General features: G+C 70.9%; 97 protein-coding genes and 1 pseudogene (2 of these 98 running past the window's edge). 49 read left to right on the top strand and 49 right to left on the bottom strand.

Annotation, left to right across the window (positions count from 1 at the left end):
* From leuC to V8J36_RS00725, 4 genes are all read right to left on the bottom strand, one after another.
* Positions 1–206, bottom strand: partial view of a 3-isopropylmalate dehydratase large subunit gene (gene leuC, locus V8J36_RS00740; protein ID WP_336465338.1) — the beginning only. The gene continues 1,216 nt to the left of window position 1, outside the view; 206 of the gene's 1,422 nt are visible here — the first part of the coding sequence; its start codon is at positions 204–206; its stop codon lies beyond the left edge, outside the window.
* A 507-nt stretch (positions 207–713) separates the two neighbouring features.
* Positions 714–4,169, bottom strand: coding sequence for a chromosome segregation protein SMC (gene smc / locus V8J36_RS00735; RefSeq protein ID WP_336465337.1), 3,456 nt, complete (start codon positions 4,167–4,169; stop codon positions 714–716).
* A gap of 138 nt (positions 4,170–4,307) precedes the next feature.
* On the bottom strand, positions 4,308–5,321 hold the full coding sequence (locus tag V8J36_RS00730) for a sensor histidine kinase (protein ID WP_336465336.1): 1,014 nt from the start codon (positions 5,319–5,321) through the stop codon (positions 4,308–4,310).
* A gap of 644 nt (positions 5,322–5,965) precedes the next feature.
* Positions 5,966–7,552: a sensor histidine kinase gene (locus V8J36_RS00725; RefSeq protein WP_336465335.1), complete on the bottom strand. Its 1,587-nt coding sequence runs from the start codon at positions 7,550–7,552 to the stop codon at positions 5,966–5,968.
* Between the two features lie 234 nt (positions 7,553–7,786).
* Between V8J36_RS00725 and V8J36_RS00720 the strand changes: the two genes are divergently transcribed.
* Positions 7,787–9,217: a M20 family metallopeptidase gene (locus tag V8J36_RS00720; protein ID WP_336465334.1), complete on the top strand. Its 1,431-nt coding sequence runs from the start codon at positions 7,787–7,789 to the stop codon at positions 9,215–9,217.
* 402 nt (positions 9,218–9,619) lie between these two features.
* On the opposite strand, the gene trhO is transcribed toward V8J36_RS00720, so the two are convergent.
* Together trhO and V8J36_RS00710 are read right to left on the bottom strand one after the other, a co-directional pair.
* Positions 9,620–10,525: an oxygen-dependent tRNA uridine(34) hydroxylase TrhO gene (gene trhO / locus V8J36_RS00715; protein ID WP_336466161.1), complete on the bottom strand. Its 906-nt coding sequence runs from the start codon at positions 10,523–10,525 to the stop codon at positions 9,620–9,622.
* Between the two features lie 286 nt (positions 10,526–10,811).
* Positions 10,812–11,084 (bottom strand): hypothetical protein, encoded by a 273-nt coding sequence (locus tag V8J36_RS00710; RefSeq protein ID WP_336465333.1) that lies wholly within the window; start codon positions 11,082–11,084, stop codon positions 10,812–10,814.
* A 106-nt stretch (positions 11,085–11,190) separates the two neighbouring features.
* On the opposite strand from V8J36_RS00710, the gene pncA reads away from it, so the two are divergent.
* Positions 11,191–11,799: a bifunctional nicotinamidase/pyrazinamidase gene (gene pncA / locus V8J36_RS00705; protein ID WP_336465332.1), complete on the top strand. Its 609-nt coding sequence runs from the start codon at positions 11,191–11,193 to the stop codon at positions 11,797–11,799.
* Between the two features lie 3 nt (positions 11,800–11,802).
* Complete coding sequence (pncB, locus tag V8J36_RS00700) at positions 11,803–13,095, top strand: nicotinate phosphoribosyltransferase (protein WP_336465331.1); 1,293 nt, start codon at positions 11,803–11,805, stop codon at positions 13,093–13,095.
* Positions 13,096–13,108: 13 nt separating this feature from the next.
* Here the strand turns inward: pncB and V8J36_RS00695 are convergent, their stop codons facing one another.
* The 8 genes from V8J36_RS00695 to V8J36_RS00660 all read right to left on the bottom strand — a co-directional run bounded on the left by V8J36_RS00695 (position 13,109) and on the right by V8J36_RS00660 (position 20,601).
* On the bottom strand, positions 13,109–14,602 hold the full coding sequence (locus V8J36_RS00695) for an inorganic phosphate transporter (protein WP_336465330.1): 1,494 nt from the start codon (positions 14,600–14,602) through the stop codon (positions 13,109–13,111).
* 86 nt (positions 14,603–14,688) lie between these two features.
* Entirely contained in the window at positions 14,689–15,207 is a 519-nt protein-coding gene (locus V8J36_RS00690) for an NUDIX hydrolase (RefSeq protein WP_336465329.1), read from the bottom strand.
* Positions 15,194–15,616, bottom strand: a complete 423-nt coding sequence (arfB, locus tag V8J36_RS00685) for an alternative ribosome rescue aminoacyl-tRNA hydrolase ArfB (RefSeq protein ID WP_336465328.1) — start codon at positions 15,614–15,616, stop codon at positions 15,194–15,196. The genes V8J36_RS00690 and arfB overlap by 14 nt, the downstream gene beginning before the upstream one ends.
* 368 nt (positions 15,617–15,984) lie before the next feature.
* Entirely contained in the window at positions 15,985–16,614 is a 630-nt protein-coding gene (locus V8J36_RS00680) for a queuosine precursor transporter (RefSeq protein WP_336465327.1), read from the bottom strand.
* Positions 16,615–16,742: 128 nt separating this feature from the next.
* Entirely contained in the window at positions 16,743–17,699 is a 957-nt protein-coding gene (locus V8J36_RS00675) for an esterase-like activity of phytase family protein (RefSeq protein WP_336465326.1), read from the bottom strand.
* Complete coding sequence (gene mepA / locus V8J36_RS00670; RefSeq protein WP_336465325.1) at positions 17,672–18,574, bottom strand: penicillin-insensitive murein endopeptidase; 903 nt, start codon at positions 18,572–18,574, stop codon at positions 17,672–17,674. The genes V8J36_RS00675 and mepA overlap by 28 nt, the downstream gene beginning before the upstream one ends.
* On the bottom strand, positions 18,571–19,911 hold the full coding sequence (locus V8J36_RS00665) for an MFS transporter (RefSeq protein ID WP_336465324.1): 1,341 nt from the start codon (positions 19,909–19,911) through the stop codon (positions 18,571–18,573). The genes mepA and V8J36_RS00665 overlap by 4 nt, the downstream gene beginning before the upstream one ends.
* 159 nt (positions 19,912–20,070) lie before the next feature.
* Positions 20,071–20,601 carry an acyl-CoA thioesterase gene (locus V8J36_RS00660; RefSeq protein WP_336465323.1) on the bottom strand — a complete coding sequence of 177 codons (531 nt, stop codon included), beginning with the start codon at positions 20,599–20,601 and terminating at the stop codon, positions 20,071–20,073.
* A 125-nt stretch (positions 20,602–20,726) separates the two neighbouring features.
* Between V8J36_RS00660 and V8J36_RS00655 the strand changes: the two genes are divergently transcribed.
* A complete protein-coding gene (locus tag V8J36_RS00655; RefSeq protein WP_336465322.1) occupies positions 20,727–21,023 on the top strand; it encodes a YggT family protein in 297 nt (98 codons plus the stop codon).
* Between the two features lie 34 nt (positions 21,024–21,057).
* Positions 21,058–23,103 carry a DNA helicase RecQ gene (recQ, locus tag V8J36_RS00650; protein ID WP_336465321.1) on the top strand — a complete coding sequence of 682 codons (2,046 nt, stop codon included), beginning with the start codon at positions 21,058–21,060 and terminating at the stop codon, positions 23,101–23,103.
* Between the two features lie 402 nt (positions 23,104–23,505).
* Here recQ and V8J36_RS00645 read toward each other — a convergent pair whose 3' ends face one another.
* Positions 23,506–25,758 carry a response regulator gene (locus tag V8J36_RS00645; protein ID WP_336465320.1) on the bottom strand — a complete coding sequence of 751 codons (2,253 nt, stop codon included), beginning with the start codon at positions 25,756–25,758 and terminating at the stop codon, positions 23,506–23,508.
* Positions 25,759–25,909: 151 nt separating this feature from the next.
* On the opposite strand from V8J36_RS00645, the gene V8J36_RS00640 reads away from it, so the two are divergent.
* Together V8J36_RS00640 and pbpC are read left to right on the top strand one after the other, a co-directional pair.
* Positions 25,910–31,363, top strand: a complete 5,454-nt coding sequence (locus tag V8J36_RS00640) for an alpha-2-macroglobulin family protein (RefSeq protein ID WP_336465319.1) — start codon at positions 25,910–25,912, stop codon at positions 31,361–31,363.
* Positions 31,364–31,470: 107 nt separating this feature from the next.
* Entirely contained in the window at positions 31,471–33,498 is a 2,028-nt protein-coding gene (pbpC, locus tag V8J36_RS00635; protein WP_336465318.1) for a penicillin-binding protein 1C, read from the top strand.
* A gap of 376 nt (positions 33,499–33,874) precedes the next feature.
* Here pbpC and V8J36_RS00630 read toward each other — a convergent pair whose 3' ends face one another.
* A complete protein-coding gene (locus V8J36_RS00630) occupies positions 33,875–34,615 on the bottom strand; it encodes a pyridoxamine 5'-phosphate oxidase family protein (protein WP_336465317.1) in 741 nt (246 codons plus the stop codon).
* A 70-nt stretch (positions 34,616–34,685) separates the two neighbouring features.
* Between V8J36_RS00630 and pdxR the strand changes: the two genes are divergently transcribed.
* Entirely contained in the window at positions 34,686–36,095 is a 1,410-nt protein-coding gene (gene pdxR / locus V8J36_RS00625) for a MocR-like pyridoxine biosynthesis transcription factor PdxR (protein ID WP_336465316.1), read from the top strand.
* 501 nt (positions 36,096–36,596) lie between these two features.
* Here the strand turns inward: pdxR and V8J36_RS00620 are convergent.
* The 8 genes and pseudogenes from V8J36_RS00620 to dapD form a co-directional block, all read right to left on the bottom strand.
* Positions 36,597–37,856 carry a lytic murein transglycosylase gene (locus V8J36_RS00620; protein ID WP_336465315.1) on the bottom strand — a complete coding sequence of 420 codons (1,260 nt, stop codon included), beginning with the start codon at positions 37,854–37,856 and terminating at the stop codon, positions 36,597–36,599.
* 72 nt (positions 37,857–37,928) lie between these two features.
* Positions 37,929–40,184, bottom strand: coding sequence for a ribonuclease R (gene rnr / locus V8J36_RS00615; RefSeq protein WP_336465314.1), 2,256 nt, complete (start codon positions 40,182–40,184; stop codon positions 37,929–37,931).
* A gap of 38 nt (positions 40,185–40,222) precedes the next feature.
* On the bottom strand, positions 40,223–40,660 hold the full coding sequence (locus tag V8J36_RS00610; protein ID WP_336465313.1) for a GNAT family N-acetyltransferase: 438 nt from the start codon (positions 40,658–40,660) through the stop codon (positions 40,223–40,225).
* The gene (dapE, locus tag V8J36_RS00605; protein ID WP_336465312.1) at positions 40,657–41,817 is read right to left on the bottom strand and encodes a succinyl-diaminopimelate desuccinylase; all 1,161 of its coding nucleotides are present in this window, start codon (positions 41,815–41,817) and stop codon (positions 40,657–40,659) included. Before dapE ends, V8J36_RS00610 begins: the two co-directional genes overlap by 4 nt.
* A gap of 435 nt (positions 41,818–42,252) precedes the next feature.
* Positions 42,253–42,612, bottom strand: a pseudogene (locus tag V8J36_RS00600) (hypothetical protein); the annotation flags it as partial.
* Positions 42,613–42,651: 39 nt separating this feature from the next.
* Positions 42,652–43,653 (bottom strand): DUF421 domain-containing protein, encoded by a 1,002-nt coding sequence (locus V8J36_RS00595; protein ID WP_336465311.1) that lies wholly within the window; start codon positions 43,651–43,653, stop codon positions 42,652–42,654.
* 701 nt (positions 43,654–44,354) lie between these two features.
* A complete protein-coding gene (locus V8J36_RS00590) occupies positions 44,355–44,612 on the bottom strand; it encodes a GlsB/YeaQ/YmgE family stress response membrane protein (protein WP_336465310.1) in 258 nt (85 codons plus the stop codon).
* A gap of 119 nt (positions 44,613–44,731) precedes the next feature.
* Positions 44,732–45,559: a 2,3,4,5-tetrahydropyridine-2,6-dicarboxylate N-succinyltransferase gene (gene dapD, locus V8J36_RS00585; protein ID WP_336465309.1), complete on the bottom strand. Its 828-nt coding sequence runs from the start codon at positions 45,557–45,559 to the stop codon at positions 44,732–44,734.
* A 100-nt stretch (positions 45,560–45,659) separates the two neighbouring features.
* Between dapD and V8J36_RS00580 the strand changes: the two genes are divergently transcribed.
* On the top strand, positions 45,660–46,481 hold the full coding sequence (locus tag V8J36_RS00580; RefSeq protein WP_336465308.1) for a TIGR00730 family Rossman fold protein: 822 nt from the start codon (positions 45,660–45,662) through the stop codon (positions 46,479–46,481).
* Here V8J36_RS00580 and V8J36_RS00575 read toward each other — a convergent pair whose 3' ends face one another.
* Together V8J36_RS00575 and ettA are read right to left on the bottom strand one after the other, a co-directional pair.
* The gene (locus V8J36_RS00575; protein ID WP_336465307.1) at positions 46,482–46,697 is read right to left on the bottom strand and encodes a DUF2945 domain-containing protein; all 216 of its coding nucleotides are present in this window, start codon (positions 46,695–46,697) and stop codon (positions 46,482–46,484) included.
* A gap of 197 nt (positions 46,698–46,894) precedes the next feature.
* Complete coding sequence (ettA, locus tag V8J36_RS00570) at positions 46,895–48,550, bottom strand: energy-dependent translational throttle protein EttA (RefSeq protein ID WP_336465306.1); 1,656 nt, start codon at positions 48,548–48,550, stop codon at positions 46,895–46,897.
* Between the two features lie 287 nt (positions 48,551–48,837).
* Here ettA and V8J36_RS00565 point away from each other — a divergent pair, with 287 nt between their 5' ends.
* The 3 genes from V8J36_RS00565 to dacB all read left to right on the top strand — a co-directional run bounded on the left by V8J36_RS00565 (position 48,838) and on the right by dacB (position 51,899).
* Positions 48,838–49,587 carry a hypothetical protein gene (locus V8J36_RS00565; RefSeq protein WP_336465305.1) on the top strand — a complete coding sequence of 250 codons (750 nt, stop codon included), beginning with the start codon at positions 48,838–48,840 and terminating at the stop codon, positions 49,585–49,587.
* Between the two features lie 96 nt (positions 49,588–49,683).
* Positions 49,684–50,286 (top strand): nicotinate-nucleotide adenylyltransferase, encoded by a 603-nt coding sequence (locus V8J36_RS00560; protein WP_336465304.1) that lies wholly within the window; start codon positions 49,684–49,686, stop codon positions 50,284–50,286.
* Positions 50,287–50,453: 167 nt separating this feature from the next.
* Entirely contained in the window at positions 50,454–51,899 is a 1,446-nt protein-coding gene (gene dacB / locus V8J36_RS00555; protein WP_336465303.1) for a D-alanyl-D-alanine carboxypeptidase/D-alanyl-D-alanine endopeptidase, read from the top strand.
* A gap of 48 nt (positions 51,900–51,947) precedes the next feature.
* Here dacB and V8J36_RS00550 read toward each other — a convergent pair whose 3' ends face one another.
* Positions 51,948–52,808, bottom strand: coding sequence for a type IV pili methyl-accepting chemotaxis transducer N-terminal domain-containing protein (locus V8J36_RS00550; protein WP_336465302.1), 861 nt, complete (start codon positions 52,806–52,808; stop codon positions 51,948–51,950).
* 58 nt (positions 52,809–52,866) lie between these two features.
* The gene (locus V8J36_RS00545; RefSeq protein WP_336465301.1) at positions 52,867–53,310 is read right to left on the bottom strand and encodes a tellurite resistance TerB family protein; all 444 of its coding nucleotides are present in this window, start codon (positions 53,308–53,310) and stop codon (positions 52,867–52,869) included.
* Between the two features lie 113 nt (positions 53,311–53,423).
* On the opposite strand from V8J36_RS00545, the gene V8J36_RS00540 reads away from it, so the two are divergent.
* Positions 53,424–54,992, top strand: a complete 1,569-nt coding sequence (locus V8J36_RS00540) for a lysine--tRNA ligase (protein WP_336465300.1) — start codon at positions 53,424–53,426, stop codon at positions 54,990–54,992.
* Here V8J36_RS00540 and V8J36_RS00535 read toward each other — a convergent pair.
* Positions 54,989–55,870 carry a CHAD domain-containing protein gene (locus V8J36_RS00535; protein WP_336465299.1) on the bottom strand — a complete coding sequence of 294 codons (882 nt, stop codon included), beginning with the start codon at positions 55,868–55,870 and terminating at the stop codon, positions 54,989–54,991. The two genes, V8J36_RS00540 and V8J36_RS00535, sit on opposite strands and share 4 nt — an antisense overlap.
* 187 nt (positions 55,871–56,057) lie before the next feature.
* Here V8J36_RS00535 and V8J36_RS00530 point away from each other — a divergent pair, with 187 nt between their 5' ends.
* On the top strand, positions 56,058–58,346 hold the full coding sequence (locus V8J36_RS00530) for a glycosyl hydrolase family 28-related protein (protein ID WP_336465298.1): 2,289 nt from the start codon (positions 56,058–56,060) through the stop codon (positions 58,344–58,346).
* Positions 58,347–58,389: 43 nt separating this feature from the next.
* On the opposite strand, the gene V8J36_RS00525 is transcribed toward V8J36_RS00530, so the two are convergent.
* The gene (locus V8J36_RS00525; RefSeq protein ID WP_336465297.1) at positions 58,390–58,884 is read right to left on the bottom strand and encodes a HugZ family pyridoxamine 5'-phosphate oxidase; all 495 of its coding nucleotides are present in this window, start codon (positions 58,882–58,884) and stop codon (positions 58,390–58,392) included.
* A gap of 411 nt (positions 58,885–59,295) precedes the next feature.
* Between V8J36_RS00525 and acs the strand changes: the two genes are divergently transcribed.
* The 8 genes from acs (at position 59,296) to V8J36_RS00485 (ending at position 69,015) form a co-directional block, all read left to right on the top strand.
* On the top strand, positions 59,296–61,281 hold the full coding sequence (gene acs / locus V8J36_RS00520) for an acetate--CoA ligase (protein ID WP_336465296.1): 1,986 nt from the start codon (positions 59,296–59,298) through the stop codon (positions 61,279–61,281).
* Entirely contained in the window at positions 61,274–61,972 is a 699-nt protein-coding gene (locus V8J36_RS00515; protein WP_336465295.1) for an adenylate kinase, read from the top strand. Before acs ends, V8J36_RS00515 begins: the two co-directional genes overlap by 8 nt.
* A gap of 102 nt (positions 61,973–62,074) precedes the next feature.
* A complete protein-coding gene (locus V8J36_RS00510) occupies positions 62,075–62,362 on the top strand; it encodes a DUF4212 domain-containing protein (protein WP_336465294.1) in 288 nt (95 codons plus the stop codon).
* A gap of 15 nt (positions 62,363–62,377) precedes the next feature.
* A complete protein-coding gene (locus tag V8J36_RS00505) occupies positions 62,378–64,180 on the top strand; it encodes a sodium:solute symporter family protein (RefSeq protein ID WP_336465293.1) in 1,803 nt (600 codons plus the stop codon).
* Between the two features lie 87 nt (positions 64,181–64,267).
* The gene (locus V8J36_RS00500) at positions 64,268–66,094 is read left to right on the top strand and encodes a DUF294 nucleotidyltransferase-like domain-containing protein (protein ID WP_336465292.1); all 1,827 of its coding nucleotides are present in this window, start codon (positions 64,268–64,270) and stop codon (positions 66,092–66,094) included.
* Positions 66,095–66,104: 10 nt separating this feature from the next.
* The gene (locus V8J36_RS00495) at positions 66,105–66,623 is read left to right on the top strand and encodes a hypothetical protein (RefSeq protein ID WP_336465291.1); all 519 of its coding nucleotides are present in this window, start codon (positions 66,105–66,107) and stop codon (positions 66,621–66,623) included.
* An 11-nt stretch (positions 66,624–66,634) separates the two neighbouring features.
* A complete protein-coding gene (locus tag V8J36_RS00490) occupies positions 66,635–67,036 on the top strand; it encodes a response regulator transcription factor (RefSeq protein ID WP_336465290.1) in 402 nt (133 codons plus the stop codon).
* Positions 67,033–69,015, top strand: coding sequence for a 3'-5' exonuclease (locus V8J36_RS00485; RefSeq protein ID WP_336465289.1), 1,983 nt, complete (start codon positions 67,033–67,035; stop codon positions 69,013–69,015). Before V8J36_RS00490 ends, V8J36_RS00485 begins: the two co-directional genes overlap by 4 nt.
* Here V8J36_RS00485 and truA read toward each other — a convergent pair.
* Entirely contained in the window at positions 68,969–69,745 is a 777-nt protein-coding gene (gene truA / locus V8J36_RS00480; protein ID WP_336465288.1) for a tRNA pseudouridine(38-40) synthase TruA, read from the bottom strand. The genes V8J36_RS00485 and truA overlap by 47 nt on opposite strands.
* 173 nt (positions 69,746–69,918) lie before the next feature.
* Positions 69,919–71,592, bottom strand: a complete 1,674-nt coding sequence (gene mqo, locus V8J36_RS00475; protein ID WP_336465287.1) for a malate dehydrogenase (quinone) — start codon at positions 71,590–71,592, stop codon at positions 69,919–69,921.
* 239 nt (positions 71,593–71,831) lie between these two features.
* On the opposite strand from mqo, the gene V8J36_RS00470 reads away from it, so the two are divergent.
* Positions 71,832–73,253 carry a YcjX family protein gene (locus V8J36_RS00470; RefSeq protein ID WP_336465286.1) on the top strand — a complete coding sequence of 474 codons (1,422 nt, stop codon included), beginning with the start codon at positions 71,832–71,834 and terminating at the stop codon, positions 73,251–73,253.
* Positions 73,250–74,248: a YcjF family protein gene (locus tag V8J36_RS00465; protein ID WP_336465285.1), complete on the top strand. Its 999-nt coding sequence runs from the start codon at positions 73,250–73,252 to the stop codon at positions 74,246–74,248. The genes V8J36_RS00470 and V8J36_RS00465 overlap by 4 nt, the downstream gene beginning before the upstream one ends.
* A gap of 386 nt (positions 74,249–74,634) precedes the next feature.
* On the opposite strand, the gene V8J36_RS00460 is transcribed toward V8J36_RS00465, so the two are convergent.
* A complete protein-coding gene (locus V8J36_RS00460; RefSeq protein ID WP_336465284.1) occupies positions 74,635–75,057 on the bottom strand; it encodes a group III truncated hemoglobin in 423 nt (140 codons plus the stop codon).
* A 107-nt stretch (positions 75,058–75,164) separates the two neighbouring features.
* On the opposite strand from V8J36_RS00460, the gene V8J36_RS00455 reads away from it, so the two are divergent.
* The 3 genes from V8J36_RS00455 (at position 75,165) to V8J36_RS00445 (ending at position 79,518) form a co-directional block, all read left to right on the top strand.
* Complete coding sequence (locus V8J36_RS00455; protein ID WP_336465283.1) at positions 75,165–75,812, top strand: phosphoribosyltransferase; 648 nt, start codon at positions 75,165–75,167, stop codon at positions 75,810–75,812.
* A 293-nt stretch (positions 75,813–76,105) separates the two neighbouring features.
* Entirely contained in the window at positions 76,106–79,051 is a 2,946-nt protein-coding gene (ileS, locus tag V8J36_RS00450; RefSeq protein ID WP_336465282.1) for an isoleucine--tRNA ligase, read from the top strand.
* A complete protein-coding gene (locus V8J36_RS00445; protein WP_336465281.1) occupies positions 79,051–79,518 on the top strand; it encodes a methylated-DNA--[protein]-cysteine S-methyltransferase in 468 nt (155 codons plus the stop codon). Before ileS ends, V8J36_RS00445 begins: the two co-directional genes overlap by 1 nt.
* Here V8J36_RS00445 and V8J36_RS00440 read toward each other — a convergent pair.
* The 6 genes from V8J36_RS00440 to fsa form a co-directional block, all read right to left on the bottom strand.
* Positions 79,515–80,468 (bottom strand): hypothetical protein, encoded by a 954-nt coding sequence (locus V8J36_RS00440; RefSeq protein WP_336465280.1) that lies wholly within the window; start codon positions 80,466–80,468, stop codon positions 79,515–79,517. The genes V8J36_RS00445 and V8J36_RS00440 overlap by 4 nt on opposite strands.
* 106 nt (positions 80,469–80,574) lie before the next feature.
* Entirely contained in the window at positions 80,575–81,273 is a 699-nt protein-coding gene (locus tag V8J36_RS00435) for a CDP-alcohol phosphatidyltransferase family protein (RefSeq protein ID WP_336465279.1), read from the bottom strand.
* A gap of 57 nt (positions 81,274–81,330) precedes the next feature.
* Positions 81,331–82,254: a tyrosine recombinase XerC gene (locus V8J36_RS00430; RefSeq protein WP_336465278.1), complete on the bottom strand. Its 924-nt coding sequence runs from the start codon at positions 82,252–82,254 to the stop codon at positions 81,331–81,333.
* The gene (locus tag V8J36_RS00425) at positions 82,251–82,979 is read right to left on the bottom strand and encodes a DUF484 family protein (RefSeq protein WP_336465277.1); all 729 of its coding nucleotides are present in this window, start codon (positions 82,977–82,979) and stop codon (positions 82,251–82,253) included. The genes V8J36_RS00430 and V8J36_RS00425 overlap by 4 nt, the downstream gene beginning before the upstream one ends.
* Positions 82,980–83,117: 138 nt before the next feature.
* On the bottom strand, positions 83,118–84,725 hold the full coding sequence (locus tag V8J36_RS00420) for an MHYT domain-containing protein (protein WP_336465276.1): 1,608 nt from the start codon (positions 84,723–84,725) through the stop codon (positions 83,118–83,120).
* 196 nt (positions 84,726–84,921) lie between these two features.
* A complete protein-coding gene (fsa, locus tag V8J36_RS00415) occupies positions 84,922–85,575 on the bottom strand; it encodes a fructose-6-phosphate aldolase (protein ID WP_336465275.1) in 654 nt (217 codons plus the stop codon).
* 104 nt (positions 85,576–85,679) lie between these two features.
* Between fsa and V8J36_RS00410 the strand changes: the two genes are divergently transcribed.
* A complete protein-coding gene (locus V8J36_RS00410) occupies positions 85,680–87,908 on the top strand; it encodes a primosomal protein N' (RefSeq protein ID WP_336465274.1) in 2,229 nt (742 codons plus the stop codon).
* 212 nt (positions 87,909–88,120) lie between these two features.
* Here V8J36_RS00410 and V8J36_RS00405 read toward each other — a convergent pair whose 3' ends face one another.
* From V8J36_RS00405 to V8J36_RS00395, 3 genes are all read right to left on the bottom strand, one after another.
* Positions 88,121–88,972, bottom strand: coding sequence for an anti-sigma factor family protein (locus tag V8J36_RS00405; RefSeq protein ID WP_336465273.1), 852 nt, complete (start codon positions 88,970–88,972; stop codon positions 88,121–88,123).
* Positions 88,969–89,529, bottom strand: a complete 561-nt coding sequence (locus V8J36_RS00400; RefSeq protein ID WP_336465272.1) for a sigma-70 family RNA polymerase sigma factor — start codon at positions 89,527–89,529, stop codon at positions 88,969–88,971. Before V8J36_RS00400 ends, V8J36_RS00405 begins: the two co-directional genes overlap by 4 nt.
* 62 nt (positions 89,530–89,591) lie before the next feature.
* Positions 89,592–89,981 carry a COG4315 family predicted lipoprotein gene (locus V8J36_RS00395; RefSeq protein WP_336465271.1) on the bottom strand — a complete coding sequence of 130 codons (390 nt, stop codon included), beginning with the start codon at positions 89,979–89,981 and terminating at the stop codon, positions 89,592–89,594.
* 171 nt (positions 89,982–90,152) lie between these two features.
* Between V8J36_RS00395 and V8J36_RS00390 the strand changes: the two genes are divergently transcribed.
* The 4 genes from V8J36_RS00390 to V8J36_RS00375 all read left to right on the top strand — a co-directional run bounded on the left by V8J36_RS00390 (position 90,153) and on the right by V8J36_RS00375 (position 92,910).
* Positions 90,153–90,734 (top strand): adenylate kinase, encoded by a 582-nt coding sequence (locus V8J36_RS00390; protein WP_336465270.1) that lies wholly within the window; start codon positions 90,153–90,155, stop codon positions 90,732–90,734.
* A gap of 79 nt (positions 90,735–90,813) precedes the next feature.
* Positions 90,814–91,467, top strand: a complete 654-nt coding sequence (gene msrA / locus V8J36_RS00385) for a peptide-methionine (S)-S-oxide reductase MsrA (RefSeq protein WP_442902449.1) — start codon at positions 90,814–90,816, stop codon at positions 91,465–91,467.
* Positions 91,468–91,621: 154 nt separating this feature from the next.
* Positions 91,622–92,503 (top strand): 50S ribosomal protein L11 methyltransferase, encoded by an 882-nt coding sequence (locus V8J36_RS00380; protein WP_336465269.1) that lies wholly within the window; start codon positions 91,622–91,624, stop codon positions 92,501–92,503.
* Between the two features lie 68 nt (positions 92,504–92,571).
* On the top strand, positions 92,572–92,910 hold the full coding sequence (locus tag V8J36_RS00375; protein WP_336465268.1) for a hypothetical protein: 339 nt from the start codon (positions 92,572–92,574) through the stop codon (positions 92,908–92,910).
* A gap of 102 nt (positions 92,911–93,012) precedes the next feature.
* Here V8J36_RS00375 and V8J36_RS00370 read toward each other — a convergent pair whose 3' ends face one another.
* On the bottom strand, positions 93,013–93,204 hold the full coding sequence (locus V8J36_RS00370; RefSeq protein WP_336466159.1) for a DUF1127 domain-containing protein: 192 nt from the start codon (positions 93,202–93,204) through the stop codon (positions 93,013–93,015).
* Between the two features lie 337 nt (positions 93,205–93,541).
* Here V8J36_RS00370 and ruvC point away from each other — a divergent pair, with 337 nt between their 5' ends.
* The 10 genes from ruvC to V8J36_RS00320 all read left to right on the top strand — a co-directional run bounded on the left by ruvC (position 93,542) and on the right by V8J36_RS00320 (position 103,998).
* Positions 93,542–94,105 (top strand): crossover junction endodeoxyribonuclease RuvC, encoded by a 564-nt coding sequence (gene ruvC, locus V8J36_RS00365; RefSeq protein WP_336465267.1) that lies wholly within the window; start codon positions 93,542–93,544, stop codon positions 94,103–94,105.
* 3 nt (positions 94,106–94,108) lie between these two features.
* A complete protein-coding gene (ruvA, locus tag V8J36_RS00360) occupies positions 94,109–94,786 on the top strand; it encodes a Holliday junction branch migration protein RuvA (RefSeq protein ID WP_336465266.1) in 678 nt (225 codons plus the stop codon).
* A 104-nt stretch (positions 94,787–94,890) separates the two neighbouring features.
* The gene (gene htpX / locus V8J36_RS00355) at positions 94,891–95,832 is read left to right on the top strand and encodes a zinc metalloprotease HtpX (RefSeq protein ID WP_336465265.1); all 942 of its coding nucleotides are present in this window, start codon (positions 94,891–94,893) and stop codon (positions 95,830–95,832) included.
* Between the two features lie 79 nt (positions 95,833–95,911).
* Positions 95,912–96,952 carry a Holliday junction branch migration DNA helicase RuvB gene (gene ruvB, locus V8J36_RS00350; RefSeq protein ID WP_336465264.1) on the top strand — a complete coding sequence of 347 codons (1,041 nt, stop codon included), beginning with the start codon at positions 95,912–95,914 and terminating at the stop codon, positions 96,950–96,952.
* A gap of 90 nt (positions 96,953–97,042) precedes the next feature.
* Positions 97,043–97,831: a ribose-5-phosphate isomerase RpiA gene (gene rpiA, locus V8J36_RS00345; RefSeq protein ID WP_336465263.1), complete on the top strand. Its 789-nt coding sequence runs from the start codon at positions 97,043–97,045 to the stop codon at positions 97,829–97,831.
* A gap of 63 nt (positions 97,832–97,894) precedes the next feature.
* A complete protein-coding gene (gorA, locus tag V8J36_RS00340) occupies positions 97,895–99,253 on the top strand; it encodes a glutathione-disulfide reductase (protein ID WP_336465262.1) in 1,359 nt (452 codons plus the stop codon).
* 66 nt (positions 99,254–99,319) lie between these two features.
* Positions 99,320–100,516: an FtsH protease activity modulator HflK gene (gene hflK / locus V8J36_RS00335; RefSeq protein WP_336465261.1), complete on the top strand. Its 1,197-nt coding sequence runs from the start codon at positions 99,320–99,322 to the stop codon at positions 100,514–100,516.
* Position 100,517: 1 nt separating this feature from the next.
* Positions 100,518–101,459 (top strand): protease modulator HflC, encoded by a 942-nt coding sequence (hflC, locus tag V8J36_RS00330; protein WP_336465260.1) that lies wholly within the window; start codon positions 100,518–100,520, stop codon positions 101,457–101,459.
* A 189-nt stretch (positions 101,460–101,648) separates the two neighbouring features.
* Positions 101,649–103,139, top strand: coding sequence for a DegQ family serine endoprotease (locus V8J36_RS00325; RefSeq protein WP_336465259.1), 1,491 nt, complete (start codon positions 101,649–101,651; stop codon positions 103,137–103,139).
* 91 nt (positions 103,140–103,230) lie between these two features.
* The gene (locus V8J36_RS00320) at positions 103,231–103,998 is read left to right on the top strand and encodes a phosphotransferase (protein WP_336465258.1); all 768 of its coding nucleotides are present in this window, start codon (positions 103,231–103,233) and stop codon (positions 103,996–103,998) included.
* Here the strand turns inward: V8J36_RS00320 and V8J36_RS00315 are convergent.
* Positions 103,931–104,476: a peptidoglycan-binding domain-containing protein gene (locus tag V8J36_RS00315; protein WP_336465257.1), complete on the bottom strand. Its 546-nt coding sequence runs from the start codon at positions 104,474–104,476 to the stop codon at positions 103,931–103,933. The two genes, V8J36_RS00320 and V8J36_RS00315, sit on opposite strands and share 68 nt — an antisense overlap.
* Before the next feature lie 163 nt (positions 104,477–104,639).
* On the opposite strand from V8J36_RS00315, the gene V8J36_RS00310 reads away from it, so the two are divergent.
* The 3 genes from V8J36_RS00310 to purU all read left to right on the top strand — a co-directional run bounded on the left by V8J36_RS00310 (position 104,640) and on the right by purU (position 106,675).
* Complete coding sequence (locus V8J36_RS00310; RefSeq protein ID WP_336465256.1) at positions 104,640–104,963, top strand: 2Fe-2S iron-sulfur cluster-binding protein; 324 nt, start codon at positions 104,640–104,642, stop codon at positions 104,961–104,963.
* Positions 104,964–104,966: 3 nt separating this feature from the next.
* Complete coding sequence (locus tag V8J36_RS00305) at positions 104,967–105,668, top strand: FG-GAP repeat domain-containing protein (RefSeq protein ID WP_336465255.1); 702 nt, start codon at positions 104,967–104,969, stop codon at positions 105,666–105,668.
* 122 nt (positions 105,669–105,790) lie between these two features.
* On the top strand, positions 105,791–106,675 hold the full coding sequence (purU, locus tag V8J36_RS00300) for a formyltetrahydrofolate deformylase (protein WP_336465254.1): 885 nt from the start codon (positions 105,791–105,793) through the stop codon (positions 106,673–106,675).
* 113 nt (positions 106,676–106,788) lie between these two features.
* Here the strand turns inward: purU and V8J36_RS00295 are convergent, their stop codons facing one another.
* Positions 106,789–107,025, bottom strand: a complete 237-nt coding sequence (locus tag V8J36_RS00295; protein ID WP_336465253.1) for a hypothetical protein — start codon at positions 107,023–107,025, stop codon at positions 106,789–106,791.
* Between the two features lie 223 nt (positions 107,026–107,248).
* Between V8J36_RS00295 and V8J36_RS00290 the strand changes: the two genes are divergently transcribed.
* The gene (locus V8J36_RS00290) at positions 107,249–107,521 is read left to right on the top strand and encodes a hypothetical protein (RefSeq protein WP_336465252.1); all 273 of its coding nucleotides are present in this window, start codon (positions 107,249–107,251) and stop codon (positions 107,519–107,521) included.
* 1 nt (position 107,522) lies between these two features.
* On the opposite strand, the gene purD is transcribed toward V8J36_RS00290, so the two are convergent.
* Positions 107,523–108,785, bottom strand: a complete 1,263-nt coding sequence (purD, locus tag V8J36_RS00285) for a phosphoribosylamine--glycine ligase (protein ID WP_336465251.1) — start codon at positions 108,783–108,785, stop codon at positions 107,523–107,525.
* Positions 108,786–108,877: 92 nt separating this feature from the next.
* On the opposite strand from purD, the gene xseA reads away from it, so the two are divergent.
* Complete coding sequence (gene xseA, locus V8J36_RS00280) at positions 108,878–110,509, top strand: exodeoxyribonuclease VII large subunit (protein WP_336465250.1); 1,632 nt, start codon at positions 108,878–108,880, stop codon at positions 110,507–110,509.
* A 1-nt stretch (position 110,510) separates the two neighbouring features.
* Here the strand turns inward: xseA and V8J36_RS00275 are convergent, their stop codons facing one another.
* Positions 110,511–110,930, bottom strand: a complete 420-nt coding sequence (locus tag V8J36_RS00275) for a hypothetical protein (RefSeq protein WP_336465249.1) — start codon at positions 110,928–110,930, stop codon at positions 110,511–110,513.
* 71 nt (positions 110,931–111,001) lie between these two features.
* On the bottom strand, positions 111,002–112,063 hold the full coding sequence (locus tag V8J36_RS00270) for an alkane 1-monooxygenase (RefSeq protein WP_336465248.1): 1,062 nt from the start codon (positions 112,061–112,063) through the stop codon (positions 111,002–111,004).
* A gap of 233 nt (positions 112,064–112,296) precedes the next feature.
* On the opposite strand from V8J36_RS00270, the gene ftsY reads away from it, so the two are divergent.
* Entirely contained in the window at positions 112,297–113,460 is a 1,164-nt protein-coding gene (ftsY, locus tag V8J36_RS00265; protein ID WP_336465247.1) for a signal recognition particle-docking protein FtsY, read from the top strand.
* Here ftsY and V8J36_RS00260 read toward each other — a convergent pair whose 3' ends face one another.
* Positions 113,461–113,853, bottom strand: coding sequence for a GFA family protein (locus V8J36_RS00260; protein ID WP_336465246.1), 393 nt, complete (start codon positions 113,851–113,853; stop codon positions 113,461–113,463).
* 269 nt (positions 113,854–114,122) lie between these two features.
* Here V8J36_RS00260 and V8J36_RS00255 point away from each other — a divergent pair, with 269 nt between their 5' ends.
* Positions 114,123–114,220, top strand: the beginning of a protein-coding gene (locus tag V8J36_RS00255) for an EamA family transporter (protein WP_336465245.1). Its footprint extends 799 nt past the window's final position; the window shows 98 of its 897 coding nt (coding positions 1–98); it begins with the start codon at positions 114,123–114,125; the stop codon falls past the right edge of the window.

The raw sequence follows: 114,220 nt of genomic DNA, 5'->3' as shown, positions 1-114,220 counted from the left end.
GTCGTGGGCACGTTATGGTCCGGAACCGCAATGGTTTTCTCCGGAGCGCGCACCTTGCGGCCGGTCATGCGCAGGCCCTCGAAGGCCTGGGGGCTGGTCACTTCATGGACCAGGTGGCGGTCGATGTAGAGCAGGCAGGTGCCGTCGGGCTGCTGGTCGACGACATGCGCGTCCCAGATCTTGTCGTAGAGCGTTTTACCGGTCATCTCCGGGGTCTCCTCACGGGATTGCTGAACGTCAGAACCCGGTCGGAACAGGGGTCTGCGCGGCTGTCTGGAAAGGTCGGATGGCGCGTTGGACCGGGCGCGGGACGGCGCCGGTCCGCGCGATCAAAGTCGCGCGAGGATCGCATGGGCCACGCCGAAGAACCGGCTGGGAAGCCGGGCGCGGTCGTGGATGTCGAAGTAGACGAAGCCTCTCATGGGGCCGGGTTCTACGCCCTCGGGACGAGTCTGGCAAGGGCGGCGAAAGCCGCGGAAACGGGGGGTGACTTCGGTGCAGCTTGCGTACACCCCCTGTACACCCCCGGCGGTCGGGCTGTTCGGAGGGTGTTAAGAGGGGGGCGCTGCCCCCGTCGCGGCCCGGGGCCGCGACTCCCCCGGGATATTTGGGCCAATGCGAAAGCCGGAAGGGCAAGAGGGGGCGCTGCCCCCGCGGGCCTTGCCCGCTGCCCCGGAGTATTTGCGCCAAGCCGAAGGACGCGCGGGCGGGGGTCAGGCGACGAGGGCCTCGGCGCGCTTGAGGTCGACCGAGACCAGCTGGCTGACACCCTGTTCCTGCATGGTGACGCCGAAGAGGCGGTCCATCCGGCTCATCGTCACCGCGTGGTGGGTGATGATCAGGAAGCGGGTGTCGGTGCGGCGCGTCATCTCGTCGAGGAGGTCGCAGAAGCGGGTGACGTTGGCGTCGTCCAAGGGCGCGTCGACCTCGTCGAGGACGCAGATCGGGGCGGGGTTGGCGAGGAAGACCGCGAAGATCAGCGCGAGCGCGGTCAGCGTCTGCTCGCCGCCCGAGAGGAGCGAGAGCGTCGCCAGCTTCTTGCCGGGGGGCTGGCACATGATCTCGAGCCCGGCTTCCAGCGGGTCGTCGCTTTCGACCAGAACGAGGTTCGCCTCGCCGCCGCCGAAGAGATGGGTGAAGAGGGTGCGGAAGCTGGCGTTCACCTGCTCGAAGGCGGTCAGCAGGCGCTCGCGGCCCTCGCGGTTGAGGCTGGCGATGCCGGAGCGCAGCTTGCGGATCGCCTCTTCGAGATCGGCCTTCTCCTTCACGAGGCCGCCGTGTTCCTCTTCGACCGCTTTCGCATCCTCCTCGGCGCGCAGGTTTACGGCGCCCAAGGCTTCGCGCTGGCGCTTCAGGCGGTTGACCTCTGCGTCGAGCGTCTCGGCATCCGGGATCGTGTCGGGGTCGGTGTCGAGCGAGGCGAGAAGCTCGAGCGGCAGGAATTCGGTCTCTTCGCGGATGCGCTCGGCGGCGGCGGCGACGGTCTCGCGCGCGGCCTCGGCGCGGGCCTCGGCGCGGGCGCGGGATTCGCGGGCCTCGCCGCCGGCGCGTTCGGCTTCGCGCTCGGCATCCTGCGCGGCGCGCAGGGCGCGTTCGGCGGTCTGCAGCCGTTCGGTGGCGAGGTCGCGGCGGGCTTCGGCGGTGGCGATCTGCTCGGCCAGATCCTCGCGGCGGATCGCGATTTCCTCGGGCGCGGCCTGGGCCTCGTCGAGGGCCTCGGCGGTCTCGGCGCGGCGTTCGGTCAGTTCGTGCGAGCGCTTTTCGGCCGTTTCCAGCCGCAGCCGCCAGCCCGAGATCTCCTTGGTGATCTCCTGCCGGCGGCGGGTGCGGGCCTCGCCCTCGCGGCGGATCTCGTCGGCCTGCGCGCGGCGCGACAGCATCGCGATGCGGGCGGCCTCGACGGTGTGGCGCAGGTCCTCGACCGCGTGGCGGGCCTCGTCGAGTTCGGGCAGGTCCTCGGTCGCGGCGGCGGCGTCCTCGAGCCGGGCGCGGGCTTCCTCGACCTCTTCCTCGGCCCGGGCGCGGGCGATGCGGGCGCTTTCCTGCTTGCCGCCGGCGACGGAGCGGTCGGCCTCGGCCCGGCTTTGGGCGCGGCTCGCGTCCGCCACGCGGCGGTCGGCGTCGCGGCGGGCCTCGCGGGCGGCGGTGTCGGCACGGGTCGCCTCGGCCAGGGCGCGGGTCAGGTGTTCATGCGCCTGTCCGGCCCCGGCGGCGCGGGCGCCGGCCTCTTCGAGGTCGCGCTTGAGTTCCACGAGCCGGTTCAGCTGGCGCAGGCGCAGGGCGGCGGCCGAGGGCGCGTCTTCGGCGGCGGCGCGGAAGCCGTCCCAGCGCCAGAGGTCGCCCTCGAGGCTGACGAGGCGCTGGCCGGGCTTCAACTCGGCCTGCCGCACGGCGCCCTCGGCGCGGGTGACGATGCCGATCTGGCCGATGCGGCGGCCGAGCGCGAGCGGCACGTCGACATGGTTCGAGAGCGGCTCCACCCCCTCGGGCAGGCGCTGCGGGACGCTGTAGGCCGAGAGCGCGACCCAGCCCGAGGGCTGGTCTTCGGCCACGACGGGGGCGCGCAGGTCGTCGGCCAGCGCCGCACCGAGCGCGGCCTCATACCCGGTTTCGACGCGGACCTTGTCGAGCAACTGGCTGCCGGCGCGGGCCTCTCGTTCGACGAGGCGGGCAAGGGCGGTGACCTCGGCGCGCAGTGCGTTCGCCTCGCCCTCGGCGCCGGAACGCTGGGCGCGGGCCTCGGCCTCGCGGGTCTGGATCTCGGCCCGGGCTTCCTCGGCGGCGATCAGCTGTTCCTCGGCCGCTTCGGCGGCGGCCTGCGCCTCTTCGGCGGCGTAGATCGCGGCCTCGGCGGCCTCGGCGGCGCGGGACTGGGCATCTGCGGCCTCGGCCTCGGCACGGGCGGCGGTCTCGCGCGATTGCTCGGCGCGGGCGAGGCCGGTGCGGGCATCGGCCTGCATCCGCTGCGCGGACTGGTGGCGGGCCGACAGCCGGGCCATGTCCTCGGTCAGCTGCTGCAGCGCGCCCTCGCGGTCGCCGAGCGCGGCCGAGGCTTCGCGGGCCAGTTCGGCGGCCTCGGCGAGCTTGTCGTCATGGCCCTCGGTCGCCTTCAGGATCTGCGCCTGTTCCCATTCGAGGCGCTGCATCGTCTCGCCCGCGTCGCGGTTGAGGCCGGCCTCGCGTTCCATGTCGCGGTCGATCTGCGCGAGGCGGGCGGTCAGGGTCTCGATCGTCTGGCGGGCGCGGGCCTCTTCGTCGTTCAGCCCGTCGCGGGTGACCATCAGGCGCTGCAGGATCGCGGCGGCGATCGCTTCTTCCTCGCGCAGGGGGGGCAGGCCGGCTTCGGCGGCGGCGCGTGCCTCGGTCGCGGCGCGGGCGGCCTGTTCGGACTGGGCGGCGGCGCGGATGCGGGCGGTCAGGTCCTGTTCGGCGACGGCGCGCAGCTGGTCGGCCTCGCGCCAGCGGCGCCAGAGCAGCATGCCTTCGGCCTTGCGGAGCGCCTCGCCGATCTCGCGGTAGCGGGCGGCCTGCTTGGCCTGCCGGTTCAGCTGCGCGAGCTGGCCCGCGAGCCCCTCGACCACGTCATCTACGCGGGTGAGGTTGGTTTCGGCCGCGTTCAGGCGCAGTTCGGCCTCGTGCCGGCGCTGGTAGAGGCCCGAGATGCCGGCGGCCTCTTCGAGGATGCGGCGGCGGTTCTTGGGCTTGGCGTTGATCAGTTCCGAGATCTGGCCCTGACGCACCAGCGCGGGCGAGGTCGAGCCGGTCGAGGCGTCGGCAAACAGCATCTGCACGTCGCGGGCGCGGACGTCCTTGACGTTGACCTTGTAGGCCGAGCCCGCGTCACGGGTGATGCGGCGGATGATCTCGAGCTGGTCGGCGTCGTTGAAGCCCGAGGGGGCGAGGCGTTCCGAGTTGTCGATGGTCAGCGCGACTTCGGCGAAGTTGCGCGCGCCGCGGGTGGCGGCGCCGGCGAAGATCACGTCTTCCATCCCCTCGCCGCGCATCGCGGTGGGGCGGGTTTCGCCCATCACCCAGCGCAGGGCTTCGAGCAGGTTCGACTTACCGCAGCCGTTCGGGCCGACGACGCCGGTCAGGCCTTCGTGGATCACGAGGTCGGTCGGGTCGACGAAGCTCTTGAAGCCGTTCAGTCTGAGCCGCGTGAAGCGCAAGGGGCAGTCCTTGGGTCGGGAAGGGGCGTCGGAAATGGGACGGCCATCCTTGCCGTCCGGTGCGGCGGAGTCAATCCGGCCGGGCCTAATCTGGGGTGGCCCGCGCGGCTTATCCACAAGATCTGGGTCGGGCTGGCCTCAGGCGGCGCGGATCACCGGGAAGTCGAGCCGCGAGACGCAGCCGCCGGAGGCGCCGTTGCGCATCTCGACCTCGGCGTCGAGCTGGGTGGCGAACTGGCGCACGATGACGAGGCCGAGCGAGCGGCTGTCCTCGGGCGAGAAGCCCTCGGGCAGGCCGGGGCCGTCGTCGGCCACTTCGAGGAGCGCGCGGTCGCCCTCGCGCGGGGTGCAGCGGATCGTCAGGCGGCCGCGGCGGTCGCCGGGGAAGCCGTGCTCGACGGCATTGGCGATGAACTCGGTGGCGATCAGGCCCAGCTGGGTCGCCTGCTGGGCGCCGATGGTCAGCGGGCGGGCGTCGAGGGCAAGCTCGATCCGGGTCTCGGCGCCCGAGGTTTTCAGCACGTCGGCGGCCATTTCGCGCAGGAAGCGGGCGAAATCGACGCGCTGGATGTCGGGGTCGTGCAGCATCCGCTGCATGCGGGCCACGAGGTTGATGCGGTTCACCGCCTCGTCCAGCGCGCGGGCGGCGCCGGGATCGGCGATCTGGCGGCGCTGGATCTTCAGCAGCGAGGCGATGGCGGCGAGGTTGTTCGAGACGCGGTGCTGAAGTTCGTGGAACATCAGGCGGCGAGCCTCGGCCTCTTCGGCGGCGAGGTCATGCGCCTCGCGCTGGCCGGTGAGGGCACGGCGCATCATTTCCAGGATGGCGATGTCGGTGGCGCAGATGAAGGCATAGAAGCCCAGCGCGACCGAGGTGGTGCCGGTCAGGTCGAAGGAATTGTAGGGCGGGATGAAGAAGTACCAGGCCAGCACCCCGCAGGCGAGCGCACAGGCGATCCCCGGCCAGAGGCCGGCGAAGAAGGTGGTCAGGATCACCGCGGGGAAGAAGGTCAGATAGGGGAAGCCCGGCGGGAAGTAGGGATCGCCGAAATAACGCAGGATGAAGGCCACCAGCACGGCGAGGACCGAGGCGCTCCAGCGCCACGCGGGCGTGCGCGGGGTGACGGAGAGGGTCGCGAGGGTGCGGAACATCGGGGCCGGGGACTGGTTTGGCGCGAGTCATGGGGGCAAATCGCGGAACTGTCCATGAACTTTGCCGTCAGGGCGGGGAATGTCGCCGCCGTGGCGCGTCGGGCCGGCCCCGGCGCTGCCGCCGTTATCAGTAGGGCCGGTTTCGTGGAGACTGCCGGGGGAGACTGCCGGATGAGCGGGCGGGACGTGTGCCGGGCGGGGCCGGTGTCGGCGTCGGGGGAGTGCCGCGGCGGGTGCAGATGCTGAAGCCCGGGGGCGGACGCCGGGCGGGGGTGTCGCTGTCGGGTGATGCGCCGCGGCGGGTGCTGATGCGGAGGCCGGGACGGATGCCGGGCTGGGCGGCGGTGTCGCTGTCGGGACGCATGCCGGGGCGGGTGCCGAAGCACCGACACGGAGGGTTGCCAGAGTGGGTGCTCGAGCGGTGACCGGGAAGACTGCCGGGCGGAGCGGGGGCGGTGCCGCTGTCGGAGGGAGTGCTGCGGCGGGTGCTGAAGCGGGGACTGGGGGCGGATGCCGGGCGGGGGCCGGTGTAGTCGTAGGGAAGCGCGCAGGGGCGGCTGCCGAGGCGGAAGCCGGCCCGGATGTCGCGCGGGGCTTGTGCCGGGCTGGGCCGGCGCCGGGCGGGACGGGCCCGCCCGGGCGCGTCAGCGGCCGTGGGTGCCGGTGCGCTGCTCGCGCTTCAGCCAGGTGTCGATCCGCGGCAGGCGCGGGCGCAGCGGGCCGGTCAGCGCCGCGCGGCCCAGCGCCGCGTCCGAGGCGGCGGTGTCCAGCGCCTCGGGCGGGAAGGTGACGGTGAAGAGGCTGCCCGCGCCGGGCGTGCTCTGCACCGCGATCTCGCCGCCATGGGCCTGCGCCAGCTTGCGGCAGATCGCGAGGCCGAGCCCGGTGCCGCCTTCCTTGCGGTTGTCGGCCAGTTCCAGCTGCTGGAAGGCCTGGAAGATGCGCTCGTGATCCTCGGGCGGGATGCCGCAGCCCCAGTCCTCGACCTCGAGCACGAAGCCGCGCTTGGCGCGCGCCACGCGCAGGATGATGTCGTCCGAGCCCGAGAATCGCAGCGCGTTGCCCACGAGGTTCGACAGGATCCGGGACAGCCGCGCGCGGTCGGCGAAGGCCACGGTCGTGTCGCAGTCGATGTGCAGCGTCGCGTCGCGCTCTGCCGCCTTGTCGCGGAAGTTTTCGGCGGTTTCCTCGAGCAGGTCGCGCATCGGCACGGATTCGCGCTGCAGCTTCGGGTCGTCGAACTCGAGGCTGCTATAGTCGAGGATCTCGTTGATCAGGCCCAGAAGGTGGGTGGCGGCGGTCATGATCTTGCCGCCGTAGAGCTCTGCCTGATCGCCCATGCGCACCGCCTGCAGGTCGATCGGGCCGCCGGCGGCATTGGCGCGCGAGATCTGCGCCTCTTTCAGCCGGGCGAGGATCGCGGCATAGCCCATGACCACGGTCAGGGGGGTGCGCAGCTCGTGGCTGAGCACGCTCATGAATTCCGACTTGGCGCGGCTGGCGCTTTCGGCGGCGTTGCGGGCCGCGGTCAGCTCGGCGATCGAGGCGGTGCGCAGCCGCGTCTCGATCGCGTGGCAGAAGAGCCCCACCAGCACGATCAGCGTGGCGACCCCGGCCACGGCGAGGGCGAGCACGCGCAGCGCCTCGGGGTTCACGTAGTCGCCGGGCAGGTCCATCGGCGAGACGGCGAAGGCGGTCATCCCGGTGAAGTGCAGCGCCACGATCGCGACGGTCAGGGTGGCGGCCATCAACGGCTCGCCCCAGCGGCCGGGGCGGCCGCCGAGCCGCAGCGCCAGCGCCGAGATCGAGACCGCGACCAGGATCGAGACCAGCAGGTAGCCGATGTCCCACTGCACCGCGCCCTGCACGCGGTAGGCGATCATGCCGGCGTAGTGCATGGCCGCGATCGACAGGCCGACCACCGCGCCGCCGACCAGCGGCGCGCCGCGGAAGCGGATCCGCGCGGCGAGGATCAGGCCGATGGCGGTGCCCATGTTGGCGATGATCAGCGAGGTCACGGTCAGCGGCAGGTCGAAGGCGACCGGCACCTCGGCGCGGTAGCCGAGCATGGCGATGAAATGCGTGCACCAGATCGAGACCCCGGCGACGAGCGCGGTGAGCAGCTGCCAGAGCACGGCATGACGGTCGGTGCGTTGTCGGCCGTGGCGGTAGAGCCTGGCCGTCACCCAGCTGCCCAGACCGCAGATGAGCGCGGCGAGGACAACCAGCACGGGATCGTGCTTCTGAGTTATGCATCCGATGATTGACAGCATTATCAATGCCTTAGCGCGGGAGGGTCTTCGGCGCTTTGCTTCGCGGGCAACTGTGGCGCGTCCGGGGCAAAAAAGGGCATTCATCGTGAATGTTAACGCTTGTGGCGGCGTCGCGACGGTTTGTCGCGCGCCGGGGCTGGAATCCGCGCGGCGAAGGGCAGATGCTTGCGTGCAAACGATCCGAGGTGCCCGATGACCGACGCTTTGCAGAACTCCGACCGCCTCTGGGCGCTGGCCGATTCGCTTCGGCCCGACTACGTGGCGCTGGCCGACCGGGTCTTCGACACGCCCGAGACGGCCTATGGCGAATATGCCTCGGCCGAGGCGCATCGCGCGCAGCTGGCGGCGGCCGGGGCGCGGATCTTTGAGGGGCTGGCGGGGATCCCGACGGCGCTGATGGGCGAATGGGGCGCGGGCGGCCCGGTGATCGCGATCCTTGGCGAATACGACGCGCTGCCGGCGCTGGGGCAGGTGCCGGGCGTGGCCGAGCCGCAGCCGATGGGCGTGGCGGGGCATGGCTGCGGGCACAACCTGCTGGGCTCGGCCGCGATGCAGGCGGCGCATGCGCTGGCGCTGTGGCTGGCCGAGACCGGCACGCCGGGGCGGGTGCGCTATTACGGCTGCCCGGCGGAAGAGGGCGGGGCGGCGAAGACCTTCATGGTGCGCGCGGGCGTCTTCGACGACGTGGATGCCGCGATCTCCTGGCATCCGGCGGATTACACCGGGGTGTGGGAGGCCTGTTCGCTGGCCAACACCCGGATCGACTTCACCTTCACCGGGCGTTCGGCCCATGCGGCGGCGGCGCCGGAACTGGGGCGGTCGGGGCTCGACGCGGTCGAGCTGATGAATGTCGGCGTGAACTACATGCGCGAGCACATGCCCGACGACGCGCGGGTGCATTACGCCTATCTCGACGCGGGCGGCGAGGCGCCGAACGTGGTGCAGGCGAAGGCGACGGTGCGCCAGCTGATCCGCACCGCGCGGCTGGCCGATCTTGGCCCGCTGGTCGAGCGGGTGCGCAAGATCGCGCAGGGGGCGGCGCTGATGACCGAGACCACGGTCGAGGCGAAGGTCGTGTCGGCAGTGTCGGATCTGCTGGAGAACGGCGTGCTGGACCGGGTGATGGACCGCCACGTTCAGGCGCTGGGCGCGCCCGATTTCGACGCCGAGGACCGTGGCTTCGCCGAGGCGATCAGGCTGACGCTGACCGACGAGCATGTCGCGGACACCTTCCGGCGGGTGGCGCGGCCGCTGGACCGGGCGCTGCCGCTGGCGGATTTCGTGGTGCCGCTGGGCTCTGCGCCGCGGATCTCGTCGGGCTCGACCGATGTGGGCGACGTGAGCTGGGCGGTGCCGACGGTGCAGGCCTGGGTCGCGACCTGCGCGCTGGGCACGCCGTTCCACAGCTGGCAGCTGACCGCGCAAGGCAAGAGCCCGGCCGCGCACAAGGGCATGGTGCAGGCGGCGAAGATCATGGCCTGCACCGGGCGCGACCTTTTCGCCGATCCCGCGCTGCTGGCCGAGGCGAAGGCCGAGCACGCGGGCCGGCTCGCGCAGGCGCCCTATCGCTGCCCGCTGCCCGACGAGGTGATGCCGCCGCTGCGCCCGCGCCCCGCGGCCTGAGGCCGGGGCTGCCGACGCGACCCGTCACGGGGCGGGCTCTCATTGGGTCGGGCGCCCTGAGGCTGGCCATGTGAGGCGGCCCCGAGGGGGCGGGCCGTCGTCGTGGTCAGGGCTGCGGATCGCCGCCGTGAACAGGGACAAGCGCGGGCAACTGGACGGACCGCGGCTCTGGTCGGCGTGCAGCCCGGTCTGTCGCGAGCGGTGAGACCGCGGGCAGAGTGCCGCGGACCGCCGTCGTGGTCGGCGTGGCGGATCGGCATGCTGATCCGTGGCGCACGGGGAACCGGAGGATCCTGACGCTCTGGTCGGCGTGCTGCCGGGGGCATCACGAGGGGCGAGACCGGGGCAGAGTGACGCCGGCCGATCGGCGCATCCGGTCCAAGGCCGCGCCGCTCGCGGGCCTCAGCCCTCGCCGAGGTGGCGCCGGCCGCGTTCGGCGGCCAGAGCCATCTGCTTCGCGCGTTCCCGGAACCGCGCGCGGTCGGCGTCCGAGTATTCGTCCGCGCAGTGGTGGCAGGCCGCGCCCTCTTCGTATTCGGGCCGGGAAAGGTCTCCGGGTGCGAGCGGGCGGCGGCAGGCGTGGCAGAGCGTCGCCTGCCCGGGCACCAGCCCGTGGCCGAGGCTGACACGCTCGTCGAAGACGAAGCATTCGCCCTGCCAGAGGCTGTCGGCCTCGGGCACCTGTTCGAGGTATTTCAGGATACCGCCCTGCAGGTGGAAGACCTCGGGCACGCCTTCGCCCAGCAGGTAGTTGGTCGACTTCTCGCAGCGGATGCCGCCGGTGCAGAACATGGCGATGCGCTTGCCCTCGAACCGGGCGCGGTTCGCCTGCCACCAGCCGGGGAAGTCGCGGAAGCTTTCGGTGCCGGGATCGACGGCGCCGGCGAAGCTGCCGATCGCCACCTCGTAGCCGTTGCGGGTGTCGATCGTCACCACGTCGGGGGCCGAGATCAGCGCGTTCCAGTCGGCGGGCGCGACATAGGCGCCGGTGCCCGCGACCGGATCGACCTGCGGCTGGCCCATGGTCACGATCTCGCGCTTCAGGCGCACCTTCATGCGGCCGAAGGGCATCGCGGGGGCGGTGCTTTCCTTCCACTCGATCGCGTCGCAGCCGGGCAGGGCGCGGATCGCGGCCAGTGCCGCGTCGATCCCCTGCCGCGTGCCGGCGATGGTGCCGTTGATCCCCTCGGGTGCGAGAAGCAGCGTGCCCTTCACCCCCGCGGCCTCGCAGGCGGCCAGCAGCGGCGCGCGCAGGGCGGCCGGGTCGGGGAAACGGGTGAAGCGGTAGAGCGCGGCGACGGTCAGCATGGTGCGGCCATAGGGCAGGGCGGGGCCTTCGGGCAAGAGGCGAGAGCGTGATGATGCGGTTCGCAGGAGGGGGAGCGTCTGCGGCACGCGGGCGGAGCCGCGGTGGTGCGCCACGCGTGTCGGGGGAAGGGGGGCTGCAGGGCAGGAGGCGCGGTCGCCGGTGGGGGCGGAGCCGGTGAAAAGGTGGCGGTCGCGCGCGGGCAGCGATGCGGACCCCCGGACGACAGACGGGTTGCGCGCCGTTCGCCTGTGGTGTCGGGGGGGCGCGCGTTTGGGGGGCGCGGGGTCAGAGCGGGCGGGGCCGCAGGTCGCGCCGGCAGTCGCGCGGGGCGCGGCCGCTGGCGGTGAAGGCCTCGGCCCCCCAGCGCCGGCAGCGCCAGGCCGCGAGGCTGTCGAGCCGGCGCCCGGTCGCGTCGCGCCGCCAGCGGCAGCCGGGTCCGCGCCGGCGCGACAGCCGCCCGATCGCCCAGACGAGCAGCGCCAGCACCGCGCAGCCGGCGAGGACAAGGGGCAGCCAGTCGCCGATATCACCGGTGGCAGGCGGGCTCAGGAAGCGCATAATGGTCCCCTCGGGCTTGTCGCGGCACAGCCATGCAACAAAATCATGGCATTGACGGGGCAGGCCCCCCTGCCTACCAATCCCTCGTTCGGGAGGAGACATCGACATGCACGCTGAGACCGACGCCCTGCTTGTCATCGACGTGCAGAACGACTTCTGTCCCGGCGGCGCGCTGGCCGTGGCCGGGGGCGATGCCGTGGTCGCCCCGATCAACGCGATGATGGCCGAGTTCGCGACCGTCGTCCTGACGCAGGACTGGCATCCGGCGGACCATGCCTCTTTCGCGGCCAACCACCCCGGCGCCGAGCCGTTCAGCGTGACCGAGATGCCCTATGGGGCGCAGGTGCTGTGGCCCGTGCATTGCGTGCAGGGCACGACGGGGGCCGAGTTTCACCCCGATCTCGACGTGGCGCGCGCCAGCTTCACGGTGCGCAAGGGCGCGAACCCGGCGATCGACAGCTATTCCGCCTTCTTCGAGAACGACCGCGAGACGCCGACCGGGCTCGATGAAAAGCTGCGGGCGCGGGGCATCACCCATCTGGTGATCGCGGGGCTCGCGACCGACTATTGCGTGGCCTATTCGGCGCTGGATGCCGCCCGGCTGGGCTTCACCGTGACCGTGCGGCTGGACGCCTGCCGGGGGATCGACCTGAACGGCTCGATGGCCGACGCGCTGGCCGCGCTGGTCGAGGCCGGCGTGACGCTGGAGGACTGACCCATGGCCGATATCGCCGCCCGCGTCTGGGCCCACAAGTGGAAGATCGACCCGATCGTGCGCTCGCTGATCGATACCGATTTCTACAAGCTCCTGATGTGCCAGTCGATCTTCCGCAACCGGCCGGACACCACCGTCACCTTCAGCCTGATCAACCGCTCGAAGCACATCCGGCTGGCGGAGATGATCGACGAGGGCGAGCTGCGCGAGCAGCTGGACCACATCCGCTCGCTGAGCCTGACGCGGGGCGAGTCGACCTGGCTGCGCGGCAACACCTTCTATGGCAAGCGCCAGATGTTCCGCCCCGACTTCATGGAGTGGTTCGAGGGCATGCGCCTGCCGGACTATCACCTGGAGAAGCGCGACGGGCAGTACGAGTTGACCTTCGAGGGCAAGTGGCCCGAGGTGATGCTGTGGGAGATCCCGGCGCTGGCGGTGCTGATGGAACTGCGCGCCCGGGCGGTCATGCATGACATGGGCCGGTTCGAGCTGCAGGTGCTTTACGCCCGCGCGATGACGAAGCTCTGGGAGAAGATCGAGCGGCTGCGCCGGATCGAGGGGCTGAAGATCGCCGATTTCGGCACAAGGCGGCGGCACAGCTTCCTGTGGCAGGACTGGTGCGTGCAGGCGATGATGGAGGGGCTGGGCGACAAGTTCACCGGCACCTCGAACTGCCTGATCGCGCAGCGCCACGACATCGAGGCGATCGGGACGAACGCGCACGAGCTGCCGATGGTGCTGGCCGCGCTGGCCGAGACCGACGAAGAGCTGCGCGAGGCGCCCTATCGCGTGCTGGCCGATTGGCACGAGGAGCATGACGGCAACCTGCGCATCCTGCTGCCCGACACCTACGGCACCGAGGGCTTCCTGGCCCATGCGCCGGACTGGCTGGCGGGCTGGACCGGGATCCGCATCGATTCGGGCGACCCGGCCAAGGGCGCCGAGACCGCGATCGCCTGGTGGAAGGCGCGGGGCGAGGACCCGACGCGGAAGCTGGTGATCTTCTCGGACGGGCTGGACGTGGACAAGATCGAGGCGCTGCAGGCGCAGTTCGCGGGCCGGGTGAAGGTGAGCTTCGGCTGGGGCACGCTGCTGACCAACGATTTTCGCGGGCTGGTGCCGAACGATGCGCTGGCGCCGTTCAGCCTGGTGTGCAAGGCGATCTCGGCCGACGGGCGCCCGACGGTGAAGCTGTCGGACAACCCCGAGAAGGCGATGGGCCCGGCCGAGGAGGTCGCGCGCTACAAGCGGGTCTTCGGCGTCGGCGCGCAGGAGCGCATCGCGGTTCAGGTCTGAACGGCGGGTCCGTTCAGCGCGACATCAGGGTCAGCAGCCAATAGATCGCCGCGGCGAGCCCGGCCGAGAAGGGCACGGTGATCACCCAGGCGGCGGCGATCGTGGTCATGTGCGAGCGGCGCACCAGCTTGCGTCGGGCGCGTTCCTCGGGCGCGAGCACCTTGCCCTTCTTGAGGCCGAGGAAGCGGGCGCGACGCTCGGCGTGCCATTCGCGGTAGAAGCCCACGCCGAAGATCGCGCCGACCGCGATATGGGTCGACGACACCGGCAGGCCCATCCAGCTGGCGACGATGACGGTGATCGCCGCGGACAGCGCCACGCAGAAAGCGCGCATCGGGTTCAGCTTGGTGATCTCGGAGCCGACCATCAGGATCAGCTTCGGCCCGAACAGGACGAGACCGACCGAGATCCCCAGCGCCCCGATCGCCATGACCCAGAGCGGCAGCTCGACCGAGGTCGCGACATCGCCGAGGGCGACGGTATGGACGACGGCGGCCAGCGGCCCCACGGCATTGGCCACGTCATTGGCGCCATGGGCGAAGGACAGCAGCGCCGCCGAGATCACCAGCGGCAGGCCGAAGAGCGGCTTGAGCGACTTCTTGCGGTTCTCGGCGCCTTCCGAGGCGCGGCGCACCAGCGGGCGGGAGATGGCCCAGGCCAGCGCGCCCAGCACGCAGCCCAGAAGCAGCGCGGTCAGCGGATCGACGGATACGACCCGCTTCAGGCCCTTGGTGATCAGGTAGGTGGCGAAGGCGCCCGTCATGATCCCCACCAGCACCGGCACCCAGAGCCGGGCGGCGCCGATCTTGTCCTCGGCATAGGTGATGCGGGCCTTGATGAAGGCCAGGATCGCCGCGGCGATCACGCCGCCCATCACCGGCGAGATCACCCAGCTGGCGGCGATCGAGCCGACCATCGGCCAGTTCACCGCGTCGAAGCCCGCGGCGACGATGCCGGCGCCGACGACGCCGCCCACCACCGAATGCGTGGTCGAGACCGGCGCGCCCAGCGCGGTGGCCAGGTTGATCCAGAGCGCGGCGGCGATCAGCGCCGACATCATCAGGCGCACGAAAAGATGCGGCTCTGCCACCATCTCGGGCGCGACGATCCCGCCCGAGATCGTGCCCACCACGTCGCCGCCGGCGATGAAGGCGCCCGCGACCTCGGCCACCGCGGCGATGGCCAGCGCCCCGCCCATGGTCAGCGCCTTGGCGCCCACCGCCGGGCCCATGTTGTTGGCGACATCGTTGGCGCCGATGTTCAGCGCCATGTAGGCGCCCACCGCCGCCGCCGCGACCACGATCCAGCCCGAGTTGTCGAGCCCGAACACCGCCAGCGCGCCCACCGTCGCCAGCACGACGAAGACCAGTGCCAGCCCCGGCGCCACCAGCGGCCGCGAGATGAAGAGCGTCGCCTCTTCAAGCCGCCCGATCCGCCCGAGGTCCTTGTCGAGCGTCTTCCACTGGTTGACCTGCTGGCGGGTCTCGGTCTGTCCGTCGGCGGGCATGGCGACCTGTCATCTGGCTGTTACAATTGGGGTGCGTCCCTAACGTCTCGGGCGGCGCATGGCAATGCGCGCTCTGCCCCGACGTGTCAGCCCGGCACCGCGTGGCGCTGGGCCAGCCGGCCGGGCAGCGAGGCCAGAAGCGCCGCAAGCTCGGGCTCGGCCACCTTCCGCGCGGCCTCGGACGGCGCGAACCAGCCCAGCTCGCGCTGGCCGGCCTCCGGGAAGTGCGGTTCAAGCTTGCGCAGGTGCATGGCGTAGACCGCCACCGTCACCCGCCGCCCGAGCCCGCCCGAGACGATCTTGTCGTAATGGTAGTGGCCGATCGGGCTGCGATCGACCGCGCCGGTGGCGCCGGCCTCTTCCCAGGCCTCGCGCTGGGCGGCGCCGGCCAGGCTGCGGCCCTTCATCGGCCAGCCCTTCGGCAGCACCCAGCGCCCGGTTTCGCGGCTGGTGATCAGCAGCACCTCTTCGCGGCCACGGCCGCCGCGCAGGCACAGTGCCGCGACCTGCAGCGCCGGAGGCCGCCGCCCGAGCAGCCGGGCCATGCCGTCGGCAAGCCGGCGGACGAGGGCCAGGTTGCGCCTGTGCGGGTCACTCTGGGTCATCGACACGTCCGCGCAGGGATTTGACCTCGCCGCGCTGGGTCTTGGCGGCAAGGCGGCGGCGCTGGCTGCCCAGCGTGGGCCGGGTGGCGATGCGGCGCTTGGGGGCGACGGTGGCGGCAAGGATCAGCTCTGCCAGCCGCTCGCGCGCCAGTTCGCGGTTGCGGGCCTGGCTGCGGGTTTCCTCGGCGCGGATCACGATGGCGCCGTCGGTGGTCCAGCGCCGCCCGGCCAGCCGTTTCAGCCGGGTCTTCACCGGGGCGGGCAGGTGCGGGCTGCGCTCTGCCTCGAACCGCAGTTCGACCGCGGTCGAGACCTTGTTGACGTTCTGCCCGCCCGGGCCCTGCGCGCGGGTGAAGGTTTCGACCAGTTCCCAGTCGGCGATCTGGATCGTGTCGGTGATGCGCAGCATGGAATCTGGCCTTCGGGCGTCTTTTTGCTTCTTTCGAAAGCAATTGGCAGGGCGGGCGATATTTTAAGACCCGCCCGGGCGATGAAATGTTCCGTGCGGAAAATCACCGTCGCGGGCGGATAATCGGAAAGGGCCGTTTCCATCCGGAAACGGCCCCCGAGATCTACGGAGATGGGCCAGTTAGGGTGACGGAGCTGGTCCGCCTTGGCCCAGTCAGGGTTCTGCAGCCTGTGGGGTTGCCCTCAGGCCTCGGCCCCCCTGACTGTCCCGACACCAACCTCCAATATCACTCTAGACACTGGACCACCTCCTTTCATGAGTTGCCGATAAGAGAAGGATGGCACAGATTTAGTGTTCGTCAAATTAATTTATCCAGCCCTAGCGGTATTTCCCAAGTGCTGCGAAACGATCACACGGAAGGGCACGAGTGCCACCAAAGCGAGCAGAAGTTTGACCGAAAGGTCAGCCGTGCCGAGCGAGACCCAGAGCGGTGCCATAGGCCCGAAGCCCAGCAGCGGCACGGGTTCATTCGCCCAAGAGACGTCGTTGCCGGGCTCGAGGAAGGACAGGCCGGCGGCGAAGGCGGTGGTGAAGAAGATCGCGGTGTCCATGCTGGCGCCCACGAGGGTCGAAACGAACGGCGCCTTCCACCAGCGGCCCGCGACATAGCGGTTGAAGACCGCGACATCGGTCAGTTGTGCGGCCAGGAAGGCCAGGCCCGAGCCAAGCGCCACGCGGAACGACACCAGCGGGCCGAACTCGCCGTGGATCTGGCTGCCGATCAGCGAGCAGATCACGCCGACGACGAAGCCCGCGACGATGACGCGGCGGGCGGCGGCGGGGCCCTGCAGGCGGTTCGTCAGATCGGTGACGAGGAAGGCGAAGGGATAGGTGAAGGCACCCCAGGTCAGCCAGTCGCCGAGCAGGAACTGCACCAGGATGTTCGAGGCCACGACGATGGCGGCCATGGCAAGAATGCCGGGGATGAGGCGGGTCATGTCTGGATCCGTTTTGGCAAGGTCGCGGAGACTTGATCGCCCGGCGGGCCGGGCTGGGCCGGGCTGGCGGCCCCGTCCGCGGACGACGGGGCGGAATACGTCCGCCGACCGGGTCCGGTCAAGAAGAATCACTCGTCGCGCGGCAGCCGGTAATCGATGAGCTGGGTGCGTTGCAGCGACAGGAAGTTGTCGTCCGAGACCATCGTCAGCCGGATGTCGCCCCGCGCATCCGTCCAGGTGGCGAGGCCTTCGAGATTGTCGAACTCGCCCACCCGGCTGGCGAGGATCGGGCGGCCGGGATCGGGGCGCGTGCCGGTGCTGCCGGGATCGAAGCTGCGCACCCGCGACTGGAAGCCGAAGGGCGGCCAGAAGGCGCGTTCCAGCAGGTAGAGCCGCCCGTCCGAGCCGAAGTCGGCGCCGACCGGCTTCCAGCTGCGGTCGCGGGTGATTGAGAAGGCCTCGCGCCACTGGTTGCCCTCGAGCCGCCAGACCGGCGTGTCGGTGCGGCCGTCGAGCGGCTCTTCGGCGAGGGTGACGAGCCGGCCCTGCGCGTCGATCGCCAGCGCCTCGAGCGCGCCGTTGTCCTCGAGCCGCCTGAACGCCGGGGCGCGCGGGCCGGGGCGGGCGCGGCTGCCGGGCGTGTCGTAGAGATCGACGCGGGCGAACTGCTCGAACGAGATCCAGACGCCGCCGCCGGGGTCGAGCGCGATGCCCTCGGCATCGGCATGCAGGCCCGACAGCTCGGCCCCCGACAGGGCATGCAGCGCCTGCGCCGGGGTGGTGACCGCTGCGGTGACCGCGCCGGCGGCGTTGCGGGTCAGCCGGCCACTGAAGGTCGTGCCGCGGTCCGAGACGGTGACGAAGCCGAGCCCGTCCTGCGTGAGCTCGATCCCCGAGAGGCCGCCGAAGGCCGGGTCGGGGTCCTTCCAGGTGAAGGCGCCGACGAAGACGCCGGGCAGGGGCGGCTCGCTGCCCGAGGCCGCGCCGCCGCCGGCCGCCCCGGGCGGGAGCAGCGGCAGGGCGAGGCAGGCCAGGCCCGCGGTGGCGGCAAGGGCGATCAGTCCGAGGCGAGAACGGTGGTGCATTGGTTGGGGAGGTCGGCCATCGTGTAGGTGCGGGCGGTCTTTTCGGGCGGTTCCTGCGGCTTGGGCTTGCCCGTCGACTTGGGAGGATTCAGGTAGTCGGTCACCCACCACATCAGCGTCTCGTCGCAGCCCGAGCCGCCCTTCGACAGCTCGTCCACGGTGGGGGTCTGGTGCTGGCAGAAGCGCGCGCCGGCGGGGCATTTCAGGCGGACGTGGAAATGGGTGTTGTGCCCGGCGATGGGGCGGATCTTCTGCAGCCAGTCGCTGTCGCGGCGGCTGGCGGTGCGGCACATCTCGATCTTCACCGCCGCGGCGACGAAGACCCGGTCGACGCGCGGGTCCGAGGCCGCGGCCTTCAGCAGCGCGGCATGGGCGGGGGTGAAGTTGCCGTTGATCCGGCGCTGGTCCTCGGTGCGGACCGAGATCGAGCTGAGGCTTTCGCGCTCGGCCCGGGTCAGGTTCAGCCGGCGCGGCGGCAGCATCCAGACATCGGCATCGAGCCCGATCTGGTGGCTGGCGTGGCCGCCGGTCATCGGGCCGCCGCGGGGCTGGCTGATGTCGCCGATGTAGAGCCCGGCCCAGCCGAGGCGGGTGGCATAGGCCGAGAGGTCCGCGAGATAGCGGATCATCTCTGGCTGGCCCCAGTTGCGGTTGCGCGACAGCCGCATCGCCTGCCAGGTCGGCCCGGTTTCGGGCATCTGCACGAGGCCCGCGGCGCAGCCCTTCGAATAGAAGCCGATCGGTTCGGGCTGGTGGCGCGAGGGCGTGGACTTGGCCCCGAAGAGCTGGCGGGCCAGCGGCTCTGCCGTGGCGGGGGCGGCGGCGAGGGCCGCGAGCGCCACCAGCGCGAGGGCGCGCAGGACGGGTCGGATCATGCGGGGCTCTCTCCTTCGGGTTTCACCCAGAGTAGCAGCCCGAGGCCGAGAAGGAAGAGCACGATCAGGGGAACGATGCCGGCCTGCTGGCTTCCGCTCAGTTGGGTGGTGATGCCGATGGTGATGGGCGCGAGGAAGGCGGTGGCCTTGCCGGCCAGGGCGTAGAGCCCGAAGGCCTCGGTCAGGTGGGCGGGGTCGGACTGGCGCACGAGCATGGTGCGGCTTGCGGCCTGCAGCGCGCCGCCCGCCGCGCCGATCAGCGCGCCGAGAATGTAAAAGGCGGCGTCGGGCAGCCAGCTGTCGGCGGCGACCACGGTGCCGAAGACCGAGCTGCGCGAGACCTGGGTGATGGCGAAGGCCACCAGCGCGAGGATGACGACATTGAGCGCGATCACCGGTTTCGGGCCGAAGCGGTCGTCGGCCTTGCCGCCGATCCAGGCGAAGACCGCGCCGGTCAGGACCGCGAGCAGGCCGAACTTGCCGACGTCGGTGACGCTCCAGCCCAGCACGCCCGCGGCATAGATGCCGCCGAAGGTGTACATGCCGTTCAGCGCGTCGCGGTAGAGCATCGACGAGGCGAGATAGGCCGAGAGGCTGCGCCGGGCGGGCAGGGTGCGCAGCGTGGTCTTCAGCCGCGGCAGCGCCTCGCGCGCGGCCTGGGCGATCGGCACCGGGGCGATGACGCCGGGGTCGCGGACCCAGAGGAAGAACGGCACCATGAAGACCAGGTACCAGATCGCGGTCAGCGGGCCCACGGCGCGGGTGCCCTCGCGCAGGGCCGGGTCGAGGCCGAAGAGCGGCGGCAGGCCGAAGAGGGTGCGCCCCGTCGCGGCGTTCTCGGCCAGGAAGCACAGCATCAGGATCAGCGAGATCAGGCCGCCAAGGTAGCCGAAGGCCCAGCCCGAGCCGGAGATGCGCCCAAGCTCGGCCCGGCTGCCGAGGCCGGGCAGCAGCGCGTTGGTGAAGATCGTGGCGAATTCCATCGCGGCGAGGCCGAGCCCGAAGCAGAGCATGACGAAGAGCAGGTTCGGATCGTCGGGGCGCGCGACCCACAGGCCCCAGGCACCGAGCGCGTAGAGCACCGAGAAGAGCCCGACGAAGCCCATGCGCCCGCCCGAGCGGTCGGCCATCGCGCCCAAGAGCGGCGCGAGCAGCGCGATCACCACCCCGGCGGCGCCGATGCCATAGCCCCAGACCGCCTGCGCGAGGCTGCCGTCGCCGAGGATCTCTTGCACATAGGGGGCGAAGACGAAGGTCATCAGCAGCGTGGCGTAGGGCTGGCTGGCCCAGTCGAAGAAATACCAGCCGAGGATCCGCTTGCGCGCCGTCACTGCCATGGGGGTCTCCTGCATCCGGGCGGACCTGCTTCAAAGTGATCGCATATCGCCGCAGTTGCGCCGTCACCGCAAGAGTGGGGCCCAAACAGGGTCGGGGGGCGAGCTCGCCCCCCGCGCCCCCCGCGCCTGGGCACCTTTGCCCGGCGTCTGGTCTGGGGGTCAGGTCTGGGGTGGCCAGGGGCGTTCGCGGTCGGCGCCGATCCAGGCGGCGACCCAGCCGGGCAGGGGCGGCGAGGTGTAGGGGCGGCCCATCGCGGTCAGCACCTCGGCCGGCGCGACGATGCCCTGCTTGCCGGCGACGGCCTTGCGGATCAGCACATGGCTCGTCGCCTCGTCCTTCCGCCACAGGCTCTGGTCGATGTAGAAGAAGCGCTGGTCCCAGCCGAGGATCCGCGAGCGCATCTCGAGCCGGTCGAACAGCGTCACCCGCCGGCGGTAGCGCACTGACGATCCGGCGACGGTCAGCCCCCAGCCCTGCGCCCGCGCGGCGGCCAGCACCCCGGTGCGGATCAGCAGCGGCAGCCGCCCGAGATCGAAGAGCGTCAGCGTGCGGCCGTTGTTCAGCTCGTTCCAGATGTCGAGATCCCAGGGCAGGATCGTGGTCCGGGTCACGAGCGTGTCGGTCATCGCCAGAGGCGGGGCGCGGCGGGCGGCGCCGCAGGCCATTTGGATGCGCAGGAACGGGTACATCGGCTCTCCTTCGCGGGCATCTTGCCGCGCCGCCGCGCCGGGGCCAAGAGGCCGCGGGCCGCGCGCTGTTGCGTCACGCGGCGCTTGCCCTTACCTAAGGCGGCGATGCCCCCCTGGAGATGACGATGGTTACGCTGTTCCAAGCCCTGATGCTGATCCTCGACGTGATCTGGTTCGTCATGATCGTCCACATCATCATGAGCTGGCTGATCAACTTCCAGGTGCTGAACCTGCGCCAGCCGATCGTCGCCCAGATCTGGCAGGGGCTGACCAACCTGCTCGAGCCGCTGTACGGCCCGATCCGGCGGATCCTGCCCAACACCGGCGGGCTCGATCTGGCGCCGCTGGTGGTCTTCATCATCATCATCATCCTGCAGCAGGCGCTTCGCAACAACGCGGGCTTCTTCTACGGCTTCGCCTGATCCCGTGAGCGGGGCGGCAGAGACCCTTGCGGGCGTGGAGGCCCTCGGCCCGACGCTGCACCGGGTCTTCGGCTTCCCGGGCTTCCGGCCCGGGCAGGAAGAGATCGTGCGCGCGGTCCTTGCGGGGCGCGACACGCTGGCGATCATGCCCACGGGCGGCGGCAAGTCGCTGTGCTACCAGCTGCCCGCGATCTGCCGGGACGGCGTCACGCTGGTGATCTCGCCGCTGATCGCGCTGATGCGCGACCAGGTGCGGGCCCTGAAGGCGGTGGGGGTCGAGGCCGGCGCGCTGACCTCGGGCAACACCGAGGAAGAGACCGAAGAGGTCTTCGCGGCGCTGGACGAAGGGAGGCTGAAGCTTCTGTACCTGGCGCCCGAGCGGCTGGCCTCTGCCGCGACGCTGCCCTTGCTGCGCCGGATCGGGGTCGCGGCGATCGCGGTGGACGAGGCGCATTGCGTCAGCCAGTGGGGCCATGACTTCCGCCCCGACTACCTGCGCATCGGCGAATTGCGCCGCACGCTGGACGTGCCGCTGGCGGCCTTCACCGCGACGGCGGATGGCGAGACCCAGGACGAGATCGTGCGCCGGCTGTTCGACGGGGCGGCACCGGCGCGCTTCCTGCGCGGTTTCGACCGGCCGAACATCCACATCGCCTTCGCCGCCAAGGACGGGCCGCGGCGGCAGATCCTCGACTTCGCGGCGGCGCGGCCGGGGCAGTCCGGCATCGTCTATTGCGGCACCCGCGCCAAGACCGAGGTGCTGTCGCAGGCGCTGTCCGAGGCCGGCCATCCCGCCTGCTTCTATCACGGCGGCATGGATCCCGACGACCGCCGCGCGGTCGAGACCCGGTTCCAGCGAGAGGACGGGCTGATCGTCGTCGCGACGGTCGCCTTCGGGATGGGCATCGACAAGCCCGACATCCGCTGGGTCGCGCATGCCGACCTGTCGAAATCGATCGAGGCCTATTACCAGGAGATCGGCCGCGCCGGCCGCGACGGGGCGCCGGCCGAGACGCTGTGCCTTTATGGGCCCGACGACATCCGCTATCGCCGCCAGCAGATCGACGAGGGCATCGCGCCCGGCGAGCGCAAGGAGGCCGACCACTGGCGGCTGAACGCGCTGCTGGGGCTGGCCGAGGCGACGGGCTGCCGCCGCCAGAAGCTGCTGGGCTATTTCGGCGAGGTGGCGGAGCCCTGCGGCAATTGCGACACCTGCGACCGCCCGCCCCGGGTCTTCGATGGGACCGAGGCCGCGCGCAAGGCGCTGTCGGCCTGCCTCAGGACCGACGAGTGGTTTGGCTCGGGCCATCTGATCGACATCCTGATCGGCGCCGAGACCGACAAGGTGCGCGAGCGCCGCCACGACCAGCTGCCGACCTTCGGCGTCGGGCGCGACCTGTCGAAGGGCGAGTGGCAGGGAATCTTCCGGCAGATGATGGGGCTCGACCTGTTGCGCCCCGATCCCGCCCGCCACGGCGCCTTGCGGATGACCGACCGCGCGCGCCCCGTGCTGAAGGGGGAAGAGAAGGTGGTGTTCCGCCGCGACCTGCCGGTGCGCTCTGGCGCGGGGCGGACCGTGGTGAAGGCGCTGGTGGCCGAGACGGATGCGCCGTTGCTGTCGGCGCTGAAGGCCAAGCGGCGCGCGCTGGCCGAGGCGCAGGGCGTGCCGGCCTATGTCGTCTTCGCCGACCGCACGCTGATCGAGATGGCTGAGCGGCGGCCCGCGACGCTGGACCAGATGGCGGGGATCACCGGGGTGGGGGCCAAGAAGCTCGACAGCTACGGGGCGGCCTTCCTCGAGGTGATCACCGGCGGCGGGGCCGAGCGGCCGCATCCGGCGCGGATGCGGCTGGCGGGCAGCGGGGCGGCGCCGCTCTATGACCGGCTGGCCGAGGTGGCGGTCGAGCTGGCGCGGGGCGAGGACGGGACGGGCAAGCCGCTGAGCTGCCCGCCGGCGCTGTTGCGGCAACTGGCCGAGCGGCGGCCGGCGACCGAGGCCGCGGTGGCGCGGATCCTCGGCGAGGCGCGGGCCGAACGCTACGGGGCGGCGTTTCTTGCGGTGCTGACCGAGGCGGACTGAGGGCGGGCGGCGCATCTGGCCGACCTCGGCGGGGGGGGCGTGCGCGGGGAGCGTGGTCTGCGCGGGACGTGATCATGCCTACGGCGCACCGGGGCGTGCCGGGTTCTGTCGGTCCGCGCCAAGGCCTGCCGGCCCGGGCGAAGCGCGCAAGAGGCCGTGTGTCCGTATGCCGGGGGCGTCAGACGCCAGTGCGGCGGGCCCGGGCGATGACACCGTGGTATCGGCGCAGGGCGCGCGCGCGCGGCGTCTCCGCAAGGCCCAGCGTCTGCCGGGCCAGCCGCGGGCGGGCAATAGGAGCTGATCGGCTCGATTGTTCTATGCTTTCTCAGATGTTTGATCAGGTACTGGTCGCGATCTGCGACCAAGGAATAATTCACCCTGAGGACTAACGGGGGCGGGCGTCTATTCGCCCGCGAGGTCGAGTGGCTGACCGGCCAGCGGCGGGCGGGCTCCGGGCGGGCAATGCGAGGTGATCCGCTCGACGATCGCGTTCTTCTTCAGGGGTTTGGTCAGGTAATGGTCGAGCCCCGCGGCCAGGAATTCCTCGGCATCGCCCTCCATCGCATGGGCGGTCAGCGCCACCACCGGGACATGGCTGCCCAAGGCGCGCTCGGCGGTGCGGATCGCGCGGGTCGCTTCCTTGCCGTCCATCTCGGGCATCGAGATGTCCATGAAGATCAGGTCGGGCTGCCAGCTGCGCCATTTCTCGACCGCCTCGCGGCCGTTGCCCGCGAAGTCTAGGTCGATGTCGAGGTCCTTGACCATCTTGCGGAAAACGAGCTGATTGGTGCGGTTGTCCTCGGCCGCGAGCACGCGCATCGCGCGGCCGGGCGCGGCCTCGGGCGGGGGGGGCGGCGGGGCGGGGGGCGGTTCCTCGGGCCGCGCGGCGGGCGCGCCCGAGATCGCCTGAAGCGTCTTCATCAGGTCCGAGCGCAGGATCGGCTTCTGCAGGACCGCGGCCACCTGCCCGGTGGCCGCCTGATCGGCATCGGCGGGGTCGGAGGAGACCAGCAGCACTGGCACCTCGATCCCCTTTTCCCGCAGCTTTTCCGCGAATTCGAGCCCGTCCATCCCCGGCATGTCGTGATCGGTCAGCACGAGGTCGAAGGACAGGCCGCGGTCGACCACCGCCAGCGCCTCTTCGGCCGAGCCGCAGAGCGTCACCTCGATCCCGTAGGCGGCCAGCTGGCGTTCGAGGATCATGCGGTTGATCAGCGTGTCGTCGACGACCAGCGCGCAGTTCATCCGGATCGGATCGGCCGAGGGCCCCTCGGCCTCGCGCGCCTCGGCCACCGGCAGGGGCACGCGGAAGCCGAAGCATGAGCCGCGGCCGAGCGTGCTGTCGACCCAGACCGTACCCTCCATCATCGTCACCAGCTGGCGGGTGATCGCGAGGCCGAGCCCGGTGCCCTCGAACTTGCGGTTCTGCGCGGCCTCGACCTGATTGAACTCGCCGAAGACCTTGTCGAGATTCTCGGCCGCGATGCCGATCCCGGTGTCCTCGACCGTGACATGCAGGTCGCAGCGCCCGTCGGCGCGCTCCAGCCCGACGACACGGGCCATGACATGGCCTTCCTGCGTGAACTTCACCGCGTTGCCGACGAGGTTGGTCAGGATCTGCCGCATCCGCCCCGGGTCGGCGATGAAGCGGGTGGGCAGGAACAGGTCGTAATCGACGACCAGCTTCACCCCCTTCTCGCGCGCCGAGGGTTCGAGCAGCATCATCACCTCGTGCAGGCAGCGCTCGAGGTCGAAGGGTTCGGGATAAAGCCGCATCCGCTCGGCCTCGATCTTCGAATAGTCGAGCACGTCGTTGATGATCTGCAAAAGCGCCTCGCCCGACGAGCGGATGGTGTCCGCGTAAAGCCGCTGATCCTCGGTCAGGGCGGTTTCGCACAGGAGTTCCGCCATGCCGACGACGCCGTTCATCGGCGTGCGGATCTCGTGGCTCATGTTGGCGAGGAAGGCGGATTTGGCGCGGTTCGCGGCCTCGGCCTTGATGCGCGCCTCTTGCAGCTCGGCCTCGCGCCGGATCGTGTCGGTGATGTCCTGCACGAGGCCCACGAGGTCGCCATCCGCCCCCCAGCGGTCGATCAGGCGCAGGCTGCGGCCATCGGCGAGACGGATCGTGAAGGGCTCGATCCGGTCGCGGCGGATCCGCGCCGTCATCTCGTGATGCCAGTCGAGCGGATCGCGGCCCTCGAGGTCCAGCAGCCCGCGTTCGGCGACGATGCGCAGCACCGCGTCGTAGCTGACGCCCTGGGTGATCGCGATGCGGCCCTCGAAGAACGACAGCCACGCCCGGTTCGCCACCACCAGCCGCAGGTCGGAATCGAAGACCGCGAAGCCGTCCTTCACGGTTTCCAGCGCGTCCCAGAGCCGGGTCTGGGCGATGCGGGCCAGCGAGGTCGCCTGTTCCAGATCCTCGAGCGCGCGGGTGGTCTGGGATTTCAGCGTCGCGGCCTCTGACCGGGCACGTTCCAGCCCGTGGCGCTGTTCGACGATCTGGTCGGACAGTGACCGCGCATGCTGGGACAGGCGCTGGTTCGCCTCGGTCAGCTCGCGCTGCTTCTGGTCCAGCAGCCGCTCTGCCGCCAGCCGTGCGCGCCGTTCCTTGGCCAGCCGTTCCAGAAGAACCGTCGGGTCGAGCCCCATCCTACCGCCTGTCTGCCTGCCCCCCGCCTGCGCCCCGGAGGCTGGCCGAGTCCCGGTAAAGGCGGGCTTAAAGCGCGGCGTCCAAGGGGGGCGACTCATTGCCAAGGCCGGGGGGGTCTGACAGCCTTCGGTTGATCAGGGAGGATCGGCGATGGGACGGATCTGGGGCGTGGCGCTGGCGGTGACGCTCGCCGTGGCGGGGCTGGCGCGGGCCGAGGTGCCGGCGGGGCCGCTGGTGCCCGAGCGGCGGCTGGTGGTGAGCCCGGATCTGGATTTCTACGGCGCGGACCTGCGCACGATCCTTGATACCTCGTTCGAGGGCTGCCGGGCGGCCTGTCTGGCCGACGAGGCCTGCAAGGCGCTGACCTACAACGCGCGGGCGGGGTCGTGCTTCCCGAAAAGCGGTGTGGCCGAGACCCGGCCCTATGCGGGCGCGCTGTCGGGCCATGTGCTGGTGGCGCGTGTCGGTAATGCGGCGGCGCGGGCGCGGGCGGGCGCGCTGGCCGGGCTGCGGGCCGAGGATTTCGCGGCGGCGCTGGCGCAGGCGGTCGCGATCGGGACCGAGGCCGCGCCGGGCGCGCGCCCGGTCGAGGATTGGCTGGCCGAGGCGCGGCGCTGGCAGGGCGTGGGCAATGCGCCCTCGGCCGTGCAGGCGCAGGCCGCGGGCGTGGCGCTGGGCGATCTGGCGGCGGACTGGGCCGCCTATGCCGGGATGCTGCTGGCGCTGCCGGGGGACGAGGACGCGTTGCGCGCGCAGGCGGAACGGGCCCTGTCGGCGGCGATCAACGCGCGGCTGCGGGCCGGGGACGGGCCGGTCGCGGTCGAGGCGCTGATGCTGACCGGCCGGGCGCTGGTCCGGCTCGACCGCGGGCGCGAAGCGATCGCGGTGCTGCGGGCCGCCGTGGCCGAGGCGCCGGGGCGCGGCGATCTGACAGCCCTTCTGGACGAGACGGTCGAGAAACACGGCTTCCGCGTCACCGGTCACGAGGTGACGGCGGATGCGGCGCGGCCGACGATCTGTGCCGATTTCTCGGAAGAGCTGGCGGGCGGGGCCACCGATTACGCGCCCTTCCTGCGCAGCGAGGTGCAGGGGTTGGCGATCTCGGCCTCGGGCAGCCGGCTTTGCGTGACCGGGATCGAACATGGCCGCGACTACCGCTTCACCTTCCGCGCGGGGCTGCCCGCGGCCTCGGGCGAGGTGACGGCGAAGGACGTGACGCTGACGGCCTATGTGCGCGACCGCAGCCCGCAGGCCAGCTTCCCGGGCCGCGCCTATGTGCTGCCGCGCGCGCCGGGGGCCGGGATCCCGGTGGTGACGGTGAATGCGCCGAAGCTCGACGTCGCGCTGTCGAAGGTGGCGGACCGCAATCTCGTGCAGGCGCTGCGCGAGGACAGTTTCGGCCGGCCGCTTGCCGAATGGCAGGGCCGCCAGCTGGTCGAGGCGCTGGCCGAGCCGGTCTGGTCCGGCACGCTCGAGCCGCCCGCGGGCGGGCCGGACACGGTCAACCGCGAGGTCACGGTGCGTCTGCCGCTCGATGAGCCGCTGAAGGGGCAGGGGCCGGGGATCTATCTGCTGTCCGCCGCGGTGCCGGGGCTCGATCCCTATGACCATCCGCCGGCGCTGCAATGGTTCGTCGTCTCCGACATCGGGCTGGCGACGGTGGGGGGCACCGACGGGCTGCATGTCTTCGCCCGCGCGCTGGGCTCTGCGCGGGCCTTGGCGGGGGTCGAGGTGGCGCTGGTCAGCCGCGCGAACGCGGTGCTGGCCAGCGCGGTGACCGATGCCGAGGGCCGCGCCGATTTCGGGCCCGGGCTGACCGCGGGCACCGGCAATGCCGCCCCCGCGCTGGTCACCGCGCGGATGGGGGAGGACAGCACCTTCCTGCCGCTGACCGATCCCGAATTCGACCTGTCGGACCGCGGCGTCGAGGGGCGCGAGGCGCCGGGGCCGATCGACGTCTTCCTCGCGACGGACCGCGGCGCCTACCGCCCGGGCGAGGTGATCCATGCCACGGCGCTGGCGCGCGACCCGCGGGCCGAGGCGCTGCCGGGCGTGCCGGTGACGCTGCGGCTGATGCGCCCCGATGGCGTCGAGCATCTTGCGCAGCTCGCGCCCGAGGCGGGGGCGGGCGGGCACCTGTTGGACATGGCGCTGCCCGCCGATGCGCCGCGCGGGACCTGGGTGCTGGAGGCGCGGACCGATCCCAAGGCCGCCCCCTTGGCCGTCGCGCGGCTGCTGGTCGAGGATTTCCTGCCCGAGCGGATCGATTTCGACCTTGGCCTGTCCGAGGCGCCGCTGGCCTTGGGCGCTTCGCCCGAGGTCGCGGTCGACGCGCGCTATCTCTACGGCGCGCCGGGCGCGGGCCTCAGGATCGAGGGCGACCTGCGGCTGGCGCCGGCAACCACGCTTGAGGCCTGGCCAGGCTATCGCTTCGGCCGTCACGACGCCGAGCCGCAGTCCTGGTACGAAAGCCTTGCGGGCGATGCCGAGACCGATGCGGCGGGCCGGGCCACCGTCCGGCTGGTCTTCCCCGAGACCGGCGCCATCGCCGGGCCGCTGACGGCGCGGGTCGCGGTGCGGCTGTCCGAGGGCTCGGCCCGTCCGGTCGAGCGGCGCCTGACCCGCGCGGTCCTGCCCGACCACCCGGTGATCGGGGTGAAGCCGCTCTTCGAGGGCGCGCTCGACCGCGGGGCCGAGGCGCGGTTCGACGTGCTGGCGCTGGGCCCCGATGCGCAGCCGGTCGCGCTCGACGTCCGCTGGCGGCTGAACCGGGTCGAGACCGACTGGCAATGGTACGTGCTTTACGGCGAATGGCAGTGGGAGCCGGTGACGACCCGGACCGAGATCGACGCAGGGGTCCTGACGCTGGACCCTGCCGCGCCGGGCCGGATCGCGCTGCCGACCGACTGGGGCGAATACGAGCTGGTGGTGACGGGCCCGGGCGGGGCCACGACCTCGACGGGCTTTCCCTCGGGCTGGTACGCGGCCGGGGCGGGGACCGACACGCCCGACCGGCTGACGGTGGCGCTCGACCGCGCCGCCTATCGCCCCGGCGACACGGCGCTGCTTCGGATCGAGGCGGCCACGGCCGGCACCGCGTTGGTCAACGTGGTCTCCGACCGGCTGATCGACAGCCGCGCGGTCGCGGTGACGGCGGGCGCGCAGGAGATCGCGCTGCCGGTGACCGACGCCTGGGGGGCGGGCGCCTATGTCGCGGCGACGCTTGTGCGACCGCTTGACCAGACCCAGGCGGAACAGGCGCCGGTCCGGGCGCTGGGCCTCGCCCATGCCGCGGTCGACCCCGGCGCGCATCGCCTGACCGCGAGCCTGCAGGCCCCGGCCGAGGCCGATCCGCGCGGGCCCTTGGAGGTCGCGCTGAAGGTCGAGGGCATCGCGCCGGGCGAGACCGCGACGGCGGTGATCGCCGCGGTGGACGAGGGCATCCTGAACCTGACCGGTTTCAAGGCCCCGGACCCGGGCGCGCATTACTTCGGCCAGCGCCGGCTGGGCGTCGCGCTGCGCGACCTCTACGGGCGGCTGATCGACGGGCAGGCCGGGCGACCGGGCATGGTACGCTCGGGCGGTGACGGAGCGGCGGCAATGGGCCTGCAGGGCCCGCCGCCGACCGAGGACCTGCTGGCCTTCGTCTCGGGCCCGGTGACGGTGGGGCCGGACGGGTTGGCGCGGGCGCGCTTCGACCTGCCGGCCTTCAACGGCTCGGTCCGGCTGATGGCGATCGCCTGGTCGCAGACCGGCGTCGGGCAGGCGCAGGCGCAGGTGCTGGTGCGCGACCCGGTGGTGGTGACGGCAAGCCTGCCGCGGTTCCTTGCCCCCGGCGACGCGGCGCGGCTCAGGCTCGACATCGCCCATGCCAAGGGTCCGGCGGGCGAGATGGCGTTGGAGGTCACGGGGCAGGGCGTCACCCTTGGCGCCGCGCCGGCGACGGTGACGCTGGCCGAGGGCGGGCGACAGGCGGTGACGGTGCCGCTGACCGCGGGGCCCGCGGCCGGCGACGGCGAGATCCGCGTCGCGCTGACCCCGCCCGGCGGGGCGCGGCTCGAGCAGGTGCTGCGCCTGCCGGTGCGGGTTCTCGACCCCGAGGTCGCGCGGCAGACCCGCGTCTCGCTGGCGCCGGGGCAGGGTTTCACCGTGACCGCGGATGCCTTCGCGGGGCTGGTGCCGGGAACGGGGCGGATGACGCTGGCCGCGGGGCCGGTCGCGCGCTTCGACGCGGCGGGCCTTCTGCACCGGCTCGACACCTATCCCTACGGCTGCACGGAACAGGTGACCTCGAAGGCGCTGCCGCTTCTCTACCTGTCGTCGGTCGCCGGGGCGATGGGGGCGAAGGGCGCGGGCGATCTGGATGCCCGCATCGCCGGGGCGATCGGAAAAGTGCTGCTGAACCAGTCGGCGGGCGGCAGCTTCGGGCTCTGGCGGCCGGATGCCGGCGATCTCTGGCTCGATGCCTATGTGACCGATTTCCTGTCGCGCGCCCGCGCCACCGGCCACGCGGTGCCCGAGACCGCTTTCCGTGCCGCGCTCGACAACCTGCGCAGCCAGCTTTCCTACGCGCCCGAGTTCGACGCGGACGGCGGCCCCTGGGCGTATGCGCTGATGGTGCTGGCGCGCGAGGGCGCGGCGGCGATCGGCGACGTGCGCTATTACGCAGACCAGAAGCCCGCGGCGTTCGACACGCCGATCGCCGCGGCCCAGCTCGGCGCGGCGCTGGCGATGGTGGGCGAGCAGGCGCGGGCCGACGCGATGTTCGCCCGCGCCGTGGCGATGGCGCGCGGCGCCGCGCCCGAGGGGCAGGTGTGGCGCGCCGATTACGGCACGCCGCTGCGCGATGCGGCGGCGGTGCTGGCGCTGGCGACCGAGGCGGGCTCGACCGCGGGTGCCGACCCAGGCCTGGCGACGCGCGTGGCGCAGGGCCTGGGCGATGCGACCGCGGTCTCGACGCAAGAGGCTGCCTGGTCGCTTCTGGCCACGCAGGCGCTGATCGCGGGCAGCGCGGCGCCGCGGCTGACGCTCGCCGGCGCGCCGGTCGCGGGGCCGTTCCTGCGCGCCTATGACGACCTGCCGGCGCCGATGACGCTGACCAACGCGGGCGACCGCCCGACCGACCTGACGCTGACCACCTTCGGCACGCCGGCCGAGCCCGAGCCCGAGGGCGGTCGCGGCTGGCGCATCGCGCGCAGCTATTACACGCTCGACGGCGATCCGGCCGAGATCGGCGCGCTGAAACAGGGCGATCGCCTCGTGGCGGTGCTCGACATCACCCCGCTCGAGGGCGGCGCTGCGCGGTTGATGATCGACGACCCGCTGCCCGCGGGGATCGAGATCGACAACCCGGCCCTGATCCGCGGCGGCGACATCGCGGCGCTCGACTGGCTCGAGACCGCGGAACCGGCCAGCGCCGAGTTCCGGGCCGAGCGCTTCCGCGCCGCCGTTGACGCGCAGGACGGCGCGGCCTTCCGCCTCGCCTACATCCTGCGCGCGGTGACGCCCGGCCGCTTCCACCAGCCCGCCGCCAGCCTCGAGGACATGTACCGCCCCGAGTTCCGCGCCCGGACCGCCACCGGCGAGGTCACCATTGCCGAGTGATCCCAGGCGGCCGAGCGCACCCCTCTTCGCGTTTTCGCATTGGCCCAAATATCCCGGGGGAGCGGCGCAGCCGCGGGGGCAGAGCCCCCTCTGGCCCGGTCCGGCCCGTGCCGCGTGACCGCTCCCTCGCGCGCGCGCTCTTCGCTGCGGCCCTTCTCGCCGCCGCGCTGGCCACCGCCCGCGACAGGGTCGATGCCTGGATCGGGTCAACGGTCCTGCCGCCCCTCGCCATCGAGACCGGGACCGAGCTTATCGCCCGCGACGGCAGCCTGCTGCGGGCCTGGACGGTGGCCGGGGGGCGCTGGAGGCTCGACCCCGGCCCGGTCGATCCCGCGTTCCTGGCGCTGCTGACCACCTACGAGGACCGCCGCTTCGACCGCCACGCGGGCGTCGACCCGCTGGCGATGCTGCGGGCCGTCGGGCAGGCGCTGGTGCAGGGGCGGGTGGTCTCGGGCGGCTCGACCCTGACCATGCAGGTCGCGCGGCTGATCGAGGGGTCGGGCACCGGGCGGCTCGCGGGCAAGCTGCGCCAGATCCGGGTCGCGCTGGCACTGGAACGGCGGCTGACCAAGGACCAGATCCTCGACCTCTACCTGCGGCTCGCGCCCTATGGCGGCAATATCGAGGGGATCCGTGCCGCGAGCCTCGCCTGGTTCGGACACGCGCCGCGGCGGCTGACCCCGGCAGAGGCCGCGCTGCTGGTCGCGCTGCCGCAGGCGCCCGAGGCGCGTCGGCCCGACCGCGACGCGCAGGCCGCGCGGGCCGGCCGCGACCGGGTGCTGGCGCGGGCCGAGGCCGCGGGGCTGATCGACGCGGCCGGCGCCGCCGCCGCGCGGGCCGAACCGGTGCCGCAGCGGCGCCGCGATCCGCCGCAGCTCGCACCGCAGCTGGCCGACCGGCTGCGCGCCGAAAACCCCGGCATGGGCGTGATCCGCTCGACTATCGACGCGGGCCTGCAGCGCAGCCTGCAGGATCTGGCGGCGCGGGCCGTCGTCAATGCAGGCCAGCGGCTGTCGGTGGCGATGGTCGTCGTCGACCACCGCTCGGGCGAGATCCTCGCCTCGGTCGGCGGTGCGGACTGGGGCGACGGGGTGCGGGGCGGCTGGCTCGATCTGACGCAGGCATTGCGCTCGCCCGGCTCGACGTTGAAGCCTTTCGTCTACGGGCTGGCCTTCGACGCGGGCCTCGCCCATCCCGAAACGCTGGTCGAGGACCGGCCGATGCGCTTCGGCAGCTATGCGCCGCAGAATTTCGACCGCCAGTTCCGCGGCACGCTGCCCGCGCGCGAAGCGTTGCAGCTGTCGCTGAACCTGCCGGTGGTGGCGCTGGCCGAGGCGGTGGGGCCCGCGCGGCTGGTCGCTACGCTCGAGGCGGCGGGTGCCGCGCCGCGGCTGGCGGGCGCGCCGGGGCTGGCGGTGGCGCTGGGCGGGCTCGGGATCAGCCTGCAGGATCTGGCCGGGGCCTATGCGGGGCTCGCGCGGCTGGGGGCGCCGGTGCGGATCTCGGCGCTGGCCGGAACCGCCAGTCCGCTGCCGGGGCGGTTGATGCGGCCCGAGGCCGCCTGGCAGGTGGGCGAGGTGCTGGCGGGTCTGACCCCTCCTGGCGGGGGGCAGGCGGGGCGGATCGCCTGGAAGACCGGCACGAGCTACGGCCACCGCGACGCGCTGGCGGTGGGCTTCGACGGCGCGCATGTGGTCGCGGTCTGGATGGGCCGCGCGGATGGCACCGCGGTGCCCGGCGCCTTCGGCGGCGATCTGGCGGCGCCCCTGATGGTCGAGGCCTTCGGGCGGCTCGGGACCGTGGCGCGCCCGGCCCCGCCGCCCGGCACGCTGATCCTGCCGAACGACCGCCTGCCGCTGCCGCTGCGCCATTTCGCGCCGCGGGGCGAGGCGTCGGACGCGCCGAAGCTGGCCTTCCCGCCGTCAGGGGCCGAGGTCGCGGTGCCGCGCGGGCAGCTGGTGGCCAAGGTGCGCGACGGCACGCCGCCCTTCACCTGGCTGGCCAACGGCCGCCCGGTGCTGGCCGCATCCCCCGAGCGCGAGGTGGTGCTGCCGGCCGAGGGACCGGGCTTCCTTTCGCTGTCGGTGATCGACGCCGCCGGGCGAGCCTCGGGCGTCGAGCTGCGGTTGCGATAGGCCGGCCCGCAGGCTGGCGAGGGGCACCTTCGGGCGCCTTGCCCCGCAGTGACCCGATGCGCGAGTCGCCCTGCCTCCCCCGCGCTGCCCGAGCGCACAAGGAAGGGGAGGGGCCGCGCGCAGCGGAAACGACCGTTTCCCTGCCGGCCTGCCTTGGGCACGGGGATCGTCCGGACCGCGCGTGGCCCCGAACCCCGGTCGGGCAGCGAGGATCACGCTTCGGGTACGCGGCGGCGCAGGGCAGGGGCATCACAGACGGCAGCCGCAGGACCGCCCGCGTGGGGCGACCGGCGGCGGCTGTTCTCGCCCGACTTCGGAGCCTTGTCGTCCCCGGTTCGGACCCGCCGCTCCGGTGCCGCGCCCCTGCGGCGCGGGTTCAGCCCTCGTAGATCCGCTGTGTCGCCAGCAGGGCGGCATCGAGCACCGCGCCCTCGGCATAGGGAGCCAGCGTTGCGGGGCGCTCGATCCCGGCGGGGATCTTCGGGCAGGTCTCGGTCGCGCCGATCACCGTGCGCACCGGGATCACCCCGGCCCAGGCGGGGAAATCCATGTCCTCGGGCTCGTCGCCGACGCCCTTGGCGCGGATCTTGGCCGAGGCCTCGTCGATGCGCATCGCGATCACCGTGGTGGCCTTGGTCTCTTGCGCGGTGATCCGGCGCAGCCCGGCGCTGCGGTCGGGGTAGAAGCGGTCGACCACGCCCACCAGCGCGCGGGCCTTCTCGGCCTCGTCCTCTACCAGCCGCGCGGTGCCGAAGCACATTGCGGCGCGGTAGTTGACCGAGTGATTGAATCCCGACCGCGCCAGCACCAGCCCGTCGAGATGCGAGACGGTCAGGCAGGCCGGCGTCCCCGCCTTCAGGTGGCGCAGCATCCGGCTGGCGGACGAGCCGTGCCAGTAGAGCATGTCGCCCTCGCGCCAGTGGATCGTCGGCGTCGCATAGGGCTGGCCGTCGATGACATAGGCGACATGGCAGAGCATCGCGCTGTCGAGGATCGCATGCACCGTCTCGTGGTCGTAAGACCCGCGCTCGTGCACGCGCTTGACGCGGTTGCGGGCGCTCACCGGGTAGGCTTCAGGGGCGGTGTCTACGGCGGAGGGCGTGAGCGTGTCGGACATCGGGCTTGCCTTTCGGTCAGGGAGGCCCCACCGATAGCCTGCGCGATTGGTTCGGAAGAGGTCCAATTCGATGGAGAGTGAGCGAACCAATTTGCCCGATCTGTCGGCGCTGGTGCCGGTGCTGCCGCAGGACGGCCCGCGGCGGCTGGCGCTGTACCGGGCGCTGCGCGGGCTGATCGAGACCGGGGCGCTACCTTCGGGCACCAAGCTGCCGACGACACGCGATCTGGCGGCGCGGTTCGCGATCGCGCGCGGCGCGGCGGTGGCGGCCTTCGAGATGCTGGTGGCCGAGGGCTTCGCCGAGGCGCGCACCGGCGCGGGCACCTTCGTCGCGGGACGGGTGCCGCTGCTGCGGCCGCCGTCGGCGCCGGTGCCCGCGGCCGAGAGGCCGCGGCCAGAGGTGTTCCCAGCGGCGCTGGGGGCGGCGATGCCCGACCGGGTGAGCGCAGAGGCGTTCCGGCGGCTGCTGCTGCGCCATGCCACCCGCCCGGTGGCGGGGCAGTTCCATTACGGCGACCCGCAGGGCAACCGCAGCCTGCGCGAGGCGATCGCGGCCTATCTGGGCACGGCGCGCGGGGTGCGCTGCGACCCGGGACAGATCGTCATCACCTCTGGCAGCCAGCAGGCGCTCGACCTGGTGCTGCGCGGGGTGCTGGCCCCGGGGGCGCAGGTCTGGCTCGAGGATCCGGGCTATGGGCAGGCGCGGGCGGCGGTGCTGGGGGCGGGGCTGGCGCCGGTGCCGGTGCCGGTCGGCCCCGAGGGGCTGGAGGTCGCGGCAGGCATCGCCGCCGCCCCCGCAGCAAGGGCCGCCTATGTCACGCCCTCGCACCAGTTCCCGCTGGGCGTGGCACTGTCGATGCGGGGCCGTCTTGCGCTTCTGGACTGGGCGGCGGCGGCGGGGGCCTGGGTGATCGAGGACGATTACGACAGCGAGTTCCGCTATGCCGGCCCGCCGCTGGCGGCGATGCAGGGCATGGATGGGGCGGGGCGGGTGATCTATGTCGGCACCTTCTCGAAGGCGCTTTATCCCGGGCTTCGTACCGGCTATCTGGTGCTGCCCGCGCCGCTGCTGGACCCGGTGCTGCGCCTGCGCGACCGCACAGACCGCTATCCGCCGGTGCTGACCGAGGCGCCGCTGGCGGACTTCCTGGCCGAGGGGCATTTCTCGCGCCACCTCGTGCGCGCACGGCGGCGGGTGCGGGGGGCGCGCGACGCGCTGGTCGCGGCGCTGGCCGAGGGGCCGCTGTCGGCGCTGCCGCCCGATCAGGGCCTGCACCTGATCGCCCGCGGCCCGGTCGACGAGGCGCGACTTCTGTCGCTGGCGCAGGCGGCGGGGCTGGGCGGGCGGGCGCTGGGGCCGATGCACCTTGGCCCCGTGCGCGACACGGGGCTGGTGCTGGGCTTCTCGGGCGGCTCGGCCGATGTGCTGGCCGCAGCGGCGCGGCGGCTGAACCGGCTGCTGGCCGAGGGCACGGGTTGAGCGCCGCACGACCCGACAGGCGCCAGCGCAGCGGGCTGCGACCGGGGCCTGTGACCGGGGCGGCGACCGGGAGGGCGGGGATGGTCCTGCTTCGGTCCCGGCTTTGCTCGGCGCGGCATGCGCCGGCCCGAGGGTGCCATGCCGGGGACACATCTGCCGGCCCTTCGCGCAGCGCAGGGCATTCGGCGTGGTCCCGGTGCCGGGTCCGCCCGCATCGTCAAGACCTTGGACGGATTCGCCGGGCCGGTCTGCCGAAGCAGCCTGCCGAGTCAGCCTGCGGGTTCACCGGCGCCGGCAATGTGCTGACCCCGACGACGGCCGCGGGAGCGGCTTGGCGGTGCGCTGCGCCGGTGCGTCCGGCGCGGGCCCTGCAGAAGGGCGCTTGCCCCGTTGTGGCGCGGCGCCGTCAGGCGGGGGCTGGCAAGCCGGCGGTCCCATGGGGCGAGGCTTCGGCCATCCGACGGCGGCTTGCCGGCGCGTCGTCCGACGTCGGCGCGGGGGTCAGCCGCGCAGGCGGGCGAGCATCGCGGCGCTGGGATAGCCGTCGGGCAGGATGCCGTTCGCGGCCTGCCAGTTGCGCAGCGCCTCGACCGTGTTCGGGCCCAGCTTGCCGTCTGTGCCCTGAGTGTCGTAGCCGCGCGAGGTCAGCAGTTCCTGCATCTCCTTGCGTTCGGCCGAGCTCAGCGCGCGGTCGCCGCGCGGCCAGCTGCCGGCAAGGCCCGGACGGCCGGCGATCGCGTCGCTCAGCAGGCCCACGCCCAGAACGTAGCTGTCCGAGGCGTTGTAGGTGCGGATCGCCGTGTAGTTCGCGCCCACCAGGAAGGCCGGGCCGCGGATGCCCGCGGGCAGGAAGATCGACGAGCGGTCGAGGTCGGGCAAGCCGCCGCCGCTCGCGGTGCGGATGCCCATCGCCGCCCAGTCGCGCGACTGGCGGTCGGTGCCGCGCCCGGTCAGGCCGAGGTCGAAGTTCACCGGCAGCCGCACCTCGACCGCCCAGGGCTGGCCGCGCCGCCAGCCGGACTGCGCAAGATACGACGCGGTCGAGGCCAGCGCGTCGGTCGGGTCGTCCGACCAGATGTCGCGCCGCCCGTCGCCGGTGAAATCGACCGCGTGGCGCAGGAACGAGCTGGGCATGAACTGGGTATGGCCCATCGCCCCCGCCCAGCTGCCGGTCATGTGCCGCGCGTCGACGTCGCCCGCCTGCACGATGCGCAGCGCGGCCAGAAGCTCGCCCTCGAAGAACTCGCCGCGCCGCCCGTCATAGGCCAGCGTCGCCAGTGCCGGGATAACCTCGGTCCGGCCGCGGTTGCCGCCGTAGTTGCTCTCCATCCCCCAGACGGCCAGCACCACCTCTTTCGGCACGCCGTAGCGCCGCTCGATCCGGTCGAGCACATCGGCGTGCTGTGCCAGCATCTGCTGGCCCTGCGCGACCCGCGCGGCCGAGACCGCGCCGTCGAGATATTCCCAGACCGACTTCGTGAACTCGGCCTGGTTCTGGTCGAGCTTGATGATCGAGGGCTGGTAGCCGACCCCGGTCAGCGACTGGTCGAGCGTGCCGGGCAGGATCCCCTGCGACAGGGCGCGGGCGCGGAAGCCCGTCAGCCAGTCGTCGAAGCCCTGATTGGTGCTGTAGGACGGGTTGATCGGTTCGGGCATGCCGCGGCTCACCGGCGGGGGCGAGGTGATGGGCGCGTAATCGGCCCCCCCGCATCCGGGGAGCGCGAGGACGGCCGCGCCGAGGGCGAGGATCGTGATGCGCATGGGGTCTGTCCTGCTCGGGTTCGTCTTGTTGTTGCCCCGAGCATAACAATCCCCCTCGCGATCTCAAACAGCTTAGCGCCGCTTGCGGACGACCTTGCGCTTTCCTGCCGCCGCGCGGGCCTTGGCCATGCCGGGGCGCCGCGCCGAATGCTTGCCGCGCTTCGACGAGGCGCCGCGGGGCATCGAGGCGCCGTCGATTTCCAGCAGGTCGAGCATCAGCCCGCCGGTGACCGGCACCGCCTCGGCCAGCCGCACCAGCACCCGCTGGCCGATGCCGATCACCGTGCCGGTGTCGGCGCCCATCAGGGTCTGGCTGTCGGGATCGTAGTGGAAGAACTCGCGCCCGACCGAGCGGATCGGCACGAGCCCGTCGGCCCCGGTCTCGTCCAGCTTCACGAAAAGCCCGAACTTCTGCACGCCCGAGATGCGGCCCGTGAACTCGCCGCCGACCCGGTCGGACAGGAAGGCCGCGAGGTAGCGGTCGGTGGTGTCGCGTTCCGCGGCCATCGAGCGGCGCTCGGTGTCCGAGATGACCTTGGCGGTCTCGTCCAGCGTCTCGATGTCGTGCTGGCTGAGCCCGTCCTTGCCCCAGCCGTGCCCGGAGATCAGCGCGCGGTGCACGATCAGGTCGGAGTAGCGGCGAATGGGCGAGGTGAAATGCGCGTAGCTGCGGAGCGCGAGGCCGAAATGCCCGAAGTTCTGCGGATTGTAATAGGCCTGCGTCATCGAGCGCAGGGTCGAGAGGTTGATCAGCTCGTCGAAATCCGAGCCCTCGGCCTGCGCCAGCAGCCGGTTGAGATGCGCGGTCTTCAACACCTGCCCCTTGGCCAGCGTGAAGCCCGAAGCCTCGGCCACCTCGCGCAGGGACTCCAGCTTGTCAGGGCTCGGCTCTTCGTGGACGCGGTAGAGCAGCGGCCGCTTCAGGCGTTCCAGCTCCTCGGCGGCGGCGACATTGGCCAGCACCATGAATTCCTCGATCAGCCGGTGGGCGTCGAGGCGGTCCTTGAAGTTGACGCTGGCCACCCGGCCGTCGTCGGTCAGCTTGATCTGGCGTTCGGGCAGGTCCAGCTCGAGCGGCTGACGGATCGCGCGGGCCTTCATCAGCGCGGCATAGGCGGCGTAGAGCGGGCGGATCACCGGCTCGAGCAGCGGTGCGCAGCGCTCGCTGGGGGCGCCGTCCATCGCCGCCTGCACCTCGTCATAGACCAGTGAGGCGCGGGACTTCATCAGCCCGCGGTGGAAGCGGTGCGAGATCTTGTGGCCGTCCGCGTCGATGCGCATCCGCACGGCAAGGCAGGCGCGGCTGACGCCCTCGTGCAGCGAGCAGAGGTCGCCCGACAGCCGGTCGGGCAGCATCGGCACGACGCGGTCGGGGAAATAGGTCGAGTTGCCGCGGCGGCGCGCCTCGTGATCCAGCGCCGAGCCGGGAGTGACGTAATGCGCGACATCGGCGATGGCGACCCAGATGAGGTGGCCGCCCGGGTTCGACGGGTCAGCGTCGGGCATCGCGAGGCAGGCGTCGTCGCGGTCGCGGGCATCGGCGGGGTCGATGGTCACCAGCGCCAGGTCGCGCATGTCCTCGCGCCCGTCGAGCGTCGCGGGCTCCTGCGCATCGGCCTCGGCAATGACCTTGTCGGGGAAGTCGTCGGGGATGCCGTGCTGGTGGATCGCGATCAGGCTGACGGCTTTCGGCGCACCGGGATCGCCCAGGCGTTCGACGATCCGCGCCCAGGGCAGGCCGAGCCGGCCCTTGGGGCCCGCCTGTTCGGCCTCGACCAGTTCGCCGTCCTCGGCCTCCATCGTCGCGTCGCGGCCGACGCGCCATTCCTTGTCCGAGCCCTTGTCGACCGGCACGATCCGCCCGCCCTCGGGACCCTTGCGGAAGATGCCCAGCAGCCGGTGCTGCGCGACGCCGATCTTGCGGATCAGGCGGGCCTGATAATCGTGGTCGGCGCCGGGGATCTCGATCAGCTTGGCGAGGATGCGGTCGCCCTCGGCCACCGGGTCGTCGGCCTTGCGCGGCACGAAGAGGATGCGCGGGGCGGGGCCCTTGCCCTCCCATTCCATCGGGCGCGCCCACTGGTCGCCGTCGCTGTCGGGCGCCTGCACGATCAGCACGGTGACCGGCGGCAGCTTGCCCGCGCCGGAATAGGTCGAGCGGCGGCGTTCCAGCAGCCCCTCGGCCTCCAGCTCCTTGAGCATCCGCTTCAGCTCGATCCGTTCCGCGCCCTTGATCCCGAAGGCCTTGGCGATGTCGCGTTTCGCCGCCGCCTCGGGATGGTCGGCGACCCAGTCGAGGATCTGTTCTCTGGAAGGTATCTGAGCCATGGCCCACCGCTACCACGCGGGCGCGGCGGGCGGAAGCGTCAGCCTTTGCCCGGGCGCAGCGCGCGCCACATGTCGCGATGCGGCACGGTGCCGTCGAGGTATTCCGGCCCCTCGGCGGCGAAGCCCGCGCGTTCGTAGAAGCCAATCGCCTGCGTCTGGGCCGAGAGATAGGCGCGGCTCAGGGCCGGGTCCTTTGCCAGTCTTGCCAGCGAGGCCTCGATCAGCCGCGCGCCAAGGCCGGTGCCGCGCGCCTCTGGCAGGACGCAGACGCGGCCGATCTTGCCCACGTCGCCTGCCCGCAGAAGCCGCGCCGTGCCCATCGGCACGCCATCGACGAGGCCCAGCAGGTGGATCGCGTCCGCGTCGAGCGCGTCGAACTCCTCGGCCTCGGTGAAGCCCTGTTCGTCCATGAAGACCCGGCGGCGCAGGGCGGCGCAGGGGGCGAAGTCGGGGGCCTCGACGATCTCGACCCTCATGCGAAATACTCGGTCAGGATCCGGCGATAGACCGCCTTCAGCGCGTCGATCTGCGCGGTTTCCACCCGTTCGTCGACCTGGTGCATGGTCTTGCCGACAAGGCCGAATTCCAGCACCGGGCAATGGTCCTTGAGGAAGCGCGCGTCCGAGGTGCCGCCGGTGGTCGACAGCTCGGGCACGAGCCCGGTTTCGGCGGTGACGGCGGCCGCGACGAGATCGACGAAGGGGCCGGGCGGGGTCAGGAAGCTTTCGCCCGAAACCTGCGCGCAAAGCTCGAAGCCGACGCCGGTCGCCTCGGTCACGCGGTCCGCATCGGCGCGCAGACGCTCCATCACCGAGGTCGAGGAATGGCGGTCGTTGAAGCGGATGTTGACGCTGGCATGGGCCTTGGCGGGGATCACGTTGGTGGCTGGGTTGCCGCAGTCGATGGTCACGATCTGCAGGGTCGAGGGGTCGAAGTGATCGGTCTTCTCGTCGAAGGGCGCGCGGGTCCAGCCTTCCAGCAGCGCGACCAGCGCGTGCAGCGGGTTCTTCGCCCGGTGCGGATAGGCGGCATGGCCCTGCACGCCGGTCGCGCCCAGATGCACGGTCATCGAGCCGCGGCGGCCGATCTTGATCATGTCGCCAAGTGTCTCGGGACAGGTCGGCTCGCCCACGAGGCAGACCGACATCCGCTCGCCCACCTCTTCCATCCACTCGACCATGGCCTTGGTGCCGTGCTTGCCGGGGCCTTCCTCGTCGCCGGTGATCGCGATCGCGATGGCGCCCGCGGGCGGGGCCTCGCGCACGAGGTCGCAGGCGGCGGCGACGAAGGCCGCGACGCCCGATTTCATGTCGGTCGCGCCCCGGCCCCAGATTTCCGTGCCGACGATCTCGCCGCCGAAGGGATCGCGGGTCCAGGCGTCCGCGTCGCCCACAGGCACCACGTCGGTGTGGCCGTTAAAGCCGAAGGTCTTCGCCGCGCCCTTCTCGCCCCAGCGGGCATAGAGGTTCGGCACGCCCTCGCGGTCGATGCGGGTGCAGGCGAAGCCCGCGGAGGTCAGCAGGCCGTCCAGCAGCACCAGCGCGCCGCCCTCGACCGGGGTGACCGAGGGGCAACGGATCAGCTCGGCGGTCAGCGCGACCGGATCGACGGGGGTGTTTCCGAGGGTTGGCATGGCATCTCCTTCGCGCGGTCCCCCGGGTCTAGACCCGCCCGGGACGGGACGCAATCGGCGTGGGGCCGGGACGGGGCGTCGGGGCAGGCCCCTGCCGTCTGGGGGGCGAGGTCAGGCAGGGCCGGGGCAAGGGCGGACACGGTATTCGACGGTCGTGCTCCGCCCAGCACGAGGTCAGGCGCGCGTCCATGAAGAGCCATCGCGCGGCGGGCGCCTTTTCCGCCTCAAGCGGCAGACAGGCGGGCGCGGGCGGCGTAGGCTTCAGCGCCGCTTCGGCGGCTTGCTGTCGCCCTTGCCCTTGGCCGGACCCTTGGTGGGGCCCTTGGTGCCGGGCTTGCGCGCCTCGACCGGCTTGCGGGCGGCCGGGTTCGCGGGGTTCGCGGCAGGCTTCACGGCGCGCACCGGCTGGGCGGCGGCGGGCGCGGCCTCTTCGGGCTCGTCGTAGAAGGGCGTCATCTGCGCGACGATCACCGCGTTCTCGGCCAGCGCGCGGGCCATCAGTTCGCGCTCGTCGGCGTCGATCTCGTGGCCCTGCTTCTCGCGTTCGGCCAGCGTGCCGTAGCCGGTGATGTCGACGGGGGAGAGCTCCGCCACCTTCAGCACCGCCACCGTCTCGCGTACCGCCTCGTCCTCGTCCACGCCGCTCGCGAAGCACATCAGCGCCGCCCCGGTCGCGCCCTCGGGCAGGCCGTCACCGGGCGAGCGGCCAAGCTCGACCACCAGCGTGTAGACCTGCTGCTTGCGCTTGGTCTTTTCGGGCTTCGCGCCTTCGGGCGTTTCCGGCGTGTCGGACATGATCGGCTCTCCGCAGGGCTGTCCCTGTTGCTGTTCCCGTCATCTGTCGCCCTTCGGCGCGTCATGCAAGCCGGTTTCGCCGATCCGCGGCAGGGTCCAGTGGCCGTGGTCGCACTGCGGGCAGGCACCGTCGGGCAGCACCTCGGCCGCCTCCGACAGCGCCCCGCAGCGGGTGCAGCAGGCCAGCCCCCCGGGCGCCAGCGCCGGGTCGGTCAGCCGCGGCAGGGGGCGGATCTCGGCCGGGGGCACGATCGGCAGGCCGGGGCGCGCTTCCTTCGACCGGAAGGTCGAGAATGCGCCGCCGCCCTCGATGTAGAGATGCTCGACCTCGCCGAGGTTGCGGATGCCCTGCAGCCGCAGCCGCGAGATGACCTCGGCGGTGCCGATGTCGCGCGCGGCCAGCCCCTCGGGCAGGATGCGCCCGTCCTCGACCAGCGCGACCGGCACGCCGTCGATCAGCCGCTTGGCCCGCTCGTGGCGCAGGATCATCAGGTCGAGCGCCTTGTTGATCGCGACGACGACGGTGATGACCACCAGCGCGTTCAGCAGCGGCGTGTCGGGATACAGCACCGCGTCGCCGACCGCCGAGCCGATGGCGATCACCAGCAGGAACTCGACCAGTGACAGCTGCACCACGCCGCGCCCGCCGACCCAGCGCACCAGCAGAAGCGTGTAGCCGTAGATCACGACGACGCGGAACAGGATCTCGAGCGCGAAGAGCGGCGTGGTGTCGCCCAGGAACATCCGGTGCAGGTCGAAGGGGACGATGGTCTGGTCCATGCCGGGGCTCCGCGCGGGCCGCGCGGCGTGCTTGCCGCCTGCGCCAACCCGGCCAGTGGCGCGCGGTTCCCGGGCGTGCAGCGGCGCCGAGGCGCTGGCGGGGATCGGCCCGCGCGAGGCAAGGCCCAGCCGCTCGTCCTGCCAGCCGGTGATCCGCCCGCCGGCGCCCTCGACCACCGGGCCGACCGCGCAGATGTCGAAGGGATCGAGGTCCGATCCGTTCAGGACAGAATCCGACGCGGCCGCGGGCCAGCGCGACATGCGCGGTCGAGCCGCCCTCATGGCGGCGCAGCCCGCCCGTGCCACGCAGGCGGGCATGGCCGGCGGCGCTGGCGCCGGTGAAGCTGTCAGGATTGGCCAGCGCGAGCCGCGCGGCGGCAAGCCCGGTCTGGCCGCTGACCCGCATGTGACCCGCATTGGGCGGCCGGCGAAGATTGTGGACCGGCGAAGAAGGCCGATGGCGCGCGCGCCGGGCAAGGGCAGGTCGATGCTCCGCAACACCAGTTCCCCGTCGCGGCAGAGCGCGATCAGCGAGGGCCAGTTCGGCAGCCCGCCGCGAGTTGCTGCGTGCCGTCGATGGGGGCGAGCACCCAGATGTGGCTGCGGCCCGCGTCCTCGGTCCCGTGTTCTTCGCTCAGAAGGCCGCAATCTGGGAAACACGCGCGGATAAGCGCGCGAGAGTGTCGCGATCGCGAGATTGGCCGGCGTCACCGGCGAGCCGTCGGGCTTAATCTTAACCGCCCTGTCGCCGCCCCAGCCGGGGCCAGAGATCGCGGCGGCGTAATCGGCCCGCGCCTGCGCCAGCGCAAGCCAGCGGTCGAGTGCGGCCTCGAAGTGATCGGGGGGCATGGCCGTTGGCCTAATGTCCCGGTCTGACGCCCGGGTGACAGGCGGCGGTGACAGACACATGCGAAAAGGCCCGCCCCGGTGAAGGGCGGGCCTTGCATCCGCATCGTCAGGCGTCAGGCGTGGCGGCCGCGCAGCATCCGGCCCAGCGCGATCAGCAGGCAGGCGCCCACGATCGCGACGATCAGGTTGCCCAGCAGGCCCACGGCGCTCGCGCCGAGGATCAGTGCCAGGATCCAGTTCAGCACCACGGCGCCAAGGATCCCCAGGATGATGTTCATGAAGATCCCGTGATCCGCCTTCATGATCTTTTCGGCGATCCAGCCGGCGAGCGCGCCGACGATGATCGTCATGATCCAGCCAACTCCGGTCATATCGTCCTCCAGTGTCCAAAGGCGCGACCCTGCGGGATGCGGGTCGCTGCCGTCATTCTGGAGGGCGAACGCGAAGGGGGCGAGCGGGTTCCCGCCCCGGGTCGGGCAATTAGCCCTGCTCAGTCGCGCAGAAGTTCGTTGATCGAGGTTTTCGAGCGCGTTTTTGCGTCGACCCGTTTCACGATCACGGCGCAATAGAGATTGACGCCGTTCTTCGAGGGCAGCGAGCCCGACACGACGACCGACCCCGCCGGCACTTCGCCATAGAAGGTCTCGCCGGTCTCGCGGTCATAGATCTTGGTCGACTGGCCAAGGTAGACGCCCATGCCCAGCACCGAGCCCTCGCGGACGATCACGCCCTCGACCACTTCCGAACGCGCGCCGATGAAGCAGTTGTCCTCGATGATCGTCGGGCCGGCCTGCATCGGCTCCAGCACGCCGCCGATGCCGACGCCGCCCGAGAGATGCACGTTCTTGCCGATCTGCGCGCAGCTGCCGACGGTGGCCCAGGTGTCGACCATGGTGCCTTCATCGACATAGGCGCCGAGGTTCACGAAGGAGGGCATCAGCACCACGCCCTTGGCGATGAAGGCCGAGCGGCGGACAATGCAGTTCGGCACCGCGCGGAAGCCGGCGGCCCGCCACTGGTTCTCGCCCCAGCCGGCGAATTTCGAATCGACCTTGTCCCACCAGCCGCCGCCCTGCGGCCCGCCCGACTGCAGCTCCATGTCCTTCAGACGGAAGCCCAGCAGCACCGCCTTCTTCGCCCATTGGTTCACGTGCCACTGGCCGTCGGCCTGACGCTCGGCCACGCGCAGGGTGCCGGCGTCCAGCGCGGACAGCGTCGCCTCGATCGCCTCGCGGGTCTCGCCGGTGGTTGCGGGGGTGATGCCGTCGCGGGCCTCCCAAGCGGCTTCGATGGCGGTTTCGAGCTGGGCGTTCGACATGGGATCTCTCCGGGAATAACCTTGGCGTCAGGCGTTACAGCCCTATAGACCGGGGCAGCCGGCCGTTGCAACGCGGGCGGTGGACGCGAGGAGAACGACGATGGACGATACGCCCCGCAGCCCGCCGCTGCGCGACAGCCGCGAGGACAGCCGCGCGGCGGGGCAGGGCCCCGACACCGCCCAGACCCGCGCCCCGGCCTATCGGCTGGCCTTCACCGACACCGATTTCCTGCTGCGCGAAGAGCTGCGCCCGGTGCGGCTGCAGCTCGAACTGCTGAAGCCGCAGATGGTGATGGACGAGCGCGGCGTGCAGTCGACCTTCGTGATCATGGGCTCGGCCCGGGTGCCGGGCCCCGAGGGCGAGGGCGCCCCGCACCGCGGCACGGCCGCCGGTCTTGCCCCGTGGTACGAGGTCGCGCGCGATCTCGCGCAACGCGCGACCGAGCGCAGCCTGGCCAGCTATGGCCGCGACTGGGTGGTCTGCACCGGGGGCGGTCCGGGGATCATGGAGGCGGGCAACCGCGGCGCCGACGATGCCGGCGGGCAGTCGATCGGGCTGAACATCGTGCTGCCGCACGAACAGGCGCCAAACCCCTGGGTGACGCCGGATCTGTGCTTCAACTTCCACTACTTCGCGATCAGGAAGATGCATTTCCTCATGCGCGCCCGGGCGATCTGCGTCTTCCCCGGCGGTTTCGGCACGCTGGACGAGATGTTCGAATGCCTGACGCTGATCCAGACCGGCCGGATGCGCCCGGTGCCGGTGATCCTGTTCGGCCGCGCCTTCTGGGACGGGCTGGTGAACTGGCAGGCCCTTGTCGAGGTGGGCACCGTCTCTGCCGCCGATCTGGAGCTGGTGAGTTATGCAGAGACGGCCGACGAGGCGATGCGGATCATCGACAACTTCGATTTCGGCTGCTGATCAGCCGCGCTCGAGCTCTGTCTCGAGCTTCAGCACCCGCCCGCCGTCCGTCTGTTCGATCAGGTAGGCCGGCCGGCTCCGGCTGCCGTTGCGGGTGATGTCGCGGCCCTTGATGCGGCGGGTGACACGGCGCGCGAAGGTCTTTGCGATGCGGCCCGTGCCCTTGCCGGCGCCCCAGCGCCACGCGACGGTCTCGCCCTTGGAAAACTTTGCCATCCTGCACCTCCTGCCGGCCAACGCCTGGCCGTGGCCGGGTGTTCCGGCGGGTGCTTTGGCAGGGGGGCTCTGCCCCCGCCGCGTCCCGGCGGGACGCGACTCCCCCGGGATATTTGGGCCAATGCGAAAGCCTCGTTCGGCTTGGCCAAAATACTCCCCGGGGGTCCGGGGGGGGCGGGCCCCCCCGGCCTTCGTCTTCAGCGCGTGAAGCGCTTGTGCTTCATCCGGGTCGGGCGCGCGGCCTCGGCGCCGAGGCGGCGGATCTTGTCCTTCTCGTAATCGTCGAAGTTGCCTTCGAAGAACTCGACATGCGCATCGCCCTCGAAGGCGAGGATGTGCGTGCAGAGACGGTCGAGGAAGAAGCGGTCGTGCGAGATGATGACGGCGCAGCCCGCGAAATCCTCGATGGCCGCTTCCAGCGCCTGCAGCGTTTCCACGTCGAGGTCGTTGGTCGGTTCGTCGAGGAGCAGGAGGTTCCCGCCCTCTTTCAGAAGCTTCGCCATGTGCACGCGGTTGCGTTCACCGCCCGACAGGAGCCCCACCTTTTTCTGCTGGTCCGAGCCCTTGAAGTTGAAGGCGCCGGTGTAGCTGCGCGAGGCGATGGTCGCATCGCCCAGCTGGATCAGCTCCGCCCCGCCCGAGATCTCTTCCCAGACGGTCTTTTCCGGATCCAGCGCGTCGCGCGACTGGTCGACGAAGGACATCTTCACCGTCTCGCCGATCTCGACCGTGCCCTCGTCGGGCTTTTCGTCGCCGATCAGCATCTTGAACAGCGTCGACTTGCCGGCGCCGTTCGGGCCGATCACGCCGATGATCCCGCCCGGAGGCAGGCTGAACGAGAGGTTCTCGATCAGGAGCTTGTCGCCCATCGCCTTCTTCAGGCCCTCGACCTCGATCACCTTGTTGCCAAGGCGCGGGCCATTCGGGATGACGATCTTGGCCTCGCCCACGCGTTCCTTGATCGATTCATCGGCAAGCTTGTTGTAGGCCGCGATCCGGGCCTTGGACTTGGTCTGCCGCGCCTTGGCGCCCGAGCGGATCCACTCGAGTTCCTTTTCCAGCACCTTCTGCTTGGCCTTGTCCTCGCGGGCGTCCTGCTCCATCCGCTTGGCCTTCTGCTCGAGCCAGCTCGAGTAGTTGCCTTCCCACGGAATGCCCTTGCCGCGCTCGAGCTCGAGGATCCAGGACGTGATGTCGTCCAGGAAGTAGCGGTCGTGGGTGACGCAGAGGATGGTGCCCTTGTAGTCGATCAGGTGCTGCTGCAGCCAGGCGATCGTCTCGGCGTCCAGGTGGTTGGTCGGTTCGTCCAGAAGCAGCATGTCGGGCGCTTCGAGCAAGAGCTTGCACAGCGCGACCCGGCGGCGTTCCCCGCCCGAGAGGTTCGTGACGTCGGCATCGTCCGGCGGGCAGCGCAGCGCGTCCATCGCGATGTCGATCTGCTGGTCGAGGTTCCACAGGTCCTGCGCGTCGATCTCGTCCTGCAGTTGCGCCATCTCGTCCGCGGTCTCGTCCGAGTAGTTCATGGCGAGCTCGTTGTAGCGGTCGAGCTTGGCCTGCTTGTCGGCGACGCCGAGGCGCACGTTGTCGCGCACGCTCAGGCCCTCTTCGAGCTTCGGTTCCTGCGGCAGGTAGCCGACCTTGGCGCCCTTGGCGGCCCAGGCCTCGCCCTGGAAGTCCTTGTCCCAGCCGGCCATGACCTTCAGCAGCGTGGACTTACCGGCGCCGTTGACGCCGACGACGCCGATCTTGACGCCGGGAAGGAAGTTCAGACGGATGTTCTCGAAGACCTTCTTCCCGCCGGGATAGGTCTTGGACACGCCATCCATGTGATAGACATATTGATAGGACGCCATGGGCCTCTTCCTCGCTCTTGCGGGTGGATCGCCCTCTCCTAACGAAGGGGCGCGCAAAGCACAATTCCGTGCCGCGCTGCCCCATCCTGCGGCAGCGGGGATTTATTGCGCGGAAATGCGCGCCGCCGGGGATCACCTTCCGGTCAGCGGCACCGCTATCTGCCTCTGCCGGGTTGCGCCCGGCGGCCTCCCGGGCCAGCAAGGGGGCGATCGCCCGGCGCCCGCGCCTGCGGCCTCCCCGCCCGGCAGGTGCCGATCCATGGAACGCGACCCGCGAGGGAGACGCCATGTCCCGACCGAACAAAGGTTTTTCCCTGCCGCTGCCGGCGTGCCTGCCCCCCTGCAACGGGGGGCTGGGCGTGCTGTCCGCACTCTGCGGGCTCGTCCTACTGGCGGGCTGCGCGATTCCCGCCGACACCTCGCGCCGCGCCTACGAGGCGCCGACCATCGCGGCCGCGCGCAAGCTGATGCCGGGGCTCGAGACGGCCGATGTGCGGATGTGCGCGGGCTTCCCCTCGCGCTCGCTGACGCTCGAGAACGGCGACGAGATCTGGACCTACGAACGCTCGCGCCCGCGCGGCAGCGTCAGCATGTCGATTCCCACCGTACAGATGGGGGGCACGCTGCCGGGGCTGAACGGTTCGGTCGGAATGAGTTCGGGCGGATACTGCAACACGCAGATGCGGTTCCGGGGCGACAGGCTGATCGATCTCGAATTCGCCGGGGACAACAATTCCACCACCCGGATCAACGCGCTCTGCGTGCCGGTGGTGGATGGCTGCGTGGTCTATGCGCGCCACCCCGACGACCGGCCGGCGCGGGTCGATGCGGTGGTGGACCGCGTGCCGCCCGACGAGGTGCAGGACGAGATCGAGACGCCGCCCCCCGCCGCCGCGCTTTCGGTGCCGCCCGCAGGCGCGGGGCCTGCGTCCGGGGCGGCGATGTCGGGCGTGCGGCCCGGGCCCGACCCGGTGCCCGAGGGCGGAAGCGCGTCCCTGATCCGCCCGGTGCAGACCGCGGCAGTGACCCGAGAGTGACCCGGCTGCCGCAGCGGCGGGCGGTTGTGCAGCGATTGATTGCGTCGCGCCGGTGTCACACTTATGTGTGCGGACGGGCCGGATGCGGAGGGCGGAATGCGCGCGGGACTGCCCCGGGCCGCGCCCGGCATGGCGATCGGATTGCTGGGCGGGTCCTTCGACCCTGCCCATCCCGGACATGCCCATATCACCCGCGAGGCGATGAAGCGCTTCGGGCTCGACCGGGTCTGGTGGCTGGTCTCGCCGGGCAACCCGCTGAAATCCGAAGGCCCCGCCTCGATGGAGCGGCGGATCGCGCAGGCCCGGGCGGTGATGCGCCACCCGCGGGTCGAGATCACCGACATCGAGGCGCGGCTTGGCACCCGGTTCACCGCGGAAACGCTGGAGCGGCTGGTCGCGCTTTATCCCGGGGTGCGGTTCGTCTGGCTGATGGGGGCGGACAACCTCGCGCAATTCGGGCGCTGGCAGCGCTGGGACCAGATCATCCGCTCGGTCCCGATCGGGGTGATCGCGCGGCCGGGCAGCCGGCTGACCGCGCGGATGTCGAAGGCCGCGATCCGGTTCGAGCGCTATCGCCTGCCCGCCACCGATGCCCCCGCGCTGCCCTGGAGGGCGCCGCCGGCATGGTGTTTCGTCAATGTCCCGATGGTATCGGACAGTTCGAGCGCGATCCGCGCCCGCGGTGACTGGCGGCGGTGACTGGCGGCGGTGATGGGTGTTTGCCGGCGCCGGCTTGCCGGTGCGGGGCGGGCGCCTGTAAGGTCTGCGGACGGACTCTGGGGACGAGCATGGGCATTTCGCGGCGACTGGTACTTGGCGGAATTCTGGCGGCAGGCAGCGGATTCGCCGCCCGGGCCGAGGCGCCGATGCGCTCGCTTCGTCCGCAGCCGAAGGCGGGGCTTTCGGTGACGCCGGTCTCGGCCTCCAGCGGCGCCGCGGCGCCGGCTGTGCTGCGCGCCGCGCCCGAGGCGGCGGATCTGGTGGCGCAGGCGAAACTGGGTGGCGAGGTCGGCTTCATCGTCGCCGACCCGGCGACGGGGCGGCTGCTGGAAGGGCTGAACGCCGACCGCCCGATGCCGCCTGCCAGCACCGCCAAGGCCCTGACTTCGCTTTACGCGCTGGAAACGCTGGGAGCGGGCTACCGCTTTGCCACCCGGCTGATCGCCACCGGCCCGGTGCAGGGCGGGCAGATCCGCGGCGACCTGATCCTTGCCGGGGGCGGCGACCCAACGCTGTCGACCGACGGGCTGGGCGACATGGTCGCGGCGCTGAGGTCCCGCGGAGTCAACGGCGTTTCGGGCCGCTTCCTGGTCTGGGACGGGGCGCTGCCCTATGTGCGCGCCATCGACCAGGGGCAGGGCGACTGGCTGGGCTACAACCCCGCCGTTTCGGGGATCACGCTGAACTTCAACCGGGTGAATTTCGTCTGGAGCCGCACCTCGGCCGGCGCCTACGCGGTGTCCTTCGACGCGCGCGGCGAACGCTTCGCGCCGCAGGTCACCACCGCCAGCATGAGCATCGCGAACCGGGAACAGCCGGTCTACACCTATTCCGACCGTGGCGGGCGCGAGGACTGGACCGTCGCCGCCGGGGCGCTGGGCCGCAATGGCAGCCGCTGGCTGCCGGTGCGCCGGCCCGCGGAGTACGCGGGCGACGTGTTCCGCACGCTGGCCCGCGCGCAGGGCATCGTCCTGCCCGCACCGGACGATGCCCGCACGCTGCCCGGCGGCACGGTGCTGGTCGAGCGTCCCAGCGACGCCCTGCCGACCGTTCTGCAGGACATGCTGAAATATTCCAACAACCTGACGGCCGAGGTCGTGGGCATGACCGCGTCGCTGCAACGCGGGCCGCTGGCCTCGCACGGCGACTCGGGGCCCGAGATGTCGGACTGGCTGCGCGCGCGGGCCGGGGTGCAGTCGCGGCTGGTGGACCATTCGGGGCTTGGCGGCGCCTCGCGCATCGCGCCGACCGAGATGATGCGGGCCATCGCCACCTTGGGTCCGGGGCTGGGGCTGCGGCCGCTGCTGAAGGAATTCGCCTTCCGCGACGCTTCGGGCAAGCCGATGCGCAATGCCCCGATCCGGGTCGATGCCAAGACCGGCACGCTGAATTTCGTCTCGACCCTGACCGGATGGATGACCGCGCCGAACGGCAAGGACCTGGTCTTCGCGATCTTCACCGGCGACGTCGCCCGCCGCGACGCGATCCCCGAGGCGCAGCGCGAACGCCCGCCGGGCGGGGCCGAGTGGGTCCGCCGTTCGAAACGGCTTCAGCAGCAGCTGATCGAGCGCTGGGCCGCGGTCTACGCCTGACCGCGGGTCACGCGCGCCCGCCCGCTGCGGCGGCACGGGCCGGGGCGTTCAGACCTCGCCCGCCATCCAGACCGCCTCTTCCAGCCGTTCGAGCAGCGGCTCGTAGGCTTCGGCCATGGCCGACAGGCTGGCGGCATCCAGCGGCGTGGCCTGGGCCGAGACGGCAAAGCCGCGCACCGGCTGCCACCATTCGGGGATCGTCTCCAGGGCCATCCGCATGTCGAGGCTTGGCGCCTGCGCGATGCCGCGCGACGGGTCGCCATCGGCCAAGGCGGTCAGGTTCGCCTCGAACTCGGCCAGGTCCTTGCCGATCGCGGCCTGCGTCTCGGGCACCGAGATCCCGGCAGCGCCGAGGCAGGCCGCGCCCACCAGCCGCTGGCTGAGCAGGCGCTGCCGACCGGCCAGATCGACATAGCGCGCAAGATCGGCCTGCGCACCCGCCGAGTCGCCGCCGGCCAGCGCGCCGACGGTGGCCACGGCGCTGGCCAGCAGCGGCGGGGCTGCGGCGGCCAGTGCCGCCAGCGCCCCGGCATCGCCGGCGGCGGCGGGGCCGGTGAACTGGGCGAAGGCTGTCCAGGCGCGGCGCTGGTCTTCCAGCTTCGCGCGGGCCGCCGGCGCGGCCAGCGGCGGCAGGCCATCGGCGACGCGGCCGTTTTCCAGCGTGTCGAGCCCGGTCGCGAAATCCTGCACCGCATCGGCGAGGATCTGCGATTGCGCCTGCGCATCGGCGCCGCGGCCGGTCAGGCAGGCGGCGGCAAGGATGCGCTGCGACAGCATCCGCTGGCGCCCGGCGATGTTCACCTGATGCGCGGTGATCTCTTCCTGCGTCAGCGCGCCCGCCGCGTCCGACGGCCCCGCAAGGCCGAGCGCCACCACGACGCCCGGCAGAAGTCTGAAGACCGAAGCCATGTAGCCCCCCGATTCCGGTATCCCGGGGGAAGCCTGCGGCCGAGAGGTGAAGAAAAGGTCAGAGCGTCAGGTGACGCGCGCGTGCCCCGCGCTCGATCGCGGCGGCGTGAAGGCGGTCGATGGTCAGCTCGTCGCGGATCTCTTCCAGCATCCTGAGTTCCTGCTGGCCCAGCTTGCCGTCCGAGGCCGCGACATCGCAGGCCAGCGCATAGGCGGTTTCGAACAGCCGCTCGGGCAGGGCGGCGCGCACGAGGCCGAAGAGCGCGTCGAGCCCCTCTTCCTCGAGGAACAGCGCGTAGACGGTCTGCGCCACGCGCCCGATGCGGTCGACGTCGTAATCGCCGAAGACCGGCATCGAATCGACCATGCGGCTGATCGCCAGCAGCTCGACCGTGCGCATGTGCTCGTCCGAGACCGAGACCGCGACCATCAGCGCCACCAGCGCATCCTGCGCCGACAGCGAGGCGAGCGGTTTTTGCTTTTCTGCGACCTGATCCTGCACGGCTGTGCCCTCTGTGACGAATTCCCGGGCAAATTATTGACGATCCGGGGTCCGTTCAATAGGGGCTTCCACTGACGCCGCGCATGGGGTGCGGCGGACCCGAGGACGAGCCCATGACCACGCTCCGCGACGCTGCGATGAACTCCAAAGCCTGGCCTTTCGAGGAAGCGCGCCGCGTGCTCAAACGCTACGAGAAGAAGGACCCCGAAAAGGGCTATGTCCTCTTCGAGACCGGCTACGGGCCGAGCGGTCTGCCCCATATCGGCACCTTCGGCGAGGTCGCGCGCACGACGATGATCCGCCGCGCGTTCGAGCTGATCTCGGACATCCCGACGCGGCTTCTGTGCTTCTCGGACGACATGGACGGCATGCGCAAGGTGCCCGAGAACGTTCCGAACCAAGAGCTGTTGCACGCCAACATCCAGAAGCCGCTGACCGCGGTGCCGGACCCGTTCGAGCAGTTCGACAGCTTCGGCAACCACAACAACGCGATGCTGCGCCGCTTCCTCGACACCTTCGGGTTCGAATACGAATTCGCAAGCGCGACCGACTACTACCGGTCGGGCCGGTTCGACGCGATGCTGGCGCTGGCCTGCGAGCGTTACGACGCGATCATGAAGATCATGCTGGCCTCGCTGCGCGAAGAACGCCAGCAGACCTATTCCTGCTTCCTGCCGATCTCGCCCTCGACCGGCCGCGTGCTCTACGTGCCGATGAAGGAGGTGAACGCCAAGGATCACACGATCACCTTCGACGACGAGGACGGCACCGAGATCACGATGGCGGTGACCGGCGGCAACGTGAAGCTGCAGTGGAAGCCCGATTTCGGCATGCGCTGGGCAGCGCTGGACGTCGATTTCGAGATGTATGGCAAGGACCACTCGACCAACACGCCGATCTATGACGGGATCTGCAAGGTGCTGGGCGGCCGCGCGCCCGAGCATTTCACCTACGAGCTGTTCCTGGATGACAAGGGCCAGAAGATCTCGAAGTCGAAGGGCAACGGGCTGTCGATCGACGAGTGGCTGAGCTATGCCGCCTCGGAATCGCTGAGCTATTTCATGTACCAGAAGCCGAAGACCGCGAAGCGGCTGTGGTGGGACGTGATCCCGAAGGCGGTGGACGAGTATCACCAGCAGCTCCGCGCTTATCCCGAACAGGCGGCAGAGCAGCAGCTGGCGAACCCGGTCTGGCACATCCACCGCGGCCAGGTGCCGGCCTCGACGCTGGCGGTGCCGTTCGGGATGCTCTTGAATCTCGCGAGCGTGGCGGGGACGCAGGACAAGGCCGGGCTCTGGGGCTTCATCCGCCGCTATGCGCCGGGGGCGACGCCGGAAAGCCATCCGGATCTGGATGCGGCGGCGGGCTATGCGTTGAAATACTTCGAGGATTTCGTGAAGCCGACGCTGGTCTTCCGCGATCCCGACGACAAGGAGCGGGCGGCGCTGGCGGATCTGGCGGCGCGGCTGAAGACCTGGGAGGGCGGGCTCGACGACGAGGCGCTGCAGTCGCTTGTCTTCGCGGTCGGCACCGAACACGGGTTCGAGCCGCTGCGCGCCTGGTTCACGGCGCTTTACGAGGTGCTGCTGGGCCAGAGCCAGGGCCCGCGCTTCGGCGGCTTCATCGCGCTTTACGGCGTCGAGGAGACGGTCGCGCTGATCGAGGCGGCTCTGGCGCGCTAATGCGCCCAGAGACGCCACCAGTCCTGCCAGCGCTCGACCTCTGACCGGGCTGAGCCGGCAAAGAGGCGCGCCGAGGCGAGGTGCGCCTTTTTCTCGAGCCTTTTCTGGCGTCTGGCCGCGAGGCGGTCGAGCGGCTCCGCCTCGTCCGCGGGCAGGAGCCCTTCGAGCGCGAGGCGGAAGACCGAGAGGTCGTGATGCAGCCCGAGTTGGTCGCCGAGGTCCGAGGCCTCGGCCACCCGCGCCTCCATCAGGGCGGGCCAGATCGGGGCGAAGAGCGTCGCCTGATACCAATGGTCCTTCGCGGCCTTGCGCCAGTCGTGGAAGGCCTCGTCGAGGCTGTCGGCATCCTCGCAGCGGCGGTGGTGCTTCTGCGCGGCTTTCCACGTGGTTGCGAGACCTTCTTCAACCAGCGTGAAAGCCTTGCCGCGCAAGTCCCAGTCGGGCACGCGATCCGCCACCGCGGCCAGCGTCGCAGCGAAGCGATCGAGCGCCGCGGGGCCGGTGATTTCGCTTTCTGCGCGGTGCCGCTCGGCGAGAACGGCGCCGAGATGGGCGGCGGCCGCCGCCGCCTCGGGAGGGGCCTTGGCGACGATGCCGGCCAGCGTGTGGCGCAGCACCTCGGCATCGCGCAGGCCCGAGATGCCGCGCGCGGCGTCGCGCAGCGCGGCGTTTTCCCGCTTCGCCCCCTGGAACCGGTCCGCGACCAACCGCACCAGCGCCCGCAAGCGTTTGACATGCTTGCGCAGCCGGTGGACCCGCTCTGCCTCGGACACGTCGGGAGCCTGCAGCAGGGCGCGCGCCTCGGCCAGTTCTTCGGCGGCGATGCGGCGCAGGCCTTCGGGCAGGGAGCGGTCGGTGGGCAGCAGCGCGTAGGTCATCGGGCCGGTCCTTCGGTTTTCGCCCCGGAGTCTGGCACGATACTGGCCCGCGGCAAGGGGCGGCGTGACCCTTGCGGCGGTTGGTCGCCGCCGGCGCCGGGCAGCGCGCGGTCGGATTAACGCGTGTTAACCATCCAGCGGCTAACACTCTGCCCCTGTTTGCGCCAAAGCCGCCGGGGGATCCGCGATGAGTTCACTGACCGAGGGTCTGACGCTGATGCCCGCGCCCTTCGAGGCCGGGCTGAACCAGTGGTCGAGCGACACCGGCATTCCGGGATCGGCCAGCTATGACGGGGCGGCGAATGCGGCGCTGGTCGCCTCGGACCCGGATTTCGGCGGCTGCCTTGAGCTGCAGAAGACCTCGAGCACGCAGAAGCTGCGCTGGATGGGCGAGACGCCGATGCTGCCGGGGCTGTACCTGCGGGTGACGGCACGGGTGAAGGCGATCAGCGGCGCGCTGCCGGGGGTGCGGATCGCGGCCTATGCGGTCAACGGGGCCGAGGCGCATGTGGCCGGGCTGGTCGAGGTCGGCACCACCGTGCCGCTGACCTCCTACGGGCAGGTGGTCACGGTCAGCGCGGTGATCGGCACCGGGGCGCGGTCCGGCGTGACCATGGCCTGGGGCACGGGCGTGGATCACGGCCATGTCGGCATCGACCTGACCGGGGCGAACGGCGGGGTGGTGCGGATCGACGACATCAGCGTCACCGAGGTAACGGGCGATTTCCTGCGCGACCTCGTCGATGCGGTGGATGTGGTGGATTACGGCGCGAAGGGCGACGGGGTCACCGATGACGCGGCGGCCTTCGTCGCGGCCAATGCCGCGGCGAACGGGCGCACGGTCTTCGTGCCCGAGGGCACCTATGCGCTGGGCTCGACGGTGACGATTTCCAACCCGGTGCGCTTCGTGGGCAAGGTCACGATGCCGGCGGACGCCCGGCTGCAACTGAGCCGCAACTTCGACCTGCCGAGCTATATCGACGCCTTCGGCGACGAGACGCTGGCGCTGAAGAAGGCGCTGCAGGCGCTGTTCAATTACTCGGACCATGACACGCTGGACTTCATGGGCCGCCGGGTCGAGCTGACCGAGCCGCTGGACGTGCAGGCGGCGGTGGGCAACCAGACCAGCTTCGCGTCCACGCGGGTGATCCGCAACGGGCAGATCAACGCCATCGACGGGGCGGCCTGGACCTCGGCCGTGGTGACGGCGCAGGCGAGCTATGCGCCGGGCAACCCGCGCCAGTTGAGCGGGGTGCAGAACATCGGCACGATCCCGGTGGGCGCGCGGGTGTCGGGTGTGGGCGTCGGGCGCGAGGTCTATGTGACGGCGAAGAACGTGGGCAGCGCCTCGCTGACCTTGAGCCAGCCGCTCTACGGGGCCGGGGGCACGCAGAGCTACACCTTCACCCGCTATCGCTACATGCTGGATTTCTCTGGCTTCGACGCGCTCAGCCGCTTCGTGGTCGCGGGGATCGAATTCCTGTGCAACGGCGTGGCGAGCGCGGTGATGCTGGCGCGCGACGGCGACATGTTCCAGCTGCTGGATTGCTCGGTCGCGCGGCCGAAGGACCGGGTGGTGACCTCGATCGGGACCGGCTGTCAGGATCTGGTGCTGGACCGCAACCTGTTCCATTCGAACGAGCTGACCTTGGCCGCGACTGAGCGGCAGAGCATCGTGTTCAACGTGAACGCCAATGACAGCAAGATCCGCCACAACCGCGCGATGCGGTTCCGCCACTTCGGCGTGCTGACCGGCAACGGCCACATGATCGAGGGCAACCACTGGTTCCAGGGCGACGAGGTGACGGACGGGCCGCGGGTCGCGGGGCTGGTCTTCGCCAACACCAACCTGAAGGCGCTGATCGTCGGCAATTACATCGACAACAACTTCGTCGAATGGACCAACGAATACGAACCGACGCCGGACTTCGACGACCAGTATTCCTTCGGCGGGCTGACGATCACCGGCAACATCTTCACCGCCAACGACGTGGCCCCGTGGTTCAACTGGCTGGTGGTGAAGCCCTACGGGGCGGGGCATTTCGTCCAGGGCCTGACCGTCACCGGCAATGTGTTCAAGGTGCTGAACGGCTCGATCGGGCGGGTCGAGAGCGTGGACACCACCTTTGCCGGGCTCGACATGGGGCGGATGCGCAACGTGGTCTTCGACAACAACACCTTCACCGCGATCGATCAGGTGACGGCCTCGCCGCTGTACCTGCAGTTCGACCAGGCGACGGCGGCCGCGACCTGGGTGGTGAACGCGGGCGGCTACATGCCCTTCGGCGGCTGGATGCGCACTGTCGAGAGCCTGGTGGCCGAGGGGATGATCACCACTGCCGGGGGCGTGCGGGTGACCGAGATGCCCTATGTGACGGTCGAGCAGGGCGTGTCGAAGCAGGAGGCCCGGGTGAACTGGTCGCAGGCCTGCAAGGGGCGGGTGCAGATGCGGCTGCGCTGCGACAACCCGAACTGAGGGCCCGAACTGGGGGCCCGAACTGGGGGCCCGAACCGAAAGGCTAGGCCGGCAGCCCGAGGTCTTCCGCGGTCAGGTGATAGGCCTTGCCGAAGCCGCCGTTCAGGCTGGCCGCGGTGACGCGGAAGGCCGTGAAACGGAAGTCGGCGAAATCGACGTAGAGCTTGGCCTTCGGGTGGTCTGCGAGCCAGGCCGCGCGAAGGCCTTCTTCGCGTTCGAGCGGTTCCGCGGTGCAGGACAGCGAGAGCCGCGGGTGGGTCAGCGGATCGCCGCGCTCGCCCGGCTCGCCCAGCAGCAGCGCGCAGCGCGGGTCGCGTTCCAACGCCTGCGCATGGGCGGCAAGGTCCGAGATCAGCGTCAGCAGCCGTCCGCCGGGGGCGCGGCCCAGCGCGATGCGGCTGATCGCCGGCGCGCCGGTCGCGTCGAGCGTGGCGAGCGCCGCATGGGGCCGGGCGAGCAGCCCGCGCGCCAGGGCGCGCGCCGCGTCGTCGGGCGTGCGGAAGGGCGAGGCGGGCTGTGGCGAGACGGGCTCTGGCATGGCGGCTCCGGCGTCGTTGGTGCTGGCTGGTGGTAGCGCTCGCGGTGCGGCGGGTCCAGCGGCGCGGCGCGAATCACCCGCTGCGGTTGCGGCGGCGCGGCGCGCGATGCCGCAATGCAGCGCGTCCGCCCCGGTTTTGCAGGGCGATGCCGGGCGGCTTTGCAAACTTCGCGCCGCCGATTCCGGGTGCCGAGTCAACGCGCTGTAATGGCGTGTCAAAATCTTGGCAAAATCCCAGACATTTACAAAACACAGCACCGGGCTGTGAATGAATTTACACAAAAATCCATCTTTCGAAAAGGCTTACGAAGTTTCGCCGTTTGGGTTTACAGTGCGCTTGAGGGAGGAGCGTGCCGCGTGCGGAGCCGGAGGGTTTTCGCGCGTGGCGGACCTAAAGGAGGAGCGACCCGGATGAAGCCGCAGCAACACCACCAGCTCGAGGGCGAAATCGTGCGCGCCGTGCCGGAGGGCTTTGGCCCTTCCCATGCCGATACCGCGACCTATCGCGCGATGTATGCGGACTCGATCGAGGATCCCGAGGCGTTCTGGGGACGCGAGGGCAAGCGGCTTGACTGGATCAAGCCCTACTCGGTCGTGAAGAATTCCACGTTCGAATACGGTCAGGTCTCGATCAAATGGTTCGAGGACGGCGTGCTGAACGTCGCGGCGAACTGCATCGACCGCCATCTGGCGACGCGGGGCGACCAGACGGCGATCATCTTCGAGCCCGACGATCCGAATGCCGAGGCGCAGCACATCACCTATCGGCAGCTGCACGAAAAGGTGTGCCGCATGGCCAACGTCCTGCTGAGCCAGGGCGTGATGCGCGGCGACCGGGTGGTGATCTACCTGCCGATGATCCCCGAGGCGGCCTATGCGATGCTGGCCTGCGCGCGGATCGGCGCGATTCATTCCGTGGTCTTCGCGGGCTTCTCGCCCGATGCGCTGGCCAACCGCATCAACGACTGCGGCGCGAAGCTGGTGATCACCGCCGACACCGCCCCGCGCGGCGGTCGCAAGACGCCGCTGAAATCGAATGCCGACGCGGCGCTGCTGCATTGCTCGGACAAGGTGCGCTGCCTTGTGGTCAAGCACACCGGCGACCAGACCACTTGGATCGACGGGCGCGACATCGACGTGAAGGCGCTGATGGAGGTGGTCGCCCCCGACTGCCCGCCGCGGCCGATGGGCGCCGAGGATCCGCTGTTCATCCTTTATACCTCGGGCTCGACCGGGAAACCGAAGGGCGTGGTCCATACCTCTGGCGGGTATCTGGCCTATGCGGCTATGACCCACCAGTACACCTTCGACTATCACGACGGGGACATCTTCTGGTGCACCGCGGACGTGGGCTGGGTCACCGGGCACAGCTACATCATCTATGGCCCGCTCGCGAATGGCGCGACGACGCTGATGTTCGAGGGCGTGCCGACCTACCCTGATGCCGGGCGGTTCTGGGCGGTGTGCGAGAAGCACAAGGTGAACCAGTTCTACACCGCGCCGACCGCGATCCGCGCGCTGATGGGGCAGGGGACCGAGTGGGTCGAGAAATACGACCTGTCCAGCCTGAAGCTGCTGGGCTCGGTCGGCGAGCCGATCAACCCCGAGGCCTGGACCTGGTATGACGAGCATGTCGGCAAGGGCCGCTGCCCGATCGTCGACACCTTCTGGCAGACCGAAACCGGCGGGCACATGATCACGCCGCTGCCGGGCGCCACGCCGACCAAGCCCGGTTCGGCCACGCATCCGTTCTTCGGGGTGAAGCCGGTGGTGCTGGACCCCACGAGCGCCAAGAAGATCTCTGAGGTCGAGGCCGAGGGGGTGCTGTGCATCGCCGACAGCTGGCCGGGGCAGATGCGCACGCTCTGGGGCGATCACGAGCGCTTCCAGGAGGCGTATTTCAGCCAGTACAAGGGCTATTACTTCACCGGCGACGGCTGCCGGCGCGATGCCGACGGCTATTACTGGATCACCGGCCGGGTCGATGACGTCATCAACGTCTCGGGCCACCGGATGGGCACGGCCGAGGTCGAAAGCGCGCTGGTCGCCCATGTCGCGGTCGCCGAGGCCGCGGTGGTGGGCTATCCGCACGAGATCAAGGGGCAGGGCATCTATGCCTATGTCACCCTGATGAACGATCAGACGCCGAGCGAGGACCTGCGCAAGGAGCTGGTGAAATGGGTCCGCACCGAGATCGGCCCGATCGCCAGCCCCGACCTGATCCAGTGGGCGCCCGGCCTGCCGAAGACCCGTTCGGGCAAGATCATGCGCCGGATCCTGCGCAAGATCGCCGAGAACGACTTCGGCGCGCTGGGCGATACCTCGACGCTGGCCGACCCGTCGGTGGTCGACGACCTGATCGCGAACCGCATGAACCGGGGGAAGCAGGATGCGTGAGGCCGCGAACGACTGCGTGACCGAGACCGCGCCGGCGGTGCTGATCCTGCTGGGCCCCCCGGGGGCCGGCAAGGGCACGCAGGCGCGGATGCTGGAGGAACGCTTCGGGCTGGTGCAGCTGTCGACGGGCGACCTGTTGCGCGCCGCGGTCGCCGCGGGCACGCCGGCGGGCCTGGCCGCGAAGGCGGTGATGGAGGCGGGCGGGCTGGTCAGCGACGAGATCGTGCTGGCGATCCTGAAGGACCGCATGGCCGAGCCCGACGTGGCCAAGGGCGTGATCCTTGACGGCTTCCCGCGCACCGCCGGGCAGGCGGCGGCGCTGGACGGGCTGCTGGCCGGGGCCGGGCAGAAGGTGACGGCGGCGGTCAGTCTCGAGGTCGATGACGCGGCGATGATTGACCGCGTCGCGGGCCGCTACACCTGCGCCCATTGCGGCGAGGGCTATCACGACACCCTGAAGCAGCCCCGCCGGGACGGGGTCTGCGACAAATGCGACGGCACGGCGTTCAAGCGCCGCGCCGACGACACGGCCGAGACCGCGCGCGCGAGGCTTTCCGCCTATCACGCGCAGACGGCCCCGCTGATCGCCCATTACGACGGGCTTGGCGTGCTGGAACGGATCGACGCGATGGGTGCCATCGACGAGATCGCCGGCGCGCTGGGCCAGATCGTGGCGGCCCGATCGGCCTGACGACCGAGACCGGGGCCCTAAGGAGGGGGCACCGCGAGAAAGGGAGGCCGCCGCCCCGTGCGGGGCGGTGGAAGGGTAACTCATGTCACGGGGAGAGACGACATGGCGGACAAGACCTCGTCGGATGCCTATCTGGCACGACACGACGGAGCGAATGCCTACTGGTCGGCGAACATCCGGATCATCCTGTGGTCGCTGGTGATCTGGTTCGTGTGTTCGTTCGGAATGGGCATCCTGCTGCGCCCGATGCTGGAAGGCATTCATGTCGGCGGTGCCGACCTTGGCTTCTGGATGGCCCAGAACGGGTCGATCTACGTGTTCCTGGTCCTGATCTTCGCCTACGCCTGGCGAATGAACAAACTGGACCGTGAACACGGCGTGGACGAATAAGAGGGGCGGGGACAGATGGATCAGTTCACTCTCAACCTCATCTTCGTGGGCCTGACCTTCGCGCTCTATATCGGGATCGCGGTCTGGGCCCGGGCGGGATCGACCGCCGAGTTCTATGCTGCGGGCCAGGGTGTGAACCCTGTGCTGAACGGCATGGCCACGGGCGCGGACTGGATGTCGGCGGCCTCGTTCATCTCGATGGCGGGGATCATCGCCTTCGGGGGCTACGCCACCTCGGCCTACCTGATGGGCTGGACCGGCGGCTATGTGCTGCTGGCGCTGCTGCTGGCGCCCTACCTGCGCAAGTTCGGCAAGTTCACCGTGCCGCAGTTCATCGGCGACCGCTTCTATTCGAACGGTGCGCGGCTTCTGGCGGTGGTCTGCCTGATCATCATCTCGGTCACCTACGTGATCGGGCAGATGCGCGGCGTGGGCGTCACCTTCTCGCGCTTCCTGGAAGTGTCGACGGACACCGGCCTTTATATCGGCGCGGCGATCGTCTTCGCCTATGCCGTGTTCGGCGGCATGAAGGGCATCACCTACACCCAGGTCGCCCAGTACTGCGTGCTGATCGTCGCCTACACGATCCCGGCGATCTTCATCTCGCTGCAGCTGACCGGCAGCTTCCTGCCGCAGCTCGGCTTCATCGGCACGCATGAGGCTTCCGGCGTGGAGTTCCTGCAGAAGCTGGACGAGGTGGTGACCGAGCTTGGGTTCGCGGCCTATACCGCCGAGACGCCGAGCATGCTGAACACCTTCCTGTTCACCATGTCGCTGATGATCGGCACCGCGGGTCTGCCCCATGTCATCATCCGCTTCTTCACCGTTCCGAAGGTCGCCGATGCGCGCTCGTCGGCCGGCTGGGCGCTGGTGTTCATCGCGCTGCTCTACACGATCGCCCCGGCCGTCGGCTCGATGGCGCGGCTGAACCTGACGACGACGATGTGGCCCGCCGCCGCGACCGGGAATGCGCTGGACGGCGAGGCGCTGAGCCTTGAGCAGATCAATTCCGACCCGGCGCTGGGCTGGATCGCCACCTGGCAGAAGACCGGCCTGCTGGTGATGGAAGACAAGAACGGCGACGGCAAGATCCAGTACTACAACGACAAGTCGCCGGCGCTGCAGGCGATCGCGACCGAGAAGGGCTGGACGGGCAACGAGCTGACCAAGGTCGACAACGACATCATGGTTCTGGCCAACCCGGAAATCGCGGCGCTGCCCGGCTGGGTGATCGCGCTGGTCGCCGCGGGGGCGCTGGCCGCCGCGCTGTCCACCGCCGCGGGGCTGCTGCTGGCCATTTCCTCGGCCATCAGCCACGACCTGATCAAGGGCTCGATCAATCCGAACATCTCGGAGAAGGGCGAGCTTCTGGCGGCGCGGATCGCGATGGCCTTCGCCATCGTGGTGGCGACCTACCTTGGCCTCAACCCGCCCGGCTTCGCCGCGCAGGTGGTGGCGCTGGCCTTCGGCCTGGCCGCGGCGACGATCTTCCCCGCGCTGATGATGGGGATCTTCTCGAAGCGGGTGAACAAGGAAGGTGCCATCGTCGGCATGCTGGTCGGCCTGATCTTCACCGCCGTCTACATCTTCCTCTACAAGGGCTGGTTCTTCATCCCCGGCACCAACATGCTGGAAGACGTGCCCTCGGCCTACGTGTTCGGCATCTCGCCGCTGTCGATCGGCGCGGTGGGGGCGGTTCTGAACTTCGTCTCGGCCTTCGTGGTGTCGAACGCGACGCAGGCCCCGCCGCAGGACGTGCAGGACCTGGTCGAATCGATCCGCATCCCGCGCGGTGCGGGCGCTGCGACCGGCCACTGAGCCTAAAGCGCGCGCGCCCCCGACCGGGGCGCGCGTCACCCCCCCAATTGCAGACCCGGGCGCCGTGGCGCCGGCCCAGAGGGCATCATGGGTTCCGAGACATCCCCGATCCTGGCCTTCCTCGAAAGCGTGCATCCCTATGACACGCTGCCCCCCGAGGCGCTGGCCCGCACCGCCGCCGCGTTCGAGCGCCGGGTGCTGGCCGCCGGCGACTGGGCCTATCGCCTGGGCGAGACGCTGCCCGGCCTGTTCCTGATCAAGCGCGGCCAGATCGAGGTCACCGACGCCAATGGCGCGCCGGTCTCGCTGCTGACCGCCCGCAATTCCTTTGGCGAGCGCGGCCTGATGCGCGACGGCCGCGCCGCCACCAATGCCCGCGCCCAGTCCGAGAGCGTGGTGCTGGTACTCCCCGCGCCCGAATTCCGCCGCCTGATGGCCGAGAGCCCGGCCTTCGAGCGGTTCTTCACCCGCGGCCGCCCCGACACCCTGCGCGAGCCGAGCTTCGCCACCGCCAAGGTCGCCGACCTCGTCTCGCGCCGGCCGGTGGCCTGTCCGCCCGAGACCGCGGTGGCCGAGGCCGCGCGGATGATGCGCGACGCGCATATCTCGAGCCTTGGCGTCACCGACCCCGCGGGGCGGCTTCTGGGCATCGTCACCCAGCGCGACCTCAGCGACCGGGTGCTGGCCGAGGGCCGTGACCCGGCGACCGCGGTCGGTACGGTGATGACCCGCGACCCCGTCACCCTGCCGCGCGGGGCGCTGGGCTCTGACGTGCTGAGCCTGATGCTCGAGCGCCGGATCGGCCACCTGCCGGTGGTCGAGGACGGGCTGCTGGTGGGCATGATCACCCAGACCGATCTCACGCGGTTCCAGGCGGTCACCGCCTCGGTCCTCGTGCGCGACATCGCGGCGGCGGGCAGCGTGGCCGAGATCGCCGCGGTCACCGCCCGGATCCCCGAGCTGCTGGTGCAGCTTGTCGGCGGCAACCAGAGCCACGAGGTCGTCACCCGGCTGATCACCGACGTGGCCGATGCCGCCACCCGCCGGCTGATCGCGCTGGCCGAGGCGCGGCTGGGCCCGGCGCCGGTGCCCTATGTCTGGCTGGCCTGCGGCAGCCAGGGCCGGCAAGAGCAGACCGGCCATACCGACCAGGACAACTGCCTGATCCATGACGATGCCGCGACCGAGGACGACCGCGCCTGGTTCCTGGCCTTCGCGACCGAGGTCTGCACCGGGCTCGATGCCTGCGGCTATGTCTTCTGTCCCGGCGAGATGATGGCGATGACCCCGCGCTGGTGCCAGCCGCTGTCGGTCTGGCGCGACTATTTCCACGGCTGGATCGCGCGCCCCGACCCGATGGCGCAGATGCTGGCCAGCGTCATGTTCGACCTGCGGCCCATCGCCGGCGCGACGCCGCTGTTCGAGGCGCTGCAGGCCGAGACGCTGGAGGCGGCCGCGAAGAATTCGATCTTCACTGCGCATCTGATCGTCAATTCGCTGAAGCACGCGCCGCCGCTGGGCCTGCTGCGCGGCTTCGCCACCATCCGCTCGGGCGAGCATCGCAACCAGATCGACATGAAGCACAACGGCGTCGTGCCGGTCACCGACCTTGCGCGGGTCTATGCGCTGCTGGGCCGGATCCGGCCGGTGAACACCCGCGCGCGGCTTCTGGCGGCCGAGGGGCAGGGGGTGCTGTCGGTCACCGGCGGGCGCGAGCTGGTCGCGGCCTATGACCTGATCGCCGACCTGCGCCTGCAGATGCAGGCGGCGCTGGTCCGCTCGGGCCGGAAGCCCGACAATTTCCTGGCGCCCTCGGACCTGTCCGAGTTCGAGCGCAGCCACCTGCGCGACGCCTTCGTCGTCGTGCGCACCCTGCAATCGGCGCTGGCCCACGGCCGCGCCGCCGCCAGTTGAGGAGAGAGCGATGCTCATCGACCTGATCGCCATGATCGCCATCGGCGCCTTCATCATCGGGGTCTACCTGCTGGCCAACCGCGTTGCGGGCCGGCGGCTGCCGAAATGGCTGATGCCCGCGGCGATCGGGGCGGCGGTGATCAGCTTCGCGGTCTGGAACGAGTACACCTGGTACGGTCGCGTCACCTCGGCGCTGCCCGACACGGTGGCGGTGGTGATGCCGGTGACGGAATCGAACCTCTGGCGGCCCTGGACCTATGTCGCGCCGGTGACCACCCGCTTCATCGCCGTCGATCGCGGCGCGGTGCAGCGGTCCGAGGCGCGGCCCGAGCTGGTGCGGACCGAGGCGCTGCTGGTCCAGCGCTGGGCCGGCACGCAGCGGGTGCCGGTGGCCTTCGACTGCGCGGGCGACCGGCGGGCGGATCTGGTCGCGGCGAGCCTTGGCGCCGATGGCACGCTGACCGGGGGCGCGTGGCAGCCGGTGGCGGCCGACGACCCGATGCTGCGCGCCGCCTGTGGCCAGGGCTGACGGAGGGCGCCATGGCCGAGCCGCACCGCCATTCCGATCCCGCGCCGCTGGTGCTGATCGTCGAGGACGAGGACAACATCGCCGCGGCGCTGGCCTATCTGATGACGCGCGAGGGCTACCGGCACGAGCGCGTGGCCGAGGGGCCGGCGGCGCTGGAGCGGATCCGGGCGCTGCATCCCGATCTCGTGCTGCTCGACGTGATGCTGCCGGGGCTGTCGGGGTTCGAGATCTGCCAGCAGATGCGGATGGAGCCGGCGCTTGGGGACGTGCGGGTGCTGATGATGACCGCGCGCGGGGCGGGGAACGAGCGGCGACGCGGGCTGGCGCTGGGCGCGGACGGGTTCATCGCCAAACCCTTCCAGCTGCGCGAGCTGCGCGACGAGATCCGCCGCCTGCTGGGCGGCGCCGGATGAGCGGGCGTCTTGCCGCGCGGCTGGAAGGTCTGGGCCTGCGGCTTCGGATCGGGCTGATCTTCGCGGGGCTGTTCGCGGTGCTTGTGGCCGGGCTGGTGCTGGGGCTGGTGCTCGGGGCGCTGCACGGCGGGGGCGCTGCGGGCTTCGTGCAGGCCGGGATCGTGGCCGGGATGGTGATGCTGGCAGCGCTTGCCGGGGCCTGGATGCTGTTCGACGAACATGTCGCGCGGGCGATCCTGCGGCTGTCGGGGGGGCTGCGGGCCACCGCCCATGCCGGGGCGGATTTCGCCGGGCAGGCGCGCTGGCTGGGCGATCTTGCCCCGGCGGCCGGGGCCCTGGCGGATCGCGCCGGAGCCCCGGTCGCGCCGCCCCCGCCGGTCGAGACCGAGGCGACGCGGCGGCTGGAACGGATCCTCGCCGGGCTGCCGATCGGCGTGGTGGTCGCGGGGCCGGACGACGGGATCGTCTTCTACAACGCGCAGGCCGCGGGGCTTCTGCAGGGGCTGGCGCTGGGGCGGGGCCTGTTCGACTTCCTCGAGCCCGCGCCGGTGCGCGCGGCGCTGGCGCGGCTTGGCCCCGCGGGGGTCGAGACGCTGACCGCGCGCACGCCCGAGGGGCGGCTGCTGGCGGCCGAGATCCGGCGCAAGGACGCGGGCTATGTGCTGGCCTTGCGCGATGTGTCCGCGGTGACGGCCCGGCGCGAGGCGCGGGCGGCGCGGCTGGCCGGGCTGGTCGAGGATCTGGGCCGCCCCGTCGCGGCGCTGGCGGCGACGCTGGAACTGCTCGAGGACCCCGACGGGCCGCCGCCCGACCGGGCGATGCGCCACGGGCTCGCGGCCGAGGCGCGGCGGCTTGCGGCGGCGGTGGCGGCGCTGGCGGGCGAGGCCGAGGCCGAGCGGGCCTTCGCCCTCAGCCGCTCGGGCCTTGCGACCGAGGCGGCGGCGACGCTGGCCGCGGTGGCCGAGGCGCTGGCGCGGGCCGGTTACCCGGTGGCGCTGGCACCGCCGCCGGCGGGCCTGACGCTGGCGGTCGAACCGGGGGCGCTGGCCGAACGCATCGCGGGGCTGGGACAAAGGCTCGCCGAATCGGGCCGGGCGCCGGGGTGGCTGGGCCTTGCCGCGGCGGGGGCCGATGGCGGGGCGCTGCTGCGTCTTGGCTGGACGGGGGCCGCGCTGTCGCTCGCGACGCTCGAGGACTGGCTCGGCGCCGAGGGCTGGACCGAGGCCGCGGCCGGTGGCTGGGCGCTTTGCCTGCCGCTGGCGGGCGCCGCGCCGCCCCGCGCCGGTGCCCCCGCGCGGCCGCTGGCCTATGATTTCGCGCTGCTCACGCGCGAGGGGGCCGAGGATCTGTCGTCGCGCGCGCTCGATGCGCTGACCTGCGTGGTGCTCGACACCGAGACGACCGGCCTCGATCCCGCCCGCGACGCGCTGGTCGAGATCGCCGGGCTGCGGCTGGTGAACGGTCGGGCGATCCCGGGCGAGCGGTTCGAGAGCTTCGTCGATCCCGGCGGCCCGATCCCCGTCGCCGCGCGGCGCGTCCATGGCATCGGCCCGGCCGACGTGGCGGGCGCGCCGGGCCCGGCCGAGGCCGCGGCGCGCTTCGCCGATTTCGCCCATGATGCGGTGCTGGTCGCGCATAACGCGCCCTTCGACCTCGAGCTGCTGTCCCGCGCCGCGCCGGGGCGGTTCGGCAACCCGGTGCTCGACACGGTGCTGCTGTCGGCGGTGGTCTTCGGCGAGGGCGAGCTGCACACGCTCGACGCGCTGGCGGCGCGGTTGTCGGTGCCGATCCCCGAAGGCCGGCGCCACCGGGCGATGGGCGATGCCGAGGTGACGGCCGAGGTCTTCCTGCGGCTGATCCCGATGCTGCGCGCCAAGGGGATCGAGACCTTCGGCCAGGTGCTGCCGGCCGTGCGCCGGCATCGCCGCCTGCTCAGGGATCTGAACGGAACGGATCCTCGGGATAGCCGACCCCGGTAAGATACAGCCCCTGCGGCGGGCAGACCGGCCCGCAGGCGCCGCGATCGCGCGCCTGAAGCGCCGCGCGCACCCGCTCGGGCGCCCAGGCCCCGGCGCCCACCCGTTCCAGCGTGCCCACGATCGAGCGGACCTGGTTGTGCAGGAAGCTGCGCGCCCGCAGGTGGAAGCGGAACTCGCTGCCCTGCGGATAGGGCAGCTCCTCGATGGTGATCTCGTCCAGCGTCTTCACCGGCGAGGCCGCCTGGCAGATCGACGAGCGGAAGGTGGTGAAGTCGTGATGCCCGACCAGATGCGCGGCCCCGGCCCGCATCGCTGCCAGGTCGAGCGGGTTCTGCACCTGCCAGACCAGCCCCTTGTCATGGGTCACCGGCGCGCGCCGCCGCACGAGGCGGAAGGTGTAGCGCCGTTCCAGCGCCGAGAACCGCGCGTGCCAGTCGTCGGCGACCCGCGCCGCCGCCAGCACCGCGACCGGCGCGGGCTTCAGGTGGAAATTCAGCGCCTCGGACAGCCGGAACGGATCCCAGTCGCGGGCCATGTCGCAATGCGCCACCTGTCCGGTCGCATGGACCCCGGCATCGGTGCGCCCGGCACCGCCGATCCCGGGACAGTCCGGCTCCAGCCGCCGCAGCGCCGCCTCGATGGCTTCCTGCACGGAGGCCTGCCCGGACTGGCGCTGCCAGCCGGCGAAGGGCGTGCCGTCATAGTCGATCAGAAGCGCATAGCGGGGCATGGCCCGCCCCTAGGCGAAACCGGGGGCCTTGGCAATCCCGCCGCCTTTTCGCATTGGCCCAAATATCCCGGGGGAGCCCGGAACGGGCGGGGGCAGAGCCCCCATCCCTCAACCTCTTCGGCTTGGCACAAATACTCCGGGAGGCCGGGGGGCAGGGCCCCCCGCCGCCGGGCTCACAGCGCCATGTCCGCCACCGGCACCAGCCGGCCCTCGGCCGCGGCGCCCAGGCGACGCAGCGGCCCGATCTGCGGTGCCGCGATCTCGAGCTTCAGCGCCTCGCCGGTCTGCGACCATTCCTCGGCCACGACCTCGGGCTGCTCGTCCAGCGCCGCGCCGCCGCCGGGCACGATCTTCTCGAGCACCGCCGCCCATTTGGGCGAGGCGACCCGCTCGGGGAAGACCTTGCGCAGCAGGCTGACCATGATCGGTGCCGCGGTCGAGGCGCCGGGCGAGGCGCCCAGCAGCGCCGCGATCGTGCCCTCGGCATCGCTGACCACCTCGGTGCCGGGTTTCAGCACGCCGCCCTTGCCGGGTTCGTGCTTGATCACCTGCACCCGCTGGCCCGCCTGCCACAGCCGCCAGTCCTCGTCCTTCGCGCCGGGGAAATAGTCACGCAGCGCCGCCATCCGGTCGTCCTTCGACATGGCCAGCTGCTGCGCCAGATAGCGCACGAGATCGAAGTTGCGGGTGCCGACGTTCAGCATCGGCAGCAGGTTCGCGGGCGTCATCGAGCCCGGCAGATCCAGCAGCGAGCCTTCCTTCAGGAACCGGGTCGAGAAGGTCGCGAAGGGCCCGAACAGCAGCACGCGCTTGCCATCTAGGATCCGGGTGTCGAGATGGGGCACCGACATCGGCGGCGCGCCGGTGGGTGCCTTGCCATAGGCCTTGGCCATGTGCCGCTCGACCACCTCGGGCGTCTCGCAGACAAGGAACGAGCCGCCGACCGGGAAGCCCGCGTAGGGCCGCGCCTCGGGGATGCCCGACATCTGCAGCACCGGCAGCGAGCCGCCGCCCGCGCCGATGAAGACGAAGCGCGCCCGCACCCGGTGCTGTTCGCGCCGGCGGCCGCCTCGGCGGGAGTATTTCACTTCCCACAGCCCGTCGGCGCCGCGCTTCAGCCCGCTGACCTCGGTCGCGCAGGACAGCGAGAAGCCCGGCTGGGCGCGCAGATGCGCGATCGACTGGCGGGTGATCTCGCCGAAGTTTACGTCGGTGCCCTGCGGCGCCCAGGTCGCGGCGACCGGCTGGGCGGGGTCGCGGCCCTCCATCATCAGGGGCACCCAGTCCGCGATCTCGGCCGGATCGGTCGAGAACTTCATGCCGGCGAACAGCGGGTGGCCGTCCAGCGCGGCATGGCGGCGGCGCAGGAAATCGACGTTCTTCTCGCCCCAGACGAAGCTGACATGCGGGGTCGAGCGGATGAAGCTCTGCGGATCGGACAGCACGCCACGCTCGACCTGGTGGGCCCAATAGCGGCGCGAGACCTGGAAGCTTTCGTTGATGTGCAGCGCCGACTCGATCCGCACGGTTCCGCGGTCGTCCTCGGGCGTGTAGTTCAGCTCGCACAGCGCCGAATGCCCGGTTCCGGCGTTGTTCCAGCCGTTCGAGCTTTCCATCGCCACTTCGTCCAGCCGCTCGACCATGTGGATGGTCCAGTCGGGCTCGAGCTCGTTCAGCATCACGCCGAGCGTGGCACTCATGATGCCGCCGCCGATCAGCAGCACATCGACGATGCGCGGGGCGTCGGTGTTGGCGGCGGCCTGCGACGGGGCGTGATCGTTGGCCGGTGCGGGGGGGCGGGCGGGGGTGCGACGGGCGGGCGTCTTCACCGGGGAGGGGTTAGACAAAATCCAGATCTTTCGCAGTTTCCTTCTCTCCCCGGGTCCGGACCTATCCCTGTGACAGGGGTGCGACAAGTGACCACAATGCGGACCAGATATGCGCTGAATGCATAGGTTCGCTGCGCGGTATGCATATGTACGCCAAGTATTCCGCTTTGCCCGCGCGCCGTGCCTCGCGCTGCCCGTGCCCTGTTCCTCGCGGTCCTTCGCCCCTATGTTTCAACGAGGTGGCAAGAGGGGTGGACGTGCTCGGCATCGGTGATCTGGCGGATGGAGTGGCCCGCAGCGTCGAGACGCTGGGCGCGCAGGTGTCCGAGGCCTTCTTCGAGCCGGTGATTCGGCTGGGCGTCACCGGCCTCAGCCGGGCGGGCAAGACGGTGTTCATCACCTCGCTGGTGGCGAACCTGCTGGATCGCGGGCGGATGCCGCAGCTGCGCGCGGCGCAGGACGGCACGATCCGGTCGGTGTTCCTGCAGCCGCAGCCCGACGTCACGGTGCCGCGCTTCGATTACGAGACGCATCTGGCGGCGATGACCGGCCCGGCGCCGCACTGGCCCGACAGCACCCGCGCGGTCAGCGAGCTGCGCCTGTCGTTCAAGGTGCAGTCGGCGGGGCTGATGGGCAGCCTGCGCGGGGTGCGGACCGTGCATCTCGACATCGTCGACTATCCGGGCGAGTGGCTGCTGGATCTTGGCCTGATGGAACAGACCTACGAGGACTGGGCGGCCGAGGTGCTGGGCCGGATCTCGTCGCGGCCCGAGGCGGCGGAGTTCCTTGCGCGCGCGGGCGGCGTCGATCCCTCGGGCGCGATGGACGAGCAGATGGCGAAGGGCCTGGCGGAAAGCTTCGCGGGCTACCTGCAGGCGGCGCGGAAGGCGGGCTGGTCGGATTGCACGCCGGGGCGGTTCCTGCTGCCCGGCGAGATGGCGGGCTCGCCCGCGTTGACCTTCGCGCCGCTGATGAAGCCGGCCGGATCTCCTGCCCGCGCCAGCCTCTGGCGCGAGATGGACCGCCGGTTCGAGGCCTACAAGTCCAGGGTCGTCAAACCCTTCTTCCGCGATCACTTTGCCCGGATCGACCGGCAGGTGGTGCTGGTCGATGCGCTGGGCGCGATCCATGCCGGACCGCGTGCGGTCGAGGATCTGCGCCGCGCGATGGCCGACATCCTGTCCGCCTTCCGGCCCGGCACCGGGTCCTGGCTGCTGTCACTGCTGGGCGCCAAGCGGGTCGAGCGGATCCTCTTCGCCGCGACCAAGGCCGACCATCTGCACCACAGCCAGCATCCGCAGCTGACCGCCATCGTCTCGGCGCTTTTGCGCGAGGCCAAGGACCGCGCCGATTTCGCCGGCGCCCGGACCGAGGCGATGTCGATCGCGTCCTTGCGCGCCACGGTCGAGGAAGAGATCGAACATCACGGCCGGACGCTGCCCGCGGTGCGCGGGCGGCTGGCCAGCGGCCGGCAGGCGGCGTTCTGGCCCGGCGAGCTGCCCGGCGACCCCGCGCAGCTGCTGGTGCCGGCGCGGCAGGGGGCCGAGCATTGGCTCGATGCCGATTACGGCGCGATGGCCTTCCTGCCCGCGGCGATCCACCTCAAGCCCGGCGAGGGGCCGCCGCACATCCGGCTCGACCGCGCCGCGGAGTTCCTGATCGGAGACCGGCTGTCATGACCGAGCGCCGCCAACCGGTGATCCTTGACCGCGACGAGACCGGCCCGAGCCCGGCCGAGGCGCCGCCGGTGCCCGACGAGGGCCTGCCCGACGGCCGCGCCATGCAGATCGCGGCGCGGATCGCCGCGCGCCCGCCCTCGCGGCTGGCGAAATTCTTCTGGGCCTCGACAGGGGCGCTGCTGTCCTTCCTGGTGACGATCGCCGCCTGGCGCTTCGTCGAGGGGCTGATGGCGCAGTATCCGACGCTGGGCTGGATCGCGACCGTGCTCTTCGGGCTGTTCCTGGCCGCGGCGCTGGGCCTTGCCCTGCGCGAGCTTGCGGCCTTCGCGCGGCTGGCGCGGCTCGACCGGCTGCAGGCGCTGGCGGCGCAGGCGGTGCGGACTTCTGATCTGAAGGCCGCGCGCGAGGTGTCGGGGCGGATGGCCTCGCTTTACGCGGGGCGGCCCGAACTGGCCTGGGGCCGCGACCGGCTGGCAGCGCGCACGCCCGAGGTGCTGGATGCCGACGGGCTTCTGGATCTGGCCGAGGCCGAGCTTCTGGGCCCGCTCGACCAGGCGGCGCGGCGCGAGATCGAGGCCTCGGCCCGCACCGTCGCCACGGTGACGGCGGTGGTGCCGCTGGCGCTGGCCGATGTGGTGACGGCGCTGGCGACGAACCTGAAGATGATCCGCCGCATCGCCGAGATCTATGGCGGCCGCGCGGGCACGCTGGGCTCGCTGCGGCTGATGCGCGCGGTCTTCACGCATCTGGTGGCGACGGGCGCCGTGGCGGTGGGCGACGACGTGATCCACACCGTGGCGGGCGGTGGGCTGCTGGCGAAACTGTCGCGGCGCTTCGGCGAGGGGATCGTGAACGGCGCGTTGACCGCGCGGGTCGGCGTCGCCGCGATGGACGTCTGCCGGCCGCTGCCGTTCCGCGCCCTGCCGCGCCCGAAGGTGTCGAACCTGATCGGCCGCGGCCTCGCCGGGCTGTTCCCGACCGGCAAGGACGCCTGATCCCCATTTCCCCAACCGTGACCGGGCAGCGGTTCGGGCTCATTCCGTCGGGGCCGGCAGTCTCCGGTGCTTCTGATCGTCACAAGGTCCGGCTCGGCCCCTGCGCGGCGCCCGTGCCGCCGCCCGAGGGCAGGCCATCGCCCGACGGCCGTGCCGGGCGTCGCAACCCGGGGCGGCGCTGCAAGGCAGCCGGGGGCAGGGGCGGCGGCGCGAGCCGAGGGGGGCCGCTTTCCGGGGCGTCGCCTCCCAAGCACGCGGCGCGGGATCTGGCACCGGTCTCTCCGGGCCGTTCCGCAAATGAGGGCGCGGGCGGTCACCGTCCGCCGCCATCGTCGCCGACCCGGTGCCGCTGGCCCGCCCCCGCCCGCGGGTCCCTCGGGCGGCGCTCAGCGCAGGATCGGCACACCGCCCTTCGAGGGCGTCTCGACCAGCCCGAAGCGCAGCCCCTGGCCGATGCGATGGGCGAGCGCCGACCAGGCGGCGGCGGTCTCGGGCGGCAGCTCGGCCGCCAGCGTGCGGTCGAAGAGCGCGAGCCAGGGCTCGAACATCCCCGGCCGGACATTGCCCGCCCGCAGATGCGCGGCCATGGGCGAGCCCTCGTAGCCGCGCTCCATCAGGATCGCGTTCTTCCAGAACCCGGCGATCTTGGCCTCATGCGCCGGCCAGTCCGCGACATGGGCGGCGAAGACCGGGCCCAGCAAGGGATGCACCCGCACCCCCGCGTAGAAGCGGGCGACCACGCGCTCGATCTCGGCGCCGGTGATCGGGAAACGCGGCGGCAGGCCAGAGGTGGGAGCAGTGTCGGACATCGGCGGGTCTCCTTGCCCCCGAGATAGGCGGCTCCGCGCGCCCCCACAAGCGGCTTGCGGCGGTGGCGCCACGGGGTTCAATGCGGCGGAAGCAGGGGGCAGGGCGCATGGAAGAGGTCTGGCAGGAGATCCATCAGGGGCGGCCCGAGGGCGTGCAGCCCGACCAGCAGTCCTATGTCGCGACGGTCGGCGCAGGGCAGATCCTGCTGCCGGTGCGCCCGCTGCCCGAACCCGGGCAGGCCGTGGTGTCGCTGATCCTCAACCAGGCGAGCTTCGCGGTCCTCGACCTCATCGCCGATGCCCTCGCCGCGCGCCTCGCCCCGCTGGCCCCCGAGGTCGTGGTCGCCGTCCCGACCCTCGGCCTGCCGCTGGCCGAAGCCGTCGCGCGCCGCCTCGGCCATCCGCGGCTCGTGGCACTCGGCTATTCGCGGAAGTACTGGTATGACGACGCGCTCTCGGTGCCGGTCTCATCGATCACCACCCCCGATCAGGCCAAACGCCTCTATCTCGATCCCCGCACGTTGCCCCGCCTGCAAGACCGCCGGATCGCGGTGATCGACGATGTGCTGTCCTCGGGCCGGTCGATGGCCGCGGCGCTCGACCTGCTCGCCCGCGCCGCGTCGCCGCCCGTCGTGATCGGCGCCGCGATGCTGCAGGGCACGCACTGGCGCGCCCGGATCGCGCCCCCGGTCGTCACCGCCTTCGCCACCCCCCGCCTGATCCTGCGCGACGGCCTCTGGACCCCGGAGCCCTGACCGCGCTTTCGCATTGGCCCAAATATCCCGGGGGAGCGCCGCAGGCGCTGGGGCAGAGCCCCCTTCGCGGCCCTTGCCGCCCCGCGCCGCCTTTCCTATAAGGCGCAGCATGATCCGGACGGCCGCATATCGCCCCGCGCGCCACGCGCGAATTACCGGCCCGGCGCTCTGATCGTCAGGGCCGCCGGGTAAAGCCTTGTCCGGGACCTCGCGCGCCGCAGCGCCGGTCCTGCCCGAAGACCCGATCCGGGGTCCTGCGCGACCCCCCGCTTCTGCCCAAGGATGATACGCCGATGTGCGCCGACACCACCGCCGACACCAGCGTTGACGGGACTGCTCCCGACTACCGCGACACCGTCTTCCTGCCCGAGACCGCCTTCCCGATGCGCGCGGGCCTGCCGCAGCGCGAGCCGGGCTGGCTGGCGCGCTGGGCCGAGATCGGCGTCTACGACCGCCTGCGCGAAAAGGCGGGCCGCACCCCCTTCACGCTGCATGACGGCCCCCCCTATGCCAACGGCCACCTGCACATCGGCCACGCGCTGAACAAGGTCCTGAAGGACATGGTCGTGCGCAGCCAGCAGATGATGGGCCGCGACGCGCGCTATGTTCCGGGCTGGGACTGCCACGGTCTGCCGATCGAGTGGAAGATCGAGGAGCAGTACCGCGCCAAGGGCCTGAACAAGGACGATGTCGACGTGGTCGACTTCCGGCAGGAATGCCGGCGCTTCGCCGAGGGCTGGATCGACATCCAGCGCGAGGAGTTCAAGCGCCTCGGCGTCACCGGCAACTGGGCCGATCCCTACCTGACCATGGACTTCCACGCCGAGGCGGTGATCGCGCAGGAATTCATGAAGTTCCTGATGAACGGCTCGCTCTACCAGGGCTCGAAACCCGTCATGTGGTCGCCTGTCGAGAAGACCGCCCTGGCCGAGGCCGAGGTCGAATACCACGACCACACCAGCCACATGATCTGGGTGCGGTTCCCCATCGTCGACGGTGCCCCCGCCGACATGGCCGGCGCGCGGGTCGTGATCTGGACCACCACCCCTTGGACGATCCCGCAGAACCGTGCCGTGGCCTTCGGCCCCGCGATCGCCTACGGGCTCTACGAGGTCACCGGCCGGCCCGAGCAGAGCCAGGCCACGATCGGCGAACGGCTGGTGCTGGCCGATGCGCTGGCCGCTCAGGTCTTCGCCCAGGCCAAGCTCGACGACACGATGGTGCGCCGCCTGCGCGATGTGACGGCCGAAGAGCTGGGCGCGCTGACCCTTGCCCACCCCTACCGCGGGATCGAGGGCGGCGCCGGCGAGTGGGACTTCGACGTGCCGATGCTGCCGGGCGATCACGTGACCGACGACGCGGGCACGGGCTTCGTGCACACTGCGCCCTCGCACGGTGACGACGACTATCAGCTGGGCCTGAAATTCGGCCTGCCGATGACCTACAATGTCGAGCCGGACGGGTCCTACCGCGCCGATCTGCCGGTCTTCGGCGGGCAGGCGATCATCCTGCCCGATGGCAAGGAGGGGCCGGCCAACGTCTCGAACATCAAGGCGCTGGCCGGGCAGGGGGCGCTGTTCGCCAAGGGCAAGCTGAAGCACTCGTATCCGCATTCCTGGCGCTCGAAGGCGCCGCTGATCTACCGCAACACGCCGCAGTGGTTCGTCGCTATCGACCGCGATCTGAACGACGGCATGGACACCTACGGCCAGACGATCCGCACCCGCGCGCTGAACTCGATCAACCAGCTTGTCGAGTGGACCCCGGCCGGCGGCCGCAACCGCCTGCATTCGATGATCGAGAGCCGCCCCGACTGGGTGCTGTCGCGCCAGCGCGCCTGGGGCGTGCCGCTGACCTGCTTCGTGAAGAAGGGCGCCAAGCCCACCGATCCCGATTTCCTGCTGCGCGACGCCGCGGTCAACGACCGCATCGCCGCCGCCTTCGAGGCCAAGGGCGCGGATGTCTGGTATGTGCAAGGGTTCAAGGAAGAGGTGCTGGCCGGCATCGTCGATCCGTCGGATTACGACCAGATCTTCGACGTGCTCGACGTCTGGTTCGATAGCGGCTCGACCCATGCCTTCGTGCTGCGCGACCGCAAGGACGGGACCGAGGACGGGCTCGCGGACCTCTACCTCGAGGGCACCGACCAGCACCGCGGCTGGTTCCATTCCTCGATGCTGCAGGCCTGCGGCACCAAGGGCCGCGCGCCCTATCGCGGCGTGCTGACCCACGGCTTCACGCTGGACGAGAAGGGCATGAAGATGTCCAAGTCGCTTGGCAACACCGTGGCGCCGCAGCAGGTGATCGACGAATACGGCGCCGACATCCTGCGGCTCTGGGTGGCGCAGTCGGATTACACGGTCGACCTCCGGATCGGCAAAGAGATCCTGAAGGGCACCGCCGACAGCTACCGTCGCCTGCGCAACACGCTGCGCTTCCTGCTGGGCTCGCTCAACGGCTTCACCGAGGCCGAGCGCGTGGCACCGGAAGAGATGCCGGAACTGGAGCGCTGGGTGCTGCACCGGCTGGCCGAGCTGGATGCCGAGGTCCGCAAGGGCTATGCCGCCTATGACTTCCAGGGCGTTTTCCAGAAGCTCTTCACCTTCTGCACGCTCGACCTGTCCTCGGTCTATTTCGACATCCGCAAGGACGCGCTCTATTGCGACGCGCCGGGCTCGATCCGCCGCCGTGCCGCGCGGACGGTGATGGACCTGTTGTTCCATCGCCTCGTCACCTGGCTGGCGCCGGTGCTGGTCTTCACCATGGAAGAGGTCTGGCTGGAACGCTTCCCGGGGGACACCTCGTCGGTGCATCTGGAAGACATGCCCGAGACGCCCGCCTCTTGGCTGAACCCCGCGCTTGCCGGGAAATGGGACGGCATCCGCCGCACCCGCCGCGCCGTCACCGCGGCGCTGGAAGTGCAGCGCACCGCGAAGGTGATCGGCGCCAGCCTCGAGGCCGCGCCGGTGGTGCATGTCGAGGATGCCGAGCTGCTCAAGGCGCTGAAGTCGGTCGATTTCGCCGAGGTCTGCATCACCTCGGCCCTCGCGCTGACCGCCGATGCGATCCCGGCCGAGGCCTTCCGCCTGCCCGACGTGCCGGGCGTGGGCGTGGTCTTCGAGGCGGCCGAGGGCGAGAAATGCGGCCGCTGCTGGCAGATCCTGCCCGACGTCGGCAGCCATGCCCATGCCTGCACCTGCGCGCGCTGCGACGCCGCGCTGACCGCCGCGGGCAAGTGATGGCCACGCTGGCGGTGGGCAGTCCCTACGGGCGGCTCACCGTCACCGAGGCGAACGGGCGGATCACGCATCTGCGCTGGGGCGGGCCTGACGAGGGCCCGCCCTCGGCGCTTCTGGTCGAGGCCGCGGCGCAGCTTCAGGCGTATTTCGACGGTCGGCTGCGGGTCTTCGACCTGCCGCTGGACCTTGGCACCGGCTTCGCCGCGCGGTTCCGGCAGGCGCTGATCGACATCCCCTTCGGGCAGACCCGAAGCTATGGCGAGATCGCCCGCGATCTTGGCATCAGCGCGCAGGCGGCGGGGCAGGCCTGCGGCGGCAATCCGATCCCGATCATCGTGCCCTGCCACCGTGTGCTGGGCACCGGCCACCTTGGCGGCTTCTCGGCCCCCGGCGGGGTCGAGACCAAGATCGCACTTCTGCGCCACGAGGGGACGGAGATCCCCGGTCAGGGCGGGCTGCTGCTTTAGGCGGCCTTGGCTTCCTTGGCGCGCTTCACCGCACGCTCGACGGCGTTGGTCACGTCGAGATGGCCGGACAGTTCGGTGTTGGTGTGATGCCAGGCGCCCGGGATCGCGAAGTCGATCTCGATGTCCTTGTCCGAGTTCATCTCGCCGTAGCGGTCGTCCTCGCCCATGATCGTGATCGGCGTGAAGCCCTTCGGCAGCGCGACGCGGGTCGAGATCTGGATCACGGTCAGGCTCTTGGCCAGCTGCGCGGCCTTGGCGGGCTGGGTATCGGCCAGGATCGACAGCGCGTCCGAGATGACGATGTTGCCCTTGGAATGCCCCACCAGCGTGTCGATCGGATGCGCGGCGAGGATCGCGGCCACGGTCTTGGCGTCCTGCGCGCCGGCGATCCCGTCGAGGTCAGGGATCTTGGCATAGGCGAAGGTAGAGCCCTGCGGGCGCGACATCAGGTCCACCGCCTCGAACTGGTGGCGGGTCGGCATCAGCCGGCTGAACCAGAGCATGCCGCCCATCGCCTCGGTCATCAGGTCCGACAGGCCGTAACCCGAGACCACGGCCAGCACCGGCGCATCCAGCGCGTCGCCCACGTTGCGCGCAAAGGCCGCGGCCCCCAGCGCCGACGAGCCGCCGCCGGCGACGATCAGCGCCCTGCAGGTCTGCGCCTGCCGCGAGGCGCGGAAGTCGTCGTAGTGATCGAAGCGCTCGACGTCGGGGTGGTCGGAGTTGCCGACCAGCAGGACCGAGCCGGGGGCGGCGTAGCGGGGCGCGAGTTCGGCCGCCTCGTTGTGGTGCAGCTTGTCGAGGTCGTAGAGCAGCCAGTCGATCATCGCGTTGCGCTCGCGCGGCAGTTCGAGCACCGCCTCGCGCAGCGGGTTCGGCCGGTTGGCCTGGTCGGCCATGGTCATCATCCGCGCGGTCTGCGCGGCGTTGAGGATCGCGAGGGACTGCATGAAGGACTCCCGTTGGCTGCCGTGCCCGCAGGATGATCCTGTTTCCGCGCTGCGGCAAGGGGATGCTGAAAAGGCGCGCCGCGTCACGAACACGGCTGCGCGAGGGCTATCCGGCGCTGCGCTTTGGGAACAGTTCCTGCACGATCCCCGCCAGCAGCAGATAGAGCGACGTGATGACCAGCCCCCAATGCGCCCAGCTTTGCGGGTCGAAATCGACCCAGGCGGCCCAGCCGGCGAAGAAGGTCCACCCCAGCGCCATCGGCAGCGACAGCGCCCGCCAGCGCTCGGTCCGGACCGGGTGGATGAATTTCAGGTTCAGGAACATCGCGATCGCCAGTGCCACGACCAGCGCCAGCGTGATCAGGAACGGCGGCTTCAGTGCAAACAGCACGAGAACCACCATGTTCCAGCAGCCGGGGAAGCCCGCGAAGCTGTTGTCCTTGGTCTTCATCCGGGTGTCGGCGAAGTAGACGACCGAGCCGTAGACGATGACGATGATCGCGATCCAGCCCGTCCAGCCGGGCAGGATGCCGGATTTGAACAAAGCGTAGGCCGGGATGAAGACATAGGTCAGGTAGTCGACGATCAGGTCCATCAGGACGCCGTCATAGGTCGGGAAGTTCGTCTTCACGTCGTAGCGGCGGGCCAGCGGCCCGTCGATCCCGTCGACGAAAAGCGCGACCACCAGCCACAGGAACATCATCGCCCACTGGCCTTCGACCGCGGCCAGAAGGGCAAGCATCGACAGCACCGCGCCGGTGGCGGTCAGCAGGTGGACGGAAAGGGCCTTGAGGCGCAGCGACATGTCACCCTGATGACTGAAAAGTGAGGGCGGCGCAACCGCAGCCCTCGGGACCGGCGGTCAGGCCCGGGGATGGGCGGTGGCGTAGACCTCCATCAGCCGCGCGGCATCGACGGCGGTGTAGGTCTGCGTGGTGGAAAGCGATGCGTGGCCCAGAAGTTCCTGAATCGTGCGCAGATCGCCGCCCGCGGACAGAAGATGGGTCGCGAAACTGTGGCGCAGGGCATGGGGGGTCGCCGTCGCCGGCAGGCCAAGACCCATGCGCGCCGTCTCCATCGCCTTGGCGACCATCCGCCCGTTCAGCGGCCCACCACGGGCGCCGCGGAACAGGGGCCCCGCGCGCTCGACCGGGAAGGGCGCGACGGCCAGATAGGCCGCGACCGCGCGGCGGGCGGCGGGCAGCACCGGCACCAGCCGCTCCTTGCCGCCCTTGCCGCGGATCCTGAGCACCTCGGGCAGCGGCGCGTCGGCGCCGGTCAGGCCCAGCGCCTCGGAGATCCGCAACCCGCAGCCCCAGAGCAGCGTCAGCACCGCGGCGTCGCGGGCGGCGACCCATGGCTCGCGCGCCTGCACCTCGACCGCCTCGATCATCGCGCGGGCGGCCTCGGGGGCCAGCGGGCGGGGCAGGGGCTTCTTGAAGCGCGGGGTGCGGGCCGACAGGACCACGGTCGCATCGAACCCTTCGCGGTCCGACAGCCAGCGGTAGAAGCTGCGCACCGAGGACAGCTGGCGCGCCAGCGTGCGCGCGCCGATGCCGCGGCCGCGTTCGTGCGCCATCCAGCTGCGCAGGTCGGTGGCGGTGATCCGGCCCAGCGGCGCGATCGCGACCGGGCCGTCCCAGTGCATGGCGAGGAACGACAGGAATTCCAGCACGTCGGCGCGATAGGCGGTGACGGTGCGCGGGGCGGCGCCCTCGAGCGCGCCCAGATGCGACCCCCAGTGTTCCAGCGCGTCGCGCGTCGCCGGGGCGAGCGCGAAGCTCATGCCAGCCAGCGGCGCATCGCCCGCTCGAAGCAGCCGGCGAAGAAGGCCAGAAGGTCGGTGCCCTGCGAGGGTTTGAAATGGTGCGGGTCTTCCGAGCCCATCACCAGCATCCCCGGCAACCGCCCCGGCCCGAGGTCGAGCTTCAGCACCGCTTCCGAGCGGATCCACTCGGCCTTGGCGCCATAGACGCCGTCGGCGGTGGGGGTGGTCTGGCGCAGCACGACCTCGCGCACCGCACCGTTGCGGGGGCCGCGCATGTAGGCGGTGGCGAAGCCCGGCTCGGCGATGCACAGAACCTCGCCCAGATGCGCCAGCGCCGGCTCGTCCGCCGACTGGCGGCTTTCCAGCACCAGCCGCAGCGCGTCGAGGCGCAGCACTTCCGGAAGCCCGTCCTCGAGCACGGCGAGGAACTCTTCGAAGTTCGCGGGTTCCAGCACGCGCAGGACGGCGCGGTGGATCTGGGTGGTGCCGGCGAGATTTTCATAGGCCGCAGCGATGACCGAGCGATGCGTGTCCTCGAGCCGGTCGAGCCGCTGTTCGAGCCGCGCCATGGCGATGCCGCGCAGGTCGACGATGTTGGCGCCCATCGCGCGCTCGTTGGCCGAGACCAGCGCCGCCATCAGGTCGCGGTCCTCGAGTACCACCTCGGGCTGGGCCAGCACCAACGCCCTGAGCCGGGCCGCGACGGTTTCGGGAGGTTCGGTCGTCTGGGCGGTTTCCGCCATGCCTGCATCCTTTCGCTGCCCGCGGGCCGGTTTCCGGCCTCGTTGCGCGCAGGGTAGCGGGGCGGGGGGCGCGCGTCCATCGGGGCGCCGCCCGTCGCCGCCCGCTGCTGCGGATCGGCAACGGGCCGGGCGGGGCTCTCAGTAGGCCAGTCGCAGCATCGTGCGGGTGGCGGGCGCGGCGCTCAGCCGCGAGGGGGCGGCGGTGCGGCGCGATTGCGTCGGCGGCGGCGGTTCGGCCAGCGCGCTTTCGGGCAGCCAGACGGTGAAGACCGTGCCTTCGCCAAGCCGGCTCTTGACGCTGATCTCGCCGCCATGCGCCGCCGCGATCTTGCGGCAGATCGCAAGGCCGAGGCCGGTGCCGCCCTCGGACCGGCTGTCGGCGTTCTCGAGCTGCTGGAAGGCCACGAAGATCCGTTCGAGATCCTTCTCGGCGATGCCGCGGCCCTGATCCTCGACGATCAGCGAGAAGCCGCCGCGTTCGTATTTCGCGCGCAGGATGATGATCGGCGAGCGCGAGAACTTCACCGCGTTGCCGACGAGGTTGATCAGAATCTGCAGGCAGCGCCGGCGGTCGGCCATCGCGGTGATCTGGTCGCAGGCGACATGCAGCGCGATCTGCTTCTGCGCGGCAAGGCCTTGGAACTGGTCCTCGACCTCTGCCAGAAGCCCGCCCACGTCGAATCGTTCGGGGGTGATCGTGCCGTCGCCCAGCTCGAAGCTGCTGTAGTCGAGGATCTCGTTGATCAGCGTCAGCAGGTGCTGGGCCGAGGCGTTGATCTTCTGGCCGTAGGTTTCGGCCTGGCCGACGACGCGGGCCAGCTGCTGCTCGAGCGGCAGCGGCGCGGCCCCGCCCGCCACGCGCTTGGCCTCGACATCCTTCAGCTGCGCGAGGATCGTCGAATAGCCCATCACGATGGTCAGCGGCGTGCGCAGCTCGTGGCTGAGCACGCTCATGAATTCGGACTTGATGCGGCTGGCCCGTTCGGCGGCGTTGCGCGCCTCGGTCAGCTCGGCGATGTTGGCCATCCGGGTGCGTTCCAGCGCGAAGCTGAACAGCGCCCCCAGCATGATCAGGATCGCGATCCCGGCGACGGCCAGCGCCAGCGTGCCAAGGGCCGAGGGGTTGACGTAGTCGCCCGCGATGTCGAGCGGCAGGATCTGGAAGGCGGCCATGCCGGTGAAATGCAGGGCCACTATTGCCAGGGTCATCACTCCGGCCATGCGCCAGGTGCCGTCGCGCCCGCCGCGGCGGCCCTGCATCAGCGCCAGCGCCGACAGCGACACGCCCAGCACGATCGACAGGGCCAGATAGGGTTCCTGCCATTCGACCAGTCCGCGCACCCGGTAGGCGATCATGCCAGAGTAGTGCATGGCCGAAATCGCGAGGCCGAAGATCGCGCCGCCGATCGCCGGGGCGAGGCGCAGCGGGATCATCGCTGCGAAGAGGATGCCCGCGACGCTGCCCAGCACCGCGATCAGCAGCGACAGCAGCGTCAGCGTCAGGTCGAAGCTTACCGGAACCTCGGGGCGGAAGCCCAGCATGGCGACGAAATGGGTGCCCCAGATCGTGACCCCGGCTGTCGAGGCCGCGAGCAGCGACCAGGGCAGGGCCTTGTCGCGCGGGCGGTTGCTGGTCTGGCTGAAAAGGCGCGCCGTCACCCAGCTTCCGAAGGCGCAGACCAGGGCGGCAAGCAGCACAAGGCGGGCGTCATGCTGGACTGTCAGGCACGAGAGGATCGTCATCATCCGCGGTACTCCGCAAAATCGTTCACACTGCAACAGTTCCTGCGGGTGATGACGATTTTGAGGCCGAGGTTTGTCTATTTGCGGTTGCGCCGGTTTCGCGACCTTTCCGCCAGCGTTGCGCGCTTCCCGTGAAAGGCGACTGCCGGCCCCGCGAGGGGGCCGGCAGCGTGCAGCGTCCTGGTCTGTCGCGTTGGCCTCAGAGGATGCTCTGACCGGTGGCGGCCCAGTCCTTGTTGAACTGCTCGAGCCCCTTGTCGGTCAGGATATGGTTCGCCATGGCCTTGATCACCGCGGGCGGCGCGGTCATCACGTCGGCGCCGATGCGCGCGCATTCGATCGCATGGTTCACGGTGCGGACCGAGGCCGCGAGGATCTCGGTCTGGAAGTCGTAGTTGTCGTAGATGGTGCGGATGTCGTTGATCAGCTCGCAGCCGTCGATGCCGTTGTCGTCGAGCCGGCCGACGAAGGGCGAGATGAAGGCCGCGCCCGCCTTGGCGGCGAGCAGCGCCTGACCGGCCGAGAAGCAGAGCGTGACGTTGACCATCTTGCCCTCGGATGCGAAAGCCTTGCAGGCGGTCAGGCCGGCCCAGGTCAGCGGCACCTTGATCGCGATGTTATCGGCAATGGCGGACAGTTTCATGCCCTCGGCGATCATGTCCTTGGCCTCGGTGGCCACGACCTCGGCCGAGACCGGGCCTTCGACCAGGTCGCAGATCTCCTTGGTGACTTCGAGGATGTTGCGCCCCGACTTCAGGATCAGCGACGGGTTGGTGGTCACGCCATCGACCATGCCGAGCGCGTGCAGCTCTTTGATCGCGGCGATGTCGGCGGTATCGACGAAGAATTTCATGGCCAGCCTCCTTAAGGCGGGGGCGCCGTCCGGGGCCCCCCTGACAATTCGTCGCCCTGATAGCGCAAACGCGTGCTCATCGGAAGCCCCGGGGGCGGCCGCGCATGGCTGAACGCGGGCTTTTCGACAGTTTCGATGCCGGGCCGCCGCCAGACTTCGCCGAGGGCGCGCGCGTGGCGGTGCTGACGGCCGAGCCGGTGGGGCGAGTGCTCGACTACCTCGCGCCCGAGGGGGGCTGCGACGCGGGGGCCTATGTGGCCGTGCCGCTGGGGCCGCGGCTGGTGATGGGCGTGGTCTGGGGGCCGGGCGAGGGCGGCTTCGACGCGGCCAAGCTGCGCCGGGTGAACCGGGTGCTGGAAGCGGCCCCGATGCGGCCCGAACTGCGCGACTTCCTGATCCGGGCCGCGGATTACACGCTGACCGCGCCCTCGGCGATGCTGCGGCTGGCGACGCGGGCGCCGGGGCTGGGCGAGCCGCCGGGGGTGCGGATGCTCTACCGCGCCACAGGCCATGTGCCCTCGCGGATGACCGAGCCGCGCGAGCGCGTGCTCGAGGCGCTGGCCGAGTATGACGGCGCGGCACTGACGCTGACCGAGATCTCGGTGGCCTCGGGCGCCTCGAGCTCGGTGATCAAGGGGCTGGTCAAGGCGGGCGCGATCGACGAGGTCGAGGCGCCGCGCGACCAGCCCTATCCGCGGCTCGATCCCGACCGGCCCGGCAAGGCGCTGGCCGAGGATCAGGCGGCGGGGGCTGCGCGGCTGGCCGAGGCGGTGCGGTCCGATCGCTATGGCACGACGCTGCTGAAGGGCGTCACCGGCTCGGGCAAGACCGAGGTCTATCTGGAAGCGGTGGCGGAATGCCTGCGCGCCGGGCGGCAGGCGCTGGTGCTGCTGCCCGAGATCGCACTGACCGCCGAGTTCCTGACCCGTGTCGAGGCGCGCTTCGGCGCGCGGCCCGCGGAATGGCATTCGGGCGTGACCCAGACCGAGCGGCGACGGGTCTGGCGCATGGTGTCCGAGGGGCAGGCGCAGATGGTGATCGGCGCGCGATCTTCCCTTTTCCTGCCTTTCCGCGACCTCGGGCTGATCGTTGTCGACGAGGAACATGACGGATCCTACAAACAGGAGGATGGCGTCCTCTACAACGCGCGCGACATGGCGGTGCTGCGCGCGGTGGGCGCGCAGGCGCAGGTGGTACTGGCCTCGGCGACGCCCTCGCTCGAAACCTGGGTGAATGCCGACCAGGGGAAATACGCGCGCATCGATCTTGCCTCGCGCTTCGGCGCCTCGGTCCTGCCCGAGATGGCGGCGATCGACATGCGCGAGGAACGGCTCGAGGCCTCGACCTGGATCTCGCCGACGCTGGCCAAGGCGGTGGCGGCGCGGGTGGCGGCGGGCGAGCAGGCGCTGCTGTTCCTGAACCGCCGGGGCTTTGCCCCGGTGACGATCTGCCGGGCCTGCGGGCACCAGATCGGCTGCGATCACTGCGACGCGCGGATGGTCGAGCACCGCTTTCAGAAGCGGCTCGTCTGCCACCAGTGCGGCGAGACGAAGCCGGTGCCGCAGGCCTGCCCCTCGTGCCAGGTCGAGGGCAAGCTGGCCCCGGTCGGGCCGGGCGTCGAGCGGCTGGCCGAAGAGGTCGCGGCGAAATTCCCCGAGGCCCGCGTCGCGGTCCTGTCTTCTGACCTCTTCGGCTCTGCCCGGGCGCTGAAGCAGGCGATTACCGACATCGCGGCGGGGGCGGCGGACATCATCATCGGCACGCAACTGGTGGCGAAGGGGCACAATTTCCCGCTGCTGACGCTGGTCGGCGTGATCGACGCCGACCTCGGGCTGCAGGGGTCGGACCTGCGCGCGGCGGAAAAGACCTTCCAGCTGATGCGGCAGGTGGCGGGCCGGGCGGGGCGGGCCGAGAAGCCGGGCGTTGCGCTGTTGCAGACCTTCCAGCCCGAGCATCCGGTGATCCGCGCAATCCTCTCGGGCGATGAAGAGGGCTTCTGGCGGGCCGAGGCCGAGGGGCGCCGCGCCGCCGGAATGCCGCCCTTCGGGCGGATGGCAGGGATCATCCTGTCCTCGCCCGATCTCGCGCAGGTCCATGATCTGGGCGCCGAACTCGCGCGCCGGGCCGAGCCCTTGCGCCGGATCGGGGCCGAGGTCTGGGGACCGGCCCCGGCCCCGATCGCGCGGGTCCGCGGGCGGCACCGGATCCGGCTGCTGGTCAAGGCCGCGAAGGGCGCACCGTTGCAGGCCGCGATCGCGGACTGGATCGCGCAGGTGAAGGTTCCGACGAACACCCGCCTTGCCGTCGACATCGACCCGCAAAGCTTCCTTTGAGCGGGTTTCTGCAAGACACGGCCTGATCTCTGCTTCTTTCACCCTCGTGGGCGTTGGATAAGTGCTGCAACTGGCGCTGCCACTGCAGCGTCTGCGGCGGGATTTCACCCGCGGCGGAACAGATGATCTGCGCGGTCTGTCGGACGCCTGCGGGTTCGAAACGGTTGGGCGTGGTCGGATCGGCGGGACCGCGCGCCGTAAGCCTTCAGCGATCAGCCAAGCTGGGCGTGGATGGCAGTGGCCAGATCCTCGACCACCCGGCGCGGGAACTGCCCCACCACGGCATAGCCCATGCCGCGGTCCACCCACCAGAAGCCCTGCATCCCGTCCTTGTCGACGAAGCGGAAGGCGGTCTCGCCGCCCTCGGGCTGCGGCGCGACATACAGCGTCGCGCGGCGGCCCTGATCGTCCTCGTAAAGGAACATGGCCGCCACCCGGTCCATCGGGCCGTTGTCCATCGGCAGCACCCGGCCGCCCATCAGGCGGAAGCCGAGCGCGCCCAGATCCGGCGCGGCGATCTCGTGGCCGAGCCGCTTCGACAGCCAGCGCTCCAGCTGCGGGCGGTCGTCGCCGGTGACCTCGACCGCGCGCACCTTTTCGACCGAGAAGGCCTCGTGCGCGCGCATCGCCGCGGTCATCGGGGCCGCCTGCTGGGCGGGCGCATAGCGCGCGGCCCCCCAGCCGCCGGCGGCGCCCACCGTCACCAGCACGACCGAGGCTGCCAGCCGGCGCAGCGCGCCGAAATCGCGCCGCGCGCGCGGCGGCGGGGCAGGGCGGGCGGCGGCGCGCAGGGGCGCGCGCAGCGGCGCCTCGGCCCGGCGCGCGGCCTCGAGCGCGGCGGCCATGCGGTCGGGCAGCGGTTCGCTGACCACCGGGTCGTAAAGGGCGGCCAGCGCGTCGTCCTGCGCATCCCAGTCGGCCAGCATGTCCTGCGCGGCGGGATCGCGGGCGACGCGGGCCTGAAGGTCGCGCGTCTCGGCCGCGCCCAGGCGGCCATGCCTGAGCGCGATCAGGGCCAGATCCCCGACCCGTTCACCGTTGCGTTCCCGTTCGTCGCCGCTCATCCCGGCCCGCTCCCGTCCCTGAGCCGCCCCATCCGCCGGGGATCGGGCGTCTCGTCCGTCATCTCGCGCAGCGCCGCCCGCGCCCGACCGAGGCGCGAGACCAGCGTGCCCTCCGGCACATCGACCACCGCCGCCGCCTCGGACAGGCTCAGCCCTTCGAGCGCGACCAGCAGCAGCGCCTGGCGCTGCTCGTCCGGCAGGCGGCGCATCGCCGCCTCGACCTCGCGCAGGCGCAGGTGGCCCTCCTGTCCGCCGCTGACCGGCGGGTCGGGCAGGATCTCGGTCTGCACCAGCCGGATCCGCGCCGCCTGCCGGCGCAGCCCGTCGCGGTGCAGGTTGACCATGATCCGGAACAGCCAGCCCTTCAGCGAGCCCTCGCCGCGCCATTGCGCCCGCGTCGCCAGCGCCCGTTCCAGCACGTCCTGCACCAGATCGTCTGCGGCGGTGGCATCGCCCAGCATGGCGCGGGCATGGCGGCGCAGCGCAGGCAGAAGCGCCGCGATCTCATCGATCGCGACGCCTGCCGTTCCGCCGTCGCCGCTGCCCCCGCGCGCCACGTCCGCTGGTCCTTCCCGCCTTGTCCCCGGGGCGCGGCAGGCCTCCCCGAGAACTTGGCGCCTCAGGGCTTGGCCACGTGCCACACGCCGTTCATCCCGTCGCCGGTGGTGTCCCCGGCGGCCTTGTCCTTGGCCCATGTGTAGAGCGGCATGCCCTTGTGCGTCCACTGCTTCGCGCCGTCCTTGCGCTCGGTCACCCCGAAGTCGCCGCTGGCCTTGGCATCGGCCGCCGCCATCGCCGGCGGCCAGTTCATCGCGCATTTGTCATAGCAGTCGGACATGCCGCCCTTGTCCTTGTCGAAGGTGTAAAGCGTCATCCCGTGCGGATCGGTCAGGACCTCGCCCATCGCGGTCTTGCCCATCATCGGCATTTCCATGCCGCCCATGCCCTCGGCCAGGGCCGGACCGGCGATCGCCAGTGCCAGCGCGGCGCCCAGAAGTTTCGCGTGCATCTCGTCTCTCCCGTTGAACGGGCCCCTGTCATCGGGTCCCGTCAGCAACGACGCGCGGATCGCCGCCGCCATCCCGCGATCACGCAGTGGTGAAGGGGGGCGTGGGGCTCGCCCGACGGGTCAGGCCGTGTTACCAATTTGCTGCAAAGGCGACTCGCGAGGGATGGTGCGGTGCGGATACTGGTGATCGGGGCCAGTGGTTCGGGAAGCTCAACGCTGGGGCGCGCGCTTGCGGGCGCGCTCGAGACCCAGCATTTCGAGGTCGACGACTTTTTCTGGCTGCCGACCGATCCGCCCTTCCAGAACCGCCGCCCGCCCGAGGAACGCGTGCGCCTGATGCAGGCGATGGTGCTGCCGCGGTCGGACTGGGTGATGTCGGGCTCGCCCATCGGCTGGGGCGACCGCGCGGTGATCCCGCGGCTGACCCATGCGATCTTCGTGACGCTCGACCCGCAGGTGCGGATGGCGCGGCTCGCCCGGCGCGAGCGGGTGCGCTACGGCGACCGCATCGACCCCGGCGGCGACCGCGAGGCGAGCTATCAGGGCTTCATGGACTGGGCCGAGGGCTATGACCGCCCGGACTTCCCGCAGCGCAGCCGCCGCAGTCACCTGTGCTGGCTGGACGAGCTGAGCTGCCCGGTGCTGCAGCTGGACGTGACGCAGGGGCGCGACACCGTGTTGCGCCGGGCGCTCGACTGGTTGGGGCAGGGGGCGCCGGCCGCGCGCGAAGCCGGACGGATCGCGCGGTCCTGATCGCCGCCCTCTGGCGCATCGCGCGCGGCGTGCCTACATCTTGGCGGACCCTGACACCCTGACGCTATCGGAGGATGCGATGCTGAACATGCTTTTCGGCAAGCCGGTCGAGCTGCCCACGGCCGCAGAGGCGCTGCCCGGCCGCCCGGACCCGATCCCGACGGCCGAGACCCATTTCCTGTCCGGCCTGCCGCTGAAATCCCCGGTGCCCGAGGGCATGGCCGAGGCGATGTTCGGCATGGGCTGCTTCTGGGGCGTCGAGCGGATCTTCTGGACCACCCCCGGCGTCTGGCTGACCCGCGTCGGCTATGCCGGCGGGCCGACCCCGAACCCGACCTACCGCGAGGTCTGCTCGGGCCTGACCGGGCACAACGAGGTCGTGCAGGTGATCTTCGACCCGGCGGTGATCAGCTACGAGCAGCTTCTGAAGGTGTTCTGGGAAAACCACGACCCCACCCAGGGCATGCGGCAGGGCAATGACCGCGGCACCCAGTACCGTTCGGGCATCTACACCTATGCGCCAGAGCAGGAGGCGACAGCCCGCGCCACCCGCTCCAAATACGCGGGACAGCTGGCCGCGGTGGGCTATGGCGCGATCACGACCGAGATCCTGTCCGCGCCCGAGTTCTTCTATGCCGAGGACTACCACCAGCAGTATCTGGCGAAGAACCCCGACGGCTACTGCGGCATCGGCGGCACCGGCGTGAGCTGCCCGATCGGGCTTGCTGTCTGAGCATCGCACCGCAGGCCTGCGTTCGGCTTGGCTGAAATACTCCGGGGGTCCGGGGGCAGCGCCCCCGGCCTTGCCACACCTCGCGCCCATTGACCGCCTGCGCCGCTGGCCCTAAGGCCCGTCCTGCATCCCATCGCAGGACACGAGGCCCGCCATGACCACCTTCACCGCCCTGACCACGCTTGCCGGCCGCGAACCCGCCGAGGCGCTCGGCGAGGCGATGGAGGACATGGAGCCCGAGCCCACCGGGGTTGGCGTCTTCGAGATCGAGGATGGCTCGGGCCGCTGGGAAGTGGGCGGCTACTTCCTCGAGCGTCCGGACGATGTCGAGCTGACGCTTCTGGCCGCGGCCTTCGGCGCCCAGCCCTTCGTCGTCTCGGAAGTGCCCGAAACCGACTGGGTCGCCCATGTCCGCCGCGACCTGCACCCGATCGAGGCCGGCCGCTTCTTCATCTACGGCGCCCATGACGCCGAGAAAGTGCCCGCCGCCGCGCTGCCGCTGCTGATCGAGGCCGCGATGGCCTTCGGCACCGGCCACCACGGCACCACGCAGGGCTGCCTGCTGGCGCTCGACCGTCTGGTGACCGAGGGTTTCACCGCGCGATCCGTCGCCGACATCGGCTGCGGCACCGCGGTGCTGGCCATGGCCGCCGCCCGCGTCTGGGACGACGCCGCCACGCCCGAGATCGTCGCGACCGACCTCGACCAGATCGCGGTCGAAACGGCGGTGGCCAATGCCGAGGCCAACGGGCTGGGCGCACGGCTGACCTGCTTCGAGTGCCCCGGCTTCGAGCATCCCTCCTACGAGGGCCGCCGCTTCGACCTGATCTTCGCCAACATCCTCAAGGGCCCGCTGATCGAGCTGGCGCCCTCGGTCGCGGCCCATGCCGCGCCGAACGCCCGCGTGATTCTGTCGGGCATCCTGAACCCGCAGGCCGACGAGACGCTCGCGGCCTATGTGGCCGAGGAATTCACCCTCGTGCGGCGTGACGAAATCGGCGAGTGGACGACATTGGTTCTGGCGGCGAAACCCTAAACAGATACATCTTTTCGGATTTCGCACCGTCCCTCAGGGTGATCTCGAGGAACGTGATCGAGGCCGTGATGAGTGATCCCAATATGTCCCGGTTCCAGCTTCGGCTGGAGCGGATCGAACAGTCCCAGGCGATGATGGCGGCGATCGAGGACAGCCTCGGTCGGCCCTCGCGGCTGGGGCGGTCGTTCCGGGCCTTCCTGCGCAGCGTGGCGATCGCGTTCCTCGCGATGATCCTGCTGAAGGTCGCGATCCTGCTGCAGATCGGCTCTGGTGCCTATGAGGCGCGGCTGGCCAGCCTGCGCACCGGCAAGAGCATCGACGAGATCGGCGCCTATGTGCTGGGCCTCGACCCGCTGACCCGCGGGGTGGCCGGCTGGATCTCTGACACGGTGGACGGCCGCGCCTGAACGGGCGCGTCTGCAGCCCTTCGGCGACCCCCGGAAACGACAAAGGGCCGCGCATCGCTGCGACGGCCCCGTCCGTATGGGTCGTTCGGCTCGTTCGGCGGATCAGCGGGCGCTGATCATGTCGATGTCTCCGCGGCTCAGCCCGATATCGTCGAGCTCGCGGTCCGACAGGCGCGACAGCGCCTTGCGGGTGACGCGCGCGTCGTTCCAGGCGGCGACGGAGGCGACGAGCCGTCCCACGATCCCAACACCGGCGCCCGGAGCAGCCAGGCGGTTCGTTTCAAAGGCGGCCATGTCTTTCATCCTTGTTTTCAAACTGCCGAAATCTTCGGCATCGCTTTCGATGAGCGGCAGATAATCCGGGCGCTTTGGCAAAACAAGCTGGCCGCATGGCATACTAGACCTGCTTTGCGCGCATAGCTCGGCAGCCCAATAAACCTCTGTGACAGAACCATAAATCCGCCGTGATCCGTGTCGCGATCAGACACCTTGAAGTCGCTTTTCGCCCGGAATCCGCGCCGGCCCGTCGCAAAGGCGCCGCAAAGGCTTGGCGCTGGCGGATGTTCGCGTTTCGTGCTAGTGCGTCAGAAAAGACACGAAACGCCGGATGCCGGCGGCGAGAGGCAGGCAGATGCGCATTCTGGGACTGGATCCGGGGCTTCGGACCACCGGCTGGGGCGTGATCGACGTCGCGGGATCGCGACTCACTCATGTCGCGAACGGGCTCTGCACCTCGGGCGAGGGCGATCTGGCCGTGCGGCTTCTGGCGCTGTTCGAGCAGATCGGCGAGGTGGTGGCCCGCTTCGCCCCCACCCATGCCGCGGTCGAGCAGACCTTCGTCAACAAGGACGCCTCGGGCACGCTGAAGCTGGGGCAGGCGCGGGCGATCGCGCTGCTGGTGCCGGCGCGGGCCGGGCTGGCGGTGGGCGAATACGCCCCGAATGCCGTGAAGAAGGCGGTGGTCGGTGTCGGCCATGCCAACAAGGACCAGATCGGCCACATGATCCGCGTGCACCTGCCCGGGGCAGAGGTCGCGGGGCCCGATGCCGCCGACGCGCTGGCCATCGCCATCACCCATGCCCATCACCTGCAAAGCGCGGGGCGCGTCTCGGCGGTGGTCAAGGCCGCCCGCCGCGCGCCCGCCGCCAAGGGCTGGGCCGAAATCGCCGCAACCCGAGCCGTGAAGAGGGCCTGAGAGATGATCGGACGCATCGCCGGGGTGATCCTGCACCGTGCCATGGACCATGTGCTGATCGACGTGCGCGGGGTGGGCTACATCGTCCATGTCTCGGAACGCACCGCGGCGGCGCTGCCGCCGGTGGGGCAGGCCTGCGCGCTTTATACCGATCTCTTGGTGCGCGAGGATCTGCTGCAGCTGTTCGGGTTCCAGAGCCTGCTGGAGAAGGAATGGCATCGGCTGCTGACCTCGGTGCAGGGGATCGGCGCCAAGGCCTCGCTCGCGATCCTCGGCACGCTGGGGGCCGAAGGCACGGGCCGCGCGATCGCGCTGGGCGACTGGGGCGCGATCCGCAAGGCGCCGGGCGTGGGGCCGAAGCTTGCGCAGCGCGTGGTGCTGGATCTGAAGGACAAGGCGCCGAAGGTCATGGCGATGGGGGGCGCGCTGACCGTCGATGTCTCGCTGCCCGACGATGCGGTGATCGAGACCCCGGTCGCGGCCCCGAAGCCCGCGCGCGCCGCCGCACCGCCGCCGGCCTCGGCGCAGGCGGTGGCCGACGCGCTTTCGGCGCTGTCGAACCTGGGCTACGGCGCGTCCGAGGCCGCCGCCGCGGTGGCCGAGGCGTCGGGCGCCGAGCCCGAGGCGGGCACTGCGCAACTGATCCGCGCCGCATTGCGCCTGCTGGCGCCGAAGGAGTGACCGGCAGGCGCTTGCGGGCTGCCCCGACGCGGGCGGCTTGAGGAGCGATTGCCGCCGACCCATATCTGACCGGTGCGAGGACGCAGGCAGAGGACCGGACGGCAATGGGTTACGTGAAGACCGCGATGCTGATGGCGGCGATGACCGCCCTCTTCATGGGGATCGGCTACCTGATCGGCGGTTCGGGCGGCGCGGTGATCGCGCTGATTTTCGCGGGGGGCATGAACGCCTTCAGCTACTGGAATTCCGACAAGGCCGTCCTGCGCATGCACAATGCCCGGCTGGTGACCGAACGCGATGCGCCCGATTACGTCGGCATGATCCGCGAGATGACGGCGCGGGCCGGCATGCCGATGCCCGCCTGCTATGTGATCGAGACCGACCAGCCCAACGCCTTCGCCACGGGCCGCAATCCCGAGAATGCTGCAGTCGCCGCGACAACCGGCCTGCTGCGCCGCCTGAGCCGCGAAGAGGTCGCGGGGGTCATGGCGCATGAGCTGGCCCATATCCGCAACCGCGACACGCTGATCATGACCATCACCGCGACCTTCGCCGGCGCGATCTCGATGCTGGCGAATTTCGCGATGTTCTTCGGCGGCAACCGCGAGCGGCAGGGCGGTATCCTCGGCACGCTGGCGATCATGTTCCTCGCGCCGGTCGCGGCGGCGCTGGTGCAGATGGCGATCAGCCGGTCGCGCGAATACGAGGCCGACCGCGGCGGGGCCGAGATCTGTGGCCAGCCCCTGTGGCTGGCTTCGGCGCTGGGCAAGATCGACGCTTTCGCCAAGGGGATCGAGATGCCTGCGGCCGAACGCAATCCGGCATCGGCGCATATGTTCATCATCAACCCGCTGCACGGGCAGGGGGCAGACAAGCTGTTCTCGACCCATCCGAACACCGCCAACCGCATCGCGGCACTGCAGGAGATGGCGGGGGGCATGCGCGACGTCCCGCGCTCGGGCGCGCGAACGACGAGCGAGCCCCTCACTCACAGTCGCATCCCCCGGGCCGGGCGCGGGGCGCCGAAGCGCGGGCCGTGGTCGTGATCGGGCGATAGCCGCCTGCGGGGCTTGCGCCGCGCGGCCATCCGGGTGAGAACGGATCGGAAACAGCCGAAGGCCCGCGATGCCCGCCCCCGATCCCACCCTGCGCGCCGCGGCGCTGCCCGACGAGACGCCCGGCGCCGACCGCGCGCTGCGCCCGCAGGGGCTCGAGGAATTCGTCGGTCAGGCCGAGGCGCGGGCGAACCTGCGCGTCTTCATCGAAAGCGCCAAGCGCCGCGGCGAGGCGATGGACCACACGCTGTTCCACGGCCCCCCCGGCCTCGGCAAGACCACGCTGGCGCAGATCATGGCGCGCGAGCTGGGCGTGAACTTCCGCATGACCTCGGGCCCGGTGCTGGCCAAGGCCGGCGATCTGGCCGCGATCCTGACCAATCTCGAGTCGCGGGATGTCCTGTTCATCGACGAGATCCACCGCCTGAATCCGGCGGTGGAAGAGGTGCTCTATCCCGCGATGGAGGATTTCGAGCTTGATCTGGTGATCGGCGAGGGGCCCGCGGCGCGCACCGTGCGGATCGAGTTGCAACCCTTCACGCTGGTCGGCGCCACCACGCGCCTTGGCCTGCTGACCACGCCGCTGCGCGACCGCTTCGGCATTCCGACCCGGCTGCAATTCTATACCGAAGCCGAGCTTGACCTGATCGTCGCCCGCGGCGCGCGGCTGCTGGGCGTTCCGGCCGAGCCCGAGGGCACGATGGAAATCGCGAAGCGCGCCCGCGGCACGCCGCGGATCGCAGGGCGGCTCTTGCGCCGTGTCGTCGATTTCGCTCTGGTCGAGGGCGATGGGCGGCTGACGCGAGCGCTGGCCGACAGTGCGCTGACCCGGCTGGGGGTCGACCACCTGGGCCTCGACGGCGCCGACCGGCGCTACCTGACCCTGATCGCCGAGCATTATCTGGGCGGCCCGGTGGGGGTCGAGACGATCGCGGCCGCGCTGTCGGAAAGCCGCGACGCGATCGAGGAGGTGATCGAGCCCTACCTGCTGCAGCAGGGCCTGATCCAGCGCACGCCGCGCGGGCGGATGCTGGCGCCGCGCGCCTGGGGTCATCTGGGCCTGCCACCGCCGCAGGTCGGGGGCCCGAGCCAGACCGACCTCTTCGAGTGAGCCGTTGCGGGCGGGGATTTGGCACTCGCCCTGACGCGGGCCTTTGCCTATAACCGAGCCGAACCGTCCCCGCCGCCCCCGGAGCCCCGAATGCCCGCTGATCTTTCGCCCATCGACAAGGCCAAGTTCGCCGCTGCCAAGCGCGCCGTCGATTTCGTCACCGACGGGATGCGCGTGGGTCTGGGCACCGGCTCGACCGCGGCCTGGATGGTGCGCTGCCTGGCCGAGCGGGTGCGCGAGGAAGGGCTGCGGATCACCGGCGTGCCGACCTCGTCGCGCACCGCCGAACTGGCGCGCAGCCTTGGCATCACCGTGGTCGGCCTCGATGAGGCCAAGTGGCTGGATGTGACCATCGACGGCGCCGACGAATTCGACCCGCAGCTGAACCTGATCAAGGGCGGCGGCGGCGCGCTGCTGCAGGAAAAGATCGTCGCCACCGCCTCGGACCAGATGATCGTCATCACCGATGCCGCCAAGGCCGTGCAGCAGCTGGGCGCCTTCCCGCTGCCGGTCGAGGTCGTGCCCTTCGGCTGGCAGACCACCAAGGCGCTGGTCGAAGAGACGCTGGTGTCGATGGATGTGCTGGGCCGCGAGACATCGCTGCGGATGAACGGCGGCAATGCCTATGTCACCGACGAGGGCAACTACATCGTCGACCTGCACCTGAACCGGATCGGCAACCCGCGCCAGCTGGCGCTGGTGCTGAACCAGATCCCCGGGGTGGTTGAAACCGGCCTGTTCATCGATATCTGCGATATCGTCGTGATCGGCCACGGCGACGGCAAGATCGAGCTTCGGGACGTGAACCAGGGCACGGTCGAGCACGACCAGATCAACTTCGCCGACGCGAAGAACATCTTCGCCGATCTCGGCGACTGAGAGCGCATATCCCGGACCGGCAGGGGAGGGTCGGGGCCCGGAAAGGACACCGAAAGGCAGACCATGGACTTCGATTACGACCTCTTCGTCATCGGCGGCGGTTCGGGCGGCGTGCGCGCGGCGCGGATCGCGGCGGGCGAACACGGCGCGAAGGTCGCGCTGGCCGAGGAATACCGCATGGGCGGCACCTGCGTGATCCGCGGCTGCGTCCCGAAGAAGCTGATGGTCTATGCCTCGTCCTTCCCGGCCGCGATGGAAGAGGCCCGCGCCTATGGCTGGTCGGCCGATGTGGGCACGTTCGACTGGACCGCGTTCCGCGCCAAGCTGGACACAGAGCTCGACCGTCTGGAACGCGCTTACCGCTCGGGCCTGAACGGGGCGAAGGTCACGATTTACGACACCCGCGCCACCATCGCCGGCGCGCATGAGATCCGTCTGGCCTCGGGCGAGACGGTCACCGCCAAGCACATCCTGATCGCCACCGGCGGCCGGCCCTTCGTGCCGGAGTTCCCGGGGTCCGGGCATGTTCTGACCTCGAACGACATCTTCAAGCTCGACGCGCTGCCCGAAAGCGTGCTGATCGTCGGCGGCGGCTATATCGCCTGCGAATTCGCCTGCATCCTCAACGGTCTGGGCGTGAAGGTCACCCAGTACCAGCGCTCGGCCCATGTCCTGAAGGACTTCGACGCCGAGGCCCGCGACATGGTCGAGGCCGGGATCCGCGCCGGCGGGATCGACCTGCAGACCGGGACCGAGGTCGCCTCGATCACCCCCGAGGGCACGGGCTTCCGCGTCGTCACCAAGGACGGGCGCGAGGCGGTCTTCGCCGCCGTGGTCCATGCCACCGGCCGGGTGCCGAATGTCGAGGGGCTGGGCCTCGAGACCGTCGAGATCGCGCTGGGGCCGAAAGGCCAGATCCCGGTCGATGGCTGGAGCCAGACCCGCGTGCCCTCGATCTTCGCGGTGGGCGACGTGACCGACCGCATCGCGCTGACCCCGGTCGCGATCCGCGAGGGGCATGCCTTCGCCGACACCGTCTTCGGCGGCAACGCCCGGCAGGCCGATCATGCGCTGGTCGCCTCGGCCGTGTTCACCCAGCCGGAGCTGGCCAGCTGCGGCATGACCGAGGAAGAGGCCGCCAAGGCCGGCCCGATCGAAGTCTATTCGGCGGGCTTCAAGCCGATGCGCTCGTCCTTCGCGGGCAGCCCGGACAAGGTGCTGTTCAAGCTCGTGGTCGACAAGGCGAGCCGCAAGGTGCTGGGCTGCCATATCGTCGCCCCCGACGCCGGCGAGATGATCCAGATGGTGGCGATCGCGATGAAGATGGGCGCGACCAAGGAAGATTTCGACCGCACCTGCGCGGTGCACCCGACCATGGCGGAAGAGTTGGTGACCATGCGGAAACCGACGCGAAGCAGTTGAAAATCCGACGGGCATCCCCAAGTGCGGAACACGCCCGGTGAACAGGACGTGAAGGGAAGCAGACTTATGACGAACGGAGGCCCCTGGGGGGGCGGCGGAGGCGGCGGCAACCGGAATGACGACGACAAGGGGCGTGGCGGCAAACAGCGCCCCGAGGGTCAGCTTCCCGAAATCGAAGAGATCATGCGCAAGGGGCAGGAGCAGCTGCGCGTCCTGATGGGCGGCCGCGGCCCCCGCGGGCCCCAGCAGCCGCCCTCCGGCGGTGGCCCGCGCATGCCGGGCCCCGGCATCAACCGCGGCACCGTCGGCATCGCCGTGCTGGCGGCGGTGGGCCTCTGGGCCTTCGCCTCGTTCTACACGGTGCGTCCCGAAGAGAAGTCCGTCGAGCTTTTCCTGGGCAAGTTCTCGAGCCTGGGCGAGCCGGGCCTGAACTTTGCGCCCTGGCCGCTGGTGACGGCGGAAGTGATCCCGGTCACGCCCGAACGCACCGTCGACATCGGCATGGTGCGCTCGGCCAGTGGTGGATCGGCGGCGATGGCGGATGCCGGGCTGATGCTGACCGGCGACGAGAACATCGTCGACATCGACTTCCAGGTGGTCTGGAACGTCTCTGACCCGCAGAACTTCCTGTTCAACCTGCGCGACCCGGAACAGACGGTCCGCGCGGTGTCGGAATCGGCGATGCGCGAGATCATCGCGCAGTCCGAGCTTGCCCCGATCCTGAACCGCGACCGCGGCGTCATCGCCGACCGGCTCGAGGAACTGGTGCAGTCGACGCTCGACAGCTATTCCAGCGGCCTGCACATCGTGCGCGTGAACTTCGACCGCGCCGATCCGCCGTCCGAAGTGATCGACGCGTTCCGCGAGGTCCAGGCCGCCGAGCAGCAGCGCACCCGCCTGCAGAACGAGGCCGACGGCTATTCGAACCGCGTGCTGGGTCAGGCCCGCGGTGACGCGGCCGAGATCGTCGAAGCGGCCGAGGGCTATCGCGCCCAGGTCGTCAACCAGGCCGAAGGTGAGGCCAGCCGGTTCTCGGCGATCCGCACCGAATACGAGAAGGCCCCCGAGGTCACCCGCCGCCGTCTCTATCTCGAGACGATGGAAGAGGTGCTGGGCCGGGTCGACAAGGTGCTGATCGACCAGCAGGCGAACGGTCAGGGCGTCGTGCCCTTCCTGCCGCTGAACGAGCTGGGCCGCGCCGCCTCCGAGGCGGCCTCGGGCGGTGCCCGCGCCGGCTCTGCATCGCAGGCGGGAGGCAATTGAGATGAAGAAGACCACCATCCTGTTGCCCGCCGTGGTGATCCTCGCCGCGCTGGCCCTGTCCTCGGTGTTCATCGTCGATGAGCGCGAAAAGGCGCTGGTGCTGCAGTTCGGCCAGATCCGCGACGTGAAGACCGAGCCGGGCATCGGCTTCAAGATCCCGATGATCCAGCAGGTCGTGAAGTATGACGACCGCATCCTGTCGCGCGACATCGACCCGATCGAGGTCACGCCGCTCGACGACCGCCGCCTGGTGGTCGATGCCTTCGCCCGCTACCGCATCGCCGATGTGGTGCGCTTCCGCCAGGCGGTCGGCGCCGGCGGCGTCAGCCTGGCCGAGGGCCGGATCGACACCATCCTGCGCTCGCGCCTGCGCGAGGTGCTGGGTTCGGTGTCGTCGGACGTGATCCTGTCGTCGAACCGGGCCGAGCTGATGGCGCGGATCCGCGACAGCGCGCGGACCGAGGCCGAGGCGCTGGGCATCGAGATCGTCGACGTGCGCCTGCTGCGCTCGGACCTGCCCGAGCAGAACCTCGACGCGACCTTCGCCCGGATGCGGGCAGAGCGCGAGCGCGAGGCGGCCGACGAGATCGCCCGCGGCAACGAGGCCGCGCAGCGGATCCGCGCCCAGGCCGACCGGACCGTGGTCGAGATCGTGTCGGACGCGCGCCGTCAGGCCGAGATCATCCGCGGCGAGGCCGACGCCCGCCGGTCGGGGATCTTCGCCGAGGCCTATGGCGCCGATCCCGAGTTCTTCGGCTTCTACCGCTCGCTCGAGGCCTATCGCGCCTCCATGAAAGAGGGCAACTCGACCGTGGTGATGTCGCCCGATAGCGATTTCTTCACCTATTTCGAGTCGGTTGGTGCTGCGGAACCTCCGTCGCTGCCCGGGGCCGCGGCGCCCCAGGCCCCGGCCGCCGCTCCGGCCGCTCCGGCGTCGAACTGACGGCGCAGTCTTGTGACGTCTTGGCCGGTCCCTGCCGGGGCCGGTCGCGCGCGGGTTGCGGGTCTTGCATCGCCTTCACCGGCATGTGAGGCTTCGCGAGAGAGCGTGCATTGCATTGCGGGACGCCTTCCCGGCTAGCTGAGACGAAAGCCCGGCCGGACGGGATGTCGAGTTCAGAGGAGAGCAGGGATGGCAGCACGGGGACTGGCCCGATCGGTGGCACTGGACAGGGACCGTCGGGGGATGGCCTCGCTGTTCTGGGCCGGGGCGCTGGGGCTCGCGCTGGTGATAGGCCAGGCGGGGCAGGGCCATGCGCGCGCGGCGCCCGACAGTTTCGCGGGCCTTGCAGAGCAGGTCAGCCCGGCTGTCGTGAACATCACCACCTCGACCACCGTCGCCTCGCCGCTGAGCGGGCCGGATGCGCCGCAGCTGCCGCCGGGCTCGCCCTTCGAGGAATTCTTCCGCGACTTCCTGAACCCTGACGGCCCCGGCGGACCCCGCCGCGCGCCGCAGCATTCGAACGCGCTGGGCTCTGGGTTCATCATCTCGGAAGACGGCTACATCGTCACCAACAACCACGTCATCGAGAATGCCGACGAGATCGAGATCGAGATGTTCTCGGGCCGTCGTCTTGATGCCGAGCTGGTGGGCCGCGACGAGCAGACCGACATCGCGCTGCTGAAGGTCAAAAGCGACGAGCCGCTGCCCTTCGTGCCCTTCGGCGACAGCGACCAGATGCGCGTCGGCGACTGGGTGATGGCGATGGGCAACCCGCTGGGGCAGGGCTTCTCGGTCTCGGCCGGGATCGTCTCGGCCCGCAACCGGGCGCTGTCGGGCACCTATGACGACTTCCTGCAGACCGATGCCGCGATCAACCGCGGCAACTCGGGCGGGCCCCTGTTCAACATGGACGGGCAGGTGATCGGCGTGAACACCGCGATCCTGTCGCCCAACGGCGGCTCGATCGGCATCGGCTTCTCGATGGCCTCGAACGTGGTGTCGAAGGTCACCACCCAGCTGCGCGAGTTCGGCGAGACCCGCCGTGGCTGGCTGGGCGTGCGCATCCAGGACGTGACCCCCGACGTGGCCGAGGCGATGAGCCTGTCCGCCGCGCAGGGCGCGCTGGTGACCGAGGTCCCGGACGGCCCGGCCAAGGATGCGGGCATGCAATCCGGCGACGTGATCACCAGCTTCGACGGCCAGCCGGTCAAGGACACGCGCGAGCTTGTGCGCCGCGTCGCCGATACCGACGTGGGCCGGGCGGTGCGCGTGGTGGTGCAGCGGGGCGGACGTTCCGAGACGCTGCTGATCACGCTGGGCCGTCGCGAAGAGGCCGAGGCGACCGCGACGCCGGCCGCCGCTCAGAAACCGGCCGAGCCGCAGAGCCAGGAGATGCTGGGCATGACGCTGGGCGTGCTCGATGCCGACGCGGCGCAGGCGATGGGGCTTGCCCCGGATGCGACCGGGCTGGTGGTGCGCGAGATCGACGAGGCGAGCAACGCCTATGAGAAGGGGCTGCGCGCCGGCGACGTGATCGCCGAGGCCGGGCAGCAGAAGGTGGCGAGCCTCGCCGACTTGCAGGCCCGTGTCGACGAGGCCAAGCAGGCGGGGCGCAAGTCGCTGCTGCTGCTGATCCGCCGCGAGGGTGAGCCGCGCTTCGTGGCGCTGGCGGTCGAGTGACCGGGACCGGTCCTTCCAAGACACCGGGGGCGGCCGTCGTGGCCGCCCCTTTTCATTTGTGACGGGCCTTCGCGCAGGCGATGCGGCGGCAGTGCCGATCGCAGCCTGGGGTGTCGCGGCACCGCTGGTGCCGCTGCCGGGCGGGCACCGCAACCTCGTGTTCCGCACCGTCGGGTTGACGCGGGATCTGGTCTTCAAGACGACCCGGCGGTCCGAGGCGGCCTTGCGCTGGCTGGGCCCCGTGCAGGCGGCGGCCTGTCAGGCGGGTCTGGCGGTTCCGGCGCTGATCCCTGCCCGGTCGGGTTCGCTGTCCTGCGCCGGCTGGACCTGCGAACCTCTGCTGGAGGGCATCGTCGCCGATCCGGTGAAGACCCGCGGCCTTGAAGCCGCACTGGGGCGGTTCCACGATCTGACCGCGCGAATGGCGCAGCGGCCGGGGTTTCGCTCGTCGCGCGCGCTGCTTGGCTGCCGGTCGGGCGGCGATGTCGATTTGGATGCGATGCCGGTGGCCGTCGTGGCCCTGTGCCGCGCCGCCTGGCGCTCGGTTGCCGGCGCCCGTTGTGCAGCGATCCACGGAGATGTCTCCAGGAGCAACCTTTTGCGCTGCCCGGACGGGCGGATCGCGCTGCTCGACTGGGACGAGGCGCGGCGCGATCTTCGCGGCTTCGATACGCTTGCCTGCGGAACAGCCGCGCCGGGCCTCGTCCGCGCCGCGCTGGCCTGGGAGGTCGCCTGCTGCTGGCGGGCCGAACCCGCCCGGGCGCGCCGGCTCGCCCGCAAGCTTGCGGTCGTCAGCCGCGCGGAACCGGGATCATCCCGAGCTCTTCGGCCGCGGTCAGCGACAGCTGCCCGCTCTTGAGCCCGCGGGGCGTCTGGAAGGCGCGGATCGCGGCCGCGGTGGGCGGGTCGATCACCCCGGTCGGCGTCCCCTGATAAAGCCCGCGCGCGGCCAGCGCCCGTTGCAGGCCCGCGACCACGTCGGGCGAAAGCTCGGCCGGGCAGGGGCTGCGGAACCAGATCTCGCCGCGCTCGCGCTTGATCCGGGTGCGCTGGACGCTGCGGTAGCGCGCCGGCGTGACGACGCCGGTCACGTCGTCGCCGCGCTCGGGCGCCACCTGCACCTGTTCGGTCACCGTCTCGATCACCGCCGGGGTCACCTGATGGTCCCAGCAGGCGCCGGCGGGCGTCACCGGCGCGGCGCTGCCGATCGGCGCATAGACCAGTTCGCCATCCAGCCGCCGCATCGTGTCGGGCGCCTCGACCGGCACCGTCTGGCAGGCCGCCAGCGCGAGAGCGAGCAGCGACAGGGCAAGAGGCAACGGGGCGGGGCGGGGCATCGGGGCAGGGCTCGCGTCAGGTCGGTCCGGCGGCACCATAGGGCGGCGCGCGGTGCGGCGGAAGATGCGCCGCACTGGCACAGGGGCGCGTCATCCTCTATGTGCGGATCTGGGGGTGGCCTCGCCGCCCCCTCTCATCCCCGGCGCGACCAAGGACAGCGAGATGGCGAAGATCACCTACGTGGAATTCAACGGCACCCGTCACGAGATCGACGTGGCCAACGGCCTGACGGTGATGGAGGGCGCGCGCGACAACGGCGTCCCGGGGATCGAGGCGGATTGCGGCGGGGCCTGCGCCTGCTCGACCTGCCATGTCTATGTCGATCCGGCCTGGGTCGAGAAACTTCCGGCCAAGGAGGCGATGGAAGAGGACATGCTCGACTTCGCCTGGCAGCCCGATCCGGCACGCTCGCGGCTGACCTGCCAGCTGAAGGTGACCGATGCGCTCGACGGTCTGGTCGTGCAGCTGCCCGAGAAGCAGATCTGAACCATGACGGTCCGGGCCCTTGTCGCGCTTCTGGCCGGCCTGGGCCTGGCCTCGCCCGCGCTGGCCGAGCCCGTGGTGGGTGCGGTCTTCGAGGGGCCGGTGCAGCGCTATGGCCACAAGGCGCTGGGCGGCGCCGCCGAGTGGTCGGTGCTGCGCATCGACACGACAGAGGGCGTGCTGTCCTACGAGCTGCCGAAACGGCTGGTGTTCGAGGATCTCGCCCCGCGGCTGGCCGATCTGGACGGCGACGGCGCGCCCGAGGTGATCGTGGTCGAAAGCGACCGTGACCGCGGCTCGCGGCTTGCGGTCTGGGGCCCGACCGGGCGGATCGCGGCCACCGATTTCATCGGCAACCGCTTCCGCTGGCTGGCACCCGCCGGGATCGCGGATTTCGACGGCGATGGCCGGGTCGAGATCGCCTATGTCGAGACGCCGCACCTTCGCTATCTGCTGAAGCTCGTCCGTCTGGAGGGCGACGCGCTCGTGCCGGTGGCTGAAATGGCGGGCGTCACCAACCACCGCTTCGGCGATGCGGTGATCCAGGGCGGGGTGGTGACCTGTCCGGGGCCGGCGCTGCGGCTTGCCGATCCGACCTGGGGGCTGGTGCGGCTGGTGGCCTGGGATGGTGCGCGGCTGGCCTTCCTCGACCTCGGATCCTATCGCGGTCCGGCCAGCCTCGACCCCGCGCGGGGCTGCCGCCCCTGACCGCGGTTCATCCGCGACGCAGGCTGTCGCCTTTTGCCGTGGCCCGGTCGCAATGGGGCTGGCGCGGACACGGTCCGCGACGGAAAGATGCCCCCGTTGCCGCCCGCGAAAGGACGCCCCCGATGACCACCTACGTTCTGACCGTCACCTGCCCCTCGACCCGCGGCATCGTCGCCGCGATCTCGGGTTTTCTTGCCGAGAAGGGCTGCAACATCACCGACTCGGCCCAGTTCGACGATGCCGAGACCGGGCGCTTCTTCACCCGCACCACCTTCGTGTCGGAGACCGGCGCGACGCTCGCCGAGCTGCGCGAGGCCTTCGCCGGCGTCGCCGCCCCCTTCGACATGGACTGGGCGATCCATGACGGGGACCACAAGATGAAGGTCCTGCTGATGGTGTCGAACTTCGGGCATTGCCTGAACGACCTGCTCTACCGCTGGCGCATCGGCGCGCTGCCGATCGAGATCGTCGGCGTTGTGTCGAACCACCTGACCTACCAGAAGGTCGTCGTGAACCACGACATCCCCTTCCACCAGATCAAGGTGACCAAGGAGAACAAGCCCGAGGCCGAGGCCCGCCTGCTGGCGCTGGTCGAGGACACCGGGGCCGAGCTGATCGTGCTGGCGCGCTACATGCAGGTGCTGTCGGACGCGCTCTGCCGGAAGATGGAAGGCCGGGTGATCAACATCCACCACTCGTTCCTGCCGTCGTTCAAGGGGGCCAATCCCTACAAGCAGGCCTTCCAGCGCGGGGTGAAGCTGATCGGGGCCACGGCGCATTACGTCACCGCCGACCTCGACGAAGGCCCGATCATCGAGCAGGACACCGTCCGCATCACCCACGCCCAGTCGCCCGACGACTATGTCTCGCTTGGCCGCGACGTCGAGGCCTCGGTGCTGAGCCGGGCGATCCACGCCCATATCCATCACCGCGTGTTCCTGAACGGGAACAAGACCGTGGTCTTCCCGGCCTCGCCCGGCAGCTACGCCTCGGAACGCATGGGCTGAGGACGCCGGCAGCGGCGCCGGCAACGGCCAGAAAGCAAAAGGCCCCGCGCAGGCGGGGCCTTCTTCGTTTCCGGCCGCCTGCGCCGAGGGAAGGCGCGCCGGCGGCGGAAGGGTCAGGCTTCGGATTCGGTGGCGCGCGAGACGGTGGCGATCACCGCGACCAGCACCGAAAGCAGCGCGAGGCCGAATCCGCCGTGGGCGATAAGCGCCGGGGTGCCGGTGAGGCCCATCGCGGCGATCCAGTCTTCGGCGGCGATGATCGCGCCGACGCCGAGCACGAAGAGCACGGCATAGACGAGGGCGATCAGGGCGTCGGCGTTCAGCGGGGCTTTGGAGACGAGCGTGGTCATGTCTGTTTTCCTATCGGGTGCGGCCTTCCGGATCGAAGCGCCGCCGGATCTGTTGGGGGATAGATGCGCCTTCCGAGCCCTGCGCACCATGCATAATGCGCGATTCCCGTCTTGCGCGAACCGCAAGGCTCGGGACACGAAATGCATGGCGGCCCTGCGGGAATCGGGAACCGGTCGGGGGGCTTGCGCGTCCTCGTGACAGATCTTCCAGGGAGTGACCCCGATGAAACCGACCGCCCGCACCTTCGCGAAGCTCGGCCTGCTGGCCGCCCTGCCGCTGGCTCTGGCTGCCTGCGAACCCAACAAGACGACGATCACCCGCACCGACCGCGTCGTCGCGGCCCCGGTGGTGACCATGGGCGCCAATGGCCGCACCGTCACCTTCGGCGACGGCTGCGTGGTGACCTATTCGACCGCCGGTGTCGCCACGACCCGGACCGCCGCCTGCTCGCCCCAGCAGATGACGCAGGCGGCCGCGGTCGTGGTCGCGCGCTGAGTTACAGCGCGCGCCAGCCGATGTCGCGGCGGCAGAAGCCGCCCGGCCAGTCGATGGCATCGACCATCGCATAGGCGCGCTCGCGGGCCTCGGCGAGGCTCGCGCCCCGCGCGGTGACGTTCAGCACCCGCCCGCCCGAGGCGATGATCGCCCCGTCGCGGGCCGCGGTGCCGGCGTGGAAGACCATGTTCAGGCTGTCGTCCGGCAGTTCGTCCAAGCCGCGGATCTGGCTGCCCTTGGCATAGTCGCCCGGGTAGCCGTTCGCGGCCATGACCACGGTGATCGCGTGGTCGTCGGCCCAGACCGGCTGCACCTCGGCCAGACGCCCCTCGGCGCAGGCCTGCAGCAGGTCGAGCGCCTGCGCGCCGAGCCGCATCATAAGCACCTGGCATTCCGGGTCGCCGAAGCGGACGTTGTATTCGACAAGCCGCGCGCGGCCGTTTTCGATCATCAGCCCGGCATAGAGCACGCCCTGGAACGGGGTGCCGCGGCGGGCCATCTCGGCGATGGTCGGGCGCACGATCTCGGCCATGGCCTGTTCCGCGATCGCGTCGGTCAGCACCGGGGCCGGGGAATAGGCGCCCATGCCACCAGTGTTCGGGCCGGTGTCGCCGTCGCCCACGCGCTTGTGGTCCTGCGCGCCGCCGACGGCCAGCGCGGTCTCGCCGTCCGACAGGATGAAGAGGCTGGCCTCTTCGCCGGCCATGAACTCCTCGATCACCACTTCCGCGCCTGCCGCGCCGAAGGCACCGCCGAAGATCTCGTCGAGCCCCGCCAGCGCCTCGTCCAGCGTCATCGCGACGATCACGCCCTTGCCGGCGGCAAGGCCATCGGCCTTCACCACGATCGGAGCGCCCTGTTCGGTCACGTAGTCCTTGGCGGCTGCGAGGTCGGTGAAGCGCGCATAGCCCGCGGTGGGGGCGTTGCAGGCGTCGCAGATCTCTTTCGTGAAGGCTTTCGAGGCTTCCAGCCGCGCGGCCTCGGCCGAGGGGCCGAAGGTCAGGATGCCCGCGGCGCGCAAGGCGTCGGCCACGCCCGCGGCCAGCGGCGCCTCGGGGCCCACGACCACGAAGTCGATGGCGTTCTCGCCGCAGAACTCGACCACCGCCGCGCCGTCGAGAATGTCGAGCGCCGCGCATTCGGCCAGATCCGCGATGCCCGCGTTGCCGGGGGCCACGATCAGCCGGTCGCATTTCGGGTTCTGCTTGATCGCCCAGGCCAGCGCATGTTCGCGCCCGCCGCTGCCCAGCACCAGGATGTTCATGCGCCTCTCCTCGACTAACCGGGCCGGCTTGGCCTCGCTCGCCCGGCGTTCTAAGGTCCGGGACATGACCGCACAAGACTGCCGCGCCCCCGATGAGTGACCTTTTCGAAGACGACGCCCCGGAAGCTTCCGGAAACACCGCCGGAAATGCCCATGACTACTCCGTCTCCGAGATCGCGGGGGCGGTGAAGCGGGTCATCGAGGGCGAGTTCGGCCGCGTGCGGGTGCGCGGCGAGGTGGGGCGCGTGTCGCGCCCCGGGTCGGGCCATCTCTACTTCGCGCTGAAGGACGACCGGGCGACGCTGGATGCCGTGGCCTGGAAGGGGCAGGCGGCGAAACTGGCGGTGAAGCCCGAGGAGGGGATCGAGGTCATCGCCACCGGGCGGATGACCACCTTCCCCGGCTCGTCGAAATACCAGCTGGTGGTCGAGAACCTTGAAGTCGCCGGACAGGGCGCGCTGATGGCGATGCTGGAGAAGCGTCGCGTGCAGCTGCAGGCGGAAGGTCTGTTCGACCCGGCCCGCAAGCAGCCGATCCCGTTCCTGCCCGAGGTGATCGGCGTCGTCACCTCGCCCTCGGGCGCGGTGATCCGAGACATCCTGCACCGGCTGCGCGACCGCTTCCCGCGCAAGGTGCTGATCTGGCCGGTGGCGGTGCAGGGGCAGGCCTGCGCGCCCGAGGTCGCCCGCGCGATCGCGGGCTTCAACGCGCTGACGCCCGGCGGCGCGCTGCCGCGGCCCGACCTGCTGATCGTCGCGCGGGGCGGTGGCTCGATCGAGGACCTCTGGGGCTTCAACGAAGAGATCGTGGTGCGTGCTGCGGCGGCCTCCGCGATCCCGCTGATCTCGGCCGTGGGACACGAGACCGACACCACGCTGATCGACTTCGCCGCCGACCTGCGCGCGCCGACGCCCACCGCCGCGGCCGAGATGGCGGTGCCGGTGCGGGCCGAGCTTGCGGCACTGATCGCCGAACAGGGCGCGCGGATCGCGCGGGTGGTGATGCTGTCCGCCGACCGCCGCCGGCAGCGGCTGGCGGATCTGGCCCGCGCCCTCGGGCGGCCCGAAGCACTGACCGCGCCTGCGCGCCAGCGGCTCGACCTGACGGGCGCGCGGCTCGATCCCAGCCTGCGCGGCGCGACCGCCGCCAAGCGCGCGGCCTTCGCCCGGGTCGGCGCGCGGATGGGGCCGGCGCTGCTGACCGGGTTCCTGCTGGGCGAGAGGCGCAGCCTTGCCGACCGCGCCGCGCGGCTGGCCCCGGCGCTGGCCACGCGCACCGACCGCACGCGCGAACGGTTCGATGCGCTCGCCGCGCGGCTCGAGCGGGCGCATCAGGCCCGCACCGGCAATGCTCTGCGCGAGATCGGCCATGACCGCGAGCGCCTTGGCCAGATGGCGGCGCGTCTGGCCGCGGTGCTGCCCGTGCGGATCGAGCGCGCGCGCGAGCGTCTGGTGGCACTCGACCGGATGCGGGCGACGCTGGGCTATACCGAGACGCTGGCGCGGGGTTATGCGGTGGTGCGGGCGGGCGAAGCTCTGGTGACCGGGGCCGAGGCCGCACGGACCGAGCCGCGGCTCGAGATCGAGTTCGCCGATGGCCGCGTCGCGGTGCGCCCCGACGAAGCTCCGCCAGCGGAACCACGTGCCGAGACGTCGGGTCCCGCGAAGGCGGCGGCCGCGAAGCCGAAGAAGCCCGCGGCGCCGGATCAGGGCTCGCTCTTCTAGGTCAGACGCCCACGTCGGGCATGCAGGGCAGGGGACTGGTGCTGTCCTTCACTGCGACCAGCGGGTCGCCCTCGGGGTCGCCGCGGAACTTCGCCGCGATCCCGGCGCCGGTCTGGAAGAAGGTCCAGCACTGCAGGTCGGGCACGTCCTCGTAGGCGAAGCAGATCTCGTCGCCCTCCGGGAACCAGTGGCCGCTTTTGCAGATGTCGCCGGTGAAGGCCCAGATCACCTTGCGGTTCGGCAGATACTGCTCGGTCCCGTAGACCTGCCCGCCCGCCGCATAGGTCAGGGTGCGGCCGACCGAGAGCGCGTCGAACTCCTCGGGGGTCAGCGGGCGGCCGTCCTCGGCCGCGGCCAGCTGCGGCAGCAACGCCGCCGCCAGCACCAGTGCGTGGATGCCCTTGTCGAGCTTCGGGGTCATGTCGGCCGCTCCCAGATCGTCTGGGCGCGACCCTGCCAGAGCCGCGCCCCCGGGGGCAAGCGGCCTGCGCGTCACGAACCCGTGCCCGGCGCCTGCCTTTGCTGCCAGCGCGCGAGCCGCGGATCCATCACCCGCCGCCAGAGCGGGGGCACCAGCGCCAGCGTGGCCATCAGCGGCAGCGAGCGCGGCAGGGTCGGGGTCGTGGCGGGCGCAAGGCGCAGGCCGGGATAGGGGCGCGCGGGATGCAGGTGGTGGTCGGCATGGCGGGGCGCGTGCAGCATCACGAGGCCGGAGAAGGCCTGCGGCGCGTCCCAGCTGTGCCCGGGCCCGACCGGCTCGTAGCGGCCGTCGGCGCGGCGGTCGCGGGTCAGGCCGTAGTGCTGGACATAGTCTGACAGCATCAGCTGCAGCTGCGCATAGGCGGCCAGCGCCAGATGCGCGGCAAGCCCCGCCGGTCCGAAGGCCTGCGCGCTGCCGGCAAGAAAGATCGCGGCCCCGGCGAGGTAGGCTGCGTAGGGATGCACTCCGCGCGCGGTGCCGCGGGCGCGCAGGGCGGTTTCCGCGCGCAGCCCCTCGCGGAACTCGCCCCACCAGGCGCGGGGCAGATAGGCCCAGAAGCCTTCGCCCGCGCGGGCGGTCGCAGGGTCGTCGGGTGTCGCGACGCAGCGGTGATGCACCAGCCGGTGGCCCGAGACGTGCTGGCCGTGCAGCAGCGTGACATAGACCAGCGCGCCCAGCCGCGTCAGGCCGCGGCCGCCGCGGTGGATCAGCTCGTGCGCGTTGGAATTCGATACCTGTCCGAAGAAGAGCCCCGCCGCGAGGAACAGCCCAATCCGCGCCGGGACCGAAAGCCCGGTCGCGCCGGCGACCCCGGCGATCGCCAGCGGCAAGAGCGCGAGATGGACCAGCGCCAGCACCACCGACAGGCTGTCGGCCACCGGGAATTCCGCGTCGCCGACATTGCCGAAGGCCGCGATGACCCGGTCGAGCAGGTAGGTGAGCACCGTCATCCAGCCAAGCGCCGCCGCGACCCAGACCGCGCCCTGCAGGGCCGCTGCCGCGATCAGCGCGGCGGGCGCCAACGTGGCCAGCGCGAAGCCCGCCATCGGTGCCGGGGGGCGCGGGGGCGTCACCCGGCGGCCCGTCCGATGCCGGGGCCGCGGGCAGGGGGCTGCGCGGCAGGGTGCCGCGGGGCGGGGACGAGGCAAGGGGCGCGTGGTCGAGGGGTCATTCCCCGATCCTACCCGCCGAAACCCGGCCCCGGAAGGCATTCGCGGCCTCCTCGGCCCTTTCCAGTCGCGCGCGCGTGCCTTAGGTGAAGGAACAGGCCGCCCACGCGGCCGGCAGGAATGGGTCCGGAGGGTCGATGTCGTTTTTCTCCAAGCTCCGCGAGCGGCTGAACCGGTCGTCGTCGCGTCTCGGCGAAGGGCTCGAGGCGATCGTCGAAGAGGGCGGCGCGGTCTCGGCCGGGGATGCACCCGAACCGGGACCCGAGGTGCCGCAGCCCGCCCCGCAGGAACGCCCGTTGCGCCCCGACCCGATGCCTGCGCCGACCCCGGCCGAGGTGCCCGGTCAGGCGCCGCCGGAATGGGTGCCGACGCCCGCGGAAACCCCGCAGCCCGAGGCCGCGAAGCCCGGCATGTTCGGGCGCCTCTTCGGGCGCGCGCCCGGCGCGGCGGCGGAACCGGTGATGCGGCGGGTGCTGGATGACGAGATGCTGGAAAGCCTCGAGGAGCTGCTGATCCAGTCCGACATGGGCGTGGACACGGCGCTGCGGGTGACGGCGAACCTCGCGCAGGGGCGGATGGGCCGGCGGATGTCGGTCGAAGAGATCAAGGCCGCGCTAGCGTCCGAGATCGCCGCGATCCTCGACCCGGTCGCGCGGCCGCTGCCGATCTATCCCAAGACCCCGCAGGTGGTTCTGGTGGTGGGCGTCAACGGCTCTGGCAAGACCACGACGATCGGCAAGCTGGCCAGCCAGTTCCGCGCGGCCGGCAAGTCGGTGGTGATCGCCGCGGGCGACACCTTCCGCGCCGCGGCCGTCGACCAGCTGAAGGTCTGGGGCGAGCGCGCGGGCGTGCCGGTGCTGACCGCGCCCGAGGGCTCGGACCCGGCGAGCCTCGCCTTCGACGCGATGACCAAGGCGCAGGCCGAGGGCGCGGACCTCTTGATGATCGACACCGCGGGCCGCTTGCAGAACCGCGCAGACCTGATGGAAGAACTGGCGAAGATCGTCCGCGTCATCCGGAAGAAGGACCCGGACGCGCCGCACAACACCCTGCTGGTGCTGGATGCGACCACCGGGCAGAACGCGCTGAGCCAGGTCGAGACCTTCCGCAAGCTGGCCGATGTCTCGGGTCTGGTGATGACCAAGCTCGACGGCACCGCGCGCGGCGGCGTGCTGGTGGCGCTGGCCGACAAGTTCGGCCTGCCGATCCATGCCATCGGCGTGGGTGAGCAGATCGACGACCTCGCCCCCTTCGATCCCGAGGATTTCGCCCGCGCGCTGGTGGGCGCGAAGGCGGCCTGATCAGTCCTCGGACCGGCCGGTGCCTTCGCGGTCGCGCGGGTAGCTGTGGGCGAGGGGGAAGGGCGGCAGCCAGCCCTCGCGACGGATCGTCCAGTTCTCGTAGGTCGGGCGCAAAAGGTCGGGCGCATCGAGCGTGCCGAGATGCAGCTCGATCTCGTCGCCGCTTTCCGCGAAGACCGACGAGCCGCAGGTGGGGCAGAAATGCCGGCCGCGCCAGTCGCGGCTTTCGCCACTGACGGTGACCGCGTCCCGCGGGAAGACCGCGGCGGCGTAGAACAGCGCCCCGTGATGCTTGCGGCAGTCGAGACAGTGGCAGAGGCCCACGCGGAACGGCGCGCCTTCGGCCGTGATCCGCAGCGCCCCGCACAGGCAGCCGCCCTCGTATCGCTCCATCCCGTCCTCTCCTTCCCGCGGCTTGTCCCCGACGCCGGGCACGCCTAGGGTCCGGGTCAATCTTCCTGACGCGTCCGTCTGGGCGCGCCGATCTGTCCCGAGATCCCGTTGAGCCACCTCACTCCCAAGACCGCGCCCGCCCCGGCGATGCGCCGACGCCCCGCAGCGCGGGCCCGGCAGCCCGCCCCGACCCGTCCGCCACGTCCAAGGGTAGCGCCGCGCAACGGGAAGGCCATGATCGCCGGACGGCCCGTGCGCCGGAGGCTGTCATGGGCGATCTGATCCTGTCGCTGGAAGGCACCGACGCCGGGCGCGATCTGGCGATGGCGCTCGCGCTGTTCGCCGCGCTGACCCACGCGGTCTTCGG

The sequence above is a fragment of the Frigidibacter sp. MR17.14 genome (assembly GCF_037095735.1).
GTDB lineage: Bacteria > Pseudomonadota > Alphaproteobacteria > Rhodobacterales > Rhodobacteraceae > Frigidibacter.
Note: the sequence above shows the minus strand (reverse complement) of the source record. Positions and strands in the feature narration are given on the sequence as shown.

Coding starts and splice junctions, on each gene's coding strand:
- V8J36_RS00730 (WP_336465336.1), bottom strand. CDS start 5,321: ATGTTCCGCACCCTCGCGACCCTCTCCGTCACCCCGCGCACGCCCGCG.
- V8J36_RS00720 (WP_336465334.1), top strand. CDS start 7,787: ATGACCGACGCTTTGCAGAACTCCGACCGCCTCTGGGCGCTGGCCGAT.
- trhO (WP_336466161.1), bottom strand. CDS start 10,525: ATGCTGACCGTCGCCGCGCTCTACCGCTTCACCCGTTTCCCCGACCCG.
- V8J36_RS00710 (WP_336465333.1), bottom strand. CDS start 11,084: ATGCGCTTCCTGAGCCCGCCTGCCACCGGTGATATCGGCGACTGGCTG.
- pncA (WP_336465332.1), top strand. CDS start 11,191: ATGCACGCTGAGACCGACGCCCTGCTTGTCATCGACGTGCAGAACGAC.
- pncB (WP_336465331.1), top strand. CDS start 11,803: ATGGCCGATATCGCCGCCCGCGTCTGGGCCCACAAGTGGAAGATCGAC.
- V8J36_RS00695 (WP_336465330.1), bottom strand. CDS start 14,602: ATGCCCGCCGACGGACAGACCGAGACCCGCCAGCAGGTCAACCAGTGG.
- V8J36_RS00690 (WP_336465329.1), bottom strand. CDS start 15,207: ATGACCCAGAGTGACCCGCACAGGCGCAACCTGGCCCTCGTCCGCCGG.
- arfB (WP_336465328.1), bottom strand. CDS start 15,616: ATGCTGCGCATCACCGACACGATCCAGATCGCCGACTGGGAACTGGTC.
- V8J36_RS00680 (WP_336465327.1), bottom strand. CDS start 16,614: ATGACCCGCCTCATCCCCGGCATTCTTGCCATGGCCGCCATCGTCGTG.
- V8J36_RS00675 (WP_336465326.1), bottom strand. CDS start 17,699: ATGCACCACCGTTCTCGCCTCGGACTGATCGCCCTTGCCGCCACCGCG.
- mepA (WP_336465325.1), bottom strand. CDS start 18,574: ATGATCCGACCCGTCCTGCGCGCCCTCGCGCTGGTGGCGCTCGCGGCC.
- V8J36_RS00665 (WP_336465324.1), bottom strand. CDS start 19,911: ATGGCAGTGACGGCGCGCAAGCGGATCCTCGGCTGGTATTTCTTCGAC.
- V8J36_RS00660 (WP_336465323.1), bottom strand. CDS start 20,601: ATGTACCCGTTCCTGCGCATCCAAATGGCCTGCGGCGCCGCCCGCCGC.
- V8J36_RS00655 (WP_336465322.1), top strand. CDS start 20,727: ATGGTTACGCTGTTCCAAGCCCTGATGCTGATCCTCGACGTGATCTGG.
- V8J36_RS00645 (WP_336465320.1), bottom strand. CDS start 25,758: ATGGGGCTCGACCCGACGGTTCTTCTGGAACGGCTGGCCAAGGAACGG.
- V8J36_RS00640 (WP_336465319.1), top strand. CDS start 25,910: ATGGGACGGATCTGGGGCGTGGCGCTGGCGGTGACGCTCGCCGTGGCG.
- V8J36_RS00630 (WP_336465317.1), bottom strand. CDS start 34,615: ATGTCCGACACGCTCACGCCCTCCGCCGTAGACACCGCCCCTGAAGCC.
- pdxR (WP_336465316.1), top strand. CDS start 34,686: ATGGAGAGTGAGCGAACCAATTTGCCCGATCTGTCGGCGCTGGTGCCG.
- V8J36_RS00620 (WP_336465315.1), bottom strand. CDS start 37,856: ATGCGCATCACGATCCTCGCCCTCGGCGCGGCCGTCCTCGCGCTCCCC.
- rnr (WP_336465314.1), bottom strand. CDS start 40,184: ATGGCTCAGATACCTTCCAGAGAACAGATCCTCGACTGGGTCGCCGAC.
- V8J36_RS00610 (WP_336465313.1), bottom strand. CDS start 40,660: ATGAGGGTCGAGATCGTCGAGGCCCCCGACTTCGCCCCCTGCGCCGCC.
- dapE (WP_336465312.1), bottom strand. CDS start 41,817: ATGCCAACCCTCGGAAACACCCCCGTCGATCCGGTCGCGCTGACCGCC.
- V8J36_RS00595 (WP_336465311.1), bottom strand. CDS start 43,653: ATGTCGCGCTGGCCCGCGGCCGCGTCGGATTCTGTCCTGAACGGATCG.
- V8J36_RS00590 (WP_336465310.1), bottom strand. CDS start 44,612: ATGACCGGAGTTGGCTGGATCATGACGATCATCGTCGGCGCGCTCGCC.
- dapD (WP_336465309.1), bottom strand. CDS start 45,559: ATGTCGAACGCCCAGCTCGAAACCGCCATCGAAGCCGCTTGGGAGGCC.
- V8J36_RS00580 (WP_336465308.1), top strand. CDS start 45,660: ATGGACGATACGCCCCGCAGCCCGCCGCTGCGCGACAGCCGCGAGGAC.
- V8J36_RS00575 (WP_336465307.1), bottom strand. CDS start 46,697: ATGGCAAAGTTTTCCAAGGGCGAGACCGTCGCGTGGCGCTGGGGCGCC.
- ettA (WP_336465306.1), bottom strand. CDS start 48,550: ATGGCGTCCTATCAATATGTCTATCACATGGATGGCGTGTCCAAGACC.
- V8J36_RS00565 (WP_336465305.1), top strand. CDS start 48,838: ATGTCCCGACCGAACAAAGGTTTTTCCCTGCCGCTGCCGGCGTGCCTG.
- V8J36_RS00560 (WP_336465304.1), top strand. CDS start 49,684: ATGCGCGCGGGACTGCCCCGGGCCGCGCCCGGCATGGCGATCGGATTG.
- dacB (WP_336465303.1), top strand. CDS start 50,454: ATGCGCTCGCTTCGTCCGCAGCCGAAGGCGGGGCTTTCGGTGACGCCG.
- V8J36_RS00550 (WP_336465302.1), bottom strand. CDS start 52,808: ATGGCTTCGGTCTTCAGACTTCTGCCGGGCGTCGTGGTGGCGCTCGGC.
- V8J36_RS00540 (WP_336465300.1), top strand. CDS start 53,424: ATGACCACGCTCCGCGACGCTGCGATGAACTCCAAAGCCTGGCCTTTC.
- V8J36_RS00535 (WP_336465299.1), bottom strand. CDS start 55,870: ATGACCTACGCGCTGCTGCCCACCGACCGCTCCCTGCCCGAAGGCCTG.
- V8J36_RS00530 (WP_336465298.1), top strand. CDS start 56,058: ATGAGTTCACTGACCGAGGGTCTGACGCTGATGCCCGCGCCCTTCGAG.
- V8J36_RS00525 (WP_336465297.1), bottom strand. CDS start 58,884: ATGCCAGAGCCCGTCTCGCCACAGCCCGCCTCGCCCTTCCGCACGCCC.
- acs (WP_336465296.1), top strand. CDS start 59,296: ATGAAGCCGCAGCAACACCACCAGCTCGAGGGCGAAATCGTGCGCGCC.
- V8J36_RS00515 (WP_336465295.1), top strand. CDS start 61,274: ATGCGTGAGGCCGCGAACGACTGCGTGACCGAGACCGCGCCGGCGGTG.
- V8J36_RS00510 (WP_336465294.1), top strand. CDS start 62,075: ATGGCGGACAAGACCTCGTCGGATGCCTATCTGGCACGACACGACGGA.
- V8J36_RS00505 (WP_336465293.1), top strand. CDS start 62,378: ATGGATCAGTTCACTCTCAACCTCATCTTCGTGGGCCTGACCTTCGCG.
- V8J36_RS00500 (WP_336465292.1), top strand. CDS start 64,268: ATGGGTTCCGAGACATCCCCGATCCTGGCCTTCCTCGAAAGCGTGCAT.
- V8J36_RS00495 (WP_336465291.1), top strand. CDS start 66,105: ATGCTCATCGACCTGATCGCCATGATCGCCATCGGCGCCTTCATCATC.
- V8J36_RS00490 (WP_336465290.1), top strand. CDS start 66,635: ATGGCCGAGCCGCACCGCCATTCCGATCCCGCGCCGCTGGTGCTGATC.
- V8J36_RS00485 (WP_336465289.1), top strand. CDS start 67,033: ATGAGCGGGCGTCTTGCCGCGCGGCTGGAAGGTCTGGGCCTGCGGCTT.
- truA (WP_336465288.1), bottom strand. CDS start 69,745: ATGCCCCGCTATGCGCTTCTGATCGACTATGACGGCACGCCCTTCGCC.
- V8J36_RS00465 (WP_336465285.1), top strand. CDS start 73,250: ATGACCGAGCGCCGCCAACCGGTGATCCTTGACCGCGACGAGACCGGC.
- V8J36_RS00460 (WP_336465284.1), bottom strand. CDS start 75,057: ATGTCCGACACTGCTCCCACCTCTGGCCTGCCGCCGCGTTTCCCGATC.
- V8J36_RS00455 (WP_336465283.1), top strand. CDS start 75,165: ATGGAAGAGGTCTGGCAGGAGATCCATCAGGGGCGGCCCGAGGGCGTG.
- ileS (WP_336465282.1), top strand. CDS start 76,106: ATGTGCGCCGACACCACCGCCGACACCAGCGTTGACGGGACTGCTCCC.
- V8J36_RS00445 (WP_336465281.1), top strand. CDS start 79,051: ATGGCCACGCTGGCGGTGGGCAGTCCCTACGGGCGGCTCACCGTCACC.
- V8J36_RS00440 (WP_336465280.1), bottom strand. CDS start 80,468: ATGCAGTCCCTCGCGATCCTCAACGCCGCGCAGACCGCGCGGATGATG.
- V8J36_RS00435 (WP_336465279.1), bottom strand. CDS start 81,273: ATGTCGCTGCGCCTCAAGGCCCTTTCCGTCCACCTGCTGACCGCCACC.
- V8J36_RS00430 (WP_336465278.1), bottom strand. CDS start 82,254: ATGAGCTTCGCGCTCGCCCCGGCGACGCGCGACGCGCTGGAACACTGG.
- V8J36_RS00425 (WP_336465277.1), bottom strand. CDS start 82,979: ATGGCGGAAACCGCCCAGACGACCGAACCTCCCGAAACCGTCGCGGCC.
- V8J36_RS00420 (WP_336465276.1), bottom strand. CDS start 84,725: ATGATGACGATCCTCTCGTGCCTGACAGTCCAGCATGACGCCCGCCTT.
- fsa (WP_336465275.1), bottom strand. CDS start 85,575: ATGAAATTCTTCGTCGATACCGCCGACATCGCCGCGATCAAAGAGCTG.
- V8J36_RS00410 (WP_336465274.1), top strand. CDS start 85,680: ATGGCTGAACGCGGGCTTTTCGACAGTTTCGATGCCGGGCCGCCGCCA.
- V8J36_RS00405 (WP_336465273.1), bottom strand. CDS start 88,972: ATGAGCGGCGACGAACGGGAACGCAACGGTGAACGGGTCGGGGATCTG.
- V8J36_RS00395 (WP_336465271.1), bottom strand. CDS start 89,981: ATGCACGCGAAACTTCTGGGCGCCGCGCTGGCACTGGCGATCGCCGGT.
- msrA (WP_442902449.1), top strand. CDS start 90,814: ATGCTGAACATGCTTTTCGGCAAGCCGGTCGAGCTGCCCACGGCCGCA.
- V8J36_RS00380 (WP_336465269.1), top strand. CDS start 91,622: ATGACCACCTTCACCGCCCTGACCACGCTTGCCGGCCGCGAACCCGCC.
- V8J36_RS00375 (WP_336465268.1), top strand. CDS start 92,572: ATGAGTGATCCCAATATGTCCCGGTTCCAGCTTCGGCTGGAGCGGATC.
- V8J36_RS00370 (WP_336466159.1), bottom strand. CDS start 93,204: ATGGCCGCCTTTGAAACGAACCGCCTGGCTGCTCCGGGCGCCGGTGTT.
- ruvC (WP_336465267.1), top strand. CDS start 93,542: ATGCGCATTCTGGGACTGGATCCGGGGCTTCGGACCACCGGCTGGGGC.
- ruvA (WP_336465266.1), top strand. CDS start 94,109: ATGATCGGACGCATCGCCGGGGTGATCCTGCACCGTGCCATGGACCAT.
- htpX (WP_336465265.1), top strand. CDS start 94,891: ATGGGTTACGTGAAGACCGCGATGCTGATGGCGGCGATGACCGCCCTC.
- ruvB (WP_336465264.1), top strand. CDS start 95,912: ATGCCCGCCCCCGATCCCACCCTGCGCGCCGCGGCGCTGCCCGACGAG.
- rpiA (WP_336465263.1), top strand. CDS start 97,043: ATGCCCGCTGATCTTTCGCCCATCGACAAGGCCAAGTTCGCCGCTGCC.
- gorA (WP_336465262.1), top strand. CDS start 97,895: ATGGACTTCGATTACGACCTCTTCGTCATCGGCGGCGGTTCGGGCGGC.
- hflK (WP_336465261.1), top strand. CDS start 99,320: ATGACGAACGGAGGCCCCTGGGGGGGCGGCGGAGGCGGCGGCAACCGG.
- hflC (WP_336465260.1), top strand. CDS start 100,518: ATGAAGAAGACCACCATCCTGTTGCCCGCCGTGGTGATCCTCGCCGCG.
- V8J36_RS00325 (WP_336465259.1), top strand. CDS start 101,649: ATGGCAGCACGGGGACTGGCCCGATCGGTGGCACTGGACAGGGACCGT.
- V8J36_RS00315 (WP_336465257.1), bottom strand. CDS start 104,476: ATGCCCCGCCCCGCCCCGTTGCCTCTTGCCCTGTCGCTGCTCGCTCTC.
- V8J36_RS00310 (WP_336465256.1), top strand. CDS start 104,640: ATGGCGAAGATCACCTACGTGGAATTCAACGGCACCCGTCACGAGATC.
- V8J36_RS00305 (WP_336465255.1), top strand. CDS start 104,967: ATGACGGTCCGGGCCCTTGTCGCGCTTCTGGCCGGCCTGGGCCTGGCC.
- purU (WP_336465254.1), top strand. CDS start 105,791: ATGACCACCTACGTTCTGACCGTCACCTGCCCCTCGACCCGCGGCATC.
- V8J36_RS00295 (WP_336465253.1), bottom strand. CDS start 107,025: ATGACCACGCTCGTCTCCAAAGCCCCGCTGAACGCCGACGCCCTGATC.
- V8J36_RS00290 (WP_336465252.1), top strand. CDS start 107,249: ATGAAACCGACCGCCCGCACCTTCGCGAAGCTCGGCCTGCTGGCCGCC.
- purD (WP_336465251.1), bottom strand. CDS start 108,785: ATGAACATCCTGGTGCTGGGCAGCGGCGGGCGCGAACATGCGCTGGCC.
- xseA (WP_336465250.1), top strand. CDS start 108,878: ATGAGTGACCTTTTCGAAGACGACGCCCCGGAAGCTTCCGGAAACACC.
- V8J36_RS00275 (WP_336465249.1), bottom strand. CDS start 110,930: ATGACCCCGAAGCTCGACAAGGGCATCCACGCACTGGTGCTGGCGGCG.
- ftsY (WP_336465247.1), top strand. CDS start 112,297: ATGTCGTTTTTCTCCAAGCTCCGCGAGCGGCTGAACCGGTCGTCGTCG.
- V8J36_RS00260 (WP_336465246.1), bottom strand. CDS start 113,853: ATGGAGCGATACGAGGGCGGCTGCCTGTGCGGGGCGCTGCGGATCACG.